This window comes from Paenibacillus sp. D9, assembly GCF_001188365.1.
Classification (GTDB): Bacteria; Bacillota; Bacilli; order Paenibacillales; family Paenibacillaceae; genus Paenibacillus_O; species Paenibacillus_O humicus.
In genome coordinates this window covers 1,270,795-1,385,057 of the sequence record NZ_JZEJ01000001.1, presented here as the reverse complement: position 1 = coordinate 1,385,057, position 114,263 = coordinate 1,270,795, and the positions used below count along the sequence as shown (strand labels likewise).

Here is a 114,263-nt window from a genome sequence, read left to right as displayed (position 1 = left end):
CCAGAAGATCACGCTCATCCGCGACGACAACTATTGGGGCCAGAAGCTGTTCGGCAAGCTGCCCGCTCCGAAATATATCACGCATGTCATCTACAAGGACAACGCGGCCGGAGACCTGGCGTTCAAGAGCGGCCAGGTGGACGTCTCGCAGCAGTTCACGCCGCAAGTGTGGAAGATGCAGGAGAAAGCTCCTATCAAGACGTTCTTGAAGGATGCGCCTTACTATTTGCCGGGATCGATGCCATCCATCTTCTTCAATATGTCGAAAAAGGGCCTCGATTCGCCGGAAGTCCGCAAAGCGATCGCGATGTCCATCGACTACAAGAAAGTGTCGCAGCTGGCCATGAGCGGCTATTCGGGCGACATGAAGCCTTCGCTGACGCTCGATACGCCATCGGAGTCCAAGTTCGTCGACCAGGACGCCATCAAGCCGCTGCAGTGGACGACGGACACCAAAGCCGCGAACGCGCTGCTCGACAGCATCGGAGCGAAGAAGGGCAAGGACGGCATCCGTGTGCTGAACGGCCAGCGTCTCGGTCCGTACGAAGTCGAGTGCCCGTACGGCTGGTCCGACTGGAACGCCGCGCTGGAGATCGTCGCCCAGAGCGCCAAGGCGATCGGCATCGAAATTCGTACGAAGTTCCCTGAAGCTCCGGTCTGGACGAACGACCTGCAGACCGGCAAGTTCGACATCATCATGAACACGCCGGCCGGCAATGTGACGCCAAGCAACCCGTGGAGCCGCGCCCGCACGATCATGTATTCCAAAGGCGTAGCGCCGGCCGGCGAGATGGCGTTCTGGAACTGGGGCCGCTATAAAAACGACAAGGCTGATGAGCTGATCGACAAGATCCCGACCGCATCCGAAGCCGACGCCAAGAAGATGTACACGGAGCTGACGCAAATCTGGCTGAAGGACGTCCCGTCCATTCCGCTGATGTACCGTCCGTGGGTGTTCTACACCGTGAACGAGTCGGTCTGGAAGGGCTTCCCGGTCGACGGGGACGGCAGCAACATTCCGCCGCAGATCGCGATAGACGGGGCGGGCATCAAGGCTCTGTATAAAATCACGAACTGACTTCGCTGGCAAGGCGGCCGCTGCGCGTGCCGATCTCTCTTCCGATCGCGGTTGAACTCGGATGCTCTCGATCGCTTGACCCCTTGCAGGGTAAGCATCCTCGATCAAAGGCGAACGCGCTGCTTCTCCAGAGAGATTCGGCCCGCTGCTCCGGGCAGCCGAACCGAACCGCCGCTGCGCGTGCCGATCTCTCTTCCGATCGCGGTTGAACTCGGATGCTCTCGATCGCTTGACCCCTTGCAGGGTAAGCATCCTCGTTCAAAGGCGAACGCGCTGCTTCTCCAGAGAGATTCGGCCCGCTCCGCTCCGGGCAGTCGAACCAACCGCCGCTGCGCGGATAGTCGAACCGAACCGCCGCGGCCATCTCCGCTTCCGGGCACGCTTGGACTCGGAAGCTTGCACGGCTATGCCTCGACCGCAATCATTGCCTCGCAACCACAGGGCCGCCGCATATGCGGCCGGCCCTTCTCCTTAAAGGAAGGTGAAGCTCTTGAATGCCTATGCCCGCTATTTCCTGAAGAAGTCCGGCTGGTATCTCGTCACGCTGCTGATCGCGCTGATTCTTAATTTCCTGCTGCCGAGACTCATCGAGGGCAACCCGGTCAGCACGATCGCTTCCCAGGTGTCGCAGGGAATGACGGACAGCGATTCCATCAAGAAGGTGTACGACAACTTCATGAAGGAGTTCGGGGTGGACAAACCGCTCCTCGCGCAGTTCGGCATTTACCTCAAGAAGCTTGTCACCGGCGATCTCGGAACATCCTTCGGCCTGTATCCGCGCAAGGTATCCGACATCCTGATGGCCGCCGTCCCCTGGACGGTCGCGCTTCAGCTGCCCGCCATCCTCGTCGGCTGGATCATCGGCAACGTGCTCGGCGCGGTGGCCGCCTACCGCAAGGGCGTCTTCGACAAGGTGCTTTTCCCGGCGGCGCTGTTCGTAAATTCCATCCCTTTTTTCACCCTCGCCATCATCATGCTGTACCTGCTCGCGATCACGCTCAAGTGGTTTCCGATGTCCGGAGGCTACGATTATCAGATGGTGCCGCATTTCAGCCTCGACTTCATCCTCTCGGTGCTCCGCCACCACACGCTGCCGTTCCTCTCGATCGTGCTCGTCACGATCGGCGGCCAGGCGATCGGCATGAGGGAGATGAGCATCTACGAGCTGAACTCCGACTATGTGCTGTACAGCAAGCTGCTCGGCATCCGCGATTCGCGCGTGGCGCGTTATGTGTTCAAAAACGCCATGCTGCCGCAGATTACAGGCCTTGCCCTGTCCATCGGCACGATGGTCGGCGGCTCGCTCATCTGCGAGATCGTCTTCAGCTACCCCGGTATCGGCACCTGGCTGTTCACGGCCATCCGGCAGCTGGATTACCCGCTCATCTCCGGCTGCACGCTGCTGATCGCGCTGACGGTGCTGCTGGCGAACTTCACAATCGAGATCGTCTACGGCATCGTCGATCCCCGCATTAAGGCGTCCCAAATGGAGGAGAACTGAGATGAAGCATTCCGCCGGCATTCTGATCCGTTCGCCCAAGTTCATGTTCGGCGCCATCATGCTGCTGCTGATGGTCGCTCTTGTCGTCATCGTGCCGCTGATCAACCGGGCCGATCCGCTGTCGATGGAGGCGCTGGCGTTCCAGCCTCCGGGCGGGGGGCTGCTGCTCGGCTCCGACAACTTCGGCCGCGACCTGTTCCTGGAGCTCGTCTACGGCATCCGCACCTCCATCATGGTCGGCCTCGTCGCGGGTGTCTTCGCCACGATCATCGGTCTGGCGATCGGGCTGCTGTGCGGATACGCCGGGGGCTTTCTCGACAACATCCTGACCGCGGTGACGAACATGTTCATCGTCATCCCGTCGTTCATCATCCTGATCCTGATCTCCGTCAGCATCAACTCCCGCAGCTCGCTGCTCGTCGCCCTGATCATCGGCCTTACGAGCTGGCCGTGGACCGCGCGGGCGGTGCGCGCCCAGACGAGCTCGCTGAGGAACCGGGATCATGTCAATCTGGCCAAAATATCCGGACACAGCACGCCGAAGATCATCGTCTTCGAAATTCTGCCGTATATCGCTTCCTACGTCGTCATGGCCTTCATCCTCCAGGTCGCTTCCGGCATCCTGTCGGAGGCTTCCATTTCCATGCTCGGCCTGGGGCCGTACAACACGATCTCGCTCGGCATCATCATGAACTGGGCGCTCGTCTTCGAAGCTCCGGTCGCCGGGGCGTGGTGGGCGTTCATCCCGGCCGCCTTCTCGATCGCCGTCATCACCTTCTCGCTGTACATGATCAACACCGGCATGGACGAGATCTTCAATCCGAAAATCAGGAGTGAGCGCGCATGAGCCGGAAGCTGGCGGACCTGCAACCCGAACTTGCCCCCGAGCCCCTGCGGCGCGTACTGGAGGTCGAAGGGCTCAAGACGTACTATCGGACGCGTCTGAACGAAAAGGTGTTCGCCGTCGACGGCGTCGACTTCGCGCTCGAGGAGGGCAAGGCGCTCGGCATCGCCGGCGAGTCCGGCTGCGGCAAGTCGACGCTGTCGATGAGCCTGATGGGCTTTTATTTCCCGCCTCTCTATTACGGAGAAGGCTCGATCTCCATAGGCGGCATCGACATCATGAAGCTCGGCAAGGAGAGGCTGCGCAAGCAGATTCTCGGCCGGGAAATCGCCTATATTCCGCAGGCCGCGATGAACGCGCTCAATCCGACGCTGAAGATCATCCGCTTCATCGAGGATCTCATGAAGGAGCATCAGCCGAAGCTGACGAAGCCGCAGGTGAGGGCGATGGCGGAGGAGAGATTCCGCACGCTGCATCTCGCCCCGGAGGTGCTGGACGCCTATCCGAGCGAGCTGTCTGGCGGCATGAAGCAGCGGACCGTCATCGCCATCTCGACGATCCTCAATCCAAAGGTGCTCGTGGCCGACGAGCCGACCTCAGCGCTCGACGTCACCTCGCAGAAGGCGGTCATCCGCCTGCTCAAGGAGCTGCTGGACAAGAAGTTCATCCGTTCCCTCATCTTCATCACGCATGAGCTGCCGCTGCTCTACCATGTGACGGACGACATCATGGTCATGTACGCGGGCGAGATCGTCGAGCGGGGCACGGCGCAGCAGATGGTGTTCGACCCTGTCCATCCTTATACCAAGCGGCTGATGGGCTCCATCATCGTCCCCGAGGAAGGCATGAAGGACCACAAGCTGTCGGCCATTCCCGGGGCTCCGCCCAACCTCAAGAACGTGCCGGAAGGCTGCCGCTTCGCGGAGCGCTGCGACTTCGCGCGGGAGGAATGCCGCAGCGGCAAGATTCCGATGCGCGTGGAGGCCGGCAGGACATACCGCTGCATATTCGGCGTGGATACCTTGAAGGAGTGGTATGCGGATGAAGAAGTTCAGCGATAAGGACATTCTGCTCGCCGGAGTCGGCGTCACCAAGGTGTTCGGCTACGGCAAGAAGAAAAAGACGGCCGTGCGTGAGGTGGACTTCGCCTTCCACAAGGGCGAAATCATTTCCATCGTCGGGGAGAGCGGCAGCGGCAAGACGACGCTCGCCAAGATGCTGCTCGGCCTGCTCAAGGAAACGAACGGCAGGATCGAATACGAGGGGGCTCCGAGACGGCTCAAGGGGCATAAGGAGCGGCGGAACTACTGGAAGGACATCCAGGCGATTTTCCAGGATCCGTTTTCCTCATTCAATATGTTCCACCGGGTGGAGAAGCTGCTGCGCGACTGCATCGCCCTGCAAAGCCTGGAGCTGAGCAAGGAGGAGGAGCGCCGGAGAATGATCGATGCCTGCTCGTTCGTCAACCTGAAGTTCGACGAGCTGTACAACAAGTACCCGTTCGAGCTGTCCGGAGGCCAGATGCAGAGGCTCATGATTGCCCGCATCTTCATGATGCGGCCGCGCATCCTGATCGCCGACGAGCCGACATCGATGATCGACGCGTGCTCCCGCTCCACCATTCTCGACATGCTCATGAAGCTGCGGGAGGAGAACGGGATGACGATCATTTTCATCACGCATGACGTCGGGCTGGCCTACTATGTCAGCGATACGCTTTATATTATGGAAAAGGGGCGCATCGTGGAAAAGGGGCCGGCGGAGAGGGTCATCCTGCAGCCGCAGCATGTCTACACGCAGCAGCTCATCGCGGATGTGCCGAAAATCCATGAGGAATGGAACCTGGCATAGAAAGCGGCAGAAAAAAAGCCATTTCGACCTGAAAAGGTCCGAATTGGCTTTTTTTGCTGAAAAAGCAAAGCAAAAGCAAGAGCAGAGGGAAGCTTCCGAATCCATTCCATCGGTATCTTTCTCACTGCATAGACACAAAGGCGGACGCGGCTGCAGGAAGCAGGGCAAGAACGCCTGCGGTCAGGAGGGCATAGGTGGGGGAACGGAGCGGATGCCCTGGACCTGCTTAGCCTCGAGTGCCCAAAATTGAACAACATGTCGGAACAGGCCCATAATCCGCACAAAATGGCGAGAAATGTGCACATCGTCAGCACGAAGCTCCTCCGGCAAACAGTCGCCAGTTCGTCCATTAAAGCAAAATAGCGGATGACCCTGTTAGTGCGTAGTGATTGTAGTTTAGTCAATGCCGCTTTTCTGAGGCAGCAAAGCGGGAGGAATCTACCTTGAGCACAAGTTGATCGCTATTGATTAGAGTAACTCTAACATAATTTGCTATAAGAGCTTACATAGAATCAAATACAATCCTTTACCTATAAGGTCTGGATGCATGGAATTGACTTAGAGGTACTTTAACCCGGTAAGCTAATGTAGAAACAATAAGTAATTACTCGAAGGAGATAATTCCATGACAAAAACGGTATGAAGCTAATGTAGAAACAAAAAGAAATTCCTCGAAGGAGCCCGTTTATTGACAAAAACGGATGTTCGACAGGAATAGGAATTCTTACAGCAAGGAAGTCTTCGGTACGATGAACGTCATTCAGGCGTTTACCTCTTATTTCCGCGGGCAGGCGGCTGAACCATCATGCAGATGAGAACCAGGTTGCCGGCCGGATTTAAGCTGCAGCCAACGATGAGTCTGTCCGGTTCCGTTTTCTTTCAAGTCCGGATGTGGAAAAAAACGGCCAGACTGAGTCGGACCACATCGGAAGAAACGTTACAGGACGACCCTGCGGGAACTGTTAGGGCAAAAAACATGGAAATATAGTACATAAAAGGATGAATGGCGGAACTTTGAAACTTGAGAAGCAAAGATATTGAAAGAGGAGAAAAATAAAGCTGAAGTTAAGCAAGATGAGCTTGCTTGTCTTGGTATCGATGCGCTAATGGTGCTGTCCGCATGCAGTCAGTCAGTGGATCTCTATACATTTTCAGGGGAAGGATGAGTGGATGATGGAGAACAAACTAAACCCGGAAATTAAAGAAATGTTTTCTTATTTGCCAGAAGTCATTTATACCCGAGAGAACTTAAATGCCAAAAGGAACGAAATGAATGAGATGTTTGCTGGTATAGCTGCAACGTTGCCCGCTAATGATGCTGTTTTAACATCAGAGAAACATGTTCCTGGAGCAGAGGGAGATCCAGATGTTCGGATCAAAATTTACGAACCAAGAGTGAAGGAAGAAACGCTGCCCGGTGTTCTGTATCTTCATGGCGGCGGCTATATCCTTGGATCTGCTGATATGATGGACCCTACTTTGCAGCAACTGGTATCCGAACTCGATTGTGTCATCGTTTCAGTGGATTATCGGCTGGCTCCAGAACATCCTTATCCAGCTCCACTTGATGATTGCTATGCTGCACTCGAATGGTTCTCTAAAAATGCTGAAGAGCTGGGGGTTGATTCATCCAGAATCGCAGTAATCGGTCCCAGTGCCGGAGGTGGATTAACGGCTGCCGTCTCCCTTTTGGCAAGAGATCGCAAGGGGCCTGCAATAGCATTCCAAATGCCTCTCTACCCCATGATTGATGATCGGATGACTTCGAAGTCCTTCAATCAAATCACAGATCGAAGAGTATGGAATGATGAGAAAACCCAATTTGGGTGGGAAATGTATCTAGGGGATTTAGATGAAGGAACCCAATACGCTGCTCCTGCACGAGCAACGGATTTGTCAGGACTTCCACCCACATACACCTGTGTTGGTGACTTGGATCCATTTCGCGATGAAACAATCGATTATGTAACAAGGCTGACGCAGGCGGGGGTGCCGACAGAGTTTCATCTATACCCTGGAGGTTTTCACGGCTTTGAAGAATACTTTCCTACTGCTGAAATCAGCCGGAGAGTTGTAGACGGATATAAAACGGCTTTAAAGCGTGCCCTACACAAATGATCGTTGATTCACGCTCGCCAGTCTGCATTCATCACGTTGCAGTTTGTGCTTTCTGTCGGCCTCAGAATGTCCGACTTGGCTTTCTCTTGAGCTGCTGAAGCCATATTGCCATACGGCTCCCAAAACAACTTTAGGGAGTAAAAAAGAAGAAGAGGGGTTTTAACCGTGGAAAAACTACAAGGAAAAGTAGCGATCGTGACAGGTGCATCAAAAGGGATTGGCGCAGGCATTGCAAAAGCCTTTGCGGCAGCTGGTGCAGCGGTAATCGTCAATTATGCGGGAAGCAAAGAAGGTGCGGATCTCGTTGTTTCCGAAATCATGAAAAACGGAGGACGGGCAGCCGCCATTCAGGCCAATGTTTCCAAGGAAGCCGATGTCAAACGGTTATTTGAAGAAACAAAGCGGTTATTTGGCCCAATCGATATTCTGGTGAATAATGCCAGCATCTTTCGGTTCGCGACTCTTGAGGCAATAACCGAGGATGAATTTCACAGTCACTTTAATACCAACGTTCTGGGGCCAATCCTGACCAGCAAAGAAGCCGTCCAGCATTTCGGAACAAAAGGCGGCAATATCATTAACATCAGCTCTACTGAGGGCATTAATCCTTCTGTGTCCGCGTTGCTCTATGCGGCGACAAAAAGCGCAACGGGCTCCATGACGCGAGTGATGGCAAAAGAACTCGGAGGACGAAATATCCGCGTGAACGCCATCGCTCCGGGGACAACGGAGACAGAAGGCACACAAGCGATCGGAGCTTGGTCCCAGATCCGAGAACATGCTGTTTCCATGACACCGCTTGGACGTGTAGGACAGCCCGAAGATATTGCAAGAGCAGCTGTATTCTTAGCGTCCGACGAAGCGGCTTGGATTACTGGCGATACCATTCTCGTTTCGGGCGGTCTGCTATAAGCCGACTCGACAGCCTTGAACTTTAAACAAAACGATCGTTGAGAAAATATAGCATCAGGCTGTCCCAGCATCGAAGCAGCAGCCACGGAAGAGAAAATAAAGTCCTTGAAGCCATCACGTTTAACACAAGGAGAAAATGAATGAACATTCGTTCCCTGTCGGAATCTGATGCTCATGCATACCAGCAATTGCGCTTAAACGGGCTGCAAAGCAGCCCGGAAGCTTACGTTTCTTCCTATGAACAGGAAGCCAAGTTTCCCTTGGAATTTTACAAAGAACTCCTCAAACCGACTCCCGATAAATTTGTCCTTGGAGCCTTTGTCAATAACACTCTGTTCGGAATGGCAACTTTCATGCGGGACACCGGCCTTAAGGACGCCCACAAAGGAAATATATACGGAATGTATGTAGCTCCTGAACTGCGCGGACATGGCATGGCAAAAGCCCTTATGCTGGAACTTATTCATAAGGCGAGGAAGATAGATGGTGTGGAGCAGCTGAAATTAGCCGTCGTTTCGGAAAATGAAGCGGCAAGAAACCTATACGAATCCTTAGGTTTCGAAGTCTACGGGGTCGAAAAAAACGCATTAAAGCATAATGGGGTCTACTCTGACGGGGTATGGATGGCATTAAGGCTTGCACATTAAGAATACGTTCGTTTTCAGCAACCGCTTTATAAAGCGGACATCGTTACTACTGTTCTCTGCCACGCAGTTGTCTACATGCGAAAAAACGCGCATTTAGTTCAACTTATTATAGGAGGTCTTCATATGTCTTCAACGATTAAAGCAGCGGTTAACAATCATTTTGTGTCTGCGGATCAAGCAGGGGCGAGCCCGCTTATTGCCAACCGGACAGTTGCGCAGAATTGGGAGAAATTTAATGTCATCCATAATTCAGACAATACCGTATCGTTCTTATCGATTGCCAACAACAAATATGTAACAGCTGATCTGAATCAGGGGACTAAACTGATCGCAAGGGCGTCTACGATTCAAGCTTGGGAAAAATTCAGGAAAATCGATCGAGGCAACGGAAAAATAGCCCTTCAAGCTGTAGCCAACAATCTATACGTATCTGTGGACTTGAATCAGGGATCGGTTCTCTATGCGAACAGGAATTCAGCTTCCGGATGGGAAGAATTCATCGTTTCCGCTTCCAATACTGCCCCTGCATCCGCGCAATCGGGCAGTTTCATCGTTACTGAAGACCAATTCAACCAAATATTCTCTAACCGCAATCGATTCTACACCTACTCTGGATTGTTGGCTGCTATCAGCGCTTACCCGGGTTTTACGACAACTGGCAGCATCACCATCCAGAAGCAGGAAGCTGCCGCATTCCTTGCCAACGTTTATCATGAAACGGGAGGATTATACCATGTCGTTGAGCAGAACACGGCGAATTATTCGCACTATTCTGCTGCCCATAATCAGTATCCCCCCGCGCCTGGAAAGCAATATTATGGTCGCGGTCCCCTGCAATTGAGCTGGAATTACAATTATGGGGCGGCAGGCATAGCATTGGGGCTCCCACTCTTGAACAATCCAGATCTAGTTGCCCAGGACGCTTCGGTAGCTTGGAAAACGGCACTTTGGTTTTGGAACACTCAAACAGGCGCCGGAACGATGACGGGACATAATGCGATGGTTAACTCTAAAGGATTCGGTGAAACCATTAGAACGATTAATGGCGCATTGGAATGCAACGGTAGAAATCCGATGCAGGTTCAAAGCCGTACGGTTCAGTATAAACGGATTGCTTCGATTCTCGGTGTGACCCCCGGCGATAATCTTGGTTGCTGAAAGATGAATACTTAAAGAGCTGATTGATGCGGCCATCTTCCTATTTGGACTGCATGCTCTTGATTAAATTTCAGGAGGTTTTATATGTCTTCCACGATTAAAGCAGCGGTAAATAATCATTTTGTGTCTGCGGATCAAGCAGGGGCGAGTCCGCTTGTCGCCAACCGGGCAGTTGCGCAAAATTGGGAGAAATTTAATGTCATCCATAATTCGGACAATACCGTATCGTTCTTATCGATTGCCAACAACAAATATGTCACAGCTGATCTGAATCAGGGTACTAAACTGATTGCAAGGGCGTCTACGATTCAAGCTTGGGAAAAATTCAGGAAAATCGATCGAGGGAACGGAAAAACAGCCCTTCAAGCTGTAGCCAACAATCTATACGTATCTGTGGACTTGAATCAAGGATCGATTCTCTATGCGAACAGGACTTCTGCGTCCGGATGGGAAGAATTCATCGTTTCCGCTTCAGATTCTGCGCCTGCACCTGCGCCGGACAACTGGTCTCTTGTATGGAGCGATGAATTCGACGGGGCTGACGGCACGGCTCCTGATCCCAGCAAATGGGGCTATGATATCGGCGGGCACGGATGGGGGAACAAGGAAAAACAGTATTATACGAATAGTACGAAAAACGCCTATCAAGACGGTTCTGGTCACTTAGTAATTAAAGCGATTAAAGAAAACATAAACGGAATGTCCTATTCGTCCGCTCGATTGGTTTCGAAGAATAAAGGAGATTGGATGTACGGCAAATTTGTCGTTCGTGCCAAGCTTCCTTACGGGAAGGGGATATGGCCGGCTATTTGGATGCTTCCGACAAATTATGAGTATGGCGGATGGCCAGCGAGCGGCGAAATTGACATTATGGAGCAGCGAGGATCGGATCCGTTAAAGGTGATGGGAACCGTTCACTTTGGTAATCCATGGAAATATATCGGTTCGAACTACACCTTGCCGGATAATGGGTATCACGATTATTCCGTTGAGTGGGAACCCAACCAAATTCGGTGGTATGTAGACGGAAAGCTGTATCAAACACGAAACTCAAATGAATGGTTTAGTTCAGGAGGATCGAGTCCGGCTCCATTCAATAAGAAGTTTCACTTTTTATTGAATCTTGCCGTCGGTGGAGATTTTGATGGCGATCCCGATGGCTCCACGATATTCCCGCAAACAATGATGATTGATTTTGTTCGTGTGTACAGTAGGAACACAGTGACCAAGTGACATTCTCCAAACGTGTTCCAACATGAAACATCCTATAAAAACGGACCGGGTAAGGCGTTCGCCCTACCCGGTCCGTTTTCTCCTGCCAATGTTATTGTGCCAGTAGTTATATACTCAGCTTTCGCAGCATGAATTGGTTACAAGCATGATGGGAGCATGGGAGCACGCTATGATTCTGATGAGAGTAAATCGATCTATTTCAAGATAAAGTTCTGACGCACTAAAACACGTTTAAATCCAGCTCGATGAAAGTTGCGGTAAGACTTGTGAGCGTGCTCTTCCCCTTCAAGCGGTTGTCCAGTATCCCCGGTAAAACCGATAACTCCAGCAGCAATTCCATCCGTTATGCGCCGTTTGAATAGTGCATTCTGCGCCCCTCTGCCGCGATATTCCGGTAACGTCGAAGCTACCCCAAGATAGGCCCAGTTGTTGTCGATGAGCATGGCTGCGGAAGCGACGGGTTTATTACCGTCATAGGCCGCGTAAGTTTTCCATTTTGGCCGTCCAGCCAACGCCGAAAAAAACGGGATGTTTGATTCGGGCACACCGAACCCCGCATGTACGGTAAAGCCGAAGTCTTCAGCGCAGGGTGCTCCAACGAGACGGATATCAAGCGTAGGTGGGATTGGATGGCTTTGCACAGGCGATGAATCTCGATAAAATACGGCCTTGCCGTTTCCAACACGTTCCAAGCCTCTTGTGTTCATCCACTCAAGAATCTTTTTAGAAAGGGCATGCGGCGGAATTTGCAAGGGAGAGGACGGAGCCGCATGTTCTTTCAACCATGCGAGTGCCAGTTCCAGCTCCGCTTCGCTTGCTGGCCCAATTCCTACGCCGAGAACGCGGTTGAAATCAGGATAGGGCAGCCCGCGATTAGCGAGGGCAATACTTGATCCCACACGCGTAAAGGAGACATTTGAACTTTTCACATAGCTTTCCGGTGCAGAAGCACACATATCCAACCAAGCCTCGCGTTCAACTTTCTCAATAAAAGGAATGACATTATTATCAATAATCGGCTTCAACAGAGAAATAGTCTCCTTATGTAAGGATTACTTTATACCTTCAAATTATAATTATATTTGATTACTAGTTTAGCGCGGGGGAAATGAGATATGTACAAATTTAATGCTCAATTAATACTTCTTATCCTGGAATAGTCATACTGGAGGGCATAGATTTTCATAGGATTGTGTTCATATTCCATTGCTTGGAGATAACAATGACCATGTGCACTTAAGTAGTCGAGCACTTCGGAGTGGATTTGCGAACGGGATACTCTCTCAGGGGGGACGGGGGGCCAATTGCCTTGGATTGCCTCGACGAGCTTGGGCGATTTTTTTCTTTGGCAGCGCCGCTCTGGCTTCCATTTCCGAGTTGCGGAGCTAAGCCGTCGCCGTCTTGGATTCACTAACGTTCAAAAAGCGCATTCGGGTGGGGATATAGAATGATTAAGGATTGAGCTTACTGACACTACTATGCTTACCATTCAAGCTGCCCTTTCTATTATGGCAGCTTTTCAAATTTATTATCTTGGACATCAATTAACGCCAATTTATAATTGATCTTTTCCAGTGTTTTCACCAATAGGGCTAATTGATCTTCCACTTTGCTTCTCTGGTGCATCAGCATCTGTTTCCTTTGTGGCAATGTACTATCCCCGCGCTTGTAAAGCTCCACGTAATGTTTTATTTCTGATAGTGGCAGCCCTGTTGAACGCAGTGCTTGCACCATCTCAATACAATCGATGTAGTGTTGGCTAAACATGCGGACCCCCTTCGCATCTCGGTCAGCAATTGGCAACACGCCTTCTTTCTCATAGAAACGAAGTGTATATGCAGTAATGCCCATTTTTTTTGAAATTTGCTTAATAGTCAGACTCATTAGAGTTCATTCACCGCCTGTATTGATTAGAGTAACTCTAATATAATTTACAATCAGAACTTACATAGCGTCAATTACAAACCCTTAACAATAAGGAGTAGACAGATGGAATTGACTTAGAGCCACTATAACCGAGTAAGCTAACATAGAAGCGATAAAAACTGAGTTGAAGGAGATAGCTCAATGATAAAAACCGTATTGATCACGGGGTGTTCGACCGGATTAGGCCATACTACAGCCAAGAAGTTTGCTAATGAGGGCTGGAACGTGGTTGCGACGATGCGCAAGCCGGACCAGAGCTTGGCAGAGGAAATTCCCGAACGGATTTTTGTAACGGCGCTCGATATTACTAATCCTGCCAGCATCGAGGCCGCGATTTCGGCAGGGATCGCCAGGTTTGGCAAGATTGACGCGGTTGTGAACAACGCTGGAGTCAGTGTCATCTCGGTGTTTGAAACAACACCTATGAATGCTATCCGCGGGGTTTTCGAGACCAATGTCTTCGGTACGATGAACGTCATTCAGGCGATTACGCCTTATTTCCGCGGGCAAGGCGGCGGAACCATTGTAAATATCACTTCGAACATAGGCTTTACCTCATTCCCGCTTTTTTCGGTCTATGCAGCGTCAAAGCATGCAGTCGAAGGACTGTCGGAATCGCTGGCCTACGAGCTTGAATCGCAAAATATCTCCCTCAAACTGGTGGAGCCAGGTTCCATGCTAACGACAAGCTTCGGGTCGAACACCATGTCCGCATCCCAAGATGCGTCCGTTCCAGAATCGTACAAGCCTTATTTCGATCACATGATGCAATGCATGATGACCTTTCCATTTGGTAATGCTGATGTGAACCAGGTGGCCGGCCAGATTTACGCTGCTGCCAACGATAAGTCTGACCGACTACGCTTTCTTGCAGGTCCGGATGCGGAAGAAACGGCCAGACTGAGATGGACCACGTCGGAAGAAACGTACATGACTACTTTGCGGGAACTGTTGGGGCAAACCGCATGGAAAAATAGTCAAGGAAAGTAACGTTTCAAATAACCCAAACCAGCTATTGTTCTTATAATGTAGAGCACGAAAAGCCTCAGTGATGTACCATGTACATTTTCTGGGGCTTTGCCGATCATTAAAGAAATACTCGGGTGTGTAAAACGAAACCAGAATGTAAATGGGGATTTAGATAAAGGAACCCAATATGCTGCTCCACACGAGCCCGCTGCTGAAATCAGCCGGAGTTAGAGGGATATAACGGCTTGAAAGCGTGCCCTACACAAATGATGGGTTGTGAAGATGATGAATAAACCACAGAGAACAACCATGAAAAAATATGAAAATCAGATTCCGACCGATATGAGAATGGGTTTAGCGACAATATTTAGCTTACTGAGGGATGCTCTATTAACAAGAGGGAGACTAAAGCCTGCAACTAATCTTGCTGTAGAGACATTTACGATAGCGGACATAATGACCGTTCCGCATGCTGCACGTGTAACATGGTTTGGCCATTCGGCTTTTCTACTTGAACTAGAGAATAAAAGACTTCTCTTTGATCCGATGCTAGGCACTCGAATTCCTTGGGTTGGCGAGAAACGATACAGCAGGAAGCTGCCTCTTCAGCCAGAGGATTTTCCCGCGATGGATGCGATTATCTTATCCCATGATCACTATGATCACTATGATCATTTGGACTATTCTTCAATCCGTAAACTAAAGGATAAAACCCATCGATTTATCGTGCCAAAAGGAGTAGGGCGGCATTTGATCAAATGGGGAGTCGCACCGGAAAAAATTTCTGAGCACCAGTGGTATGAAGAGCTCTTGATTGACGGTCTTACGTTGGCCTGTATGCCGGCGAGGCATTTCTCAGGAAGAGGGATGTTCAACCGTAATTCTACCCTGTGGTGCTCATGGGTCATCGTCGGGAGCGACACGAGGGTTTACTTCAGTGGAGATAGCGGCTATGGTCCTCACTTTAAGGAAATCGGTGAGATTTACGGACCGTTCGACTTGACAATGATGGAATGCGGGCAATATGACGAACGGTTTTTGATTCATATGAAGCCTGAAGAAACGGTGCGAGCTCATCTTGATCTTAGAGGAAAGCTCTTGATTCCCATTCATTGGGGAGCGTTCACGCTAGCCTTTCACTTATGGACTGATCCCATAGAACGGGTCACAAAAGCGGCGTCCGAACAAAAGGTCAACATCGCAACTCCAAAAATCGGCGAAACTGTTATCATAACGTCCAAGGAAATTCCAACGAGTGCTTGGTGGAGAAAAGAGATAATGGAATAAGTTTTCTCTGCCATCTATTTTTTGCTGAAGCACTCCAGGATCAACTTAGCCTCTTCAACGTACTGGTTAGTTTTTCCGCAAGAACCAAAACGGAGCCTCGCTGGATTGCGGGTTCCGTTTTCTATGTGTTTTTAATTAAAATAACGTCCAACTTCAACATGCCGTCCCTTCGGTCAAATGAAGTTGAACACATGACGAATACTCCGGTGTTCCAGCAATAGCGGGAGGTAGAAATGGGCGACATGGATCAAATCCGAATTGAACCGAAAGATGGAAAGTTTGCCGTAGTATTGAAACACGGCGGATTGATACAGGAAATGGAGCTGCGGCATCAATGGGAAGAAGCGAAGCAATTTGCTTTCTACCTGTCGGATCGTATCCGGTTGGACGTGTTTTGTAAGGGAAAGAAACTAAGCCGCAAGTAGTGAGGTGCTGTTCAACCGCAAACAGCATCCCCCCATTTGGCGGCATCGTTGCTTCTCCTTGCCTCTCATCCTATGTGTTCTTCTATATCGTGCAGGATGCAGATGCCTGGCTCCTACATCTGCTTATCGGCCCAAAAACACAAACAGGACGACGCCTAGGACAACGCATCGTCCTGTTGATGAGAGGGGCTTGAATCTCAGCAGGCGGCGTTGGCCGCCGGATCTGTACTTTAAGGCCGCAGACCGTTCGCCTCGCGGACGAGCGAGAAGTACTGATCGGCTCTGACGGCTTCAAATTCCGGCCCGAGAGAGCCGTTCAAGGCGACGACGTCCGTCGGGGTCAAGCTCCAGGCGAGCAGGCCGAGCGAGATGAAGAGAGGCGACTTGCCGTCCCACTTCGCCTTGGCTTCCGCCAAAATACGCTGGCCGTCCTTGACCGTGCCGATGCCCTGGATCGTCGAGATCGGCAGCTTGTTTTTGGCCAGCTCGACGCCGAAGCGGTCTTCCCAGCTGAGGAACAGGCCGGGGGCGTGATACTCGTCGGCATAGGCTTTCGCCTTCGCGTCGCTGAGCGGAACGTTCTCGCTGTCGATGCGGTTGAGCACGTACGGGATCGTCATGCCGGTTTTTTTCAAGTAAGGATAGGTTGACTTCAAATAGGACGGGAAGGTGCTGTCCGGCCAGGCGTTCGCGTAGAAGTACCCCGCTCCCGAAGGTCCGGAGATGAGCTGGTCGCTGGGCGTCGCCGTCTTCAGGTAGTAGTCCAGAATGGCGGGAGCGCCGTCGTACAGCAGCGGGCTGGATGTCCAGTTGAGCGGCACCTTGCCGCGTGCGGGATCGTCCCACAGGACGCGCATCCGATGCTGGTTGTACTGGAAGTTGTCGCCTTCGCTGAACGTATAGGTGACATAGATCTTGTTCTGCAGCTTCGGAGCTTTGGCCGCCTTAAGCGGCGCCGCTACCGATCTGCCGCCCGAGAATACGGTCATGTTGCTGAACCAGTCGGCGGCAAGCACGTACACGCTGTGCCGGGAGGTAATCTCCACGGAGCTGAATTCGCCGACGGTATCGTTGCTGAACCAGCCGAGATAAGGGGTCCCCGGCTGCACATCCGACAGGATGCGCTCGAACAGCTCCCGCTGCGCCGGCACGTTGGAGTCGAGCCAGAACACCATCGCCCTGTTCGCGACGGCGTAGTCGCGCAGGTAGCCGTAAGGCTCCTTCTGCTCGGAGGAGGCCGGCTGCTCGCTGCCGGCGCTGACTTTGAACTGGTTCCACATCTCGACGGATGCGGTCAGCTGACCGGTCCCTGCCGGAGGCGTGAAGCGGTAGACGAAATAACGTCCGTTGTCGGCGAAGCGGTGGCCGCCGCTGCCGGCCGAAACCTGGGAGCTCTGGGCGTCGTACAGGAACGGCTCCTCCTCCGGAGTGCCGGGAACGAAGCTGGCGATCGTCTGCCCGTCGGCCTTGACGGTGACCTCGTGAACGGCCGGTCCCCAGCCGTCCTCGGGGAAGGCGTCGTCGAAGCGGAGATAGACCGATTGCTGGCCGAGGAAAGGCGACAGGTCGAGATCATATACCTTGCGGTTGCCTGCGTCCCGCTCCTGCGACGTCTCCTGCGCGACCGTCTTATACGAGGCTGGGATGCCGGTGGACGACAGGAGGATGGACGTATCGGGACTGAGGCCGACGAGCATCCGATGGGTCGTCTGGCTCCATAGATGCTCGTACTGCCAGGTGTAGGCATCGAGCCGGTCCTTGAAGCGGCCCTGCAGATCGTCGAGCACCTTGAAGGAATAAGGAGAAGCCGTCAGCTTTTTCGCCAGCTCGGGGCTCGCGGCGACAGCATCCTTGATTCCCGCCAGGGTAGTCGCCACGTTGATGGAATCGGGTACTTGAGGGTCATAAACGATGATGCCCTTGACCTCGCTCTTGAACTTGTCCAGCAGCGACCATTCGCTGTCGCGGACTTTGTAGGGGACGTCGAGATCGTTCAGCCAGGCGAACTTGCCTTCTTCCTTGCTCTCGAGCAAATAAATGCGCGGCTCGCTGCGGTTGACGAGGCCTTGGAGCGTGGCCAAAAGCAGCTTCACATCGCCGGGGGCGTCATAGATATCCGCCACTTCAAGCTGCTTGGCCTTGGCGAAGCGGGGGAGCTGCTGCTGCTGGGGCCAGGAAATGGAGCCGGACGGGGAGCGATTCTCCTTCTGGGCATCCGGCTCGGCGGAGACGGCGAAGGAGAAGGACAATGTGCAGGCCAATGCAAGACTGGCTGCCGCAAGCTTGCGAATCATCACGAAACACCTCTTTTGTTCGGAATAGGTTGCTTTCCAAGCCTTGTTCGGGAGAACGGTCCCTGCGCTCCCGAGGCTCACCTCCTTGATCCGGGAGTGGCGAATTAATCAGGTTTGAATGCGCTTGCATTTATATTAAATATATTATACATATATAATTCAAGCACTTCGACAAAGAATGCAGGGAAAACACGCCGAAAGGCGGAGGTTTAGTTCTGGCGAAGCAGGGAGCTTCAAAAGGGATTTGCGGCTCTGTGCCCAGGGAGGAGGAATGGGAAACGGTTGCGCAACGATAAGCAAGAATATATTATATATACAAATCTCGGACCGAAACTGGTGATGGAAAATGAGCTCGACAGATCGAACTCCGCTGTATCAGAAAATTCAGGATTACATCCGTGAACTTATCGATTCGAACGAACTGAAGGAAGGCGACCGGATCCCGACGGAAAAAGAGCTGATGGACCGGTTCAACGTAAGCAAGATCACGGTCGTCAACGCCTTGTCCGGCCTGGCTGCCGAGAAGCTGATCTCCCGTGTGCCCGGACGCGGCACCTTCGTGAGCGGCCGGCAGCCTGAAGAGGCCGCCCCGGATTTCCCGCTGCAGCAGCCGGGCGCGGCATTATCGGCTCCGGAGCGGGGAGCGGGGAGACGGCGGAGCGGCCTGATCGGCCTCGTCATGCCTTCCATCGACGATTATTTCGCCATCCGGCTAATCGACGGCGTGCGCATGGCGCTTGAGGACAAGGGCTATCGAAGCGTGATCCTGCTCTCCGGAGGCCAGGTGGACAAGGAGAAGGAAGCAATCAAGACGCTGAAGGAGATCGGGGCCGAGGGGCTGCTGATCTTTCCCGTGGACGAGGAGCAGTACAATGAAGAAATTCTCGCGATGAAGTTCTCCGGATTTCCGTTCGTTCTGATCGACCGCTATCTGCCGGGGGTGGAGACGAATTACATCGCATCCGACGGAAGGATGGGCACGAGTCTGGCGGTGGACCATCTATGGGAGCTCGGGCATCGCGAGATCGCGATCTGCTCCGACTCGCCGATGCAGACCGTTACGGTTCAGGAGCGTCTCGAAGGGTACATGAACGAGCTGAAAAACAAAGGGGCGCTCATCAATCCCGCCCACATGATTACCGGCTTCCGGGTGGAAAGCCTCAAGAAAGCGGAGACTCATCCGCTGTTCCGGTATATCCGCAACCGGATGGCGACCGCTTATATCACGCTGAACGGGCGGCTCGCGGTGCAGATCTACCAGATGGCCCTGCAGGCCGGACTGCGCGTGCCGGAGGATCTGTCGATCGTCAGCTTCGACGATCCGACCTCGATCGTGGAGGAATTCAGCATGTTCACGCATATCCGGCAGTTCGAATTCGATATGGGCAGCCGGGCGGCCGAAAAGCTGCTGGAGGTCATACGTAAAGGCGGAGCCGGAGGCGGCTACACGAAAACGCTGCTGGAGCCCGAGCTTGTCGTCCGCCAGACGACATCGGGTCCGCCGCTTCAAGGATGACGACGCTTTGCGGTGGACCGTTCCGGCATATGCCGCGCGCTCCCGCAGAAGGCTTCCAGCAGACGGCTTCTCGCCTTCAAGGCGGCGGAGCCGTTTTTGGACGGCGCTGCTTATTCGATTCCGGTTCCTTCAGGGGACCGTTTTTTTATTCCTTTTTTTTCTAAAAAACATATTGAACATATACAATAGATATATTATAGTTGGATTGAGCTTGGGAAAAGAAATAGAGGCTGAGCCTGCATAAAGGAGACGGTTAAAGCATGCCATACGAAGTCATCCGGCCTGAACAATTGAGAGGCGTGCTGGGACGCCTGCAGGCGAATATATACGTGCCGGTCGCCGAGCTTGCCGTATCGGCCTGGGTAACGCCCGAGCCGGTACCCTACGGGGAGCGCCGGTCGGGACGGCCGGTCCAGCTTCAGGCTGGAGACCGCTGGGGAGAGCTGTGGGACTGCGCCTGGTTCCATTTCTCCGGTTCCGTGCCGGAACGGGCGAAGGACGAAAAGGTCGTGCTGCTCATCGACGTGAACGGCGAGCTTTGCCTGGTGGACGAGGACGGGTCGCCGGTCCAGGGGCTGACCAACATCAATTCCGAGTTCGACTTTTCGCTCGGCTTGCCCGGCAAGCGGGTCGTGCATGTAAGCGAGCGCTCGAGCGGAGACGAAGCCATCGACCTGTGGGGCGACGCGGGCTGCAACGACCTGTTCGGCCGCTACCGCAGCGGCACGCTCAAGGAAGCGGTCGTCGCGATCTGCCGGGAGGAGCTGCGGCAGCTGTACTACGATTTCGAGGTGCTGCTGGAGACGGCGGAGCGCCTGCCTGCCGGCTCCGCCCGCAAGGAGCGGATCTTCCGCACCTTGCATGACGCCTCGCATCGGCTCGCGGGCTTGACGGAAGAGGAGATCGCGCAGGCGCGGAGCCTGCTCGGCGAGCAGCTCGCCAAGCGCGGCGGCGATCCCGTCCTGACGATCAGCGCCGTCGGCCATGCGCATATCGATCTGGCATGGCTCTGGCCGATCCGGGAGACGATCCGCAAGGGCGCCAGGACGTTCTCGACGGCGCTGTCCATGATGGAGCGCTATCCGGATTATGTGTTCGGAGCGAGCCAGCCCCAGCTGTACGAATGGATGAAGATCCATTATCCGAAGCTGTACGGACGGATCAAGGAACGCGTCGCGGAAGGCCGCTGGGAGCCGCAGGGCGCGATGTGGGTCGAGTCGGACACGAACGTTCCGGGCGGCGAATCGCTCGTGCGCCAGCTGCTCTACGGCAAGCGGTATTTCCAGCAGGAGTTCGGCCAGGAGATGAAATCGCTCTGGATGCCGGATGTATTCGGCTATACGGCCAGCCTGCCGCAGCTGCTGAAGAAGGCCGGCGTCGATTACATGATGACGCAGAAGCTGAGCTGGAGCGTGTACAACCGCCATCCGCACCACACCTTCATGTGGGAGGGAATCGACGGCTCGCAGGTGCTGACGCATATGCCTCCGGAGGATACGTACAACAGTCCGGCGGCGCCGCGCTCGATCGTGAAGGCGGAGCAGGAGTATTTGGACAAAGGCATATCCGACCGCGCGCTCATGCTGTTCGGCATCGGCGACGGCGGCGGCGGACCTGGGGAAGAGCATCTGGAGCGGCTCGCCCGGGAGCGCGATCTGCTCGGTCTCAGCCCGGTGGAGCAGGAGCCGTCCTCGCGCTTCTTCGAGCGGCTCGCGGAGGGCTCGGAGCGCTACGAGACGTGGCGCGGAGAGCTGTACCTGGAGAAGCATCAGGGAACGCTGACGAGCCAGGGCCGGAGCAAGCGCTACAACCGCAAGCTGGAGAAGGCGCTGCGGGAGCTGGAGTTCGCCGCCGTGCTCGCCGGGATGGCGGACGGCAGTCCGTATCCGGCCCGGGAGCTGGAGGAGATCTGGAAGGAAGTGCTTCTCTATCAATTCCACGATATTCTGCCGGGCTCCTCGATCAAAAGGGTCTACGACGAATCGCTGGAACGGTACGCCGTGCTTCTGGACAAAACGGAACGGATGACAGAGGCGGCTTACGCCAGCGCGGCAGGCGGCGCATCCGGAACGGCCGTCTTCAACTCGCTCCCCTGGGAGCGGGAGGAATGGCTCCGGCTGGACGGCCGCTGGCAGCTCGTGCGCGTGCCTGCGATGGGCTTCGTTACGGTGGGAGGAGCGGCTTCCGGGGCGAAGGATGCCGCCGAATTCCCTGATCTGCGGGCTTCGGCCGAGGGCCGGGTCATCGAGAACGGGCTGCTGGCGCTGGCCTTCGATGCGGAGGGCGGCATAACGTCCATCCTCGACAAGGAAGCCGGCCGCGAGCTTGTGCAGCCGGGACGGGGCGCCAACGCGCTGCGCGTCTACTCCGATGACGGGGACGCCTGGGACTTCCGCCAGGATTACCGGGCAGCCGGAGGAACGTCGCTGCGGCTCGAGGAGGTCGAGGCGTTCGCCGATGGGCCGAAGGCCGGCCTGACCATGCGGTATGCGTTCGGCGGATCGATCCTTGTCCAGCGGGTGGTGCTGACGGAAGGCAGCCGCCGGATCGACTTCGAGACGAAGGTCGACTGGAAGGAATCGGGCAAGATGCTCCGCACGTCGTTCCCGCTCGGCATCCGCTGTGATTCCGTCAGCTGCGACATCCAGTTCGGCTACCTGAAGCGGCCGACGCATCGCAACACGATGTGGGATTACGCCAAGGACGAGATCTGCGCCCATCACTACGCGGATCTGTCCGAGCCCGATTACGGCGTGGCGCTGCTCAACGACTGCAAGTACGGCCACCGCGCCGAGGGCGGCGAGCTGGATCTCAACCTGCTGCGCAGCCCGTCCTATCCCGATCCGGAAGCCGACAGGGCCGAGCATGAGTTCACCTACTCCCTGTATCCGCATGCCGGCGACCATGTCCAGGCCGGCATCTACCGGCGCGGCTACGAGCTGAACGTGCCTCTGCGGACCGTGGCCGCGGCATCGCCGTCCGTCCGGTCCTCCGGGGACGGTGCCGAGCCGACGGCGGTTCAGGCGGCGGTGTCCGCCTGCGCGGCTGCAGCCGAGACAGCCGCAGCGGCCGATATGCCGTCGGCGGGAGCATCATCCGGCTGGGAGGAGGGACGCTCGTTCCTGCTGCCGGACCATCCGCATGTGATGGTGGAGGCGGTGAAGCGCGCCGAAGATGACGGAGACCTCGTCATCCGGCTGTACGAGACGGCCGGCACGAGACTGAAGACGACGGTGCGGGCGGGCTTCGCTCTCTCGGAAGCGTGGCTGGCCGATCTGATGGAGCAGAAGCAGCACCCGCTGGAAATATCCGGCGGAGCGGTCGAGCTGGCCTTCGACCCGTTCGAGGTCAAGACGCTCAAGCTGTCTCTCCAGCCGTAGCCGTCCGGTCGAGCCGATCGGCTGACCGCCAATAGGCTGCCGTTCTGAGAAGCCGAGGGATTGCTTTTGCGAACCGATGGTCTTCTTATTACCGTTCAGCGAAGCCGCGGCATTGCCCTTGCGGACCGATGGTCCGCTCGCCGCTTGGTGAGCCGCGGCTTCGCTCGACCCGATTCACCCGGAGAAGCGGCGCCTGCCGAACGACCGCAGGCGCCGTCATATCCGGCCGCTTCCCCATCCGACAAGGAGGTTGAATCCCATGATGGCTAACCCGCTCCTGAAGCGGATCTGGCGGCACAAGCTGTTCTACCTGTTCATGCTGCCCGGCATCGTCTGGTTTTTCCTGTTCTCCTACGTGCCTCTCTACGGCATTCAAGTCGCCTTCCGCGATTTCCGGTTTTCCGGCGGCTTTACCGGCAGCCCGTGGGCCGGCCTGAAATACTTCCATCAATTTTTCGATTATTACCAGTCCAGCCAGCTCATCCGCAACACGCTGCTCATCAGCGGCCTCAAGCTGCTCATCGGGTTCGCGATGCCGATCCTGCTGGCGATCCTGCTCAACGAGGTTCGGAGCCTTAAATTCAAGAAAACTTTGCAAACGCTTTCTTATTTGCCTTACTTCGTCTCCTGGGTCGTCGTCGTGACGCTCATGCAGCGCCTGCTCACCCCTTACGGCGGTCCGGTCAACGACCTGCTCCTCTCCTCCGGGGCCTTGAAGGACCCCATCCAGTTCCTCAACAACACCACCTGGTTCTACCAGATCATCGTCGGCTCCGACGTATGGAAGAACATCGGCTGGAACTCCATCATCTACATGGCCGCCATCGCCGGCATCGACCAGCAGCTGTACGAGGCGGCGAAAATCGACGGCGCGGGCCGGTTCCGCCAGATTTGGCATGTCACGCTGCCGGGAGTCCGCAACATCGCGGTCATCCTGTTCATCCTCGCCACCGGCAGCCTCATGAGCGCGGGCTACGAGCAGCTGCTGCTGCTGAACGGGCCGGCGACCGCCGCCATCGGCAGCGTGCTCGACGTGCATGTCATCAGCGCCGGCATCGGCGAAGGACGGCTCAGCTATGCGGCCGCGGTCGGCCTGTTCCAGAGCTTCATCGCGCTCGTGCTGATCCTGACCGTCAACCGGCTCGCCCGCAAGGTCAGCGACGTATCCCTTTTCTAATCCGAAAGGAGGTTCCGTTCATGGGAAGGCGCCAATTCTCCCTCTTCAGCGTGTTCAATTACACCGTCCTGACGCTGTTCGGGCTGTCGATGATCTATCCGTTCATCTATATCCTCGTCTACTCGCTGAACGACGGCAAAGATTCCATGCTGGGGGCGCTCTACTTCTACCCCCGCCAGTTCACGCTCGACAACTACGTGCAGATCTTCGACAACGCCAAAATCTGGCAGGCGTACAAGATCACGCTGCTGCGGACGCTGCTCGGCACGTTCCTGCATGTGACGCTGTGCACGCTGATGGCCTACGCGCTGTCCAAGAAGACGCTGCCCGGCCGGACGTTCTTCACCTTCTACATTTTCCTGCCGACGATCTTCAGCGCAGGCTTCATTCCCTACTTCATCACGCTCCAGAAGCTCCATCTCATCAACAGCTTCTGGGTCTATGTCATTCCGATGCTGTTCAGCTTCTTCCACATCGTCATCATCCGCACGTTCCTGCAAGGAATTCCGGAGGAGCTGGAGGAGTCGGCCCGCATCGACGGCTACGGCGATTTCCAGATCTTCCTGAGGATCATTCTCCCTCTGTCGGGGCCGGTGCTGGCGACGATCTCGCTCTTCATCGGAGTCTCCCACTGGAACGACTGGTTCAGCGGGGCTTACTACGTCTCCGACAAGAGCCTCATTCCTGTCCAGACGCTGCTTCAGCAGATGCTCACCGAAGCGGAAGCGCTGTCGTCCTCCATGCAGCGGGCGGCCCAGCAGGGCGGCCAGACGATGAACGTCAACGTGGCGGGAGCGACGCCGGAATCGCTGCGGATGGCGCTGCTGGTCATCACCGTGTTTCCGATTCTGTGCATCTATCCGTTTCTGCAGAAATACTTCGTCAAGGGCGTCATGATGGGCTCGGTCAAAGGCTAGGGTAAACGTCCCGCAGCCGGTGAACCGGGCTCAAGCCGGGCGGCTGGGAAGGGACTTTATCATATACCACTTACGAATATCGGAGGGGTTACCATGAGGAACAAGCGGAGCAAGGCTGCGGCGGCGCTGCTCGCGGCGGCGATGATGGGCGGCACGCTCATCGGCTGCAGCAACGGCGGCGGCAACGATGCGGCAGCGGGAAATGGCGGCGGGGACGGCGGCTCGGGCAAGGAAGTGACGTTGAAGATTTTGCACAACTGGAACGGATCCGGCACCGGGGACGTCGATCCGACGCCCGTCGCCAAGGCGATCGAGGAGAAGACCGGCGTCAAGGTGAAGATGGATTACACCAAGGGCAGCGAGGTCGAAAAGGTGAACCAGATCTTCGCGACGCAGGATCTGCCGGACATCTACACGGGACCGGCCTGGGGCGGGGAGCTGGACGGCATCATCAAGGCGGCCAAGGAGGATCAGCTCGTCGACATCTCCGGCAAGCTGGACAAATACCCGAACCTCGCCAAGGCGATCGCCAAGGAAAACGTGCCGCCGGCCCTGTACGACAAGGCGATCGGAGCGTTCGGAGACAAGAAGTACATGATGTACCAGAACCAGCCTTCGACGGACAAGGACGCCATGGACTGGTTGTACGGCTTCTACGTTCGCAAGGACATCGCGGAGAAGGTCGGCATCGACCCTCAGTCGGTCAAGACGAAGGACGACATGTACAATTTCCTCAAAAAAATCAAGGACGCGGGACTGAAGGAGAGCGGCATGCCGGTGTTCCCGCTTGGCGGCTTCTCCAACGGCTGGGCCGTCGGCATCGGCAATACGATGTTCTACGGCTCCGACTACGTCGACAAGGGCGACGGCACGCTTGAGCATGTCTTCTTCACCAAGCCGTACGAGGAGTACACGCTTTACTACCGCAAGCTGATCTCCGAAGGGCTGCTCGATCCGGAGACGTTCACGCAGACCGACCCGATCGCGCAGGAGAAGATCAAGCAGGGCCGCATCGCCGTCCTGGCCGCGCATCTGCCGGCGATCATCGATGCTTCCAAGGATTATGTGAAAGCGCATCCGGGAAGCGACTACGTGCCGGTAGGCCCGCTGGAGCGCGCCGGCGCCGAGCCGGACCGGCCGGTCGATCTCGGCATCCAGGGCAACAACGTGACCGTCATCACGAAGGCATGCAAAAACGTCGACGCCGCGCTGAAGCTGCTCGATTTCCTCGCGTCGGACGAAGGCTTCAAGCTGGTCCGCTACGGCGTTGAGGGCGTCCATTACGATATGGTGGACGGCAAGCCCGTCGCCAAGCAGGAGTTCTTCGACAAATTCGCGAGCGATACGACGGGCAAGGCCAAGAAGAACGAAGGCTTCAGCATCGGCTATGAGGATATGACCGGCCAGGACCGCTTGAATTCTCTTGGAGGCGACATCTGGGCGGATCAGGACCGGATCGCCAAGATGGACAACGCGCGCAAGATTTTGCGCCCGAACGGCATCTCGGTCATCTCGGCCTACAACCCCGGCGATGTCATGGCCAAGTCGCCGCAGTGGGAGGCGCTCAAGCCGTCCATGGATAAGATCGGGGACGTATGGAAGGAAGCGATCTTCGCCAAGTCCGACGATGCGGCGCTCAAGGTCATCGGCGCGCTGCGCGACCAGATGAACAAGACCGGTTATCCGGATGCAATCAAGTACGTGAACGACAACCTGAAGGGCAAGGAAGTCGTCAAGCTGGCGATGCCGAACTGACCCTGAGTCCGCAAGGCGCGGGGAAGCCGGAGACGTACGGGAAAGGCTGCGGGCGGGCTAGAAACCGCAGCTGGAAAGGGGACGGGCGAATTTGAACCGGAACGGGCAGGAAAGGCAGGAGTGGACGGGATTCCAGGAATCCCGTCCGTACGGGCCGAAGTATGATCTGCGTACCGACTTCGTCATGGTGTACGGCATCTCGGAGGATCTGCCCCGGCGGATCGAAGGGTGGAAGAAAGCCGGCTACAGCATCCATCTCATGACCGGCGTCTCCTGGGGAGAGTACCAGGATTATCTGTACGGCCGCTTCGACGGCCGGGAGCATTGGGATGAAGCGCAGACGGAGTCCTCCGGCAGCCGTCTGCTGCATGGCAAGGATGTGCCGTACATGGTGCCGACGATCTCGTTCGCCGACTACCTGGCCGCGCAGATCAAGAAGGCGATCGACTGCGGCGTCGAGGCGATCCATCTGGAGGAGCCGGAGTTCTGGGCGCAGGCGGGCTACGAGGAGGCGTTCAAGCGGGAATGGCTGAACTATTACGGGGAGGAGTGGCAGGAGCCGCATTCCTCGCCGGATGCCCAGTACCGCGCCTCCAAGCTGAAGGCGGCGATGTATTACCGCGCTCTCGACCGGATCTGCAGCGAAATGAAGGAGTACTCCCTCGTCGCCTACGGACGGAGGGTCCGGTTCTACGTGCCGACGCACAGCCTGATCAACTACACGCAGTGGCGGATCGTCAGTCCCGAGGCGCTGCTCGTCTCGATGCCGGCCTGCGACGGCTTCATCGCCCAGATCTGGACCGGCACGGCGCGCACGGCCAACGTCTACAAGGGAGTCCGCCGCGAGCGGACGTTCGAGACGGCGTACCTGGAATACGGCATCATGCAGGAGCTTACGCGCGGAACGGGGCGGGAGATGTGGTTCCTGCATGATCCGATCGAAGACAATCCGCGCTACAGCTGGAGCGACTACCGCCGCAACTACCGGGCGACGGTAGCCGCTTCGCTGCTGCATCCCGGGGTCAGCCGTTACGAGGTCTGTCCTTGGCCGTGGAGGGTGTTCGAGCTTCCCTACCCGACCGAGGACGGGAAAGGCAAGGAGACGATTCCCGGCGGGTACGCCACCGTTCTGCTGACGGTCATGAACGTGCTGCGCGACATGCATAACCACGACGAGGTGTCGGGGGCTGACGGCGGAGAGGCTGCGGAAACGGGCGGCATCGGGCTCTGCCTCGCCAACTCGGCCATGTACCAGCGCGGCGACGTTCTGGCGGAGGGCGATGAGGGAGAGGGCTTCAACTACGACGGCACCGCAGCCGCAGGCGCCCTGACGGAGCGGCAGCAGGAGCTGCTCGACTGGTCGGCGTTCTACGGGCTGGCGCTGCCGCCGGTGAAGAAGGGCATTCCTCTTCGCCCTGTCCAGCTGGACAACATTCTGACCTTCCCGGGTTATCTGGAGGGCTACCGTGTGCTGCTGCTCAGCTACGAATTCATGAAGCCGGAGCATCCCGGCATCCATCAGGCGCTCGGCCAGTGGGTGCGCGAGGGCGGCGTGCTGGTCTACGCCGGCGACGGCTCGGATCCGTTCCATCGCGTCAGCGAGTGGTGGAACCGGGGAGCCGGCAGCCGCATCTATGAGCGTCCCGAGGAGCATTTATTCGAGTCGATGGGGCTCGGGAGAAATCCGGAGGAAGGAGAGCATGCCGTCGGAGATGGAGCGGTTCTGTATCTGAGGTCCCATCCGGCGGGGCTGTCCCGTTCCCCGGAAGGCGCGGAGAAGGTGCTCGCCTCGATCCGGCGCGCGCTGGAGCTGCGCGGAGAAGCGGATGAGTACAGGGAAAGCGGCATGCTGCGCATCCAGCGCGGCCCGTATGTGATCGCGCATGCGCTGGACGAGGAGGAAGCGGCGGGATCGGATGGAGCGGCAGGGGCGAATGCGGCAGAGGCTGAGATTGCAGCAGAGGCTGAGATTGCAGCTGGAGCAAGTACGGCAGGATTCAATGAGGAGGCGGCTGCCGCGCCCGCGACAGGCAGGGAGGCCGCCACGGCGGCGGTGCTTCAAGGATCGTTCATCGATCTGTTCGAAGCCGATCTGCCCGTTCTGCAGCGGGTCGAGCTGGCGCCGGGCGAGAATTGCCTGCTCTATGACCTGAGCTATGCCGGCGCAAGCGCCGAAGCTTCTGCGGGCTCTGCGCCGGAGGGAGGAGGCCGTAATGCCGGAGTGGCCGGCGGCTGCGCGGCCGCGCTGCTTGCCAGCTCGTCGCGCATCCGGGACGAGCGCCGGGAAGGCTCCGACTTCTCCTATGTGTCGGAGGCGCCGGCCGGCATCCTGGTGAGCACAAGGCTGCGGGTCCCTTGCAGTCCCGCCCGGGCATTGGCTGAGCCGGCCGATGATGGAGCATCCGGGGAAACGTCCGGCTCTGCCGGATTATCCGGCCTGGATGGAGCCGGAGCCGCCGATGAGCTCTCCGTGAAGACCGTATTCGATTCCGCATCGTCCACGCTGCTTCTTCGGCATCCCGGCCGGCCGACCGGCGTCCGGATCACGTTGGCATGGAGTTGAATGGATGAGGAGAAGCCGCCTTTCCCCTGGATAGGCGGCTTTTACTTTTCTTTAAATTCATGGGTAAAAAGACCTAATTATTTGAACCGGATCTTCCGTTAATAAAGATGTCGGTAGAAGAGGACAAATTCAGCCAAGAGGTGGATCATGAGTTCCGTCAAAATCATTCACAAAGCCAAGCGCATCCTGGAAATCGTATGGGCTGGCAACGTCGCTCCGGAGGAAGTCGATGCCATCAATGCGGAACTGCTGCAAATGGTGAAGGACGAGGGCATGAACGATTTCAGCCTTGTCGTCGACATGCGGGAGATGAAGGCGTTCACTCCGGCGGCGAGGGAGCGGCTGGTGGAGCATCAACGCGATATCAAGGCTGCGGGCTTGAGCGCGGCGGCTGTCGTCGTCGCCAGCAAGATCACCGAGCTTCAGCTGCGCCGCGCGGCTGCGGAATCGCAGCATTCGACCGAAACGCATTGGTCCTCCTATGAAGAAGCGCTGCAGTATTTGATTGAAAAAGCCTGATTGCCGGGAAGGGCCTAGCAGCCCTGCGGGGCATCCAGGCTTGAATCGGCGGATGGCGAAAAAAATATCCGGAACAGGCCCGTTCGCTCCATGGAGCGTCCCGGACCTGTTTTTTTATTCCTGGTCGAGACGGAAGGCGATGATGGCATTGCCGGACGTCCGTGTACAGTACAGTCCAGTCCATGGGCAGCGGCGCGGGAGCGGAAGTCAGGAGCGGTCTATCCTCCTGGAAATTTTTGTGGCATGATAGGGCGGGAGGGGATTCTGTGAAGGCAAGAGCGGCTTGGACCGGAATCGGATTCGTGCTTGCGCTGGCAGCGGTCGTGTTCGTTCATCTCTTTACGCTGAGGCTGGAGCCGGGCAGAGGCCTTTCGGGCAACGGCAATCCCGGCTTGATTCCGCTCTTCTTCGTCTTCTTGTTCTATCCTTTGCTGCTGCTGCTGACCGCCAGGCTCCTGCGCGGAAGCGCCGCGGCGACCCGGGGCCGGTCCGCTCAGAATGCGCTGTCAGGATTGGCGCTGATCGTCCTGCTCCTGCTAGACGCGGCTTATATCCGCCGCAAGACCGCTCATCTGGATCTCATTCCAGAGTTCGGAGCTTTGAATATTTACACCAATACGATCTATGCCAACGTTTATCATTTCTTCATCGGGCTCGTCATGCTGCATCTCGTCATTCTGAACACCCGCAGGGGCGGCCGCAAGGTCCCCCTCCGGAGCGCGGAGCAGCCGGATCCGTACGGCACCGTGATCGACTGCGGCGGGGAAGAGAGGCGGCGGTAGCTGCTGAACGGGCTGGGAGAGGGGAGGGAGCTGTCCCCCCGTTCCATAGAGACGGCCGCGAAGGGACGGCTGCACGTCAATTGGAATTCATGGAGATTACCTTGGAAAAGGAGGGGCAGGCATGCCGGAACAAAAAGGACCGGGGAAGCCGATCCTGACGTTCGCCGATGCGGCTCAATTTGACGCCTGGCTGGAAGAGTTCCACGGGGAATCGTCCGGCATCAGGCTGCGGATCGCCAAAAAAGGAGCCGCGGAGCATTCGATTGCGTACGAGGAAGCTCTGGAATGCGCCTTGCGCTGGGGGTGGATCGACAGCCGCAAGGAGAAGGCGGACGAGGACGGCTGGCTGCAGCATTTCACGCCGCGCCGCTCCGGGAGCGTCTGGTCGCGGATCAACCGCGACAAGGCGGAGCGGCTCATCGCCGAAGGGCGGATGCAGCCGCCCGGCCTGGAGGCGGTCGACGAAGCGCGCCGCAGCGGCCGGTGGGACAAGGCTTACGAGAGCCAAAGCCGCATGGAGATGCCGGGGGATTTCGCGGCGGAGCTGGAACGGCGGCCGGCGGCCCGGGATTTTTTCGCCGGGCTGGACAGCCGGAACCGGTACGCGATGCTGTACCGCGTCCATCAGGCCCAAAAGCCGGAGACGAGAGCGGCCCGCATCCTCGCGTTCGCGGACATGCTTGAGCGGGGGGAACGGATTTATCCCAAGAAGTGAAAGGCGGGAATCAGACATGCGGCTCCAGCTTGGCCTGCAGCTCCGGAGAGACCGGGGTCATCGGCAGACGGAGCGTCTCGGAGGGCAGATGGCCCTGCCGGAATCGATATTATTGATGATGACAGGGTGGATGAACGTGGATCTGACTTATCTGCGGACACGTTGGCGGCCTATTATCTCCCTCCGCATCTCCATGGAATCCGGGAACGGTATCCCGGCTTGTCGATCACGCTGCAGACGGCGCGGGAGGAAGAAATTCTGAGCCGGAACCTGCCGCATCGGCCTGGAGCTGTCCAACCCTGAGGCGATCAAGCGGATCGTAAAAGCCGGCTCGGGCCTTTGCCTGCTGCCTGCAATGGCAGCCGTTCAGGAGATCGGGAGCGGCGAGCTCGCCGTTCTGCCGTTTCACCATCCCGATATCCGGCTGGACTTGCGGCTGGTCATCCATCCGAGAAAATGGATTTCCCGGGCGCTGGCGGCTTTCCTCGGCGGCTTGGCCGAAAAGTGAAAAAGAGCGCCATCCCTTCCGAAGGAGGGACGGCGCTCTTTTTTGCTTGCGGACGTCAAGAGTTATTTTCCGTCCGTGCGCTTTTCCCCGTCAATCGGGACGATGAGCTTGTTCTTGTACTCCGGATGGCTGGCGCGATCGATGGCTTCGAGCTCCTTGGCTTCGCCATTGGAATCGATGGAGCCGTAATACATATAACCGGCCATGACATTGTCCGTGAAGTAGTAGCCGGGAGCGATGCTTTTCGGCTTGGTTCCCTTTTCCTTGGGCGGCTGGCCGTAGATTTCGCTCCTCTGATAGACGGTCTGTGCGATACCATCCGCGTCGATGACAATGGAGGAAAGCAGCTGCTTGTACACCATCTCGTAGCGCAGCGCTTCGCCTGCCGGGAAGCTGTAGGTGACGGAGAAGCCTTCGCCCTCCACAGCCAGCGGGTCCTTCAGCGGGAGGACTGCAAGGGCGATCGCAGCCTGGCGGGCCGCAGCGAGATCGCCGCCCATGAGCGCGTCATAACTTTTCTGCCCCTTCGGCGTCCGGACGACCGTGCGGCTCTTGGCGCTGTCATAGGAGACGTAAGCCCCCATGCTCTCGCTTACGAACCGGACTGGCACATAGGTTTTGCCGTCCCGGATGACGACGGAGACGTCGAGCGGAACCGGCTTGCCGTTGACGCTCGCCGTCCTGGAGCCCTCCTTCAGCTCGATGACCTTGCTGCTGTCCTTGCTGGCAGCCCGCACGGTGCGAGTCTTGGCATCGTACGAGTACGTCAGCCAGTCCGGGTCCTGAAGGGAGCGGAGCTGGATCAGGATGCGTCCGCCTACGCGGAGAGCGGACGATTGGACCTGCCCGTCGATGAAGAGGAGAGGGGCGGGAGCCGCCGCTTTCGCTTCGGCCGGGCCGCTGCCCGGCAGGACCGCTCCCGCGATCAGCGCCGCTGCAGCTGCGGCTTTCATGGCTTTGACTAGTTTCATTTGCTGTTCCTCGCTTTCGAATGAGTGTCCGTATAACGGACGGGAACGGAGGGGAAATGTTCCAAAAAAAAGAATAATCCCCTGCATCCGGCCGCGCGGAGCCGGGGGAAAGGCCGGCTTCTCAACCCCCCTCCGCCGCCTCCAGGACGACGAAGCCGTAGGGCGGAAGCTCGACAGCAAGCCCGCCGCCATTTTCCGTCCGGATGGAACCGCGTTCCTCGAAGTTGGAGAGGAGCGTCCTCCAAGCGGGACTTCGTCCGGCGGAATCGATCCCCGACGGAGCTGCCGGGAGCGCCGGCGAGGCGGCTTCAGGCCGGACGGCTTGTCCGGGCGAGGGGCTCGAAGCCGCGGCTTCGCCCTCCTCGCCGAACCCGCGGAAGGAAAGAGGCTGAGCGGCATCGCTGCCGTGCTGAGGCGCCGAGCCGAACCGCAGGCTCGCCGTCCCGCCGCGGGCGTTCATCGCGATGAGCAGGCGCTGTTCGCCGCCCTTGCGCTCGTAGGCGAGCGCGCCTTCCCCCGGCTCTGCCAGCAGGAAGCGGAGTCCGGCGCTCCGCAGCGCGGGAGAGGAGCGGCGCAGGGCGATGGCCGCCTTGTAAAAGGCGAGCAGGTCCGCGTTTTGCCGATCGGCATCCCATTCCATGCATTTGCGGCAGCCGGGATCCCCGCCGCCGTCGAGGCCGACCTCGTCCCCGTAATAAATGCAGGGCGCGCCGGGATAAGCGAGCAGGAACAGGGCGGCCAGCTTCATCTTGGGGACGCTGCCGCCGCATATCGTCAGCAGGCGCGGCGTGTCGTGGCTGCCGAGCAGATTGAACGCCGCCTCGGTCGCCTGGCGCGGGTAGGCGGCCAGCTGGCGGCCGATCGCATCGGCGAATTCGCCGGCCCCGATGTCCTCCTGGGCGAAGAATTCCAGCACGGCGCTGGAAAACGGGTAGTTCATGACGGCGTCGAACTGGTCGCCCTGCAGCCACATCATGGAATCGTGCCAGATTTCGCCGAGAATGTACGCATCGGGTTTGGCCTCCTTGACGGTCAGGCGGAATTCGCGCCAGAACCGGTGATCGACCTCGTTGGCCACGTCCAGGCGCCAGCCGTCGATGCCGATCTCCTCGATCCAGTACCGCGCGACCTCCAGCAGGTACTTTTTGACCTCGGGATGGGCCGTGTTCAGCTTGGGCATGAGCGGCTCGAAAGCGTAGGTCTCGTAAGGGGAGAGCCCGCCGCTGCCGCTCGGCCACGGACGCCTGTGGAACCACCCGGCATAGCGGGAGCGCTCCCCGTTCTCCAGGGCGTCCGCGAACGGCGCGAACGATTGCCCGCAATGGTTGAAGACGGCGTCCAGCAGCACGCGTATCCCGCGCGCATGGCAGAGGTCCACGAGCTCCTTCAGCTTGGCGTTGGTGCCGAAGCGGCGATCGACCCGCATGTAATCCTGCGTGTCGTATTTATGGTTGGTCTCGGCTTCGAACACGGGCGTGAAATAAATCGCGTTCACGCCGAGCTCCGTCAGATGGTCCAGACGGTCCATCACTCCCTGGAGGTCTCCTCCGAAAAAACTCTCCTCCGTAGGCTCCCCTCCCCAAGGCAGCGTGCCTTCGGGGTTGAGGGACGGGTCGCCGTTCGCGAACCGTTCGGGGAAGATCTGATAGAACACCGCATCCTTCACCCAGGCGGGGGGCTCGAACACATCCGCGGGGTTCAAATAGGGGAACTCGAACAGCGCCGGCGGATTGTCGGGAAGCTCCTCGAAGAAGCCTGCTTCGGTCCTATAGAGCGTCCGGCCGCCGGAATAGAGCTTGAAGGCGTAGCGGAGGCGGCGGAAGGCGGGGGTGACCGCCGCTTCCCAATAATCGAACATGGCGTCGCTCGCGAATAGGCGCAGCTCGATGTCCGTAACCGTCTGCTCCCATCCATACTTGTCGCCGGCTGCTGCCTGTACCCGGTCGACGTCGCCGCGCTTCGTGCGCAGGCGCAGATGCACCGTTTCCCTGTCATACGCGTAGGCCCAGTTCAGCTTGGGCCGGTGATAGACCGCTTCCAGCAGCATCGTCATCTCTCCCTGATCGTTCTGGTTGCGCCGGATACCGCCCTCATAGGGCAGGCGGACATCCAGCTCCAGACATAAAATACCATTCCGATCCGCTTTCCAAACAAGGGAGAGGGCCGCGCCTCCGGCAAGCGGAAGCGCGAGGCTGAGTTTGCCGGGAGCCTCCGGGAGCCTCCGTCTCCAAGGACGCCGGACGTCGTCCTCCCAGCCTCGGCGCGGCTTCGGCAGCTGGATGATTTTTCTCCTTGCATAGGGAACATACATTCGGTATATAATACGTCTAGAGTCAGATGCGAACATACATTCGATCGACAGGGAGAGGGGAAGTCTCCGCGAGCCCGCTCCCGCAGAACAGGAGGTGCGCGGTGGAGAGAGTGATCATGCTGGCCGACTGCCAGTCGTTCTACGCTTCGGTAGAGAAGGCGGCGCATCCCGAATATCACGACAAGCCGGTTGCCGTGGGCGACCCGTCCCGGATGAACGGCATCGTGCTGGCCGCCTGCCCGATGGCCAAGGCCCGCGGCGTGACGACGGCCTCGCGGGTCGGAGAGGCGCTGGCCCATTGTCCGGAGCTGGTCGTCATCCGGCCGCGGATGGCCATGTACATTGAAGTGTCCCTGTTCATCACGAAGATATTCGAGACGTACACCGATCTCGTGGAGCCTTACAGCATCGACGAGCAGTTCCTCGACGTCACCGGCTCGGCAGGCTACTACGGCTCGCCGGACGAGATGGCGCGCAATATCCAGAACCATATCCAGCTGTCCACGGGCATCTGGTCGAGGGTCGGCATCGGTCCCACCAAGATCCTCGCCAAGATGGCGACGGACAATTACGCCAAGAAAAGCCCGGAAGGCGTCTTCGAGCTGAATCCCGGCAAGCTGGAGTCGACGCTGTGGACGCTGCCCGTGCACCAGATGTTCATGGTGGCCTCGCGGATGACGAGGCATTTCACGCGGATGGGGCTGAACACGATCGGGGACATCGCGCGGCTGGACTTCTCCGAGTTCAAGCGGCGGATGCGGCTGGAGATGGGCAAGCAGAGCGACATCCAGGCGGGCTATTATTGGCAGACGGCGAGAGGGATCGATCCCAGCCCGGTCGTCACCGGCATCCGCCACCAGCTGAAGTCGGTCAGCCACGGCAAGGCGCTGCGCTGGCGGCTGTACCGCCATCTGCCCGACATCGAGGTCGTGCTGCTGGAGCTCGTCGTGGAGGTATGCCAGCGCACGAGGCGGCATGGCTGCATGGGCTCGGTCGTCTCGGTCGCCGCCATGGAGACCGACGGCGAGCGCTCGTCCTGGTTCAGCCGCCAGCTGACGCTGCCCCAGCCGACCTCGCTGACGCATGAGGTCGCTGCGGCGGTTCGGGAGCTGTTCGTCCGGCATTGGAGCGGCCTGCCGGTCGGCCGGCTGAACATCTCCCTCTCGGGGCTGACGGACGACAGCGTCATGCAGCTGACGCTGTTCGAGGATCGAACCCGGGCGTACAGCAAGGAGAAAACGATCGACCGGATCAAGGAGCGGTTCGGATCCGACGCCATCATGCGGGCTTCCTCGCTGCTGGAGTCGGGCGTGGCCCGCGAGCGGGCCGAACAAATTGGGGGGCATTACAAATGAGCAAGCTGGACGGCAACGAGCGCTGGAAGTCCAAGATGCTGCTGACGGAGCATGTGGAGCAGTACGACGGGCAGCATTCCGCCCGGGAGGCCAAGGTGACGACGGCGGAGGAGCGCGTCATGATCCGGGATTACATCCTGCTGCCTCATATGGAGAAGATGGTCCAGAAGAGCCTGTCCGAGCTCGAGAACTCGTCCAATCTGATGAGGCGCCTGTACGGGATGGCGGGCCACCGGGTGCTGGACCGGATCATGCACGACCTGTACGCCCTGCGGCGGGAGCTCAAGGCGCGCAACATCCGCATCCTCGCGGAGGAGCAGTCGAACTCGGTCGTGTACCACCGCTACTATTGCCGGGGCTACGAGGAGCACTTCGGCATGACGCGGGAGGTCATGCGCTCGGAGATCAGCTGGCAGCTGTCCCGTTATACGGCGGAGATCGGCGAGCTGCTGAAGGGCGGAGCGGGGAAGTGAAGCCGAATGAGGCGCGACATAGGAGCAAGGAGCCGTCTGCCCGGGGCAGACGGCTCCTTTGCTGTTGGGCTGATTCGTGGAATGGATTCATCATGTGAGCAGCAATTTCCCTTGCCGTCCCGGTCGTTCGGCTGCCTGCACCGCTTTTGCGATTTTGGCCAAAGGATATCTCGCTTCGATATTTCCCAGGCAGAGCTGCTTTTGACGAAGCAATGCAAAGATGTTCAGGAAGGAATTTTGCCAGTCCTCCACGGAGATTCCTTGTATCCAATGCCGCAGATGAAACAGTTTCGATCGGAGATCAAGCTCCGTTGCGAGTCGCTTCCAAGAGTCCGAACTCCGCACGACGGCGATGAGCCTGTATCCGAAAACAGCCGACAATTGAGCGAACATGGGTCCGATTGCAGAACTGAACGCATTGACGAGCAGGAAGGAATCCGGGGAACGCCCAAGAAGCTCCTTGCAAAGAATCCATGCCGTGAGAGGGTTGATATAGGATCGGGAAGCCTCGTCGTCCGGAATGAAAGGGGGGATCTCGATAGACAAGGAGGAAGAAGCCTTTACATATTGCTGCCAGGTTCCTTCTCCCCGAAGGGGCAATACATGCTTGCCAAGCATGGATTTCTGCACGCTGCTGCCAATCGCGATGACGGATCCCACGCCCTCATAGCCTGGTATGCACGGCAGCGGGATACGGTGCCGATAAGCGCCGCGAATCGGGATCAAGTCCGACGGATTTATCGGGCGGGCGATCATCTCCACCCGTATCTCATCAGGCTCCAGGCGGGAGGCATCCCGCTGTTCCACGATCACATTGTCCGCATGGCGAGCACAGTTCGTCGCCCGACAGGTTATTGGGATCCTTCTGTCCATCGGCTTCTAAGACAGCTGGAACAACGAGGGTTCGAGGGAGCGCCGAGATTTCTGGGAACCGATTCCTCCGATCGTGAAATATGGACCTTACCCGATGATTTGCCGAAGGGGATCGTTCAGCGCCTGACGGCACTATGCGATACATGGAAGACCGGTGCCGCCAAAGGGAATCCAGCCTTTCACAAAATGGCTGACGAGGGACAACTGGCGCACTATGAGAGCGAAATCCGCTTTGTGGAAGATCATATTGAACGTTGGATCAAGAATCAGCGTCCGCAGAGCGCCGCATATCGGCATGCGCAAGGCGGACTATAAATAAAGGTCGAGCGGGTTCCCTGCGGAGCCCGCATGTTTTACTATGGAAAAGACAAGGAGAGTGAGTACATATGATCAAGGTGCTTGTATCCGGCTTCGAGCCGTTCGGAGGCGATGACGTCAATCCGACGGGCTGGCTGATGGAGAAGCTGGCCGAGGAGCAATTCGAGGGCGTGGAGCTGCACACGGTGCTGCTTCCGGTTCATTTCGACGAATGCGCCGACCGGCTCATCGAGGAGATGGACAAGTTCAAGCCCGATGCCGTCATCGCATGCGGACTGGCCAAGGGCCGGACGGCGATTACGCCGGAGCGGATCGCGGTGAACGTCAAGGATGTCCCGGTCCGTTCGCATGGCGACAACCGGGGCGCCCGGCCTACCGACGAGCCGATTGCCGAGGAGGGGCCGGACGGACTGTTCTCCACGCTGCCGATCCGCGCCATGGCGCAGCGTCTGGCGGAACTCGGCATCCCGTGCGAAATTTCCAATACAGCCGGAACCTACATCTGCAACAACACGATGTACCGGGTGCTGGACCATATCCGTCGCCGGGAGCTGCCGATCCGGGCCGGCTTCGTGCATTTTCCCGCCTCGGCGGAGATGGCGGCCGCGCAGCCTTCGGTCCCGTTCATGCCGCAGCCGATGATGCTGGAAGGACTGCGCGCGATTATCGGCGTAACCGTATCGGCCCTGCAGGCGAGGTAGTTCTTTGCGGACTTCCGCCTGTAATCTCCCCTTTTCATGCCTTGTTTGAGCTATATTGGATAGGTTGAACCGAGATCCCAGCAGCAGGAGGTTTTCAAATGCCGGTCATTCGCAAGGAGCAGGCGCAGGAGTTGTCCTTGTTTCCGGATTGGAGCGAGATCAACCACTACGGAATCAATCATCTGAAGGCGGGACAAGAAGTTCCCTTGCATTATCATGATTGCAATGAATATTGGATCATCGTCAGCGGCAGGGGGATTTGCACGACCGAAGGGGATGAATACGAGATCGGTCCCGGGGATCTCGTGCTGACCAGGAAGGGCGAGGAGCATTCGCTCGTTGTCACGGAGGAAATGACGGCCGTTTATATCTACGGCATTCTTGCTCCAGGCTGCCGGCTGGGCTACTTGTACCGGCAAGGGCCGGATGCGGAGTAAAGAAGCACTAGCGGAGGGGGAAACAATGTGCGTCTAAAACTGATCCAGGTAGGGCTGGGCAATCATGGCCAAGGGGTGGGCGAGCATTTTGTCCTGGCATCCCGAGATTTTGCTTACGCAGGGCTGGTGGATATCAACCGCAGCGCCGTGACTGAATATGCCCGGAAAAACAAGTTGCCTGAAAGCTTATGCTACACCGACCATGAGCAGGCGTTTCGAGAAGCGGATGCGGATGCCGTGTTCATCTCGGCCTTCTCTCCGGTGCATTATGAGATAGCGAAGTCCGCATTGGAGCATAAGCTCCATGTGCTGATCGAAAAGCCGTTCGTGCTGTCCCTGGAGGAAGCGGAGGAGCTGAATTCGCTTGCAGCCCGGAACAGGCTCAATGTGATGGTCAATCAGAACTACCGTTATTTTGCGACGGTGATCGCCTTGAAGCAGACCCTGCAGAGCGCAAATCTGGGGAGATTGTCGTTTGTTCAATCGGAGTTCTTTTACGGGCATGAGGGCAAGCCTTATCAGAAGACGATGGACAATTACGTTCTGCTCGAGATGAGCGTCCATCATGTCGATATGATTCGGTTTCTATTGGATTCCGATATCGCGCAGGTGACGGGAAAGACGTGGAATACTCCCGGCAGCGGCTATGCAGGCGATCCGCATGTGCATGCCGTTTACCAAACGGAATCAGGCGTCAACGTCTTCTACCTGGGCAGCCTGCTGGCGAAAGGCGCTGCGACGCCATGGGAAGGCGCCTGGATATTTCAGTTCGAGGGCGGAGCGGTCCATCTGGACGATCTGGGCGACGGCTACGGCGTCTATATTGCAGACGGCCGCACGAAGAGCAGGATCGGCTTTCAGGCGCAAGAGCTGGGAGGCATTCATGGCGTCCTGGCTGAATTCGCAGCTTCCATCCGGGAGCAGCGGGAGCCGAAAATCTCGGGCGCGGACAATATGCGCACGCTTGCCGCCCTCCTGGCGACGGCGGAATCATCCAAGCAAGGGAAAGCGATTCGGCTCATCCCTGAAGGATGATGCTCCCGGACAACGAACCAATGCTGGATAAAAATCCCCTCCCATGCCCAGAATAAGGTCATTCTGGATAAGGGAGGGGTTTGTTTTGTCTGGAGCCCAAAACGGAAACGGCTCGGCGGAAAACAGCGCAAGCGGCAGCCAAAGCCACAGGGGCGCCAGCGGCGGCAAGGACGGCAAAGGAAGAGCCGGCAGCAGCAACGGCGGCAATGGCGGCAATGGCGGCGCAGCGAAGCCCCCTCCTCTCGGAAGGAGGAAGACGGCTACTGCGCTGAGCCCTTCGCTGGCCGCCAACGCCCATGCAATCCGCATGCAGTTCCATCACAGCGGAGACCTCCGCCTGCGGCTGCTGTCCAGCGGGGCTCTTCCCGGCATCCAGCTGGCGGCGCTGTATTTGCAGGGGATCGTGGACGAGGAGGCGATCCGCAAGAACGTCCTTGAGCCGCTGCAGGCGGCGGAGGCAGCGGCGCCCGGCAGCCTCAAGGGAAAAGGCCGGCTCAAGGACCGCATCGAGCAGCTGCGTCTGAACGTGATCTCCACCGGCTTGACGGAGCCGGTGCGGACGCTGGAAGGAGCGCTCGACGCGCTGCTGCTCGGCTGCTGCCTGCTCCTCGTCGAAGGCAGCGACGAAGCGGTGGCGGCGGAAGCGGCCGGCGGGGAAACCCGCCAGGTCGGCGAACCGACGGCCCAGACGGTCATCCGCGGGCCCCAGCATGCGTTCACGGAGTCGGCCCGGACGAATATCGGCCTCATCCGCCGAATCATCCGCTCGGAGCGATTGACGGTGGAATCGCGGCGCATCGGGCGGGAGACATGCACGGAGGTGTCGCTGCTGTACATGAACGGCATCGTGGATGCCGAGATCGTGAAGGAAGCGCGCAGGCGGCTGGACGACATCGACATCGACAGCGTCCTGGACAGCGGCTACATCGAGGAGTTCATCCAGGACTCCTCGTTCACCCCGTTCCCGACCGTGCTCAACACGGAACGGCCCGACCAGGCTGCCGCCGGGCTGCTGGAGGGACATTTCGCCGTCGTGGTGGACGGCAGTCCTTATGTGCTGCTCGGCCCCGTGACGTTTTTCCGGTTTTTTCAATCGCCGGAGGACCATTATCAGCGCTTCGACATCGCCAGCTTCCTGCGGCTGATCCGGATCGCCGCTTTTTTCATTTCCATGCATCTGCCGGCTCTCTATATCGCCATCACGACCTTCCACCAGGAGATGCTTCCGAGTAACCTGCTCATCGGCTTGTCCGCGCAGCGCGAGGGCGTCCCCTTCCCGGCCTTGGTGGAAGCATTCCTGATGGAGCTGACCTTCGAGGTGCTGCGCGAGGCGGGGGTCCGAATGCCGCGCGCCATCGGACCGGCGATCTCCATCGTAGGAGCGCTCGTGCTCGGCACGGCCGCCGTCCAGGCGGGGCTCGTGTCTGCGGCGATGGTCATCATCGTCGCCTTCACGGCGATTTCCAACTTCGTCGTGCCGCAGATCAACATCGCCATCGCCGCGCGGCTGATCCGCTTCCTGCTCATGGTCAGCGCGGGAATTCTCGGCTTTGTCGGCATCATCTCGGTCGATCTGTTCGTCATCATCCACCTCGCCGGCCTGTATTCCTTCGGCGTGCCTTATCTCAAGCCGGTCGCTCCGTATGTCAAAGGCGAATGGAAGGATACGTTCGTCCGGGCGCCGCGCTGGAGCCTCGTCAGACGGCCGGTCATCGCGCAGAAGGGAGGCAGGCGCAGGCAGCCCGGAGGCAAGCCCAAGCGCCAGAATTCATGAGCCGGGGCATCATCAGACGTTGGGCGCTGCTGCTGGCGGCGGCGCTGTTGTTCCTTCCGCTTGCGGGCTGCTGGGACCGGAAGGAGCTCAATGAGCTCGGCATCATCGCGGCTACCGGCATCGACGTCACCGAGGAGGGGAAGTGGAAGATCAGCTATCAGCTGGTCATTCCAAGCGCCATCTCCTCCCAGAACGGCTTCACGAGCACGACGGAATCTCCGGTCAACGTCTTCTCCACGGAAGGAGAGAGCGTGCGGGGCGCCGTATCCCGGGCGACGCAGGAGATGTCCCGGAGCCTCTACTTCGGGCACAACCAGGTCGTCGTCATCGGCGAGCGTGCCGCCCGCAAGGGAATCGGCGGCTTGCTGGACGTCTATCTCCGCAACGGCAATTCCCGGGAGACGGTCATGGTGTTCGTGACCGAGGGCGAAGCCCGGCCCATCCTGGAGCAGCTGCTTCCGATGGAGAGAATATCGGGCAACGCCTTGACGAGGCTGATCGCGCTGGAAAAAGAGAGCGGGGGCAACTTCCGTCCCCAGACCGTCTATTCGATGCTGCTGCAGCTGCTGGGCCCGCTGCACGCATCCGCCGCCCCCGGCATCGCGATCAGCGGATCGGGCGAGGGCGTGCGCAGCGTGGACGCGAACAAGAGCACGTCGACGCCTTCGAAGGTGAGGCTGCAGAAGCTGGCCTTGTTCCGGGACGACCATATGATCGGCTGGATCCGCACGCATGAGAGCCGGGGCCTGCTCTGGCTGCGCAGCGAAGTGTCCGGGACGACGATTTCCTTTCCGTGCCGCGAAGGAGGACCCAAGGTCAACAGCGCCCGGATCACCGGGCTCAAGACGAAGATGAAGCCTGCGCGGAGCGGAGACGGCTGGCTGCTTCAGGCGGATGTGGAGGCGGACGCAACCTTGTTCGAGTATACATGCGGCGGAAATCTTCATGACCCGGCTGCGGTGGCCGGCATCGAGCGGATGCTCGGCCAGCAGGTCCGATCCGACATCGAGGACGGACTCCAGGCTTCCCAGAGACTGAAGGCGGATGTGGCCGGCATCGGCGAAGCGGTGCGGCGGAAGTATCCGCGTACATGGAAAGGAATCGCTGCGGAGTGGAACAGCAGGTTCTACCCCGAAATGAAAGCCGAGATCGGGGTCCATGTCGGACTGATCAAGACAGGCCGGAGCAACCGCTCCTACGAGCAGGCGAGCGAGGACAGCCGGGAGAGGAAGTGAGGGCATGAAAGCGAAGGAAGCAAGCGTAAGCGCGGGGCAGATCGCCGTCTTCCTCGTGCTGTTCACCATCGGCAGCACCCCGATGTTCGAGCTCGGCTCCGAGGCGGGACAGGATTCCTGGATTGCGATCAGCATCGCTGCCGCCGCGGGCTTCTGCCTGCTGCTCGTCTACCGCGCGCTCTACAACCGGGCCCCCGACACGAACTTGGTCGGGCTGTACAAGCTGCATTTCGGCAAGCTGCTCGGCGGCCTGCTCGGCGCTGCGCTGGCTGTCGTCTTCGCCCTGGAGTCGATGCGCAACGTGCGCGACTTCGGGGAGCTGATCTCCGCCACGTTGCTGCCCCAGACGCCGATGTGGTGCACGATGCTGGTTTTGACGGGAATTGTCTACTACACCGCCAGGCAGGGAGTAGAGGCGTTTTTCCGGGTCAACCAAGTGCTGATTCCGGTGCTGGCCGTCAGCTACATTTCCCTTCTGGGGTTGTTTCTGGCGTCGGGCCTGCTCGACTTCAACCGTCTGCGGCCTGTGCTGGAGAACGGCTTCAGGCCGGTCCTGCACGCGGCGTTTCCCGATATCCTGCCGTTTCCGTTCGGACAGGTCATGGTGCTGATGATGTTCTGGACCTATGCCAGACGCTCCCCGTCCACAGGCGCGATGTCCTATGGCGCCTACATCGGCGTCTCGCTGTTCCTGATCGCGGTCAACATGGTGCTGATGATGGTGCTCGGTCCGGAGCTGTACCGGCTCCCCGCGCTTCCGACGCTGGAGGCGGTGGAGCAGATCCGGCTGTTCAACTTTCTGGAGCGGCTCGATATTCTTGTGACGCTGCTGCTGTACATCGGGCTGTACGTCAAGGCTACGGGACTGTTTTTCGGTTCGGTCATCGCTTTGCGGACAGCCTGGGGAGTTCCCTATCGGGCCGGCGCCCTCGTCATGGCCCCGCTCATCTTCACGGCAAGCTTCCTGGAGCCGATCATGTCGCAGCATTTGTGGACGGGCATGACCGTCTACCTGAAATTCAGTCCCTATTACCAGATCGCGCTGCCGCTGCTCATGCTCGTCATGGGAATCGGATGGGTCAAAAAGAAAGCGCAGCGGCAAGCGGGGCAAGGCGGCGCAAAGGCGAGAGCCGGCGGTCAGGCCAAGGGCCGGGAGGCCGGCGGTCAGAGCGGCAGCGGCCAAAGCGGAGCCGAGAATGCGGCGGCCGGCGGAGCCGAGGCAAGCGGAAGCGGACAGCCGGGAAACGGGAAGGCAGGAGCCGATGGGAGCGCCGAAAAGGCCGGAAGCCAGGACGGGCAGCAGGACGAGAGTCCTGGCTCTGACGGCAAAAACGGCGAGCGGAACAAGGCTCGCGGAGCGCCTGCCGACTCTGACGCCAAGCAGCCGTCTTCAGGCTCGGAAAGTCCGGAAGCCGGCTCTACGTGATGCCGCGCGCCCGCAAATTTCGACACGGAAGGTTGCAATAAAAGGCTTCTCTGCTATAATGGCTCTATTGACAACCGAATGAGCCTGGGGAGCTGGCGTACGCCGGCTGAGAGGGGAGAAGCATCCCGACCCGTTAAACCTGATCTGGATAATGCCAGCGTAGGAACCGCATGTCATCCGAGCCTTTTGCCGCCCTCGGGCGCAACAGGATTCACGTGACGAAGACGTCTTCCTTGGGAGACGTCTTTTTTTATTGTTCCTCTCATGCTGGCGCTCCGGACAAGGCCCGGGCGGGCTCACGGCTGCGAGAGAAAGAAGGGGAAGCAACATGGGCATTTCAAGCAGGATGGGCAAAAAAGCGGGGCTGGCCGCACTTGTTCTGGCGACGCTGCTGGCAGGCTGCGGCGGGAACGGGAACGGCGCAAGCGGCGGGAACAACGGCAGCGGGAACAGCGGCACAGCGACGCCTGCGCCTTCCGGCAGCGCCGGAACGAGCACGTCCGCGCCGGTCAAGAAGGTGAAGGTCGTCCTCGACTGGACGCCGAACACGAATCATACCGGCCTGTACGTCGCCCGGGACAAGGGCTTTTTCCTGAACCACGGCCTCGACGTCGAGATCGTGCAGCCGCCGGAGGGGACGGCCGCCGACACGCTGGTCGCCAAGGGAGAGGCTGAATTCGGCGTCGGCTACCAGGAGAACATTACGCTCGCCCGCAGCGAGGGATTGCCGCTCGTGTCGCTGGCGGCCGTCATCCAGCACAACACTTCCGGCTTTGCTTCGCCGGAGGCCAAGGGCATCAAGGAGCCGAAGGCATTCGAGGGCAAAACCTACGGCGGCTGGGGAGCCCCGGTCGAGCAGGAGGTCATCTCCTCGCTCATGCAGGAGCAGGGCGCCGATGTCGGCAAGGTCAAGATCGTCAACATGGGCAACGCGGACTTCTTCACCGCCGTGAAGCGGAATATCGACTTCGCCTGGATCTATTACGCCTGGACAGGGGTGGAGGCGGAGCTGCGCGGGGAGAAGCTGAACATGGTGTACTTGACCGACTACAGCAAGAAGCTGGATTACTACACGCCGGTGCTGGAAACGAGCGAAAAGCTGATCCAGGAAAGCCCTGATGTGGTGAAGGCGTTCATGGCCGGAGCTTCCGAGGGTTACGCCTACGCGATCTCCGAACCCGACGCCGCCGCGGACATCCTGATCAAGGCCGTTCCGGACCTCAATCCGGAGCTGGTGCGCGCCAGCCAGAAGTGGCTGAGCCCCAAATATCAGGATGACGCTCCGCGCTGGGGCGAGCAGAAGGCGGAAGTCTGGACGAATTATGCCGAGTGGATGCATGAGCACAAGCTGCTGGACACCTTGCCGGATCTGTCCAAGGCGTTCACGAACGATTACTTGCCGGCATCCTGATGCCGGCTGACGGGGAGAGGGAACCGGATATGGCCAATGCGCTTGTAAGCATTCAGATTTTGCCGACGACGCCCGGCGGGGAAAGCGTGCTTCCGTACGTGGACCGGGCGATCGAGATCATCAAGGAGGCCGGCGTGCCGTACCGCGTCGCGCCGCTCGAGACGACGATGGAGGGCGACCTCGTGCGCCTGCTCGCCGTCGTCGCGGAGATGAGCAAGGAGATGGCGGCGATGGGCTGCCCCTCCGTCATCTCTCAGGTGAAGATATACTACAACCCGGAGAACGGCGCCTCGATGGACCGGCTGCTGGAAAAATACCCGGATGGACAGTAGAACGATACGCTGGAGGGCTCTGCTGCCTCCGGTCGTCGTCATGGCCGCCTTCCTGCTCTTGTGGGAGGCGGCCGTGCGTCTGTCCGGGACGGAGGCGTGGCTGCTGCCCGCCCCGAGCGATATCGCCCGGGATGCCTGGTCGGCGCGCCCGAGGCTGGCGCAGCACACGGGTGCGACCTTGAGCCTGACGCTGCTCGGCTTCGCCGGGGGCGCGGCCGCAGGCCTGCTGCTGGGAGCTGTCCTGCATTTGCTGCCGCTCGTGCGATCGGGCTTCTATCCGCTGCTCGTCCTGTCGCAGAACATTCCTGTCATCGCAATCGGGCCGCTGCTCGTCATCTGGTTCGGCTTCGGACTGCTGCCGAAGCTGCTGCTCGTCATGCTCGTCTGCTTTTTTCCCGTCTGCGTCGCCATGCTCGGCGGCCTGCAGGGAGCCGACCCGGGCCTGGAGCGGTACATGCGGATGATCGGAGCGGGCCGCTGGCGCCGCTTCCTCGGCCTGGAGCTGCCGGGCGCGCTGCCGCAGCTGTTCTCGGGCCTCAAGATTGCGGCTTCGTACAGCGTGACGAGCGCGGTCGTGGCGGAGTGGATCGGCTCCGACCGGGGGCTCGGCTACTTCATGCTGCTGTCCTCCAAGGGCTTCAAGACTTCGCTTGTATTCGCCGGAGTCGCGCTTGTCGTGATGCTCAGCCTGATGCTGTTCGCGGCCGTCGCAGGCGCGGAGAAGCTGACGCTGCGCTGGCGGCCGCGCAAGGAGGATGGAAGATGAACGTGCTGGAAATACGGAATCTGCGCAAGTCGTTCGGCAGCGGGGGCCGTCGCGTCGAGGTGCTTGGCGGAGTGTGCCTGACGGTGGGCGAAGGCGAATTCGTCTCGCTCGTCGGCCCTTCCGGCAGCGGCAAAACGACGCTGCTCAGCCTCATCGGGGGGCTGGAGCGGCCGGACTCCGGCGAAATTATGCTCGCCGGGAAGCCGGCTTCGGAGGGAGCCGGCCGCGCCGCGTATATGCCGCAGCAGGCAGCCCTGCTGCCGTGGCGCACGGTCCGGGGCAACATCGAGCTGGCGCTGCGCATCGCGGGCCGAGACCGCGCCGAAGCGAAGCGCCTCGCCGACGAGGGGCTGCGCAGGCTCGGACTGGAAGCCTATGCCCGCTCTTACCCGCATGTGCTGTCCGGCGGCATGCAGCAGCGAGTCTCGTTCCTGCGCGCGCTGCTGTCGCCGCAGCCGCTCATGCTGCTCGACGAGCCGTTCGGCGCGCTTGATGCGCTGACGCGGCAGCGGATGCAGCGCTGGCTGCTGTCGCTGTGGGAGGAGGAGCGCCGCTCGGTGCTGTTCGTCACGCATTCCATCGAGGAGGCGCTGCTGCTGTCCGACCGCGTTCTCGTCCTGTCGGCATCGCCGGCCGTCGTCGTTCGGGAGCTCCAGGTTCCGTTTGCGCGGCCGCGCAGCGCAAAGCTGGGAAGCGATCCGCGGTTCGGCGAGCTGAAGGAGTCTCTCTATGAATCGCTCGGAAGCCTGGAAGAGGGGGATATGCCGTTATGAAACCGATCCATCTGCCTCTCGTCGATGCCCATATCCATCTGGAGCAGTATGCTGCGGATGAGCTGGAAGCGATGCTCGAGCAGTCGTTCAACGGCGGCGTGGCCGCTGTCGTGGCCGTATCCATGGATCTGGATTCCGCCGAGCGGACGCGCAAGCTGGCCGGGCGGCATCCGGGCCGGATCATGCCCGCTTATGGCTGGCATCCCGAGCAGGAGCTGCCGGACGAGGCCGAAATGCAGGCGCTTCTGGCCTGGATCCGGAATCGCCATGAAGCCGGGGAAGCGTTCGCGATCGGAGAGGTCGGACTTCCCTATTACATGCGGACGGAAGCGCAAGCGGAGGGAAAAGGGTTCGACGAATCCGGGTACTTGCGCATCTTGAGGGAATTCGTCTCCCTTGCCGCCGACACCGGCCGTCCGATCATTCTGCACGCCGTCTACGAGGATGCCGCCAAGGCGGTGGAGCTGTTGCGGGAATTCGGCGTCGCACGCGCGCATTTTCACTGGTACAAGGGAGATGAGGCCACGACGAGAATGCTTGCGGATGCCGGATGGTACGTCTCGCTCACTCCGGATGTGCTGTACGAGGAGGAAATCCGCCTGCTTGCCGCCACATACCCGCTTGAGCGCCTCATGACGGAGACGGACGGTCCCTGGCCGTTCGAAGGGCCGTTCGCCGGGCAGGCGACCCATCCCCTTATGATTCGGGAGTCGGTCAGGGAGATTGCCCGTCTGAGAGGAATGGACGAGCGGGAGGCTGCCTCTATGCTGGCCGCGAACGCGCGCAGATTGTATTTTTCCTGAACACAAAGGCGGCGCCCGGATTCTATCCGGGCGCCGCTTCGGTTATTTTGCCAGCTGGCGAAGTCCCTCCATGTACGTATCCACCAGCATGCGAAACGTAACGTTGAGGTCAAGCGGCATGCCGAAGCCTCCGATTCTTTCCAGCGAGGCGAAGCCATGCAGCAGGCTGCGGATGCCGCGCACCGCGTGGATGGCGGCATCGCCCTGCAGCCCGAAGCCCGACATGGCTTCGAGCGCAAGCCGCACGATGGTGCCGCCTGCTTGCTGAAGCTGCTCGTCGTCCGGCTCGGGAGCCCTTTGGATCCCCTCATAAAGCCCAGGATGCGATCGCGCGAACTGAAGATAAGCGGCGCAGAACGATTTCAAGGCTTCGTCGCCTTGCTTGCCGTCGAGCGCCAGCGCGAGGCGTTCGTTAAGCCGCTCCAGCGCGTTCAGGGCGAGCAGTCTCCGAAGCTCGGGCAGTCCCGCGACATGATTGTAGAGAGAGGGAGAGCGGACATTCAGCTTCTGGGCCAGCGACGCCAGCGTTACGGCCTCGAAGCCTTGGGCGTCGGCCAGCTCGGCCGCCGCTCCCAGCAGCGTCCCTTGATCAAGACCGATTCGCGGCGACATGGCTTTTGCCTCCTTGGCGGAATTCGGCTTGCCGGATGGCCCGCTCCAGAACGGCTGCGGGCTGCTGTATCATCCGTCCATGCCCGGCAGCGATAAGCGAGGGCTTGAGCGCGGCGAGCTTGCGGGCAGACTCCAGCGCAGCGTCCGCGTTCCAGGTAGCCATGGCCGGAAATGGGAACAAAATCCGCATCTGGCCGCTGACGGCGAAGCCGCCGCGGACTTGGAACGCATCCCCGACAACGAGCGCGCGGCTCCGCGCATCGAGAAACGCCATCGAGCCGGGAGTGTGTCCGGGTGCGGCGATGGCGGTCAGCGAACCGATCCGGTCTCCGTCCCGCAGCAGCACGTCGGGGCGGGTCTTCACCTTCTTCGGAATATCGCCGCGGATCGGAGTGGACGGTTCTCCCTCGTCCAGAGACAAATCCCCGTCGAGCAGTCTGGCATCCCGGGCCGACAGGTAGACGGGAACGTAAGGAAGGGCTTCTCTGAGAGCGTCAAGCGCTCCGACATGGTCGCCGTGGGCATGCGTCAGCACGATGCGGGTGATCGGTTTGCCGATGATTTTGGCCGCTTCCATAATGCCCTTCGAGCTGTAGGGAAGCGCGGCGTCGATCAGCGTCAATCCGTCTTCCTCTTCGACGAAATAAGCGTTGACCGGGAACAGGCGGGGAAGGAAAGCCAGCTGGTGCACCGTTTGATGACGAACCGTTTTCATGGGGGCCGCTCCTTTTATTGAAAACTAATCTAATTAGCTTTAATATAACTAATGCAATTAGCTTTTGCAAGCCCCCATTTCCGAGCGGTTCCCTTGGATGGATAAGGAGCTGCAGGATGCGGCCATTCGTTCCTCCCTATGAAGAAGACCGCCAGCATAAAAACAGCGGCAGAACCGTTTGGGCTCCCAAGCCCGGTTCTGCCGCTGTCATGTGGCTGCCGTGAGATCAAGTCGCCTACCATAGCATTCGTTCGCCGAGCTCCAGCTGCACGCCGCCTGATCGGAACGCATCGCGACGGCTGCGGGCTCTCGGGGACGCGAGATGAAGCATGGTCGCGAGGCCGAGGGAATCGCTGCGGAAAGGCCGCTCGCGCGTGCCGCCGATCAAGGCCAGCCCGTCGGCCCGTTCCCATCCGCCCCGGGAATAAAAGGAGACCAGATCCGGATGGCAGGTGAACAGGCTGACATCGGCGTTTTGCGCCATCGTGTAGGAAAAGGCTTCCCGGATCAGCTTCAGGCCGAAGCCTTTCCGGCGATAGAGCGGATTCGTCAGCACTTCGCTGATTCCAAAGGCTTCGTACGTCTCTCCCTCATGAAAAATCGTCGTACGAGGGACGGCGAGATGGCAGATGACGACGCCATCGTCGACATAAATCAGCGAATAAGGCCGGGTGGACGGATTGCCTGGCCAAGCGACGGGCTCCCCGTCCTGGAACGCTTGGGGCCATTCCGTCCGCATGAAGGCTATGATCTGGTCTTTCAGGTGTGCAGGACAGTCCTCCTGGGGAATCTGCAGCAGTTCCATCATGGCATTCGTTCTCCTTGTCTCGTCAGGCTGCGCCGATAACAGCAGTCGGCTGCCTGTCCTGTCAGGATACCCGAACTCGGCTTGGAAATGAAGCCCGACCCATTACCGAACGCCAAGCTGTCCCTGCCGGCTGCGCCCGGTTCTCTCTGCAGCCGCCGTTCAAGCCGGACGGCCGCAGTCAAGATGCCGGCCGCAGTCGGAAGACGGGCTGGATTTCCAGGCCTCATGCCGGCCCGGTCTCGCTCGGCGATCGGAGCAGACCGTCACGCCGACGCCGGGACCGTTTCGGTCTTGCCGGCGGCCCGGGATTTTTTCCATCCCGATCCCAGCAGCGCGAGAAGGAACGCGCCTGCGATGCCCGCCAGCACGGCGGCGCTGCCTCCTGCCGAATCCAGACCGCCGAAGTACATCACTTCCCTCATGCCGTAGGCCGCGAAACGAAGCGGAGTCCACGAATAAATCCAGAAATGAGTCGTATCGGTCAGAAATTCCGGAGCCATGTTGAGCAGCGGCATGGAGAAGAACATGAGCAGGACGAGGATCGCCATCGCCGGGAGCCCGATCCAGTTGAGCAGCGCGGACTGCAGCATATAGAAGGTGACGGCGGCCAGCCACAGGAACAGCCAGGTGTCCAGCGAATGCGCAAGCTCCATGCCGTACCAGGAGGAAGCGGTCCACACCAGGAAGCCCGAAGCAATGCCGGTGATGGCGACGCCGATGACCGGCTGCCAGGCGACCGCCGCCGGCCTTCCCGCTCCCGACTGGATCGCTTTTCCTCCGGCCAGGAACAGCATCATGGCGGTGACGAGGCTGCCCATCCACATGATCTGGGTGAGCAGGCCGGGTGCGCTGCCGGAAGCGTTGTTCGCTCCTACGGGATGAACGGTTTCTTCCTGCACCTGAATCGGGGAGAGGAGAGCCTGGGCGACGGTGACCGGAAGCTGCTGCGATTTCTGGGCGATTCCGGCGAGCATCGACTTGGACAGCTCCGCTCCCGCCATGCTCATGACCTGGCCCAATCCTTGCCTGAGAACGGTCGAAGCCTGGGCATTCAGGCCTTCGCTGACAAGAACCCGCACAGCGGGCTGCTGCGGAGAGGCGCCGGCTATCGAGGCGACGCCGGAGCTGAGATCGGCGGGCAGGATAAGCGCTCCATAATACTCTCTGGCGTCCAAGGCCTCCCGTGCAGCTTGCTCCGAATCGAGGACGGTCCATTTGATCGGAAGCTTGTCATTGGAAAGCAGCTGCTCCTTCAGCTTTTCGCCGACCGCCAGCGAGCCGCCGCCGGGAAGATCCGCAGGATGGTCGAGGACGACCAGAGCCGCGGGAACCTCCTTCGGCTTCGTGCCCAGTACGGACCCCATCATTGCCGCGCCGAACACGACAAGAACGGCCAGAACGATGATCGTTCCAGCCCACACCATTTTTTGCTTGAATATAGCCATGGCTTCTATCGACTCCTTCTCTATCTATTAATGAACACTCTGTTGAATACAAAGCACGTTGTTAATTATAATGGGAACAGCAGAAAGCACAATGATCACATTTCTCCGAAGTGTCGAGTACTCGCCACGATGAGATGGAGTGTTCATTAGCAGGTTGATTTTCGGGAGGAAAAGACATGCAGGACAACGCAAACAAGCCGGACCGGAGGCAGGCTCGGACGAAACAGCTGCTTTATGAAGCGCTCATGGACCTCGTCAGGGAAAAAGGAGCGGAGAATGTGACCGTGACCGACATCGCCAGCCGCGCGAACATCAACCGGGGGACGTTCTACCTGCATTACCGGGACGTGCCGGATATGCTCCAGCAGCTGAAGGACGATGTGTTCAGCCGGATCCGGGCTAAGGTCGAGAAGCTGGATATAAAGGAGGCGTGGGCTTATGCGGATCGGGACGAAGCCTATCCCCAAGGCGTCATCGTTTTTGACGAGCTGGCTAAGCATGCCGATTTTCTGCGCACGATGGTCGGAGCTCAAGGAGATATGTCCTATGCCCTGCGCTTCCGCGAGCTTTTCACGGCCCATATCTATGAGAAGGTCAAGTACGCGCCGGAAGGCAAGTCGATCATGCCTCCGGATTACTTCGTCGCTTATGTGACATCGGCCAACTTCGGCTTCCTCATGCACTGGATCGAGTCGGGCATGAACCTGACCTCCGAGGAGATGGCGAGGATCATGATCCGCCTCATGCACTATGGGCCGCTGGTGTCGCTCGGCTTGAAGGAAGTTCCGCCTGGAGGGGCGAAGATAGCGGAGGAGCGCTGAAGCCTGCCGGTTCCGTCGAGCGCTCTATGAAGGGAGGCAAGCAGATGAATCGCTTACAGCGCATTCGTGCCTATGAAAAGGAATACCATGATGATTGCTACGAAAATCGAATCTTGTTCGAGAGCGGCTCCTGGCTGGAAAAGCCGGTGCGGACCGTGCTCGACCTGTTCGAACAGCTGGAACGCCCGAACGGCCTCCGCCTTCTGGATCTCGGCTGCGGGGTCGGCCGCAACAGCATTCCGCTGGCTTCGCGGCTTTCCGGCACCGGGGGCAAGGTCGTCTGCGTCGATCTGCTGGAGTCCGCCATCCGCCATTTGGAGAAGTACGGCCGCGAGCATGGAGTGGAGGAGGAGCTGGAGCTGCATCGATGCGACATCGCAGCCTTCCGAATCGAGCCGGATCGGTACGACTATATCTTCTCGGTGTCCAGCCTGGAGCATCTGGACTCGATGGACTCCTTCGTGAAGGTGCTGGGCGCGATGGCGGCGGGGACGCGAACGGGAGGCATTCACTGCCTCATCGTCAATGCGGGAGTCAAGGAAGTGTGTCTGGCGACGGGCGAAGAGCTGGATCCGAAGTTCGAGCTGATGCTGGATACGGAGGAGCTGGGCTCACTGCTGGCGGAGAAGTACCGGGGCTGGGAGCTGCTGCGCCATGCCGTGAAGCCGTACGAGCTTGAGATCCAGCGCGACGGCGAGCCGGTATCTCTCCGGAGCGATGTCGTGACCTGGGCAGCGAGGAAGAAATAGAACTAGGATATCCATATGGGAACGAACGTTCTACTATAGGATGGGAAGGACAAGAGTCCGCTGGCCCTAGTTTCCAGACCTCAAAGGAGGTGAAGCGAGTTGGGAACGAGCCAGGTCATCGTCATGGAATACGATCCGTCATGGCAAACGGAATATGAAAGCGAAAAGGCCCGCATTCTTGCCGCGCTGGCCGGGGAGAGCATATGGGTGGAGCATATCGGCAGCACCTCGGTGCCGGGTCTTGCCGCCAAGCCGATTGTGGACATAGCTGTCGGCGTGGCGCATTTGTCCATCGCCGACGCATTCATCCAGCCGCTCGCGGCAATCGGGTATGAATATGTGCCCAAGCCGGAATTCCCCCCGCGGCGCTTTTTCCGGCAGGGCGAATGGGGAAAGGGAACCCATCATCTGCATGTCTACGAGATCGGGAGCGAGGAGTGGAAGGGCAATCTGCTGTTCCGCGACAGCCTCCGCAGCGATCCGGGACTGCGGAGGCAATATGCCGAGCTGAAGGCTGATTTGGCCAGCCGGCATCCGGATGACCGGGCAGCTTATACCGCTCATAAGGGGCCGTTCATTCGGACCGTGATGGAGCGGGCCGGGAAGCAGGCACAGGGCAGGGTGACGAATCCATAAAGCCATAGAAGGGAGAGCCGAATAATGGCCGTAAAAGAAATCTTGCCGTTCGGAGACCCGATTCTCCGCCGCAGGGCGCGCGAGGTCGACAGCGTCGATGAGCGGACGATCCGCTATCTCGACAGCCTCGCCGAGACGCTGTACGCCCGGGAAGGCAGAGCGGGACTTGCCGCTCCGCAGGTCGGCATCCTGCGGCGCCTCATCGTGATGGACTGCGGAGAGGGCTTGATCGAGCTCATCAATCCGGAGATCATCCACCGGGAAGGTCAGCAGACAGGTGCGGAAGGCTGCCTCTCCCTGCCGGGGTATTACGGCAACGTGACGCGCTCGCAGAAGGTGCAGGTACGGACGCTGAACCGGTCGGGCGAGACGGTCGTGCTGCACGGAGAAGGCTACTTGGCCCGGTGCATGCAGCATGAGATCGATCATTTGGACGGAATCCTGTATGTGGACCACGTCCGTGACAGCTGGCTGACCGAGGAGCACACGGGACGAAAGGCCAATCTCCTTCCGATCCTGCAGCTGAGCCGGAGGACTTGAGATTTGGACACGTCGGAGCGGAGTCTGGATCCCTTCAGAAACGGCACTCCATCGGAACCTTGCCGGTTTTTATTCCACCGCGTCGTTCGTTTTGGTCATGATCGCGAAATGCTTGGCCAGGAAGGCCGGCGAATAAGGCATGTCGTTCCTCACCCAAGCTACGATGGTTCCGATCAGGGCGGCGGAACCGTACCAGATCGCAATGTCCTTTGGAGTGCCTGATTTCGTGAACGCCAAGTCGCTGCCCGATCGTTCGATCCTCAAGGCAATCGATTCCGACAGCATCTTGAGCAGCCGCTCCGTAAAGATCGGCGTCCGTTTCGAACCGAGAACAATCTTGTAGAACTTGGAATGCGCGGCGATATGCTCAAGCAGATGGACCAGCATCTGCGATTCGGTTTGTTCCGGCGTTCGATCGTTCGCCTCGGATTGGTTCCATACCCGCCGGATATCCTCCACCATATCGTCCGCCATCTTCTCCAGCATGTCGGGAATATCGCGATAGTGCAAATAAAAGGTGACGCGGTTGATCGTTGCGCGCTCCGCGATCCGGTTGACGGATATTTTTTCGAGATCCATTTCCTGCAGAAGATCGATCAGAGCATCCTTCAACAGCTGACGGGTCCGGAGCACTCGGGGATCGACACGAGGTTTGGCGGGGTCTGTCATGGTTTTTGGCTCCTTCATCAGATACTTTACAAAAATCCAGTTTATGTCTGTTATGTGCGAATTGAACGACATATCCCCACAAACTGATGACTAGTTTACATTTTGCCCCGATGCGTTACTTGTAAGATACTTCTTTCCGAATATAATCTAATTTATACAGTGTTGATTATCTTACACATTGTAAATTAAGTCTAGATTATAGGTTTGGAGAGGATGGAGCAAGTGAACGCAAGCAAGGAATTGAACGCAAGTACGATAAAAAAGGGACCGATCTTGTTCATCATGATTTTGGGAGCCTTTTTAGCGACGCTGAATCAAACGATCATGAGCGTCGCCACTCCGGAATTGATGAATGATTTCAACATTACGGCTGCGACCGCGCAGTGGCTGACGACGGGTTATATGCTCGTCAACGGGGTGCTGATCCCGATTACCGCCTTCTTCATGCAGCGGTTCACGACGAGGCAGCTGTTCCAGGCCTCCATGATGATCTACCTTGTCGGAACGATCGTATCGGCTCTCTCGCATAGCTTCCCGGTCCTGTTGACCGGTCGGATGATCCAGGCGGCAGGCGCAGGCATCATCATGCCGCTGCTCATGAATGTCATTCTGACGCTGTTCCCTCCGGAGAAGCGGGGAGCCGCCATGGGGATGATGGGTCTGGCCATCATTTTCGCCCCGGCTATCGGCCCGACGCTCGCCGGCTACATTCTGGAACATTACGCCTGGGAAACTCTGTTCTACGGAATGATTCCCTTTACTCTTATCGTCATCGTCTGCGGATTCATCTTCTTGCGCAATGTATCCGAGCGGGGCCATGCCAAGATCGACGTGCTCAGCGTTCTTCTGTCCACTGTCGGCTTCGGCGCCTTGCTCTACGGCTTCAGCCGGGCCGCCGGCAAAGGCTGGTCCAGCGCGGAAGTCATCGCGACCATCGCTGCCGGCGTGCTGGCTCTCGTCCTGTTCTCGGTGCGGCAGCTGATCTCCAAAAGTCCGCTGCTTGACCTGCGGGCGTTCAAGTACAATATGTTCTCCTTGACGACGATCATCAATGTCGCGATTACGATGGTGATGTACGCGGATATGATGCTGCTTCCGCTCTATCTCCAAAATGCCCGGGGCTACACGGCTCTCGAATCCGGCCTGCTGCTGCTTCCCGGCGCGCTTGTCATGGGCTTCATGATGCCGGTCGCCGGCAAGCTGTTCGACCGCTTCGGCGCCAAGTGGCTGGCTGTTGCAGGCTTGATCATCACCATCGTGACGACAATCGGCTTTACGGATCTGACGGACTCCACCAGCTATACGTATCTGGTCCTCATGTCCACAGGCCGCCGGATCGGGATGGCGCTGCTGCTGATGCCGGTGCAAACCGCAGGCTTGAACCAATTGCCGAACCGGCTTAATGCGCATGGCACCGCCATCTCCAACACGGTGCGGCAGGTAGCCGGAGCCGTGGGCACATCCCTGCTCATTACCGTCATGTCCAGCCGGGCCAAAACGCATGCGGCGGAAATGATGTCTTCGGGAGCGGCCCAGACGAAAGAGCAGCTTGCGATGCAGGCTTCCATCCAAGGCATCAACGATGCCTACCTCGTCATCGTCGGCATCGGCGTTGTCGCGCTGCTCCTGTCCTTCTTCATCAAGAAAGTGAAGCAAGCGACGGAAGTGGAATCCACAAGCACGGCGACAAATTCAGCCGTGCAAGAAGCTTAAGCGGGCCCGCGGCGGCAGCAGCCGGCTTCCGCAAGCCAGCCTGTCCAGACGGCTTTCCTTTTCGCGAAGGAAGGCCGTCTTTTTTCGATTTGGACCGCAAGGCTCCGCATGCCGGTGCGGCAGGACGGACACTGAAAGCGCCTGTTGGACGCCCCCCTTACTGCGGCATGCAGGCCATGGTAAGATGAAGCCATTCGGGTTCGAATTCGAGCAGGGAAAGCATCATTAAAGCCGATGCCGCTGCAGAAGAGGAGGAAACCATTTTGTCCAAGGATTACTCCAAGTACTTTGATTTTTCGAATGCCAAGCTTATGCGCCAGGAGGACGGAAAGACGGCCTACCGCATCAACGGCCGTACGATCCAGATCAGCTCGGCTCCGTCCTTCAAGGAGGAGAAGAAGCGCGGCAAGGAAGAGGTGGAGATCCACCGGGGGTTCCGCATTCCCGAGCGGATGAAGGATTTCGGCCGGGGCAAGCGCTATCTGATCCGCACCTACGGCTGCCAGATGAACGAGCATGACACCGAGGCCATGCGAGGCATGTTCGAGCAGATGGGATATGAGGCGACGGACGAGTACGCCCTGTCCGACGTCATCCTGCTCAACACCTGCGCGATCCGCGAGAATGCGGAGGACAAGGTGTTCGGCGAGCTGGGACATCTAAAAAAGCTCAAGACCGAACGGCCCGGCCTGCTGCTCGGCATTTGCGGCTGCATGCCGCAGGAGGAGACGGTCGTCGGCCGCATTCTCCAGAAGCATGGCTTCGTCGACATGGTCTTCGGAACCCACAACATCCATCGGCTGCCCCAGCTGCTCGAGGAAGCGGCGCTGAGCAAGGAAATGGTCGTCGAGGTATGGTCCAAGGAAGGCGACATCATCGAGAACATGCCCAAGAAGCGCGAGGGGCTTCGGGCATGGGTGAACATCATGTACGGCTGCGACAAGTTCTGCACGTACTGCATCGTCCCGTATACGCGCGGCAAGGAGCGCAGCCGCCGTCCGGAGGATGTGCTGGCCGAGGTCCGGGAGCTGGCCGCGCGAGGCTTCAAGGAAGTGACGCTGCTCGGCCAGAACGTCAATGCCTACGGCAAGGATTTCGAGGATATGCATTACCGGTTCGGAGATCTGATGCGGGATATATCCGGCATCGCCGTCCCGAGGGTCCGGTTCACGACCTCCCATCCGCGCGACTTCGACGATCAGCTCATATCCGTGCTCGCGCAGCGGGGCAATCTCGTGGAGCATATCCACCTGCCTGTCCAGTCCGGCAGCACGGAGGTGCTGAAGAGGATGAGCCGCAAGTATACGAGAGAGGCTTATCTGGAGCTGGCGAGCAAAATCCGGGCGGCGATTCCGGACGCGGTGCTGACCAGCGACATCATCGTCGGATTTCCCGGCGAGACGGAGGAGCAGTTCGAGGAGACGCTGTCGCTCGTTCGCGAGGTCAGGTTCGACTTCGCCTATACGTTCATCTATTCGCCGCGGGAGGGGACTCCGGCTGCAGGCATGGAGAACGACGTGCCGGAAGAGGTCAAGAAAGCCCGGCTGCTGCGGCTGAACGCCCTGCTCGCGGAGATCGGCCGGGAAGCCCACGAGGCGCTGCTGGGGCGGACGGTTGAAGTGCTGGTCGAGAGCGAGAGCAAGAACCGGCCGGATGTCCTGTCCGGGCGCACGCGCAGCAACAAGCTCGTTCATCTGGAAGGGCCGAAGTCGCTCATCGGACAGTTCGTCCAGGTGAAGATCGTCGATGCCCACACCTGGTACATCAAGGGAGAGATCGCGGCGGAGACGAGCGAGGCGGGTTAGGATCCATTAGGAGCAGGCTGCGGCGGCAGCCTGCTATTTTTGATGGCTGGAGCGGCGCCAGCCCGAGAGAATCCGGAAGTCCGATCATAGACTGATAGGGAGAGTTCGGATGCAAGGAGGAGAGGGAAAATGAAAGGAATCGATTGCGCGGTTCCGTTGACGGTTTCAACGGCCAAGGCGGCGGCCGCAGCCGGCTATGTTTTCGCTTGCCGCTACCTGGTGCCGGCGGCGTATGCCTGGAAGAGGCTGACGCGCGCCGAGGCCGAGGCCATCACGGGAGCGGGCATGATGATCGTCTCCGTATACGAGACGGTGAACAACCGTGCGGCCTCGGGAGCCGCGGCAGGCAAGGCCGACGGAGCGGCGGCGCTTCTGGAGGCGCAAGCCGTCGGGCAGCCGGCCGGCAGCGTCGTCTATTTCGCCGTCGACTATGATGCCCAGGCATCGGATTTTGACGCTATCGAGGCCTACCTGAAGGCGGCGCGGGCGCAGATTCCGGCCTATCGGATCGGCGTGTACGGCTCCTATGCCGTCGTGGAGGAGATGGCCAGGCGAGGAGCGGCCCAGGCTTTTTGGCAGACGTATTCCTGGAGCCGGGGCAGGCTCAGCAGCCGCGCCAATATCCGCCAGTACAGCAACGATCAGAAGCTTGCGGGCATGACGGTGGATTTCAACGAATCTTTCGGAGGAGAAGGATGGTGGAACACGATGGCATCGGCGTTCAAGGATGTGCCCGACAGCTATTGGGCGAGCTCGGCCATTGAGAGAGCGGTGAAGGAAAATCTGATGGGAGGGTATCCTGACGGGACCTTCAAGCCGGATCAGCCGCTTACGCGGGCGGAGATGGCAGTCATCCTGTCCCGTCTGCTCGACCGGGGCTGAGCCCGCCGGGAGGCAGGGAGAAGAGCAAGCGGCAGCCGGGAATGTCCGGCTGCCGCTTTTTAGTTACGGCCTGCCTTCAATCGATCGGAAGGCGGGAATGTTTTTGACCAGAAGCAGAAGGAGGGAGACGAAAACCATCAAGCCTTCCATGGCCGCCAGCAGGATGCCTTTCCAGCGGATCTGCTAGAGCAGCCGGAAAGAGAAGGATGCCGTTGTACCGTTTCATGCGCAGCCCCCTTTTCATCGCTATCAAAGGTATTGCTTTCCACTCGCATGCTTCCAAATCCTCCCTTTCTTCCGGAAAAGGCTAACAGCGGCAAGCGTTGAGGTCGACATAAATAAAGGCGGCCGGACCGCGGCTGCAGTGCGGTTGGTCTGCGACTACAGCAAGGCTGGAACGAAAGGGAGTCAGGCAATGAAGACATCATCTGCAAGCCGAAAATCGAGGGGAATGCTGCTGCTGGCGGCAGCATCGCTGCTTCCAGGCCTGGCGCTGGGAGCCGTTCCGGCTCAAGCGGCGGAGAAAACATACGGATACACGGACGCCGACGCGTCGTTCGTGCCGCTCCGCGCGCTCAAGCAGCTGCCCGGAGTAAGCGTGTCCTGGGACGCAGGCAAAGGGACGGCCGAAATCGTGCGGGACGGCAGCAAGGCTGTCCTGACGATTGGCAACAAAGAAGCCGTCGCAAACGGGGAGAAGGCCTCCCTGAATAGAGCTCCCTTTCTGGAAAACGGGGCTGCTTACGTGCCCCTTTCCTTTTTGAGCAAGCAATTCGGCATCGGGACGGAACGGCTTGTGTCGGCTAATGCCGTGTCCCTGTCTCTGGACGGCGAGAAGCTCAGGCTGCCGCTCGTGCCGAGAGGCGCCTTCAGCGTGGCGAGAAAGCCGATCGTCATCGAAAGCAAGTCGGTCAAGGCGGCAGGCAGAAGCTTCTCCGTCCAGGCGGCGACAGTGTCGCTGATGGACCCCCGCGTCGACCTGGAGGTGGCTGTCGCCGGAGGCAAGGCGGGCCGCACCGAAGAGCTGGCGGCGATGGCGAAGCGCGGAGGGGCGGTTCTCGCCGTCAACGGAGCTTTCTTTGATGCCTATACCGATTCCAGCGTCAAAAATCCCTACGGCTACCTGTTCAATGGAGGGCAGATGCTCTACAAGAGCTCCGGCGACAAAAAGACGGTCGTCGCCTTCGATTCCAATATGCTGACGGAGCTGCTGTCCGGCGCCGAGTTCGAAGCCCGCTATCGGGACGGCGGCGTGGACGGAGCCGTACAGGCAGGACCAAGGCTGCTGAAGGATGGCGTTGCGGCGATTGATCCGAAGGCGGAAGGCTTCCGCGATCCGAAGATACTGACGGGCGGCGGTTCCCGCAGCGCGCTGGGCTTGACCTCCGACCATAAGCTGATCATTGTGACGACCGGAGGCGCGACCATTCCGCAGCTGGCGGCCGTGATGAAGAGCCTCGGCGCCTGGCAGGCGATGAATCTCGACGGCGGCGCTTCGAGCGGCCTTTATTACGACGGCAAGTATTTGACGAGGCCGGGCCGCCTTCTGAGCAACGCCTTGATGGTCCGTCTGGTGAAATGATTGCAGGCGGATGACATCCCCCCGCAGCTCCGCTAGGCGATAAAGAGCCTTTGAATCGCTGGAACGGAATGAAGCTGGCCCCGGTATTCCGCCGGGGCTTTTTGGCATGCTAATCCAGAGGCCTTTCGCAAACGGCATCGAAATTTGGTACAATGAAAAATCCCCGCCGAATGCGTAAATCGTGGGGGATTCGTTTATAAGCATTTGTACGGTTTGAAAAAGAATGCGGAGGTCTGTATGAAATCATTGCGCGCTTTATGGTTTACAATGGCAGTTGTGCTGTTTGCGGCGGCGGGAATGGCCGGGTACGCCCAGCCGGCTTCGGCGGCCGAGCAGGCCGTCAAAACGTATGACATCGCCACGGATGTCACGTTCGCTCCGTTCGAGTTCCAGGATGCCAACGGCCAGTATGTCGGCATCGACATGGATCTGATCCGGGCGATCGCGGAGGACCAGAACTTCAAGGTCAACATCAAGCCGCTCGGCTTCAACGCAGCCGTACAGGCGCTGGAGGCGAAGCAGGTGGACGGCGTCATCGCCGGCATGAGCATCACCGACGAGCGCAAGGCGAAGTTCGACTTTTCCACTCCGTACTTCACATCCGGGGTGATCATGGCGGTCAAGGCCGACAACGACTCCATCAAAGGCTATGAGGATCTCAAGGGCAAGCGGGTAGCGGTCAAAACCGGTACGGAAGGATATTCGTATGCGGAATCCATCAGCGCCCGATACGGCTTCACGCTCGTGCCGTTCGATGACTCCGCCCAGATGTACGACGAGGTCAAGGGGGGCAACTCGGCCGCTTGCTTCGACGATTACCCCGTGCTCGAGTATGGCGTCAAGCAGAACAACGGCCTGAAAACGGTCGGTGAGCGGACCGAAGGGGCTTCCTATGGTTTTGCGGTAGGGAAGGGCCAAAACGCCGAGCTGCTGGAAAAGTTCAACCAAGGCTTTGCGAACCTGGAGCAAAACGGCAAGCTGAAAGAAATCCAAGAAAAATACCTCGTAGCTTCTGCGAACAAGACCGGCTGGGCGCTCGTCGCCGAATCGCTGCCGGCGCTGCTCAAGGGACTCGGCAAAACGCTGCTGTACACAATCGTATCGCTCTTCTTCGCCTTCATTCTGGGTCTGATCTTCGGCTTCATGAAGGTCGGCCGCAATCGCTGGCTGCGCGGCATCGCCACGGTATTCGTGGACGTCTTCCGCGGCATACCGCTGATCGTGCTGGCATTCTTCATTTATTTCGGCATTCCGCAGGCGCTCGACTTCAAGATGCCGCTCTTCCTGGCGGCCGTCCTGACGCTCTCGCTCAACGCCGGCGCGTATATGACGGAGATCATCCGCGGCGGCATCCAGTCCATCGACCGCGGCCAGATGGAAGCGGCGCGCTCGCTGGGCTTGTCCTACCGCAAGTCGATGATCAAAATCGTCATTCCGCAGGCGGTGAAGGTCATGATTCCATCCTTCATCAACCAGATGGTCATCACGCTCAAGGATACGTCGATCCTGTCCGTCATCGGACTCGTGGAGCTGACCCAGTCGGGCAAGATCATCATCGCCCGCACGTTCGAGTCGTTCAACATCTGGGCGACGGTAGCGGTCATGTACCTCATCGTCATCACGGTGCTGACGAAGATTGCCGACGGGATGGAAAGGAAGATCAAGAATGGGTAAAATCAGCGTCACCGGACTTAAAAAGAGCTTCGGCACGAACCATGTCCTCAAAGGCATCGACCTGAAGGTCCAGGAAGGCGAGGTCGTCTGCGTCATCGGACCTTCCGGCTCCGGCAAGAGCACCTTGCTGCGCTGCCTGAACCGGCTGGAGGACATTACGGAAGGCACGGTCATCGTGGACGAGATGGACATCAACGACCGCCGCACGGACATCAACAAGGTTCGCGAGAACATCGGCATGGTGTTCCAGCATTTCAACCTGTTCCCCAATATGACAGTGCTCAAAAACATCATGTTCGCTCCCGTGGAGCTGAACAAGCTGAAGACGGAGGAAGCCAGGGCCGCTGCCCTGAAGCTGCTCGACCGGGTCGGACTGGCGGACAAGGCGGATGCCTATCCGGCCTCGCTGTCCGGCGGGCAGAAGCAGCGCGTCGCGATCGCCCGCGCGCTGGCGATGAACCCCGACATCATGCTGTTCGACGAGCCGACCTCGGCTCTCGATCCGGAAATGGTCGGCGAGGTGCTCGGCGTCATGAAGGATCTGGCCCGCGAAGGCATGACGATGGTCATCGTCACCCACGAGATGGGCTTCGCCCGCGAGGTGGCCGACCGCGTCATCTTCATGGACGGCGGTTATATCGTGGAGGAGGGCTCGCCGGAGCAGGTGTTCGGCAGTCCGAAGCATGAGCGTACGATCAGCTTCCTGGACAAGGTATTGTAGGGTGAAAAAAAGCGTTCCGCACCTGTGCGACAGGGCGGAACGCTTTTTTTTTTGTGCGACAGGGCCGGCCCTCAGCGGACGACTATGCGGACTCTCGTCCCGTCCGGATAGTCGCTCAGCTGGTTGCCGATCCACGAGCCGGCGCCCCTGTTGTCGGAGGATTTGACGTAAGCGACATCGGCGCCGCTGCCTCCTTCGCGGCACATCGCCATCGGCCATTCGTCCCGGTCGTATTTCTTTTTGGTCGGAACGCCTTTGAGCGACAGCTTGCGGTTCTCCTCCGCTCCTTCCCTTTCAATCGTGCAGATGGAGGAGGCGCCTTTGGAGACGGCGCTGCGGATATGCTCCGCCGTCTCCGGGTAGCGGTCGGACGGAAAATAGATCGTGACGTCGTGGCCCGCAGGAGCGGAGGGCGTCTGCTCCCATTGTATGCTGCAGCCGCCTGCGAAGGCAGCCAGCAGGAGCAGCAGGGCCAGGCTCCATAACGGCAAAAGTTTCTTCATGTTGTCGATCCTGTTCCTTTCCGTGGCTTCGCCGCAAGTATGTACTAGAAAAGTATACCAGCGCGGAGGAGGAAAAAAAGACTTGAATTGTCACAAGCAGGCCCGAAAGGGCTAGTCTAAGCGGCTCCAAGCTTCTATAAACTGTAGAAACGGCCTTTAGGGCAGATGCGGTTCCGCTTGGAGGAGGAGGCATGGGCAAGCTGAGAATCGGGATGGCGCTGATGGTGCTGATGATTGTTTTGGCTTTGCGCGCAGGTGCGGCCGAGCCGGCTGCTGCCGCCGCAGGCAGGCCGCTCATGGGGGCGCATGAGCGGGGGATGACGGCAGGGATATCTTTCCTCTCAAATCCTTTGCCGAATGTTTCGGAGAGAGCGGGCAGAGAGGTTCAAAAGCAATCAGGGGAAGCGGCAGATGCTGGACATACAGGAGCGGCCGAGCTGCCAGCAGATTACGGCGATGCAGGAAATTTGGAGCTGGCGGGAGCTGATGGGGAGGCGGCCGCTGCCGTGACCGGCATGCAAGGGATGGACCACGGTAAACCGGCTGGCGGGGCGGAGACGTTTGGATATGCGGCTGCCAAAGTAGTGTCCTTGCTGGCGGCTGGTATAGCCGTCTTCTACTATACGCTTCGAATTCGATGGATGAGGAGCGCGCCGCGCATGCATCTCATGATGGCCTGCATGACGCTCGCGATGGCGGCGGGGCTGACGGGCGGGACTCTGCTGACTCTCGTCACGGCCAGCTTTTCGCTCTCTGCGATGGCCGCAGCGGCGGCCTGCGCTGCAGCCGGCTATATGGCGGGCAGCCCCCACGGAGTCTTGCCTTCTCTTGAAGGAGCTCTTGCCGGGCTTATGGGCGGACTGATGGGGGGCATGATGGGCTACATGTCGCTCGCGGATCATCCATTTGCCGTGCTGGCATTCGTGGATGGGGCGCTTGCTGCGGCGGCCGTTCTGCTGTCGAGGCTGCTCCGGGAGTGCTCGGTCCTGCTCGCCGCCGCCGAACAGAAGGAGCCATGGCAGGGCGAGGAAGGCGGCTCTTTCGAAGAGCGGCTGGTCCAGAATTTCGTGGGCGATTAGGTATAAATGTCCGGGAACCGGGCATCATGAGGATATCGGCGTCGAGAGATGCCGTAGACACCGCGGAGAAGGCTTACGTTTCCCCATAAGCTCTTCGTCCGGTTTCTCCTCTCCCATGATAAGGGCGCCCCGCAAGGGGCGCCCGATTTTTTTGTTCATGATTGCCGCCCTTCGAGAAGAAATTCTTCTTGCAGACGGTCATGGGAAGACATATGGTTTTGCCGCAAGACGAGCCGCAAAAATAAAAGAGTCCGCTGGTTTCGAGCGGACTCTTTTATTTTTTTGTAGCATTCAAGCTGCAGCAGGCGCCGCTGCGGAAGGGGCCGGAGCGATTTCTCGGTCAATGGTGGGGACGGAGGACATGCCTGCCGCCAAGGCGCTAATAAACATAAAGACCGACTGCGGCAGCCAGGCTGGAAGCCGCCGCGGCCTTTCTCATGTGTTTGCCGCGGTGGTACAATGAATGACGTTGAACTCATTTGTGAAGGGGCTGCGGAAAACATGGACAAGCAATATGAGCAGGTGAGGCGATTCCACGCCGCCTTCGGGGCTCCGGTTGCGGAAGCTCCGACGATGGCTTCCAGAGGAGAAGGGGAAGCCGCGGCCGAAGCCGGACGGGCGACCGAGGAGCTGGCGGGCCGGATGAAGGCAGCCTCTCTGCAGGGGCAAGGCGGAAGGGCGCTGGCGAGAGCATCGTGGATGACCGAGGAAATCGGCGAATTTTTGGCTGCGGAGACGGTTGAGGATCAGGCCGATGCGCTGATCGACTTGATGTATTTCGCGCTGGGGACTTTTGTCGAGATGGGCGTGGAGCCGGAGAGGCTGTTCGAGATCGTGCATGCCGCCAATATGGCCAAGCTCGGACCGGACGGAAAGCCGATCTACAACGAGCAGGGCAAGGTCGCCAAGCCGGCTGGCTGGCAGGCGCCCGAGCCGCTGCTGATCGCAGAGATCGAACGGCAGAAGGAAACGGCGAAAGCCTAACCGAAGCCTAGGCCGGCCCATGGAGCCGTTGAAGCGAGAAACGCCGAATCCTCTTCCTTTTTAGGGAGAGGGTCCGGTGTTTTTTTTAGCAGGCTTAGGTAGACTTAAGGGTTGATTTATGCTCAAAAAAAGGGAGCTAAGCACCCGAGGTTACTTTCTTTTTTAATTTTGACTCCACGATAAGAACGACAGGGTATGCAGCAATTAAACTGAGGGTGAAAGAAATGGATTTCTCAAATATGTCTCGAAACTTCTCCTGAGACCAGCCGTCCTCACCAATAATCGAGTACGCCACTAGATTTGAACTTCCAATTCCATCGTTTGCTTCTGGAATTAGGCTTTGAGTATAGTTTTGAGCAAGACAACCAGCAGCTACAATGGATAAAACAACAGCGAGGGCGAAACCTTTCGAATATGGGTTAGAAAGCCCGGCTCTTCCAATCGCAAATATTGAGATGGCAATAAATATGAGACAGATAAGCATAAATAACATCTTCACACCTCTGATTTCGCTATTCGTAATGACTTATTTGTTGCTTGGACTAAATAGAGGCAAGAATCAACTAACAAAGTTTTCATATTCGATGAGGTATTTTCATATTACTTGCTGCCTATATACTTGCTGTCTATATTCTGCTGTCTATATAACAGAACCAAGCCAAATAATGTTGCAGCTAGTTGGTTGAAACCCCATTGAAGCGGTAAATGAGCTAAGCCCTTTGCGTTCGCATAGGAGCTGAATGCCCCCAGGCATCCTTGTCCGATACAACACATTCGACACCCAAGAGGGCTGCTTGTTTCAAAGGGTCCTTCTTAAGGGGCGCAATTCTCGCCGTGCATGGGACCCCATTAGACAGCTTTTTCATTTTTCCGTCCAAGCGCATTTCGTCCGGCACAATCGGGAATCCCAATATCATCATCGGCAGGAAGCGAATCGGAGGAATCGGAATGGATGGAGTCAAGGAAGAACGGCGCGGTCATTTGCCGGAAATTGAAGAGGCAGGAGGGCAGGGACGGCCTTCCGGCCTGCTTGCGGCAGCTCTCGGAGGCGTCAACGAAATCGGCAAGAACATGTACATGCTTCAGTGCGGAGACGATATCGTCCTGATCGACTGCGGCTCCAAGTTTCCGGACGAAAGCCAGCCCGGCGTCGATCTGATCGTGCCGGATCTGTCCTATTTGCTCGAGCGCAAGGACCAGGTGAGGGCGCTTCTTGTGACGCACGGACATGAAGACCATATCGGAGGCATCCCCTATTTATTGAAGCAGCTGCCTGTGCCGGTGTACGCGACGAGGCTGACGATGGGGCTGATCGAGATCAAGCTCAAGGAGCATGGCCTGATGGGCGGAGCGCAGCTTCATATCATTGACGCAGACTCGGCCGTCGAGCTGGGCAGCTGTTTCAGGACGGCTTTTTTCACGATCAGCCACAGCATCCCGGACTGTCTGGGCATCGTTTTTGACACCCCTCAGGGAACGATCGTGCATACGGGGGATTTCAAGTTCGACATGTCTCCGGTCAGCGGTCCCTATCCCGATCTGCACCGGATGGCCGACATCGGCAGCAAGGGAGTCCAGCTGCTCCTCTCCGAGAGCACCAACGCCGAACGGCCGGGCTTTACGCCTTCGGAGAGGGTAGTCGGAGGCCATATTCTGGATGCCTTCTCCAAGGCGAAGCAGAGAGTGTTCCTGTCCACCTTCGCCTCCAACGTCAACCGGGTGCAGCAGGTCGTCGACGCCTCGGCAGCGACAGGCCGCAAGCTGGTGCTGCTCGGGAGAAGCATGGTGAATGTAGTGGATGTCGCGTCTTCTCTCGGGTACTTGAACGTGCCGGAGGAGCTGATCATCGACGCTGGCGAAGCCGGGGATCATCCGCCGGAGCGGATTGCCGTGCTGTGCACCGGCAGCCAGGGAGAGCCGATGGCGGCGCTTGCCAGGCTGGCCGCAGGGAGCCACCGCCAGATGGCCATAGCTCCGGGGGACACCGTGATCATTGCGGCCGGCGCAATTCCGGGCAACGAGCGGAGCGTCTCCCGAATCATCGACCATCTGTACCAGATCGGGGCGAGCGTCATTTACGGAGCGGGAAGCGCGACCGGCATGCATGTGTCTGGACATGGCAGCCAGGAGGAGCTGAAGCTCATGCTGACCTTGATGAAGCCGCGATATCTCATTCCGGTCCACGGAGAGTTCCGGATGCTGCATCAGCATCGCTTGCTAGCGGAAGCGGTCGGCATTCCGCAGGAGCGCGTCTTCATCCTGAACAACGGCGATACGGTAGAGCTGGCAGACGGCGAGGCGCGCAAGGGGAAATCGATTCCGGCCGGAAGCAGCCTGGTCGACGGCCTCGGACGGGATGTGGGCAAGATCGTGCTGCGGGACCGCAGGCAGCTGTCCGGCGACGGCATGCTTGTCGTCGTGGTGACGCTGAGCGAGTACGACGGGCGCATGCTGGCGAAGCCGGAAATCATCTCCCGCGGCTTCGTGTACGTCCGGGACAACGAGGAGCTGATGGCCGGCATCCAGGAGCTCGTGCTGAAGACGGTGCAAGGCTTGGAAGAAGAACAGCCGGGCCGGTGGAATCTCGTCAAGCGTTCGCTCAAGGACGATCTGGCCCGCTATATTTACGCCCGGACGAGAAGAAGGCCGATGATTCTGCCGATCGTCATCGAGGTATAGAGCCGGCCTGCTAGAGGATCTTCTCTCCGAAAAGGGAAGCCAGCAGCTCGACCGCCAGGCGGGCCGTCCGGTTCCCGCTGTCGAGCCGCGGGTTGACCTCGACCAGCTCCGCCGAGGTGAGAATGCCGGCTTCATGCAGCAGCTCCATGGCCAAATGGGCTTCGCGGTAAGACAGCCCGCCGCGCACCGGCGTGCCGGTGCCTGGCGCCTCTCCGGGATCGACGCTGTCGATGTCGAAGCTGAGATGGACGCCGTCCGATCCGTTCGAGACGATCGCGATCGCCTCCTTCATGACGTCGGCCATGCCCCTGCGGTCGATGTCGTGCATGGTGAAGCAGGCGATGCCGAGCCGGCCGATGATTTCCCGCTCCCCCTCGTCGAGGGAACGGGCTCCGACCAGCACGATGCGCTCCGGCTGAAGCTTCGGGGAATAGCCCCCGACGGCAGCCAGGTGCGGATCTCCGAAGCCGAGGCAGGCCGCGAGCGACATGCCGTGAAGATTGCCGGACGGAGTGGTGTAAGGGGTATTGAGATCGGAATGGGCGTCGATCCACAGGACGCCCAGCCTCTGTCGGCGGAAGGCTAGGCCGGCTATGGTCCCGATGGCGATGCTGTGGTCGCCGCCGAGTATGAGGGGGAAGCCCCCGTCGGCTGCCGCAGCGGCAGCCGCAGCGGTTTCTTCGGCCATTCCCAGCACCCGGCCCCAATGCTTCATGCCTGGAGCGCTTCGGAAATCGGCCTGCAAGCTCGCCGCCGGGACGCGGGGCAGCCGAACGGCTTGCCGGCCCAGGGCGGCAAGCCGTTCGGCCAGGCCGGCCTGGAGCAGCGCTTCGGGACCGGCTGCAGCGCCTCCGCGCCCGGCGCCGTAATCGAACGCCACGGGCAGGATGCGGACGGGCACAGTTGGATTCATCATCGGCATTCTCCTCTCGTCGGGTCAGGCAGCCTGCCTTCAGTTCCGCTTGAACAGGTTCCTCAGGACAAAGCCGGCATTTTCGGGGCGCTCCGCGAGCCTCCTGACGAAATACGGATACCACCGCTCTCCGTAGGGCACATAACAGCGGACGGTATAGCCCTCCGCGGCAAGCTGCTCCTGCATGGACATCCTCATGCCGTACAGCATCTGGAACTCGAACGCTCCCCTCGAGACTCCGCGCCGGGCCGCATAAGCCTTGGTCCAGCGGATGATCTCGTCGTCATGCGTGGCCACGGCGGTGTATACGCCGCTGTCCAGCCGCATCCGAATCAGCCGCTTGAAGCTGGCCGCGACCGTATCCGGCTTGGCGAACGCGATCGCCCGGCTTTCCTTGTACGCCCCCTTCACGAGCCTCAGATTGATGCGGGCGTTGCTGAGCTTGCGCACATCCTCGGCGCTCCGGTACAAATAGGCCTGAATGACCGTTCCGGTATTGGTCAGTCCTTCTTTATGCAGCTGGCGCACGATCTCGATCGTGCGTCCCGTATAGGGACTGTTCTCCATGTCCAGCCTCACGAACGCCCCTCTGGCCTTGGCTTCCCTGGCGATCGCCGTGATCCGCTCCCGGCAGGAGGCTTCGTCCAGCGCAAGCCCCATCTGCGTCGGCTTCAGCGAGACGTTGCCGGACAGGCCCTCCTGATGCAGCCGCTGCAGCAGCACAATATAGGCGTCCCGGTAGGCATCCGCTTCTTCCAGTGTCTTGATTCCTTCCCCGAGATGATCCATCGACACCTGAATGCCTTTATCCCGCAATCGGCACGCGGCTGCAACCGCTTCGTCCAGCGTCGTTCCGGCGACGAAGCGGGAAGCTCCAAGCTTCATGCCGACTTTATGGGCGGCAGCCTCCACGGCGCCGTTGCCGGCGAGTCCAAGCAGCACCGAACGATAGATTTTGTTGCCCAATCCCATCTAGCCCTCACCCTCCCTCCGCCGTCGCTTGTGGCGCGAGCGGCTCCAAGTCATGTTCAAGGCCGGTCATGATTATATATAGGCAGAGTGCCCGACACCCATGACTGCAAGCCAAAAGGACATACGGAGGCGAAAGAGATGCTGGAACCGTTCCGCAACGAGCCGCTCACCGATTTCCGCGACGACCGCAGCCGCTCGCTGTTTCATGCGGCGCTCGGTGAAGAGCGCGGACGCCAGGGCCAAACCTATCCGCTTCTGATCGGAGGCAAGGAGAGGCTGGAAGGAGATGCCGCAGACTCTCTCAACCCGGCGCGTTATGGAGAGGTGATCGGACGGATCGTCCAGGCGGACCTGCGGCAGGCGGCGGAAGCGGTGGAATCGGCCCACGCCGCCGCAGCCGGCTGGGCGCGGGAGCCGTTCGCCGCAAGGGCGCGGATTCTGTACCGCGCGGCGGCGCTGCTCAGAAGGCGCAAGCACGAATTTTCCGCGCTCATGGTGCTGGAGGCGGGCAAGCCTTGGGGGGAAGCCGACGCCGATACGGCGGAGGCGATCGACTTTCTGGACTATTACGGCCGCGAGGCGGAGCGCATCGGCGCGCCGCAGCCGCTGATCCGCCTGCAGGGAGAAGACAACGAGCTTCTCTACATTCCGCTCGGCACAGGGGTCGTTATTCCGCCGTGGAACTTCCCGCTCGCGATCATGGCCGGCATGACGGCGGCCGCGCTCGTCTGCGGCAATCCGGTCGTGCTCAAGCCGGCGAGTCCCACAGCCGTCATCGCAGCGAGGTTCGTCGCGCTGCTGCTGGAAGCGGGACTGCCGGAGGAGGTCATTCAGTTCGTGCCGGGACCGGGATCGGCCATCGGCGACGCGCTGGTGGATCATCCCCTCACCCGGTTCATCAGCTTTACGGGATCGCTGGAGACGGGACTGCGCATCCACGAGAGAGCATCGCGGCTGGCCAAAGGACAGCGCTGGATGAAGCGGGTCGTCGCGGAGCTAGGCGGCAAGGATGCGATCATCGTGGACAAAAGCGCCGATCTCGAGGCGGCCGCGGAGGCGATCGCAGCTTCGGCGTTCGGCTTTTCGGGGCAGAAATGCAGCGCCTGCTCCCGCGCGATCATCCATGCCGACGTCTATGACCGGGTGCTGGAGGACGTGGTGCGCCGCGCTTCGGGGCTGCGGGTCGGAGATCCGGCCGAGTACGGCACCGACATGGGGCCGGTCATCGACAAGGCGGCTCTGGGCAAGATCGCGGACTATGTGGAGATCGGCAGCGGCGAAGGCAAGATCGTCTGGGGAGGAGGCACCGACGACAGCTTCGGCTACTTTGCCCAGCCGACGATCATCGAGGGGGTGGACCGCAAGGCGAGAGTCGCCCAGGAGGAAATTTTCGGCCCCGTGCTGGCGTTCATCCAGGCGGATGATTATGCCGATGCGCTCGACATCGCCAACGATACGGCCTACGGTCTTACCGGCTCGGTATTTTCCGGCAAGCGCGCGCATCTGGAAGAGGCCCGGCGCTCCTTCCATGTCGGCAATCTGTACTTGAACCGCAAATGCACCGGCGCTCTCGTCGGCGTGCATCCGTTCGGAGGCTTCAATCTGTCCGGCACGGATTCCAAGGCAGGCGGCAGCGATTATCTGCTGCAGTTCACGCAGGCGAAGGCGATATCGGAGAAGCTGTAGGAACCGAGAATGATAGAGGCGGCTGCCGCAGCCCAAAAAGTCCGGACCGTCAGCGGGAAAACCGCTTGTGTCCGGACTTTTTCACATTTTTCAAGCCATGATGGATGGCTCGGATTTTAGGCTTGGAGCAGCCAAAGAGCGGGGACATTCGGAGGCTCCCAGCCCTGGAGCGACGTATGCGGCTGGCGGCATGAATACGTCTTGCCGCCGTAGGTGGCGAGGTCGCCGGTTTTGTAGGCGACGCCCGCAGCCCAAGCCTGCGCGCCGGCGGCATCGGTGGACGCCGTCACGGTGGCGGCGGGGGAGACGTTGCCGGCGGCATCCTTGGCCTTGACCGTGAACGTGTAGGAGGTGCCGGCGGTCAAGCCCGATACGGTAATGCTCGTGCCGGTTACCGCCAGCTGCTGGGTGCCGTAGGCGACGGTGTATCCCGTCACGCCGACGTTGTCCGTCGACGCGGTCCAGGACAGAGAAATGGAGGCGGACGTTTTGCCGGTGACGGATAGTCCGCTAGGCGCGGTCGGAGGCGACGTGTCGCCCGAAGCCGCGCTTGTGCGCACATTCAGCGCCGCGCTGGCGGCGGACAGGTTGCCGGCGGCATCCTTCGCCCTGACGGTGAACGAATAGTTTGTATCCGGAGCCAGACCGGTGACGACGGCGGAAGTTCCGGACACATTGAGCTGTACCGTACCGTAGCTCACGACGTATCCGGTGACGCCTGCATTGTCGGTCGAAGCGCTCCAGGACAGCGACACGCTGGTGGAGGAGACGCCAGTCGACGCCAGATTGGCCGGAACGGACGGCGCCTGCGTATCCGGAGCCTGCGGCGCGATCGCGTTCAGATAGGCCCGGTGCTTGGAGGAGAATTCGAAGCCGTTGAATTTGTCCCAATTGATCGACCAGGTCATCAGGCCGCCGAAGTTCGGATAGCCGGTCGAGCTGCCCCTCGTTTTGTACGACGACAGCTGCTTGCCCTTGATGAGGGCGTCGAGAGCCGTCTGCACATCCGCTGCCGAGGTGAATCCGCCGCCGGCATTGCCGTTGGCCGGCAAGCCGAGAACGACCTGTTCCTGCTTGAGGGCAGGGAATACCTGGCTGGCGTTTTTGGCGACGGGGAAGCCGGTCAGCAGCATATCGGCCATCGCGACATGGAAATCGGCGTTGCCCATCGTATGGTATTGGTCGTCGAGGCCGGTGATCGGGCCGGAATTGTAATTTTGCACCTGCAGCCAGTCGAGGATGTCCCGGGTGGCGTGGATGACGGGCAAATAGGCTCCGGCACGGGAGTCGCAGCTGATGCAGCTGCCTCCGTAGAACGAATAGCCGAGCTGGACGAAGAACGTTTCCGGGGCCATCGTCAGAATGAACTTATCGGTTCCGTACTTGCCGTTGATCGACTTCAGGGCGCTGATCAGGTTGACGACGACAGGCGTTGTCGGATTGCGGAAGTCCGAGTCGCCGGCGTTCAAATAGAGGGAATGTCCCTCGAAGTCGACGTCGAGGCCGTCGAAGCCGTATTTGTCGATGATTCCGGTTACCGAGGATACAAAGGCGTCTCTTGCCGCCGCGGTCGCAAGCTGGACTTGTCCGTTGGCGCCACCGATGGAGATGAGCACTTTTTTTCCTTTGCTTTTCAAGTAAGCGACATCCGCCTTGAAGTCCGCTTCGGTATAGTTGTAGGGGGCGAAGCCGATGGTGCCCGTCGCGCTGCCTCCCACCGGCTCCGCGAAGGAAACGTTGACGACGTCGAAGTCCGGCGAGACGTCGCGCAGGCGGATGAAGCCGGAGCCGTTGTCGAAGTTGTGCCAGTAGCCGACGATTTTGTAGCCGCCTGCAGGAGCGGCCGAGGCGCGGGACGGAAATGCGGCCGAGCTCAGAATCGACGCCGCCAGGACGGCCAGGCAGAGCCAGGCGGCCAGCAGCGGTCTTCGCGTCGTGGAAGATGGATAAGCGTACATGATGAAACCTCCTCTAAAGGATTCGGGATTCGGGAAACGGGCTTAGCGCCGCTGCGGTCAAGCGGCTGAACCTGCTCGCGGGCTGCCTGTTTCGGCAGCCGGACCAAGCCTCCTTTCGCAGGAATGGGAACGAGAGGGAAACGAGGCGTCTTCGGCGCCGGGTCCTTGACGCTGATTCTATTATCAGGGGCTCAGACAGCCGGCAGAAGGGAGAAGTTACGATCGTACAGGGGATAATTTCCTCTTGAAAGGCATGGAGAGGCGTCGGCGCATTCCCGGGACAGGCCCGGCGCGGGCAGCCGGGCACGCTTCCAAACGCATCGGCGGTTGTGGTACGATAGCAGGGCAAATGGGCGGCGGAAGCCGTTAGAAGCAGGAGGGGCAGGCACGAATGAGAGTAATCGCGGGCGAGGCCAAGGGCAGGCCGCTGAAGGCGGTGCCGGGCATGAATACGCGTCCGACGACCGACAAGGTGAAGGAAGCCGTGTTCAGCATGATCGGCCCTTATTTTGAAGGGGGATGGGCGCTGGACCTGTTCGCCGGCACGGGAGGCCTGGGCATCGAGGCGCTGAGCCGCGGCATGGACAAGGCGGTCTTCGTCGACCAGGACCGGACGAGCATTGCGGTCGTCAAGGCCAATGTGGAGGCGGCAGGCATGTCCGGGCGCGCCGAAATATATACGAACGACGCCGGAAGGGCGGTCAAGGCGCTCGCGAAGCGGGGAATAGCTTTTGCGGCCGTATTCCTGGATCCGCCTTACCGGCTGACCCATATGGATGCGCAGATGATGGAGCTGCAGGAGCGTCGGCTGCTCGCTGACGATGCGGTGATTGTGGTGGAGCACGACGCAGGGCATGCATACCCCGAAGTCATCGGCGGCTGCCAACAGACGAGAAGAGTGCAATATGGCGAGACGGCCGTGACCGTATACCGGTATCGGCCCGAACAGACGGAGGTTGCGGATGCAGATGGGAACTAATTCGGGCGGTACGCAGGACGGCTTGAAGGAAGAGGACGGATTGATCCTTAGCGGCAGGGTGGCTGTCTACCCGGGAAGCTTCGACCCCGTCACATGCGGGCATCTCGACATCATCCAGCGGGCGGCCAGGCAATTCGATACGGTTATCGTGGCCGTTCTGAACAACACGAGCAAAAACCCGCTGTTCTCCGTCGAGGAGCGTCTCGAGCTGCTGGCGGAGATCACCCGTGACATCCCCAACGTGGAGATCGACAGCTTCCGCGACCTGACCGTCCGCTTCATGCGCTCGCGCGGAGCGCGCACGATCGTGAGGGGCATCCGGTCGGTGACGGACTTCGAATACGAGCTGCAGCTGGCGTCGATGAACCATCAGCTCGACGGCGACATCGAGACGATCTTCATGATGACGAATCCCAAATACTCGTATCTCAGCTCCAGCATCGTCAAGGAGATCGCCCGCTTCCATGGAAGCGTCAAGGATCTCGTTCCGCCGGAAGTCGAGAGGGAGCTTGAACGCAAATACGCAGACCGGCAGCCTTGAGCGGCCGGTCTGTTGCCGCTAGGCTCGGCGGCGCAGTCCGCGGACGGCGGCCGAGAGAAGGAGCAGGGCTGCCAGAACGACGGCCCAGGCTGCGGCGGAATAAGGCAGGGACGGCCAGAGAGAAGCCGGAAGAGCTTGCTCCCAGCCGGATATGCCGGGAATGAGGAAAGCTGGGCGCGCGGATGAAACGGCCGTCTCGGCATAGGAGGCCAGCGCGCTCAGCGGTATCCATAGCACGAGCGTCAAGCCGGCGGCGATGGCGGAGGCGAGCAGCCGGGCTCCAGCCAGCGGGAGCAGCCGCAGTCCGGTGCCCGACGACGTTCCGGCCGCTTGGAGCAAGGAGCAGAGCCCGCCCCACGAGAGCGCTGCGGCGATGGCTGCCGTCTGCAGCAGGGAGGACGGCTCGGGAGCGTGCCAGCTGGCGAGGGCGTTCGTGCCGAGATGGACTTCCGCGAGCGAGATCAGGAGCGGCCCTTGAACGGCTTCGGGAAGAAAAGGCTGCAGCAGCCGGATGACGACGGCGGCCAGAATGATGAGTCCGCCGGCGTTCATGAGCTGCTGCACGGCGCCGGCGACGCCGTCGCCCAAAGCTTTGCCGAAGGAGCGGCCGTCCCGCTTCCTGCCTTCTTCCATGGCGAGCACAATGCGCCAGGCCGCTCCTTTGTCGCCCTCCGCCTGGGCTTGCTGCTCCAACAGGGGGACTGCCGCAGGCTTCCGGATTCCGATGCTGACGATCATGCCGGCGATGAGGCTGGACAGCCACAGCACGGGTATGAGCATGAGCCCGAACCGAGGCTGATGGAGGAAGCCGGCGCCGACGACAACGATGACGAAGAGCGGATTGGGGAGATGGGCGGCGGCGAGCAGCCGCTGTCCTTCCGAGCGCGTCAGGCGTCCGCTGGACACAAGCGAGGCCGCTGCCTGGGCTCCGGCAGGGAAGCCTCCGGTCCAGCCTTGGACGAGGCCCCAGCCTGCCGCTCCGGGAAGCCGAAGCAGCCTTGTCGTCAGCGGAGCCAGCATGGCTCCGATGGCGTCGACGAGGCCAAAGGCGAGCATCAGCTCGGCCAGCACGAGGAAAGGCAGCAGCGAGGGGAAGACGAAGTTCCACCAGAGGGACAGGCCGGAGAGCGAGGCTTGAAACGCTTCGGACGTTCCTCCGACGATGGCTGCGACGAGCAGGATGGCGGCGCAGGCGGTTAGCAGGGTACGCAGCATGAGGGAGCCTCCTAGCGGAATGGAATGGTCTGCCGATGGTTGTCCGCGTACAAACGGTACCTAACTATACGCCTCGCGCGGACAGGTTAGAACGTCCGCGCCCATGCCTGGAAGGGCCGGTCTCCTCGGGGGCGCCCGCCTCGCTGCCCGCAGCTGCGATCAACAAGAAGGAGGCTTTGCTCCATGCGCTCCAAATCAGCCCCAATGCCGGACGGCCCATTGCCGGACGCCGGATCCCGGGGGCAATCAGCGGGAGCCGCCCGCAGGCTGCTGACGCTTGCCGCTTTAGGCGCGGTCCTGCTGCTTTGCGCCGTGCCGCGTCCCTATTACATCGTGAAGCCGGGCTTTGCGCTGGATGCGGCCGAGCTGCTCCCGCCGGGCCAGTCAGGGAGCGGCAAGGGGAGCTGGCTGTATACCGCCATCCGGGTCGATGATGCCAGCGCCGCCGAAGCGGCGGCCGCTTGGCTTTTCAAGGGCAGTCGGGTGATGGAGAAGAGGGCTTTGCTGAGGGGCGAGTCCGAGGCCGATTACATGGCCGGCATGAAGCTGGTCATGGAAGCGTCCCAAGCCGACGCCGCCGAGGCTGCATACCGGCTGTCCGGCGTTTCTTATCTCCGCATCCCGGAGAAGGCCGTCGTTCTGGAGGGGGGCCGCTTGGGTAGAGGGGCGGAGCTCGCGGCGGGCGATCTCGTCGCGGGCCGCGCCGGAAGTCCCGTGAAATCCTTGTCCGGTCTGGCTGCCTGCCTGGATGCCGCCGCCGCTGGCGGAGGCGTCATCATGGAGCTTGCGCGCGGTTCGCGGACAATTGCCGTTCATGTAGATATGAACCGCGACGAACTGGGCGCGTATGCCGAAGGACTGAAGCGATTGGCTGCCGGCAAGGAGCCGCAAGCCGGAACGGAAGCTGGAACGGAAGCTGGAACGGAAGCTGGAACGGAAGCCGAAAAAGCGCCCGCTGCAAATGCAGCGGGCGCTCCGACATGGGGAGAACTGCGAGTCATCGAAGACGGGGAAACCGGACTCCCGCTGGAATGGAAGGAAGCCTCCGCCGGCGGGCCGTCCGCAGGATTGATGATGGCGCTGGCCGTGTACGATCGCCTGACGGCGGGAGACGGCACCGGCGGCCTGAAGGTTGCCGGAACCGGAACGATGTCGCCGGACGGCTCGGTCGGAGCTGTCGGCGGCGTCGCCCAGAAGGTCGCAGCCGCAGCGGCTGCCGGAGCCGATCTGTTCCTCGTCCCTCCGCAGGAGAGGCGAGAGGCCGAAGCGTCGGCGCTGCGGCTGCAAACGCGGATGAAGATCGCCGCGGCCGCGACGCTGGAGGCTGCGGCGGAAGCTGTCGCCGCGCAGGCGGCGCTGCGGGAGCAGTCCTTTTTCCCGTGACCGGCAGTTTTCCAAGAAGGATGGTTCGGCGACCCTTTCGTTCCGCTCCGTGCTGAATGAGCGGAACGAAGGCAGCTCACTCCAGACGGACGGGAGGCTCGTAATAGTCGCGGAACAGCTCTTTCGGCCCGGGCGGGGCCATTCCGCCGCGGCCGGCGGAAGCGTACACCGCTGTCGCCCGCACGTCCAGCTCCAGCATGGAGAGCCCTTGCGGAGCTCTCGCCGCGCTGAGCAGAACGGGAGCCGAAGCGGAGCGCCTCATCCGGGCCAGCAGCTCCCGGCCCTTGGGGGTGAAGCCGAGCACGCGGATGTAGCCCGGCCCTCCGTTCAGCCGCTCGGGAGACAGCTCATCCTTGCGCAGGTCCAGCAGCACGCCGAGGAGGGCGCGCTGGAGCCGGGTTCTCGTGTAGCGCTTCGTTTTCATCGCCTGCAGCAGCGCCTCCATGCCGGCGGCAGGCAGCTCCCGGAGGCTTGACAGCAGGCGATGCTCCAGTCCTTCGCCCATGCCGAGGATGCCGGCGAGCGAAGCGGGCGCATCCGTCAGGATCCGGTGCAGCAGCTGGGGAAAATAATCGTCCCAGGAGCGCGGAGCGTTTCCTTCCTGCCATTGTTGCTCCAGCACCTCGATCGTACCGGGAGGCACGAACGGCGCAAGCGAGGAAAGGCTGCTCCCTTCCGACAGCTTCTTGCGCAGGGCGGTCGCGCTTGCGATGGAGCCGGATTCCGCTACCGGATCGTGGTAGCCGGCTCCTTCGCGGCGGATCGTAAGCGGCTCCATCCGTCCCTTCAGCCGCCGCAGGGCGATCAGGTAATGAAGGCCGAGCGTCTGGTTCGGAAGCGCAAGCTCCTCCGGAGACAGTCCCAGATCGGCGGCGTCACCGGACCGGGCCATATACTCCATCAGGGCAAAGGAATACGCGGAAGGATAAGGCGCGCCTTCTCCGAGACGATGCCGCAGCAGGGCGCGGAATTCGTCCGGCTCGTCCGCCAGCAGGCCGGCTGCGCGGCTCAGCGGCTCAAGCCTGCCGCTCTCGCTGCCGAAGCAGAACGCGTCGACGACGCCGGTCGACTCCAGCACCGCGACGGCCCCGTGCGCGAACCATTCGGCAGGCTGCACGGAATAGGCGAGCGGCAGCTCCAGCACGAGGTCGCAGCCTCCCAGCAGAGCGGTGCGCGCCCGCGCCCACTTGTCCATGAGCGCGGGTTCGCCGCGCTGCAGGAAATGGCCGCTCATGACGGCGACGACGGCATCGGCGCCCGCCGCTTCTACGGATTTTTGCAAATGATAGGCATGGCCGTTGTGAAAAGGGTTATACTCGACGATAAGACCAGCTGTGCGCATATTACACCTCGACAAATCGGCAGATTTCCGCTTTACTATAGCATGAAATGTCCCGAGCGGTAATCGGAGGGCTTTTGGTTGACAAATGGTTCCCGCGCTCGATATAATAAATTTTGTTTGTTTGGAGTGATCTTATGGAATTTCGTGTTATGGAAGTTGTTTCCAAAGGGGTCGAGCACAGCTTCAACGAAGAGCTGGACATGCAGGAGCTTTTGGGCGACCGCAAGGACGTCCTGTCCGCTAGTCCGCTTCGCGCCAGCCTTGCCGTCCGTCCTTTCGACGGGACCGCGCAGGTAAGCGGAGAGCTTAGCGCCGATCTCAAAATGGCTTGTTCCCGATGCCTGGAGCCGGCCGAGGAGCATATCGTCATTCCGATCGAAGAACGGTTTGCCCATGTATCCGCGGCGAAGGACATTAACGAGGACGAAGATCTCATCATCGTGGAAGAGGACAAGGTCGACCTGAGGCCTTATGTCGAGGGAACCATGCTTCTCTATCTTCCGATGTCTCCACTATGCAGCGACGACTGCAAGGGGCTTTGTCCGGATTGCGGGATCAATCTCAACGAGCAATCATGCGGCTGTTCCCAGGATGTGATCGATCCGAGGTTCGAGGCGCTTAAGAAGCTTCTGGAGTAGGACTTGGCATGATTGTCGGCGGAAGCCGCCCATTCTTTTAAGGAGGTGTTAGACAATGGCAGTACCACAACGTAGAACGTCCAAAACCCGCCGCGACAAACGCCGCACGCACTTCAAGCTTGCAGTGCCGGGCATGGTGAAATGCGAGCAGTGCGGAGAGCTCAAGCTGGCTCACCATGTTTGCAAAGTATGCGGATACTACAAAACCAAAGAGGTTATTTCCCAGTAGTCTCTTGCCGTTCCCGTCACGGGAACATTTTCGAAGCGCTCCGCCTCCGTGGCGGAGCGTTTTTTATTGCCCGGAATAGGCGACGCCCGGCTTGAAGACCGTCAGGCGGCAGGGTGCGGGGAGTCCATTGCGACCATCGGCGATTTTCTATATACTGAATTGGTACCAGGTGTTAAAAATGAGACGGTCGAAGGTGGTGGCGGTATCGAGCGCCTGCCGAAGAAGCAGCGGCACCAGCAGCTGCTGGGCCTGTTGGACGACAATCCGTTCGTCACGGATCGGGAGCTGACTAGGCTGCTTAGAGTAAGCATACAGACGATCCGGCTGGACCGGATGGAGCTCGGCATTCCGGAGCTGCGCGAGCGGATGAAGCTGATGGCCGAGCGCTCCTACGATGCCGTTCGTTCGCTTCCGCTGGACGAGGTCATCGGCGAGATCGTCGATCTGCAGCTCGACAAAAGCGGAATTTCCCTGTTCGAAATCGGCGAGGAGCATTCGTTCTCGCGGACCGGCATTGCGAGGGGCCATCATATTTTCGCCCAGGCCAACTCTCTTGCCGTCGCCGTGATCAACGACGAGATCGCTTTGACGGCTACCGCCGACATCCGTTTTCTCCGGTCCGTCCGGCTGGGGGAGAAATGCATCGCCAAAGCTTACGTCCGCTCCAATACAGGGCAGCGGAGCAAGGCGAAGGTGGAGGTATTCTCCTATGTCGGAGACGAGATGGTGTTCGAAGGCCATTTCGTCATCCATCGTTCGGGGGGAGAGGCGGCCGCGCCAGAAGGAGGAGAATAGCGTGAGAATTGCCATCGATGCGATGGGAGGCGACCATGCGCCTGCCCAGATCGTGCTGGGCGCGCTGGAAGCGGCCCGTCAGTGGCCGGATACGGAAATCCTGCTTGTGGGGGATGAGGCTGCGATCGAGGCTGCCCTTGACGGGCAGTCGGCGGCCAACCTGACGGTCCAGCATGCATCCGAGAAAATAGACAGCGACGAAGAGCCGGTAAAAGCGGTCCGCCGCAAAAAGGACGCCTCGATGGTGGTGGCCGGACGGATGCTGAAGGAAAAATCCGTCGATGCCATGCTGTCGGCCGGCAATACGGGCGCTCTGATGACAACAGGCCTGCTTGTCGTCGGCCGCATGCCCGGAATCGAGCGGCCTGCGCTGACGACCGTGCTGCCGACGATGGACAATGTAGGCGTGCTCGCTCTGGATCTCGGCGCCAATATGGATGCCAAGCCCGAGCATCTGATGCAGTATGCCGTGATGGGGAGCATTTACCGCTCCAAGGTCGAAGGCATCGAGCGGCCGCGTGTCGGGCTGCTCAACGTCGGCACCGAAGCTTCCAAGGGCAACGAGCTGACGAAGGCGGCCTACGGCTTGATCGAGGCGGCGCCCGTTCATTTCATCGGCAACGTGGAATCCAGGGACGTCATGCAGCGCAACTGCGACGTCATGGTCTGCGACGGATTCGCCGGCAATATATTGCTCAAGACGATGGAGGGCACGGCAGGCGCCGTCATGAAGGAGATCAAGGGAGCTTTCACGAAGTCCCTGATGACGAAGCTTGCCGCAGCCATCATGATGCCGGGGCTCAAGGGCCTTCGCGACAAGATGGACTACTCCCATCACGGAGGAGCACCGCTTCTCGGCTTGAACGGCCTAGTCGTCAAATGCCACGGCTCCTCCAATGCGGCCGCCGTCAAGAACGCGGTCCGGCAAGCCCGGACTGCGCTGCAAGCCGGCCTTATCGAGACGGTAGCCGCGGAAATCAGCGGAAAAGAGGACTTATCATGAATCTAATCCCAGTCGGTATTATCGGTACGGGCAAATACGTTCCGGAACGAGTGTTGACCAATAAAGAGCTCGAGCAGATGGTGGAGACGAACGACGAGTGGATCGTCACCCGCACCGGCATGCGGGAACGCCGCATCGCGGCGCCGGAGCAGGCGACCTCCGATCTCGCCTACGAGGCTTCCGTCAAGGCGCTTGACAGCGCGGGCATTACGGCGGAGGACCTGGACTTGATCGTGGTTGCGACCATTACCCCGGACATGTTCTTCCCGTCCACGGCCAGCCTGCTCCAGGATCGGCTCGGCGCCAAGCGCGCAGCCGCGTTCGACCTGTCCGCCGCATGCTCGGGCTTCATCTACGGCCTGGCGACGGCAGCCAACATGGTTGCGACCGGCATGTACAAGAACGTGCTCGTCGTCGGGGCCGAATGCCTCTCGCGGATTACGGATTACACGGACCGCAATACATGCATCCTGTTCGGCGACGGAGCGGGCGCTGTCGTGCTCGGCGAAGTGCCGGCCGGCCGCGGCTTCAAGTCCTTCGATCTCGGCTCGGACGGCTCCGGCGGCCATCTGCTCAAGATTCCCGGAGGCGGCTCGCGCATTCCGTCTACGGCGGAGTCGGTGGAGCAGAAGCATCATTTCCTCAAGATGGCCGGAAACGACGTCTTCAAGTTCGCTGTCCGGGTCATGGGCGCCGCGGCCGACGACGCTCTGCGCAAAGCCGGCCTGACCAAGCAGGACATCGACCTGCTCATTCCGCACCAGGCCAACATCCGCATCATCCAGGCGGCGCTGAACCGGCTCGACCTGCCGGAGGAGAAGGCCGTCATCAACCTCGACCGCTACGGCAATGTGTCCGCCGCATCGATTCCGCTTGCCCTTTGCGACGCCGTCGAGCAAGGCCGGGTATCCGAGGGAGACACGCTGCTTATGGTGGGCTTCGGCGGCGGCCTTACCTGGGGAGCGGCGGTCCTGGTCTGGTAAGCAGGCCCTTCAGGCGAATTTCCGTGAAGGAAACCATTTGATCGGAGGAGCATCTTTGAGCAAAATCGCATTCGTATTTCCGGGGCAGGGAGCACAGGCGGTCGGCATGGGACGGGATCTGTACGAATCCAACGCCCGCGCCAAAGCCGTCTTCGACGAAGCCGACGCGGCACTGGGCTTCCCGCTGTCCGATATTGTCTTCAACGGTCCTGACGAGGCTCTCAAGCAGACGGCCAACACGCAGCCCGCGCTGCTGACGACGAGCGTTGCCTTCCTGGAAGCATTCAAGGAAGCCGGCATTTTGCCGGCTTACGCCGCGGGCCACAGCCTGGGCGAATACAGCGCGCTGGTGGCCGCAGGCTCGCTCGGCTTCGCCGATGCGGTCCGCACCGTCCGCGCGAGAGGCGAGTTCATGGAGCAGGCCGTTCCTGGCGGACAGGGCGCCATGGCGGCCGTTCTCGGCGCCGAGCGCGGACCGCTCGCGGATCTGTGCGCTTCAATCTCGGCCGAAGGCAGGCCGGTGGAGCTGGCCAACGTCAACTGCCCGGGACAAATCGTCGTGTCGGGCAGCGCAGAGGGCGTTGCGGCAGCTGTTGAGAGGGTCAAGGAGGCCGGAGCCAAGCGGGCGGTTCCGCTCGAAGTGAGCGGCCCCTTCCATTCTTCCCTGATGAAGCCTGCAGCTGCGAGGCTGGCCGAGGTTTTGGAGCAGGTCGAGATCAAGGACGCTCAGTACCCTGTCGTCGCCAATGTGAACGCGGCAGCCGTACAGGCGGCCGGCGACATCCGCAGGCTGCTCGTGGAGCAGGTCTATTCTCCCGTACTGTGGGAAGATACGGTCCGGATGCTGATCGCCGAGGGAGTGGACACATTCGTCGAGATCGGATCGGGAACCGTTCTGGCGGGGCTCATCAAGAAGACGGACCGCGGAGCTCGCGTCATCGGCGTGAACAGCGCCGATTCGCTTGCGGCCGCGATCCAGGAGCTTGCCTAGAATACAGCTTGCGCCAGGCTCATGCCTGCGCCGGCAGCATCAGCAGTCATTCAGATAGGAGGAACACGCCATGTTTGCAGACTTGTCGGGCCGCACGGCCCTCGTGACAGGCGCTTCCCGCGGCATCGGCCGCGCGATCGCGATCGCCCTGGCAGAAGCCGGCGCCGACGTCGCGGTCAATTATTCCGGCAGCGAGGCGGCGGCGGCGGATACGGCAGCCGCTATCGAAGCCCTCGGCCGCAAAGCGGTGATCCTCAAAGCCAACGTAGGCAAGGCCGCCGAGTTCGACGAAATGGTCAAGTCCGTCCTGGACGCCTTCGGAAAGCTCGACATCCTCGTCAACAACGCCGGCATCACGCGCGACAACCTGATCATGCGGATGAAGGAAGAAGAGTTCGACCAGGTCATTGAAACGAATCTGAAGGGCGTCTTCAACGGCATCAAGGCCGTTACCCGTCCGATGATGAAGCAGCGTTCCGGTCGGATCATCAACATCTCTTCCGTTGTCGGTGCGATGGGAAATCCGGGCCAGGCCAACTACGTCGCCGCCAAGGCCGGTGTCATCGGCCTCACCAAGTCCGCCGCCCGCGAGCTGAGCTCGCGCGGAATTACGGTGAACTGCATCGCTCCGGGCTTTATCGAGACGGAAATGACGGACAAGCTTCCCGAGGATGTCAAAGGATCCATGATGGGCGGCATTCCGCTCGCCCGTCTCGGCAAGCCGGAGGACATCGCGGCCGCCGTCCGTTTCCTGGCGTCGTCCGAGGCTTCCTATATGACCGGCCAGACGGTGCATGTCGACGGCGGCATGTACATGTAATGACGGCACTCGGGAAATGATAAGTCGCTGCCGGCGATCGGCGGGCATTCCACGCGCCTGGCGGGACGGGACAAGCCGATGGACCGGGGCTGTCCTGGCCTTCCGGGCGGAAAGCGGCCGCCGGCGGCAAGGAAACGTTTGCGGTCTGGCATTTTAAATTGGATTCTCGTATAATACCATGGAGGAGGTGAACCGGATGTCCGAAGTAGTGGATCGCGTCAAACGCATCGTAGTGGATCGTCTTGGCGTAGACGAGGCGGAAGTTACCCTCGAAGCTTCTTTCAAGGATGACCTCGGCGCTGACTCGTTAGACGTCGTTGAACTCGTCATGGAGCTTGAAGATGAATTCGACCTGGAAATCTCTGATGAAGATGCGGAGAAAATCACGACGGTGGGAGAAGTAGTCAATTACATACAATCTCATACGTAATTGTCCACGAGAGTCCCGTTTCACGACGGGACTTCTCTCTTCATCACCGCAAGATTATCCCGCGGCCCCTTCAACCCGTTTGATCGGCGGCCATTCTCTCCCTGATTCTCCAAACGTCATCCGCACATGCGCTCGTCCCGGATCGGGACCGAGGCGCCATATCCGAACTCACTAACCTGCATGCTGCAGCTGCGATGGACAGGCCCGCTACCAAGCGGCGCACGGCCCGTATGCTGATGGATAGATATGTTTGCAAGACGGCGCAAGACGTGCCGTCCACATTGCCGTTCTCCGAGGTGAATTGAATGAATAAACGAGTGGTAGTAACAGGCTTGGGCGTATTGACCGCCCTTGGCGACAACAAAGAGCAGTTCTGGGGCAGCCTGATGGAAGGCAAATCCGGCGTATCGGAGATCGAATCATTCGATATCTCCGAATATCCGACCAAGATCGCGGCCGAAATCAAAGGCTTCGACCCGGAGAGCTACGGTCTCGACCGGAAAGAAGCGCGCCGCATGGACCGCTTCGTCCAGCTGGCTGTCGTGGCGAGCCTCAAGGCTGTCGAGGATGCCGGCCTGCGCATCGGCGAGAACAGCGATGCCGAGCGCACGGGCGTCATGGTCGGCTCCGGCATCGGGGGCCTCGGCACCTGGGAGGACCAGCACAGCGTGCTGCTGGAGAAAGGGCCTAAGCGGGTCAGCCCGTTCTTCATTCCGATGATGATCGCGAACATGGCTTCCGGCCAAGTATCGATGGCGACCGGCGCCAAAGGTCCCAATACGACCGTCGTAACGGCATGCGCGACAGGAACCCATACGATCGGGGATTCGTTCAAGATGATTCAGCGCGGCGACGCCGACGTCATGATCTGCGGCGGCGCGGAATCCACGATCCGCCCGATGGCGATGGCCGGCTTCTGCTCCATGCGCGCCATGTCGGTGCGCAATGACGAGCCGCAGAAGGCGAGCCGTCCGTTCGATGTCGACCGCGACGGATTCGTCATGGGCGAAGGCGCAGGCGTCCTTATCCTGGAATCGCTGGAGCATGCCGAGGCGCGGGGCGCCCATATATACGCCGAAGTGATCGGATACGGCATGAGCGGAGACGCCCATCATATGACGGAGCCGGATCCGGACGGAGCGGCACGCTGCATGAAGATGGCGCTGCGCGACGCGAAGCTGGAGCCGGAGAGCATCGATTACATCAATGCGCACGGCACGTCGACGCCGGTCGGCGACAAGTCCGAGACGACGGCGATCAAGAATACGTTCGGAGAGCATGCCTACAAAGTCGCCGTCAGCTCCACCAAGTCGATGACGGGACATCTGCTCGGCGCCGCAGGCGGCGTTGAGGCGGTCATCCTGGCGCTGACGCTGCAGAACGGCGTCATCGCTCCGACGATCAACCTCGACAATCAGGATCCGGAATGCGATCTGGACTACGTGCCCAACGTTCCGCGCCAGGCGGATGTCCGCACGGCGTTGTCCAACTCCTTCGGATTCGGAGGCCACAACGCGACGATCATCATGAAGAAATATGAAGCGTGAGCGATTTCAGGACCTGCAGCGCCAGCTAGGCTTCACCTTCGCCAAGCCCCAGCTGCTGAGACAGGCTTTCACGCATACTTCCTACGTGAACGAACACCGCGATGCCGTAACCGAAGACAATGAACGGCTCGAATTCCTGGGCGACGCCGTGCTTCAGCTGCTCGTGTCCGAGCATCTGTTCCAGACTTATCCCGAGCGCCCGGAAGGAGATCTCACCCGGATGCGGGCGGCGATCGTCTGCGAGCCTTCGCTGGCCAGATTCGCCGAGCGGCTTGATTTCGGCTCGTTCGTCCGTCTGGGCAAAGGCGAAGAGCAGCTTGGCGGCAGGCAGCGCCCTGCGCTGCTGGCCGATCTGTTCGAAGCGTTTGTCGGATCGCTTTATTTGGACGCCGGGGTCGACACGGTCAGGGACTTTCTCCGCCGGGTGATGTTCGCCCGGCTGGAAGGCAACGAGGGCCTCTCCGGCAAGGATTACAAGTCCAAGCTGCAGGAGCGCGTGCAGAATCTTTCCCTTGGCGGCGTTGAATACCGCGTTGCCGAGGAGCGCGGTCCGGCCCATGACCGGGAGTTCGTCGTTCATGTCCACGTCGGCGAGGAGATTCGCGGGCGCGGCATTGGACGCACCAAGAAGGAAGCGGAGCAGAAGGCCGCCGAGGAAGCTTGGCAGGCAGTTTCGGAGCCGCAGGCCGATTAGCACCGCGAGCCATCCAGAGCCCGGCACCGTCATTTCAGGTGCCCGGGCTTTTTTTATTTCCCATGGAAGGATTCGACGCGCCAAGCACGCTGACCAGCCGCCCTGCCGTATGGTACAATAGCCACAAGAGGTGAACCGCTACCCATGTTGTTGAAACGGATTGAATTATCGGGCTTCAAATCCTTTGCGGACAAAACCGAAATGGAGTTTGTTCGCGGCATTACCGCCGTCGTCGGGCCTAACGGCAGCGGCAAGAGCAATATTTCCGACGGCATCCGGTGGGTGCTCGGCGAGCAGAGCGCCAAGAGCCTCCGCGGCGGCAAGATGGAAGACATCATCTTCGCCGGAAGCGACGCCCGCAAGGCGGTCAATTACGGCGAGGTCTCGCTGACGCTGGACAACTCCGACGGCACGCTGTCGCTCGAGCATCAGGAGGTGACGGTGACCAGGCGCGTGCACCGGAGCGGCGACAGCGAATATATGATTAACCGCCAGTCCTGCCGGCTCAAGGATATTACGGAGCTGTTCATGGATACGGGCATCGGCAAGGAAGCCTATTCCATCATCGGGCAGGGCCGCATCGAGGAAATCCTCAGCACGCGTTCGGAGGACCGGCGCGGCATTTTCGAGGAAGCCTCCGGCATCGTGAAGTACAAATCCCGCAAGCGGGAAGCCCAGCGCAAGCTGGACGACACCGAGAGCAACCTGCTGCGCATCTACGACCTCGTCTCGGAGCTGGAGGATCAGGTCGAGCCGCTGCGGGAGCAGTCGGAGCGGGCGATCCAGTTCAAGGCGCTCAAGGAAGAGCTCAAGAGCAGCGAGATCGGCCTGTACGTCCATCAGATCGATCAGGTGCATCAAGGCTGGAACGAGAACAACGCCAAGCTCGAAGTTCTCCGCAAGGAGGAGCTGGAGCTGTCCTCGGTCGTCAGCAAGCATGATGCGCTGCTGGAGAAGGACCGCATGCAGCTGCGCGAGCTGGAGTCGCAGCTGGAGGAGCTGCATGCGGCTATGCTGCAGTACAGCGAGGACTACGAGAAATGCGAAGGATACGGCGAGGTGCTCAAGGAGCGCCGCCGCAACCTCGACGGCAACCGCGTCCAGCTGGAGCAGTCGCTGGAATCGCTGCGCGGCCGCCAGGAGCAGATGGCCGCGGAGGAAGAGGAGATCCGGGCCAAGGCAAGCGCCTTGGAGGCTGTCCTCATCGATCTCCGCAGCCGAATGCAGGGAGAAGAAGGCCGCCTGGCGGGAGTCGCCGGAGGCATTTCGACCGAAGCGGGCGAATCGCTCAAGGGCGAATTGCTGGAAGTGCTGAGCACGATGGCCCAGCTGCGCAACGAAATCCGCTATTCCACGCAGCAGAAGGAATCGCTCCAGCGCCGAATGGACCGCCTTGGCGGCGAAGAGGGCAAATGGCAGGAGAATTCGGAACGGCTGGAGAGCCGCAGGGCCGAGCTTGAGCTGTCGCTCAAGCGGACGGTGCAGGAGCTGGAGTCCGTTCGGAACCAATACATACAGCAATCCCAGCGGGTGCAGGAGATTCAGCGTCTGCAGGAGGAAGCCGGCGCCGCCTTGCGCAAATGGGAGCAGCGGCTGGAGGCGCTCACCTCGCGCCGGGATACGATGAAGGAAATGCAGGATGCGCTCGACGGCTTCATGCACGGCGTCCGCGAGGTGCTCAAGGCTGCGCGGCGCTCTTCCGGAGGACTCGAGGGCGTGCACGGCGCCGTCGCCGAGCTCGTCCGGGTGCCGCAGCGGATCGAGACCGCCGTCGAGACGGCACTGGGCGGAGCGCTGCAGCATGTCGTCATGCAGGACGAACGGACGGCGCGCGCGGCGATCGCTTTCCTGAAGCAGCGTCAGCTGGGACGGGCGACGTTCCTTCCCCTGGATGTCATCAAGGGGAGATCGGTTCCGGAGCAGGACAAGCGCCAGGCCGCATCGATGGAAGGCTACATCGGCGTTGCCGCCGAGCTGGTCGGCTGCGAGCCGCGGTACGAGAATATCGTGAACAATCTGCTCGGCAACGTGCTTCTGGCCGAGAATCTGGAATGCGCCAACCGGATCGCAGCCCGCTGCGGCTACCGATTCCGCGTCGTGACGCTGGAAGGCGACGTCGTCAATGCCGGCGGCTCCATGACCGGGGGCAGTCTCCAGAAGAAAGGCGCAAGCCTGCTCGGCCGCCAGCGGCAGATCGAACAGCTCGACATGGAAGCCTCCGACATGCAGAAGCAGATCGATCGGCTTCGGGGGGAACAGTCGGACTTGCGCAAGGAATTGTCTATCGCCGCCCAAAATCGGGACGAGCATCGGGAGACGGCGGAGCGGCTGAACGTGCAGGAGCAGCAGAGGCGCACGGAGCTGCAGCATGTCACGAGCGAGGCCGCCGCGCTTGCCGAACAGGGCGCGGTCTTCAGTTCCGACCGCAGCGGCAACGAAGAGGAGCTGCGCCAGCTGGACCAGGCGGCAGCGGAAGCCGCCAGCCGGCTCGATGAGCTGGGCATACGCGAAGCGGGCCTGCAGGAAGCGATCGCGATGGCGGAGCAGCGGCGCAAGGCGAGCGAATCGGCGAAGGAGGAGCTGCAGGGGCAGCTGACCGATCTCAAGATCCAGGTCGCGAAGGCGGACCAGGAGCGGCTTGCCGTGCAGGACGTGCTGAACCGGATCAAGGGCGACAGCGGCAGGGCGCGGTCGGAGGCGGCTTCCCTGGAGGCCGCGCTGCGCGAGCGCCTTCAAGAGCAGGAATCGCTCGAAGCCGAGTCGGTGAAGCAGATCGAGGAGCTCAACCGGCTGCGGCTGCGCAAGGAGGAATGCTCCGCGCAGACGGATCTCAAGCGGTCGGCGCGCGCGGACAAGAGCAAGGAGCTTGAGCTGGGCGAAAGCGAAACCCGCGAGCAGCGCAGCGGACTGAAGCGCGTCGAGGAGCAGCTCCGGCAGACGGAAATCGCCGTCAACCGGCTGGATGTGGAGCTGGACAACCTTCTCCGCAAGCTGAGCGAGGAATACGGCCTCAGCTATGAGCTGGCCAAAACCCGCTATTCCATGGCGGGAGAAGCCGCCGAGGTGCAGACGGCGGTGCGCGACTTGAAGCGGCGCATCGCCTCGCTCGGCGAAGTCAATCTTGGCGCCATCGAAGAATACCAGCGGGTTCGGGAACGCTATGAATTCCTGGATGCGCAGAGGCTGGATCTCGTCGAGGCCAAGGCGACGCTCTATGAAGTCATCCGGGAGATGGACGAGGAGATGTCGAAGCGCTTCCGGATCACCTTCGAGGAGATCCGCCGCCACTTCGTCGTCGTATTCTCCAAGCTGTTCGGAGGAGGGCGCGCCGATCTGGTGCTCGTCGATCCCGAACGGGTGCTCGAGACCGGCATCGACATCGTCGCCCAGCCTCCGGGCAAGAAGCTGCAGAACCTGCAGCTGCTCTCCGGCGGCGAGAGGGCGCTGACCGCGATCGCCTTGCTGTTCGCCATCCTCCAGGTCAAGCCCGTTCCCTTCTGCGTGCTCGACGAGGTGGAGGCGGCGCTCGACGAGGCCAATGTCGCGCGCTTCGCCCAGTATTTGCGGGAGTTCTCGGAGCTGACCCAGTTCATCGTCGTCACCCACCGCAAAGGCACGATGGAGGAAGCGGACGTGCTGTACGGCGTCACGATGGAGGAGGGCGGCGTCTCCAAGCTCGTATCGGTGCGGCTTGAGGACGAGGAGGCGGCCGTATCGGCCTGATTGGCGCAACAGAGGGCGGCGGCGCCATCGCTGCCTGCCTCGACTATAGAATAATGAAGGACCGGAGGAAACGGCATGGGATTTTTCAAGAAGCTTAGAGAAAGCATCGCCTCCAAGACGGAGTCGGTCACGACGATATTCAAGGACGGGCTGGCCAAAACCCGCACGGCTCTCGTGGAACGGGTGGAGGAGCTCATCACCCGCAGGAAGAAGATCGACGAGGATTTCTACGAGGAGCTGGAGGAAATCCTCATCAGCGCGGATGTCGGCGTCAACACCGTCATGGAATTGATCGACGACCTGCGATCCGAGGTGAAGAAGCGCAAGATCGAGGATGCCGCGCAGCTGCAGCCGGTGCTGTCGGAGAAGCTGATCGGCCTGCTCGGCAGCGACAACGGCAGCGAGCTGCGCATGGCGGACGAAGGCATCACGGTCATTCTGTTCGTCGGGGTCAACGGCGTCGGCAAAACGACGACGATCGGCAAGCTCGCCCATAAGTTCAAGAGCGAGGGGAAATCGGTGCTGATGGCGGCCGGCGACACCTTCCGGGCCGGCGCGATCGAGCAGCTTGAAGTGTGGGGCCAGCGCGTCGGCGTCGACGTCATCCGCCAGCAGGCGGGCTCCGACCCGGCGGCGGTCATGTATGACGCCGTCCAGGCGGCCAAGCAGCGCAAGGCGGACGTCCTTCTGTGCGACACGGCGGGCAGGCTGCAGAACAAGAGCAACCTGATGGAAGAGCTGAACAAGATCTTCCGCGTCATCCAGCGCGAGATTCCGGGCGCTCCGCATGAGGTGCTGCTCGTTCTCGACGCCAATACGGGGCAGAACGCGCTCAGCCAGGCCAAGATGTTCGGCGAGAAGAGCGGCGTGACCGGCCTCGTGCTGACGAAGCTCGACAGCACGGCCAAGGGCGGGATCGTCATCGCGATCCGCCATGAGCTGGACCTTCCCGTCAAGTTCGTCGGCCTCGGCGAGAAGATGGAGGACCTCCAGCAATTCGACTCCGAGCAGTTCGTGCATGCGTTGTTCGCGGGCCTTATCCGGGATCAGGATTCCGGGCCGGAACAATAGCCTGATTGCTGACAAGGTCAAAAGCTTGACACCTGCCCCGGCGTAGGGTATGATAAGTTTCGCTAACGCAGGATGACCGGCTGCGGCCGGCCTGCAGGATCTGGAAGGAGCTGCTGCCGATGGCTGCCGATCAGCGCGACGCGCTGGAGAAGACGACACGGATCAACATGCTGTTCGATCTGTACGGTCAGCTGCTTACGGAGAAGCAGGTCTCCATCCTGACGTATTATTTCCTGGACGATTTCTCGCTCGGAGAGATCGCCGCCGAGCTCGGCATCAGCCGCCAAGCGGTATATGAGCATGTCAAGCGCGGCGCGGCGCTGCTGGAGGATTACGAGTCGAAGCTCGGAATGCTGTCCCGCTCGGTGGCGGCCTCCAGACTGCTGGACGAGCTGCAGGCGGAGCTGGGAGAGATCGCTCTCACCCCTGCCGGAGCCAGGCTCGCGGAGCTGGCGGAGGCTCTCCGGGAGTCGCTCATGCCTGGAGAGCAGGAGAATTGAGAGAATGACCGCCTTATGGCGGCTGATATAACGACAACATACGCATGGAAGCGGACAGGAGGTGGCGGGAATGGCTTTTGAAGGGTTGTCTAGCCGGCTGCAGAACGTATTCGGCAAGCTGCGGGGCAAAGGCAAGGTAACGGAAGACGATGTGAACGAAGCCATGCGCGAGGTCAGGCTCGCACTGCTGGAAGCCGACGTCAACTTCAAGGTCGTCAAGGAATTCATCGCCAAGGTGAAGGAGCGCGCCCTCGGCCAGGAGCTGCAGAAAAGCTTCACGCCGGGCATGGTCATCATCGACATCGTCAACAAGGAATTGACGGAGCTGATGGGCGGCACGCAGAGCAAGCTGGCCAAGGCGAACCGTCCTCCGACGGTCATCATGATGGCGGGCCTGCAGGGCGCCGGCAAAACGACCACTTCCGGCAAGCTTGCCCTCATGCTGAAGAAATCCAACCACAAGCCGCTGCTCGTGGCGGGCGACATCTACCGCCCGGCGGCGATCAAGCAGCTGCAGGTCGTGGGCGGAGGCATCGGCGTGCCGGTGTTCACCATGGGCGACCAGACCTCTCCGGTCGAGATCGCCCGCCAGGGCGTCGAGCACGCCAAGGAGAACGGCCTGGACTATGTCATCATCGATACGGCCGGCCGCCTTCACATCGACGAGGCGCTCATGGAAGAGCTGAAGCAGATCCATGAAGTGACCAAGCCCGATGAAGTGCTGCTCGTCGTGGATGCGATGACCGGCCAGGAAGCGGTCAACGTCGCCCAGAGCTTCCATGACCAGCTGGCGCTCACCGGCGTCGTGCTGACGAAGCTCGACGGCGATACCCGCGGCGGAGCGGCCCTCTCGGTCAAGGCCGTCACGGGCTGCCCGATCAAGTTCGCCGCGACCGGCGAGAAGATCGAGCCGCTGGAGCCGTTCCATCCGGAACGGATGGCTTCCCGGATTCTCGGCATGGGCGACATGCTCTCCCTCATTGAGAAGGCGCAGTCCAGCATCGACGCCGACAAGGCTGCCGAGATGGAGCGCAAGATGCGCAACGCCGAGTTCACCTTCGAGGATTTCCTGGAGCAGATGGAGCAGGTCCGCAGCATGGGCCCGCTGGATCAGATCATGGATATGCTGCCCGGCATGAACAAGATGAAGGGCATGAAGGATCTCAAAGTGGACGACAAGCAGGTCGGCCGTGTCGAAGCGATCGTGAAGTCGATGACGACAGAAGAGAAGCGCAAGCCCGAGCTTCTCAACCACAGCCGCCGCAAGCGGATCGCCGCAGGCAGCGGCACCTCGGTGGCGGAAGTCAACCGGCTGATCAAGCAGTTCGACGACATGCGCAAGATGATGAAGCAATTCTCCTCCATGATGGGTCCGAAAGGCCCCAAAGGCGGCATGAAAGGCCTCAAAGGCTTGCTCGGCAAAAACATGAAGTTCCCGTTCGGCTGATCTTCAGCCTGCGATAACGTCCGTGAAGCGATTCCTTTTCAGGGAAAGCCGAAGACGTCTTATTCTTTCAAGGAGGTGAAGTAAAATGGCAGTACGTATCCGTCTCAAACGCATTGGTGCCCACAAAGCCCCGTTCTACCGTCTGGTAGTTTCTGATTCCCGTTCGCCGCGTGACGGCCGTTTCATCGAAGAAATCGGCACTTATAACCCGGTTGCACAACCGGCTCAAGTGAACATCGACGAAGAAAAAGCCCTCAAATGGCTGCAAACCGGAGCTCAAGCATCCGACACCGTCCGCAACCTGCTTTCCAAAGCAGGCGTGCTCAAGAAATTCCACGAGCAGAAACTTCAAAAGTAAGGATTTTCCCCGAAAAGGGATTTCCCGAATATAAGCTCGGAAAAGGGTTAGGATGAATATCCTAGCCCTTTTGCTTCCGAAATTAATTCTTGACGGCGCCAGGAGCGAACGCCGTGATCATTCGCACAGGCGTCATTGACCAAGGAGGAACTGAGCATGGCGGAGCAGTGGTTTACAGTCGGCGAGATCGTGAATACGCAAGGCATCCGCGGCGAGCTTAAGGTCGTGCCGCATACGGACTTTGCCGATCAGCGCTTTGCCCCGGGAAGCAGGCTTTCCCTGCAGAAGGAAGGCACTCCCGGCGGCGTTCAGGTTGAGGTTCAAAGCTCCAGATCGCATAAGAACGTGTACATCGTCAAGCTGAAAGGCTACGAAAACATCAACGAGGTCGAAAAGTTCAAGGGATATCTGATGAAGGTGTCCGATTCCCAGCGCGAGCCGCTTGCAAAGGGCGAATTCTACTACACGGACATCATCGGCTCCGAAGTCGTCACGGAAGAGGGAGAAAGCCTCGGACTTGTGACCGAGATTCTCCGTCCCGGCGCCAATGATGTCTGGGCGGTGGAGCTGAAGGACGGCAAGGAGCTGCTGCTTCCTTACATCGACGACGTCGTGCTTGACGTGAATGTGCGTGCGAAGCGAGTAACGGTACGGCTCATGGAAGGATTGATGTAAGGAGATGCGCATCGACGTTTTGACGCTGTTTCCGGAAATGTTCGACGGCGTGTTCGGAGCGAGCATACTCGGCAAGGCCAGGGACAAAGGCATCGTTTCGCTGCAGGCAGTCAACTTTCGGAATTATGCCAACAACAAGCACAATACCGTCGATGACTATCCTTACGGCGGAGGCGGCGGCATGGTGCTGAAGGCCGAGCCGGTGTTCTCGGCGGTCGAGGATCTGCTCGGGGGCTCCAGCGGCGGCGCTGTCGAGTCTCAGGCGGCGGAGAGCAAGCCTCCGCGCATCATTCTGATGTGTCCGCAAGGGGAGCCGTTCAGCCAGCGCAAGGCGGAAGAGCTCGCGCGCGAGGAACGCTTGATTTTCATTTGCGGCCATTACGAGGGCTACGACGAGCGCATCCGCGAGCATCTCGTGACCGACGAGCTGTCGATCGGCGACTACGTGCTGACCGGAGGCGAGCTGCCGGCGATGGTCATGATCGACAGCGTCGTCCGGCTGCTGCCAGGCGTGCTCGGCAACGAATCGTCCGCCGTTACGGACTCCTACAGCACCGGACTGCTTGAATACCCCCACTATACACGTCCGGCGAGCTTCCGCGGCTGGGATGTTCCCGAGGTGCTGATCTCGGGACATCACCGCAACATCGACGCCTGGAGGCGCGAGCAATCGCTGCAGAGGACGCTCCAACGCAGGCCTGATCTGCTGGAGACGGCGGAGCTGACCGACAAAGAGCGGAAATGGCTGCGCGAGCGAAAGTCCCAGGCAGCGGATCCGGAATCTTTTTCCTGAAAGACAGCTCGATTCATGAAGATGAGGTTGTTTTCCGGGCTTGGATATGGTATGATTTGAAATGTTGTTTTAATGACTCGGACGGTCCTCTATCGGCCATGATCCGGCTCACAAGGCGAGCCGGTTAGCTTATATGAACGTCTATGGTGGAAGGAGTGACTAAACTCATGAATCTTTTACAAACGATTGCTCAAGAGCAGCTTCGCACGGACATCCCTAGCTTCCGTCCAGGCGACACGCTTAAGGTGTACGTAAAGGTTATCGAGGGTTCCCGTGAGCGGGTTCAGCTGTTCGAGGGCGTTGTCATCAAACGTCGCGGCGGCGGAATCAGCGAGACGTTCACCGTCCGCAAAATTTCTTACGGCGTTGGCGTGGAGCGTACGTTCCCGATCAACTCGCCTAAGATTGACCGCATCGAAGTTACCCGTCGCGGCAAAGTTCGTCGCGCGAAACTGTACTACCTGCGCGAACTGCGCGGCAAAGCGGCCCGTATCAAGGAAATCCGCCGCTAAGAATGGAACGTCAAGAGGGGCTTGCCGCAAACAAGCCCCTTTTCGTTATTTTAAGGCATTATTTCTGAAGGCCTCTGCGCCTCGGTAATTCCTCTCATAAAACCAATACCCTATCCGTGTGACGAAAGAAGGCTGAACTGCAGATGGCTGAAGAGCAGTTTCCAGAAGAGCAGAATGCGGCAACTCGCGGCGGCAAAGCCCGCAAGGAAGTGTTTGAATGGGTCAAGGCGCTGGCGATCGCGGCCATTCTCGTATGGCTGATCCGCTGGTTCCTCTTCGCTCCGTTCGCTGTCGACGGACCTTCCATGCAGCCTAACTTCCATACGGGTGAACGGCTGATCGTCAACAAGATCATCTTCGACATCAGGCAGCCGCATCGCGGTGAAGTGGTCGTATTCCATGTTCCCCAGGAGGGAAGGGATTTCATCAAGCGCGTCATCGCGCTCCCGGGCGACAAGGTCAAGGTCGAGGGCGACGACGTCTTCGTCAACGATGTCAAGCAGGACGAGCCTTACCTGAAGCAAGCCATTGAAGAAGCGAACAAAAAAGGCGAGCTGTGGAACCAGACCGGACCGAACTTCCCCAACGAGAACGTAACCGAAGGAACGGTTCCTGCGGACTCCTTCCTGGCGATGGGCGACAACCGCAGCAACAGCGAGGACAGCCGCAGAATCGGCTACATTCCTTACAAGCAGCTGATCGGACGCGCGGACGTCATTTTCTGGCCGCCTTCCGACATGAAGATCATCAAACACGGTTAACCTAAAGGAAGCTCAGCTTCCAAGGTTCCGACGATAGAGCAAATGAGGTGCTGGCATGACGATTCAGTGGTTCCCCGGACATATGACGCGGGCAAGAAGACAGATCGAAGACAAGCTCAAGCTGATTGACATTGCGATCGAACTGCTCGACGCCCGCGTTCCCATGTCCAGCCGCAACCCTATGGTCGACGACATCCTGAGGGGCAAACCACGTCTCATCCTGCTGAACAAGGCAGACCTGGCCGACTCCCGCGAAACGGAGCGGTGGATGCAATACTTTGCTTCCAAAGGGTATGTGAGCCTGGCCGTCGATTCCTCGACGGGTTCCAGGGTGAATGAGATTCCCGTCAAGGTGAGGGAAATCCTTCACGAAAAAATCCAGCGCATGCTGGACCGGGGCATGAACCCGCGCGCCATGCGGGCGCTGATTGTCGGCATTCCCAACGTCGGCAAGTCCACCTTGACCAACCGTCTGGCCGGCAGGCACATCGCCGCCACCGGAGATCGTCCCGGCGTGACCAAGGGACAGCAATGGATCAAGGTCGGCTCGGAGATGGAGCTGCTTGATACACCGGGCATCCTGTGGCCGAAGTTCGAGGATCAGCTGGTCGGCTACAAGCTTGCCATGACCGGCGCGATCAAGGAGCAGGTGCTCAATATCGAAGACGTGGCGTACTTTGCCGTCCGCGTGCTCGCAGAGAGATACTGGCCCGAGATGCAGGATCGATTCGGTCTGGAAGAACAGCCTGAGAATTTCGATGACAACATGCAGATCGTCGCGGTCATGGAGCAGATCGGCCGCAACCGCGGCTGCCTGCTCAGCGGCGGCCGCATCGATCTGGAAAAGGTATCCGGAATTATCCTGCGGGAGCTCCGTGCCGGCAAGCTCGGCCGCCTCACGCTGGAAGCAGCGCCTCCGGCAAGGCCATGAAGCCGCGCCGTCAAGCGCATCAGCCGAATCCGGAAGCTTCCCCTTCCTTATGGGAAGAAGGATCGGAGCCCGGTGAATCCGCTGCTGCCGGCATGAGCGAGCCGAAGGATCTGCTCTCTTATGAGCGGCCGCTCTGGGAATCGGGAGCCGAGCATGTTTGCGGTGTGGACGAGGTCGGGCGGGGCTGCCTGTTCGGCGATGTCGTCGCTGCGGCGGTCATCCTGCCGCGAGGGCTTGTGCTCGACGGAGTCGACGATTCCAAGAAGCTCTCGGAGAAGAAGCGCGAGATGCTCTACGATGTCATCCTCGATTCGGCAGTTGCCTGGGCTGTCGCGAGAATCGACTCCGAGACGATCGACCGCATCAACATCCGCCAGGCTTCGCGTCTGGCTATGAAGCAGGCAGTGGAGTCGCTCGGCGTACGGCCTTCCCATCTGCTGGTCGATGCGGAGACCGTCGATATGGACTTTCCGCAGACAGCCATTATTCACGGCGATGCGGTGAGCCAGAGCATCGGGGCGGCATCCATACTGGCCAAGGTGACACGCGACCGTCTTTGCAAGGAGATATGGGATCTGCATTATCCGGCTTACGGGATTGCCGTACATAAAGGTTATGCGACCAAGCATCACCGCTCCATGCTGCTTCAGCACGGGCCAAGCCCTCTCCACCGGCGTTCCTTCCTCGGCAAGATTTTGCCGGAGGATCAGCTTGCGCTTTTTTAGACCGATTCGACCCTTGCGGGAACGCAAGGGTTTTTTGATTTTTCGAGCTGTCGGATCGACTTCCTATTTGCCGGTAACGCCAGATAAGGATTTATCTCGCGAAGGAGCAGGAATTCGCCTCTTTCAGACCGGATTCGTTCGTCCGGGCAAACACGGACAAGGGGAAATGTTCTGGGATATCAACTTTTTTGCGCTGCTTTGAATGACGTCGGGTTCCCGAAGCTCGGACGGTCCTGCATCAGCAGCTCGCATGCCTGATTCAAGGAGGTGGACTCCTTTTATTAAATGGCAGCCTAACAGTCGAAAATGGCAGCTTAAGCCTTCTCTGCGTCCTGATGCCGACGCAGATTGGAAATGAACGGGCCGATGGCATGCTTGGCTTGAAACAGGAACAGAACAAATGTTCCCGATCGAAAACCATTATGTTTTACCGCGTAAATGTCGATAAAGGACTACAGAGAAAATAGGACATAAGCGAGCGGAGGCCGTAACGACGATGAATATCGGAAGTCTCATCAAACTGATCGGGGACGTGCAGCCTGCGGCCAGCCGCACGCTGGAGCTGCGCCCCGGCCAGACGGTCCGGGCTCAGGTCGTGGAGCTGATGGGGGACAATGAAGCGCTTTTGCAGATCGGCGGCACGCAGCTCGTCGCCAAGTTGGAGACGCCATTGAAGCAAGGACAGACGGCTGTCCTGCAGGTGCAGTCGGAAACGCCTGAAGGCAAGCTGGTTTTGAAACGGCAGGAGCCGGGCAAAACGGCCTCTGAACCGACCGATGAAGTGTGGAAGTCGCTCGGACTTAAGTTCGGTGCAGGCGGCAAAGAACAGGCCGGTCAAGCTCTTGTGCGCGAATTGAAGGCGATGGGCGTCGCGATAGACGGCGCGACTGCCGGCGCGCTGGCTGAAGCGGCCGAATTCATGCCGGAAGGCGAGAATCCGCAGCAATGGCTGAAAGCAGCCGCGGTCGCCATTCAGCGGGGATTGCCGATGACGGAGGCGACGGTGTCGTCGCTGCGGCAAATTCAATCCGGCCCGCCTGTGCACGAGCTTTTGGAACAATTGTCATCGGCATTAAAGGCAATGACCGAACATGCATCCGGAGACGATAGGGCGGCCAAGCTCAACGCCGCCCGCTTGCTGGAGCTGCTTGACGGCGGCGGGAGCTGGCCGGGTGCCAATGAACTAGCCAAGCAGCCGGCGGATAGAGGCAGCATGAAATCCAACCTTCCTGCTGATTTGAAAGTCGCTTTGTCCCCGGACGTGAAAACGGCTCAGGAACAAACGGCGGACAACGCAGATACAAGGCCGGTAAAGCTTGCCGCGGGAGATCAACAAGGTGTGCATGCACAGGGCAAAGAGCTCATTCAAGCCGCAAAGACGGCGAATGTTGAAGGGAAGCTGCTCCAAGCAGACGGAGCAGGTCCACATGCGGTACAGCTTAAGGGAACCGCTGCTGCCGATTCGGCTTTGATGGAGAATGAAACCGAGCCGGCCGAACCAGCCGGGAACTGGGCGCGCAAAATGCTGGATTGGCTTGGAGCCGGCCATGAGAATCAGGTGCGGAACCAGCTGTCGGCGGAGCGTGCTGCCGGAAGCGCGGTCCGTATGCCGCAGGACGGAAGCATGGATGTACAGGCAGAACTCATGGAGCGCGGCGGTGCCCTTGCTTCCCATAGCTCAGCTGCCATGACATCGACCGCTTCAGGAGCAGAGCCGTCGATCCCAGCGGATATCGTGAACAAGGGGGCAGCAGGCGGAGGAAAGGAAATCCCGACTTCGTCTCCAGAGGCCAAGCAGGCGCCGTCTGCGCCTGGTGCGCTGGATGACATGGATAGCCCGGAGAAACCAGGCGGTCCGAAGGCAGCTCCATCGATGAACGCCAGCACAGCCGCGGAGCCAGCCGGAGCCAAAGCGAACGAGCCGAAACCGAGCGCGCAAGGCGCGAAGGAAAGCGAACGGACTGCTGCCTTAAGAGATGTTTCCCTGGCGAATGGCAAGCCTGCAGCCGAAGGCGCGGCGAGACCGCTTGCCGGACCCGCTCATGGAGAAACCGGCCTGCCGGCCTTGGCGCCCGGCGTCAAGGAGGCGGCGGTGCCGGAAACGGCGACAATCAAGTCCGCGCTGCTCACGCTGCTGCAGTCGGGGGACTTGCCACCGGCGGCAAAGGACTCGGCCCAGCAGCTGCTGCAGCATATTACAGGACAGCAGCTCATGCTGTCGCCGGAGCGCAGCGGAACGTTTTTCTCGCAGCTCACGGTGCAGATTCCTATTCAAACGGCTAACGGCGGACAGACTGCTTCCGTGCATGTACAGTCGAGACGGAATGCAAAGGGCGGATTGGACGCATCCAACTGCCGTCTCCTTTTCCACCTGAGAATGGATGTCATCGGAGACACGGTCGTTGACGTGGCTGTCGCGGACAAAGTCGTCAGCCTGACGGTGTTCAACGGCCATCCTGCCGTTCCGCTGCTGGCCGATGCCGGCAAGACGGCATTGGCCGAGCTGCTTCAAGCTTCGGGCTATCGTCTTCTCGGCATGAAAGTCGTTCATCCGGAAGAGCGCAAGGCTGCGGAGAAGAAGATGAATGTTCCCGATGCGGCGCTTGCAGCGGCAGAGCCGTACAAGGGGGTTGATCTGAGGGTATGAGCGAGGATGAGCGCAAATATGGAAGCGCGGATGCGGACGAGCCCGTTCAAGCGAAGAAAAAGGCTGTCGCGCTCAAGTACGATCCGCTGAAAGACGGAGCCCCGGTCGTCGTAGCGAAGGGAACCGGACATTTGGCCGACGAGATTCTGCAGCGGGCTCGAGAGAGCGGAGTGCCGGTGCAGGAAGACCGCTCGCTCGTAGAGGTTCTGTCCAAGCTGGATCTGGACCAGCAGATTCCTCCGGAGCTGTACGGCCTGGTCGCCGAGATTCTCAGCTTTTTATATCGGGCTGACCGCGAGGCGGGGGACAGCGCATGAAGAACAAGCCCGGAAACGCCGATCCGGACAAGTCTCGAAAGGCGGGCACGCGCATCGGAGCTGCCAGGAGCCTCTCTGGAAGGATCGGCGAGGATGCAGCCGCCCAATGGATGGAAGCCGGCGGCTTCAGGCTGTTGGAGCGCAATTGGCGCTGCCGCGAGGGAGAGCTGGATATTATCGCCGTTGAAGGCGGCTCCCTCGTCGTGACGGAAGTCCGTTCGCTGCGGCAGGGCAGCCGGTTCGGAACCGCGCTGGAGTCGATCGACGCCCGCAAGCAGCATAAGGTGCGCAAGATCGCCCGCCAGTATTTGAGTCAAAAGGGGTGGCAGGAGAAGACGGTCCGCTTCGATGCGGCTGCCGTTACGCTTGATTCTGCCGGCATAAGGCCGATTGAGGTCGCTTATGTACGAAATGCCTTCTGAGTTGATCTTGCTTTCATTGTGAACGAAAAAAAGGCCGATCCTGGCATCAGGATCGGCCTTGCGGTTTCAAGGCTCCTCGAATTTGCCTTGCGGTTTCAAATTTAATCAAACTTGGCTTGCTCTTTCAAGACCATTGCCCTGCTATTCCGGGACCTTAAAATGCGTTTAGATCATTCCCGCCATCACGATATCATAGTCATCGGCCAGGTCGCTGAGGTCATTCTCGCTTATGCGGCTTCGGCCCGCTTCGATGAAAAGGCTATGTACAGAATGGTCCTCTCCGACAACGACTTTGCCTTGCATGCCCGGCAGCTGGTCGGCCGTAATGTCGATGAAGAGGCCCTCATGCTCCAGCCAGGCATGGCTGGAGCCGCTGCCGTCGGATGCGGCCACATAGTCGCAATCAATCCCGTGTTCGTTCAACAAGTAGATGCCGAGCAGCAGCGACGCGTCGCTCGATGCGCCTTTGGGATAGTCGTTGCTTCCCAGCCGCGGGCTTTTGAACTCATGCCTCCGGACAGAATCCAGGGCGGAGCGGAAGCGGCGGCTGCTGGTATGAATCGTTTCCATATTGATGATGATACCCATCCCCTCCAATATGAATTGATTATACCTGTTCCTATGGAAGCGTGCCAATGGATGGAGAGTCCTCATAGCTCCAGCCTGCGGTATTGAATCGCTTCGGCGACATGAGCGGTTTGGATTTGCAAGGAGCCTTCCACGTCGGCGATCGTGCGGGCGAGCTTCAGGATCCGCTCATGGGCGCGCAAGCTGATTCCAAGCCGGTCGTAGGCTTGCTGAAGCAGCCGGGCTCCTTCGGCTTGCAGCGGAGCCGCATGCTTCAGCGCTTTGCCTGCTAGATCGCCGTTCCACGCTACGCCCGTCTCCTGCTCTCTATCTTTCTGGCGCTTGACGGCGCCAGTTATCAAACTCTTCATGTCGGCGGTGCTCATGCCGGGCTGCATGGCATCGGCATGCTGCGGCCGAGGCACCTCCACGAGCAGGTCGATCCGGTCGAGCAGCGGTCCCGAAATCCGCGAGCGGTAGCGGGCAATCTGCACCGGAGAACAGATGCAGCCGCGCTGCCCCGGAACGTCGGAGCCATGCTGTCCGCACGGACAGGGATTCATCGAGGCAGCCAGCTGAAAATGAGCCGGGAAGCGGAACACCGCTCTCGCTCTGGCTATGGTCACTTCCCGATCCTCGAGGGGCTGGCGCAGCACCTCGAGCACGGAGCGGGGGAACTCCGGCAGCTCGTCGAGAAAGAGAACGCCTCGATGGGCGAGCGTCGCCTCTCCGGGACGGGGGATGGAGCCGCCGCCGATAAGGCCGCCGGTGGAAATCGTATGATGCGGAGTGCGGAATGGACGCTCCGAGACGAGGGAGCCTGAGGCCGCAAGCTTGCCGGAGACGCTGAAGATTTTGGTCACTTCAAGCGCTTCCTCCTCGCTCATGGGAGGGAGAATGCCGGGCAGCCGGCGGATGAGCATCGTCTTGCCCGTTCCGGGCGGTCCGCTCAGCAGTCAGTTATGATACAATATCCGGCCACAGAAAAACTTCATACGTACGGTTTCCATCACGTTTAAACTTCAAGCTGAAAACATTAGTTTTGCAACTTTAAATTTTATAGTTCCATTTAAAAACTCTGAGCTATCCAATACCTTTGATGTTATATTTGTCATTTCGCCGAGCGAGATAGTCATGGGCTCATTAATTGTTAAGCTATAAGGGACAATTCTATATTCATTTTGATATGAAATTTCGTCGCTCTTTAATAAAAACAAATGCGGGTCAAGCTTTTGAAATAATCTCATACGTGTTGTCGTATTAATTGAGAAGTCTTCATAGTTAACTAAACCTGCGATTAAAGGGGTTTCTAGTTTTTTGAACCAATCTCTAAATCTGTTCAGAAAAGGAGTGAATTCAATACTAATAACATGGTCACCAAATACTTTTGGAAGGTCTTTCTTTTGTTCATCGCTAAAGATTACTTCCACCTCATAATGATCGTCATAATCATTAAGTATTTCCAACATGCTTGCATCAACTGCCATTGTACAGAATACTGATCGATCTAAAAATCCGGCAGGCGTTAAAACTAATTTGCTCTTACCTAGTGTAGCTACAAGTTCATTAGTATCTTCATGAAATATTTGACCGCTTAATACATTTAAATAGAGAGATGCCTCTAGAGAATCACCTTGTCCCTTTTTCCTTTCTCTTTTTTCTTGTTCTACATATGTACGGAATCGATCCATGTATATGCTCCCAGATCGTATACTCTCAAGATGTTGCGGGTTTCTTCCAAACTTGAGCAAAAAATATATTCGCTTATCATAACCTTGAATGCTGTTAAGTCTCATTTCGTTTTGCTCCTTCGCGTTCTAATCGTTCTCAGGGTATTCGCGAGGAAATTAAACTATCCTGCAAGCAAAACAACTTGGAAACTCCTTTCCAGTTTTAATCATCCATGTTTCCTGCACTTTATGATCATGCAGTTACAACGTAAATAGTGCCAGCCATTAATCTTAACTGATTCGTCAGTATAATCCTGCACAATTCCTTCATCTGCTATTTCCCCTCCAAAACTTACCTCAACAACTGTTTGAAAGAAGATGCAGTTTTGCAAGTCAGCATCCGTAAAAACTTGATTCGTCATATTTTGTTCCTCCCAGGACAGATATAAAATAAAAAGCACCAACCAGACGTGTATCCAACACGACATGGCGGTGCTTCCGCTCACTAGATAATAGCCTAAATCCCGGTCATTGTAAATATATTCCATGTAAGAACCATTCCCATAGGTTTTTAGGGAAAACTTTTTGAGCTTACTTGAGGGTGCGGTCGCGGAGTCTTTCCAAGGTTCACATGTTCAGACCGGGGGGGATTCAATACTTCACTGAAATAAAGTGTAGAAGTTGTTTTTTTTTGCTCTACATTTTTCCCCATTTCCTTAAGCCTTCGCTGCCCGGTGTCCTAGGCCAGTAGCTGGTCAACCCTTGCTCATCTCTATCCCGAGGTCACTACGGTTTTACTAACCTCAACCTCTGCCCGCATCGTGTCCTATACCTTGCACCATGTCTTGCCACAGAATTATAACGCACAGACTCACATCGGTTCGTTCTACGGCTCCCATGTCCCTTCTAGTATCAATAAAGCAATTTAAGAAAGGCTTAGAGAGACTGCTAGGTGCCTCAGCATCTGTCTTTCTTGTACACACTGTGTTCTTCATAGGTTTAGACGAGTATATAGAAGTTCTGGACTGTAGCTGTCTAGAAGAACAGAACCGATACGGTCATTACACTACCCCTTCCGTATTCCGTCTATGGATCTCTGTCAAAACCTTTCTGTTGCACTCCTTTTGAAGAAGAGGTTTTAGTTGCTTGGCGTAATACTTGTTATGATCGGCAGTGACCCACCGAAGGTTCCAGACGTTGTTGTTTGTCTTGTCCATATCCCAGTGGTCGACTTGCTCCAGATTGTTGGAATTCGAGATGAAGGCACCAGCCACGACCCTATGAACCAGCCCGTTCACTATGATTCCGTTTCTCGACAGACTGACTTTGAGGTAACCGTTGTTCAGCACAGTCTGTGCCAGCAGCTTCTCACCATCACATTCAAGTTTGTTTACGGACTTAATCCGACCAAAATTTGAAACAACATAAAGCCCCTCGTAGCCTGCAACATCGCGCCATTGTTCCCGAGGCAAGTCCTCGATAGATCTGGCAGCTGGAGAGTAGTATACCTTCTTTGCAATGCCATCTACCTTACATACCTTGATGGTTAGACCGAAAGTTTCAAAAATGGCTTTCTTTAAAGCCTTCTTGTTCACTTCTGCTCCCAATGCTTCGACACACTCTTGATGGATTTCAGGCGGTGTTTTCCCTTTGAAGTCTGCCTTACTTTTGCCGTGCAGAAATGTTTCTATCATGTTTAATTCCCCCTTTTTAATGCGGTCTTGCTCTTGGTGTCTTGTTTTCGGATCCTGGCACATCTCCTACAGCACCCTTGAATTTGATCGTCCATGAAATTGATTGAATGCGTATGATTACAGATGTAGCACTGTTCAACTCTCAAGGGCAGGTCACCTCTCCAACCGTTCTTGCGTTCATTGACGTGACTATCCTGATACTGTCTATTCATAAATAGATGCTCCTTATTTCTGATCTAGTTTCAGTGTTTTTCGAATATAAGTCGAAACGGTCATGCCCTTAGATTGAGCGATTGCTTTGATCGTCTCAATTTCTTTGCAGTTCACTCGAAAACTTAGGAATCTCTGTCTTACCATTGCTGCCACCTCCGTATCACGCTTCTCTTAAAATAAAGAGCCGACCCTGTGAAGGATCGACCCTGTGCTAATTACTTACCGATGAGAACCGCGAACTTCGACGGATCGCCCACAACACTGTCCAGTTCTTGAAAGCAGACGATACCGGTCTGGTACGAAGCCGCATAAGCTTCTTTCATGACCTGAACTTGAACGTCAGTCGTGAACTTGACATCCAGACCGCTGAAGTCTCCATAGTAAATTGCGCGAGCGTTCAGAGCCAAAGTAGCAGGCATCTGATCGGAGAGCATGACTGGTTTGCCAAAGAGTACCAGACCACCATCTTCACGAATTCCGCTGTCATCTCCCTGAATGAGGAGTTGACCACTCGCGCCAGTCAATGCACGAAGGCTTGCCCACACCTGAGGGTGCATCAGCCACGAGGAATTGACTTGATGGACTTGAGGTACTTTCAGCTGGAGATTGATCAAATCTGTGACGTTCTTGGCGTCAATGACCGCCGTTGTCGAGTTAGTTGAAGTAGCCGTTACGTTTACTCCGGTCTTAAGACCCTTCAGTTTTGCACCGACCTCTTGAATTAGTTCCTTTTCAAGGAACAAGGCAAGGGATAGACCGATTTGATGGATGATGACTGCGACCACATCAATATCAGCACGGTTGATAAGAGAGTTGGAGATCTTCGTCAAGCTGCCGATGATGAAGTTTTGAAGTTTCGGGCCAGTAAACGTACCGCCCGTGTCAGGTACTGCATTTCCTTCCGTTACATAGTCGAAGACATGCGCCGTGTAATCGTATGCAGGAAGTTGAAGGTCACCTTTAACGTTCCAGATCGTAGCTTTAGCCAAGATGGGGGACACGTTTTTAGCTACTTCGACGACTCGCTGTGCAATACTGACAGGAATGACCACGCCATTGACTCCTGCATTCAGGGCACGACCCTCTATAGCATCTGTTTTGTTTTTCTTGACCAGTTCAAGGAAAGCTTGCTCATCCAGATGGCGCTGCTCAAATTCTTGCTTCTCTGTCAAAGGGATCATTTTTGTCATCTCTCCTCGGTATTGTCTTTTCTCTGTTTCAAGCTTTTCATCAATGGATTCGATCTCCTTGCGGCATTCTGCAACGCGCTTTTGATCAGTTGCAGAAAGGTTTCGTTTCTCGTGCTTTGCTGTGTTTACGATTCGTTCCATCTGATCGATCAGGTCGTTCCGCATTTCATTCAAAGCCTTTTCGTTCATTTGCGTGTCCTCCTTGGGGTTAGATTTATATATGTTGTGCTATGCGGTTGTCGGATTCAGTTGTAAGTGGCTCTTGGAAAGCGACCCGCCCAAGTCGCGAGCCAAGAGCCGTGCAGTGCCGTACAGAGCAGTTGTGAATAGTCCGTTCACCGGTGTAATCACAGGCAAAGTGTAAATTTCACAATCACTAAAGTAATGTTTGCAACTACACTGATTAATTGGAACGGAAAAAAGCCCCGAGAACACCTGTGAAGATGTCGCAAGGCAGCTTGTCCAATCCGTTGACACACCCAGCAGATAATATAGGCAGAAGCCTGGCTGTGAAGGTCAACGCATGGGACAAAAAATGCGGCCAGTTTTGCTCGATTGTGGGAACTGACCAAACCACTTACGCTGCTTTGCAAGGAGATGGGAGCAGCGCTAAACCATCTACGGATTTTGCATGAAACATGGGACACCCGTCGAACCACGTCCAGTTATCGCACTGGCGGCGTCAAAGAAATTACAACAACCTTCACCGCCTGAGAGGGGGCGTTAAGGTCTAGTCTCCGTTGCCAGAACAACTGAGAGATCGAGATACATTGAATGCAACTACGAAAACCGAAGTCTGAGATTTGCTAAGCCTCAGAATTCCTTTCTGCTATGACCTGGGTCTTAGCGTAATCGTACCTACAAAGGTATTTAAACAGTGGGCATTGTACCCACCATTGGAAGCACCAACGTTGGCTGATGCATCCTAGCTAGGTACAAAACTAGACCTGCTGACCACCGTACTGTCGCTGATGTTTGTTGACTCGTTCGATAGCTTTTTCCAGTTCTCGGTCATGCACCGTGCGGATGCCGTCTAGAATACACGCTCTGAGGAACAGGCTGGTGTCTAGGTGCGGACGCTCTGCGAAAAAGGAACCGACGAATTCGCGTTCTTCTTGATCAAGGATGTGAATGGAATATTTACTCATGTTGGAAACCTCCGGAATAATGGTGTTGGGGCGAAGTGCTCGAACTCGATTGTAAGGAAGCTAAGTCGACTTCCTATCCTCTACTATTGCCTATTTTTCGAATGCGATTTTGTCAGGATTCAGGAATATTGTCGAAGAAAATTTTGAAAATCGAGGGGCTGAGACTGCCGAGTTCAAGGGGCGTTGGGCAGAGGGCAGCAGGCGGGGCAGGAACCGTTACCCTGAGTTTTAAACCAGGTAATATCGGAAAACCATTGATAGCAAAGGGTTTGACCCAATAAGGTTACTGGTTCCTAAAAGGAACTATATCTTTTAAAAAAATTAATATTATTATAGGCTCTACAGTAAGCGGTAGACAGCAGGGGAGATCTCATGCCCAATTATCATTTCCTCTTTGAAATAAGTTGAATTAGTCCTTTCAATCCTAGTATTGACGCCGTATACAAGCACTTTTAAATGAAGTAACTTCGCAAAACTTTCATTTAAATAGAGCATCATCCAAGTCCCTGGCCATGTGCAGGGACTTTTTTTATTTCTACTTCCTTCATGATTGTGAAAATGCCTTGTTTCCTGTGATTACCCCTATGTACGGAAAACACAACTGAGGAGAGATGATCGACAGTGAAAGAGGTTTGGGAAGATGTTGGAGCCTTTGACGAGGGGGCATCAGGCGGTAATCAAGGACGGGTCACCTTTGGACGAATCGAGGTGACGATCTGATGCAAGTCAACAAGTCGATCAACCAGCTGCACAAGGAGATTGAGCAAGCCCGCAAAGAAGCGCTGAAGGACTACGAGAAGAAGAACAAGATCGGTATTAAGAAGCACGAACGTTCAGACATGGTCAAGTTGGCAACGGATGGTGTGGCTAACTCCCTAATTGACCAAATCTTATCGAAACGTTACTCGCAGCGCAATGGTGTTCAAACGATACCAGTAGAAGTTCAAGTCAAGATCGAGAAGATCTTTGCCAAGCATGAACACCAGTATCGTTTGCTGGGTCTTTACTACGGTGCGGGTTTCACCAGGATGGAAATAGCAGAATTGTTGGGACTCCAGCGACAGAACGTTGGGAAGTCACTGCAACAGGCTATGAAGCGCTTAAAGATTTATCTCAGCCCAGAGGAATACGACTCGATACGTTGGGCACTTGGCGATTACAAACCGTTGCAAGCTACTCCACGAGTCAGCAACAGGGGATATGAGGGATACCAACAACACCTGATTTACTACACGCCATATAGATCATTCCGTACAGGGAAGGATGTCAGATGAAGAACTATAGAGGAATCAAAGTCATTAACTCTGTGCAAATGATTTGCAAAGACGGGAGTCCGAATACGAAAATGATTCGCGCACTTGATAAGCTGGTTGACCGTCTTGATGCTACGGGAGACGTTCTGATTGAGGCATACAAGGGTACTAGCCACAAGCACAAGGCACGTTGCAGTAAAGGGCATGACATTCTGATCAAGCCTAACGACTACGTTTCCAAGAGTGCAGGATGTCAACAGTGCCATTTGATAAAACTCCACAAACACGAGAAGTTGCTCACAGACTTTGACCTTATCGTAAAACGTCACAGATTAACCCAGCACGAGCCGTTCAACTTTGGGAGTGGCATTTTGAAGGGATTGAAGGAGCGGTATCTCTTTAGCTGCCCTCATGGTGAGGAACACTGGATCAGCCCGCATCAAGCGGTAATGCATACTATCTTCAAATGCCATTGCGACATGTGTTGGAAAGGGGAGTGAACTTAATGGCTGCAACGAATGCACAGAAAGACAGAACGATGCCGCTTGAATATCGCATTAAGACCCGAGACCACATTTTCATCATCATTGTCCACTCTGACGGCTCACGAGAAATGATGGAGCATCCTATTGACGCCATAAGATGACAATGTTACCTTTTTGATATGGAAACGAAATCATGTAAAGGGAAGTGCGAACGTGGCCTTTAAAACTACATTGGAAAGCAATCAGAATAGCCGATCATCTAATATAAAGGTCGCTGCTTATTGTCGTGTCTCAACTGGTAGTGAAGAACAAGAGACATCTTTTAAGAACCAGCGTACATATTTTGAGCGTGAGATTGCCAAGAGCAAAGACTTGACTCTATTCCGTATATACGCTGACCATGGAATCACTGGCACATCATTAAACCGTCGAGAAGAGTTTTCCCGAATGCTCTTCGACGCAGGACTTGATGAAACCAAAATCAACGAAAAGAAATCCGTGTTCACTGCTTCAAACAGGGAGCCACTCTTTCAGCAAATACATGTAAAAGGCACAAGTCGGTTTGCCCGTAACGTGTTGGTCATCGACGTGCTGCGCGAACTTCTGAAAAAAGGTGTACATGTATTCTTCTTGGATATCAATTTGATCTTTGATAGCATTGACAAGGAGTTCATGCTCAATTTATTTCTCAACTTCAGCCAACAGGAAAGTATTGATAAGAGTGCGAAGGCGCGCTTTGGTCTAGTAGAATCAGCAAGGAAGGGAGTTATCTTTACGAATAACAATATATGGGGATACCAGTATAGTAAGGAAACTCGAGAATTGACCATCGTAGAGGAAGAAGCAGCGGTAGTACGTAAAGTTTTTCAAATGTATGCAGAAGGCTTAGGAATTCGTCGTATTATCAACTACTTCGAGGATAGCGGAATAAGGTCTCGCAAGAATAAACCGTTTGTGCCTTCATTCATCAAACGTATTCTATCAAACGAAAAATACTATGGTACTCTGGTGCGTAACAAATACGATACAGGCACGATTTTTAACAAGATAACGCCGAAGGTTAGGGAATCCGATGAGTGGCATGTTTTTGAGAACCGTGTCCCCGCCATTATTAGTAAGGAACTCTTTGAAAAATGCAGAGACATTCGCTCAGGAAAAGTGAGCCACGTCAATCAGAAAGGAATATATAGAGGTACTAGTGAACTTGCCAGCAAAATCATTTGTGGTAAATGCGGTAGTTCGTATACTCGGAATATTGATCAAGGTCGAGCGTTTTATAATTGCTCTATGAAAAAGACTAAAGGTACTAAGCATTGCGACAACATCAATGTTCAAGAGTCAGAACTCAATGCACAGATTGAAGATATAGCAACTAATGGACTTATCGCAGTATTCGTATCGCAGAAGGATAAGCAGCTTGACGCTTTCCGTTTTCAAATTGAAGCATTACGGAGCCGAATAGACGCGCCTACCGTGGAGGAATTAAACGCTAAGACTTTAGAGTTAGCAGACCTCGATAATGAGGAAGCTACATTAGTGCGCTTAGTAGTTAAGGGTCAGGTAAAGGAGTCGCTGTTTGACGAGTTGAAGCGCGACATTGATGTTAAAAAGGAAGATATTCAGAAACATATTGATGTCTTGGCTAGGACCAACGAAGATATTTTAAATGAGATTGAAGTATTAGAAGCGAAGATAACTAAATTGGGCGCTCTTAATGTTAAGAATGAATACACCCGTGAGGAAATTCTAGATCTTATATCTCGATTCGTGATTACTTCTAAGGAAGTTCCATTTTTTACAAAGAAGGACAACCGCGAATCTTCGAAGGTTAAGCCGGTTATCACTTACGAGTTGAGCGTGTTTGATGAAATTGTGCCGGTATAGTTATCCATTAACAAAAGCTGAAGCGTAGAAGGTATTACGCAACAGCTTTTTTAGTCTAATAAAACATATCGCCAGCAACATCAAGTCATGGGAAATTAATCCATCCTATGGTAAAATCTAATCAACTTGTTTTATTGGAGGGGATGGATTTGCTGAAGACTGGAGCAATTGTTGAATTTAATAGAAAGAAGCATTTTAAGTATATAAGTCCCCTTGGATCTGGTGGTACAGGAGATGCACACCTTTTTGAGGATGATGTCACCGATATGCTTTTTGCATTTAAAAAATACTCACCAAAAGGCTCTAACTATATTGAAGAAAACTATGACCGATTTGTAGATGAGATTAAAATCTTATTCAAAATTTCTCATCCCAATGTAGTTAGGGTTTACAACTACTATTTGTATCCAGATAAGAAGCTGGGCTATCTTCAAATGGAGTACATAAATGGAATACCAATAGACCAGTTTGT

Annotated in this window: 108 protein-coding genes, 1 pseudogene and 1 riboswitch (2 of these 110 only partly in view); of the genes and pseudogenes, 82 read left to right on the top strand and 27 right to left on the bottom strand. The window is 58.4% G+C overall.

What is annotated here, in order from left to right:
- The 11 genes from VE23_RS06460 to VE23_RS06410 all read left to right on the top strand — a co-directional run.
- Window positions 1-1,078, top strand: partial view of an ABC transporter substrate-binding protein gene (locus VE23_RS06460; RefSeq protein ID WP_048746554.1) — the 3' portion only. Its footprint begins 767 nt before the window's first position; the window shows 1,078 of its 1,845 coding nt (coding positions 768-1,845); the start codon falls outside the window, past its left edge; it ends in the stop codon at window positions 1,076-1,078.
- Window positions 1,079-1,568: 490 nt separating this feature from the next.
- Window positions 1,569-2,579 carry an ABC transporter permease gene (locus tag VE23_RS06455; RefSeq protein WP_048746555.1) on the top strand — a complete coding sequence of 337 codons (1,011 nt, stop codon included), beginning with the start codon at window positions 1,569-1,571 and terminating at the stop codon, window positions 2,577-2,579.
- Window position 2,580: 1 nt separating this feature from the next.
- Window positions 2,581-3,426 carry an ABC transporter permease gene (locus VE23_RS06450; protein WP_049867597.1) on the top strand — a complete coding sequence of 282 codons (846 nt, stop codon included), beginning with the start codon at window positions 2,581-2,583 and terminating at the stop codon, window positions 3,424-3,426.
- A complete protein-coding gene (locus tag VE23_RS06445; protein WP_049867596.1) occupies window positions 3,423-4,484 on the top strand; it encodes an ABC transporter ATP-binding protein in 1,062 nt (353 codons plus the stop codon). The genes VE23_RS06450 and VE23_RS06445 overlap by 4 nt, the downstream gene beginning before the upstream one ends.
- Window positions 4,465-5,274 carry an ABC transporter ATP-binding protein gene (locus VE23_RS06440; protein ID WP_048746556.1) on the top strand — a complete coding sequence of 270 codons (810 nt, stop codon included), beginning with the start codon at window positions 4,465-4,467 and terminating at the stop codon, window positions 5,272-5,274. Before VE23_RS06445 ends, VE23_RS06440 begins: the two co-directional genes overlap by 20 nt.
- 1,037 nt (window positions 5,275-6,311) lie before the next feature.
- Window positions 6,312-6,440: a hypothetical protein gene (locus tag VE23_RS27630; protein ID WP_269745988.1), complete on the top strand. Its 129-nt coding sequence runs from the start codon at window positions 6,312-6,314 to the stop codon at window positions 6,438-6,440.
- A 7-nt stretch (window positions 6,441-6,447) separates the two neighbouring features.
- Entirely contained in the window at window positions 6,448-7,392 is a 945-nt protein-coding gene (locus VE23_RS06430; RefSeq protein WP_049867594.1) for an alpha/beta hydrolase, read from the top strand.
- A gap of 165 nt (window positions 7,393-7,557) precedes the next feature.
- Window positions 7,558-8,304 carry an SDR family NAD(P)-dependent oxidoreductase gene (locus VE23_RS06425; RefSeq protein ID WP_021879341.1) on the top strand — a complete coding sequence of 249 codons (747 nt, stop codon included), beginning with the start codon at window positions 7,558-7,560 and terminating at the stop codon, window positions 8,302-8,304.
- Between the two features lie 140 nt (window positions 8,305-8,444).
- Window positions 8,445-8,951 carry a GNAT family N-acetyltransferase gene (locus tag VE23_RS06420; protein ID WP_049867593.1) on the top strand — a complete coding sequence of 169 codons (507 nt, stop codon included), beginning with the start codon at window positions 8,445-8,447 and terminating at the stop codon, window positions 8,949-8,951.
- Window positions 8,952-9,074: 123 nt separating this feature from the next.
- The gene (locus tag VE23_RS25710) at window positions 9,075-10,109 is read left to right on the top strand and encodes a glycoside hydrolase family 19 protein (protein ID WP_084781335.1); all 1,035 of its coding nucleotides are present in this window, start codon (window positions 9,075-9,077) and stop codon (window positions 10,107-10,109) included.
- A gap of 84 nt (window positions 10,110-10,193) precedes the next feature.
- Window positions 10,194-11,342, top strand: a complete 1,149-nt coding sequence (locus VE23_RS06410) for a glycoside hydrolase family 16 protein (protein ID WP_049867592.1) — start codon at window positions 10,194-10,196, stop codon at window positions 11,340-11,342.
- Between the two features lie 194 nt (window positions 11,343-11,536).
- Here VE23_RS06410 and VE23_RS06405 read toward each other — a convergent pair whose 3' ends face one another.
- Together VE23_RS06405 and VE23_RS06400 are read right to left on the bottom strand one after the other, a co-directional pair.
- Window positions 11,537-12,367 (bottom strand): hypothetical protein, encoded by an 831-nt coding sequence (locus tag VE23_RS06405; protein ID WP_049867591.1) that lies wholly within the window; start codon window positions 12,365-12,367, stop codon window positions 11,537-11,539.
- Window positions 12,368-12,848: 481 nt separating this feature from the next.
- The gene (locus VE23_RS06400; RefSeq protein ID WP_049867590.1) at window positions 12,849-13,226 is read right to left on the bottom strand and encodes a MerR family transcriptional regulator; all 378 of its coding nucleotides are present in this window, start codon (window positions 13,224-13,226) and stop codon (window positions 12,849-12,851) included.
- Window positions 13,227-13,409: 183 nt separating this feature from the next.
- Between VE23_RS06400 and VE23_RS06395 the strand changes: the two genes are divergently transcribed.
- The 3 genes from VE23_RS06395 to VE23_RS06385 all read left to right on the top strand — a co-directional run bounded on the left by VE23_RS06395 (window position 13,410) and on the right by VE23_RS06385 (window position 15,949).
- Window positions 13,410-14,258, top strand: coding sequence for an SDR family oxidoreductase (locus VE23_RS06395; RefSeq protein ID WP_049867589.1), 849 nt, complete (start codon window positions 13,410-13,412; stop codon window positions 14,256-14,258).
- Window positions 14,259-14,546: 288 nt separating this feature from the next.
- Window positions 14,547-15,524, top strand: coding sequence for an MBL fold metallo-hydrolase (locus VE23_RS06390; protein WP_049867588.1), 978 nt, complete (start codon window positions 14,547-14,549; stop codon window positions 15,522-15,524).
- 233 nt (window positions 15,525-15,757) lie between these two features.
- Complete coding sequence (locus tag VE23_RS06385) at window positions 15,758-15,949, top strand: hypothetical protein (protein WP_021879350.1); 192 nt, start codon at window positions 15,758-15,760, stop codon at window positions 15,947-15,949.
- Between the two features lie 230 nt (window positions 15,950-16,179).
- Here the strand turns inward: VE23_RS06385 and VE23_RS06380 are convergent, their stop codons facing one another.
- Window positions 16,180-18,243: a GxGYxYP domain-containing protein gene (locus VE23_RS06380; RefSeq protein ID WP_049867587.1), complete on the bottom strand. Its 2,064-nt coding sequence runs from the start codon at window positions 18,241-18,243 to the stop codon at window positions 16,180-16,182.
- A 346-nt stretch (window positions 18,244-18,589) separates the two neighbouring features.
- On the opposite strand from VE23_RS06380, the gene VE23_RS06375 reads away from it, so the two are divergent.
- The 10 genes from VE23_RS06375 (at window position 18,590) to VE23_RS27285 (ending at window position 32,075) form a co-directional block, all read left to right on the top strand.
- Window positions 18,590-19,759 (top strand): GntR family transcriptional regulator, encoded by a 1,170-nt coding sequence (locus VE23_RS06375; protein WP_049867586.1) that lies wholly within the window; start codon window positions 18,590-18,592, stop codon window positions 19,757-19,759.
- A 260-nt stretch (window positions 19,760-20,019) separates the two neighbouring features.
- Complete coding sequence (locus VE23_RS06370) at window positions 20,020-23,139, top strand: alpha-mannosidase (RefSeq protein ID WP_049867585.1); 3,120 nt, start codon at window positions 20,020-20,022, stop codon at window positions 23,137-23,139.
- Between the two features lie 259 nt (window positions 23,140-23,398).
- A complete protein-coding gene (locus VE23_RS06365; protein WP_049867584.1) occupies window positions 23,399-24,316 on the top strand; it encodes an ABC transporter permease in 918 nt (305 codons plus the stop codon).
- 20 nt (window positions 24,317-24,336) lie between these two features.
- The gene (locus VE23_RS06360; RefSeq protein ID WP_021881432.1) at window positions 24,337-25,233 is read left to right on the top strand and encodes a carbohydrate ABC transporter permease; all 897 of its coding nucleotides are present in this window, start codon (window positions 24,337-24,339) and stop codon (window positions 25,231-25,233) included.
- Between the two features lie 93 nt (window positions 25,234-25,326).
- A complete protein-coding gene (locus VE23_RS06355; protein ID WP_049867583.1) occupies window positions 25,327-26,988 on the top strand; it encodes an extracellular solute-binding protein in 1,662 nt (553 codons plus the stop codon).
- Window positions 26,989-27,079: 91 nt separating this feature from the next.
- A complete protein-coding gene (locus tag VE23_RS06350; protein ID WP_049867582.1) occupies window positions 27,080-29,551 on the top strand; it encodes a hypothetical protein in 2,472 nt (823 codons plus the stop codon).
- 147 nt (window positions 29,552-29,698) lie between these two features.
- On the top strand, window positions 29,699-30,070 hold the full coding sequence (locus VE23_RS06345; RefSeq protein ID WP_048749960.1) for a hypothetical protein: 372 nt from the start codon (window positions 29,699-29,701) through the stop codon (window positions 30,068-30,070).
- Window positions 30,071-30,336: 266 nt separating this feature from the next.
- Window positions 30,337-30,852, top strand: coding sequence for a hypothetical protein (locus tag VE23_RS06340; RefSeq protein ID WP_049867581.1), 516 nt, complete (start codon window positions 30,337-30,339; stop codon window positions 30,850-30,852).
- A 121-nt stretch (window positions 30,853-30,973) separates the two neighbouring features.
- Complete coding sequence (locus tag VE23_RS06335; RefSeq protein ID WP_049867580.1) at window positions 30,974-31,567, top strand: YdeI/OmpD-associated family protein; 594 nt, start codon at window positions 30,974-30,976, stop codon at window positions 31,565-31,567.
- Between the two features lie 277 nt (window positions 31,568-31,844).
- Complete coding sequence (locus tag VE23_RS27285; RefSeq protein WP_084781333.1) at window positions 31,845-32,075, top strand: LysR substrate-binding domain-containing protein; 231 nt, start codon at window positions 31,845-31,847, stop codon at window positions 32,073-32,075.
- A gap of 62 nt (window positions 32,076-32,137) precedes the next feature.
- On the opposite strand, the gene VE23_RS06325 is transcribed toward VE23_RS27285, so the two are convergent.
- Together VE23_RS06325 and VE23_RS06320 are read right to left on the bottom strand one after the other, a co-directional pair.
- Complete coding sequence (locus VE23_RS06325; protein WP_049867578.1) at window positions 32,138-33,046, bottom strand: copper amine oxidase N-terminal domain-containing protein; 909 nt, start codon at window positions 33,044-33,046, stop codon at window positions 32,138-32,140.
- Window positions 33,047-33,167: 121 nt separating this feature from the next.
- Window positions 33,168-35,093 (bottom strand): glycoside hydrolase family 13 protein, encoded by a 1,926-nt coding sequence (locus VE23_RS06320; RefSeq protein WP_084781691.1) that lies wholly within the window; start codon window positions 35,091-35,093, stop codon window positions 33,168-33,170.
- 365 nt (window positions 35,094-35,458) lie between these two features.
- Here VE23_RS06320 and VE23_RS06315 point away from each other — a divergent pair, with 365 nt between their 5' ends.
- Window positions 35,459-36,712: a DNA polymerase IV gene (locus VE23_RS06315; protein ID WP_049867576.1), complete on the top strand. Its 1,254-nt coding sequence runs from the start codon at window positions 35,459-35,461 to the stop codon at window positions 36,710-36,712.
- A complete protein-coding gene (locus VE23_RS06310) occupies window positions 36,709-37,185 on the top strand; it encodes a hypothetical protein (RefSeq protein ID WP_021881952.1) in 477 nt (158 codons plus the stop codon). Before VE23_RS06315 ends, VE23_RS06310 begins: the two co-directional genes overlap by 4 nt.
- A 90-nt stretch (window positions 37,186-37,275) precedes the next feature.
- Here the strand turns inward: VE23_RS06310 and VE23_RS25440 are convergent, their stop codons facing one another.
- Window positions 37,276-37,941 (bottom strand): zinc-dependent alcohol dehydrogenase family protein, encoded by a 666-nt coding sequence (locus tag VE23_RS25440; RefSeq protein WP_232317058.1) that lies wholly within the window; start codon window positions 37,939-37,941, stop codon window positions 37,276-37,278.
- Between the two features lie 503 nt (window positions 37,942-38,444).
- On the opposite strand from VE23_RS25440, the gene VE23_RS06295 reads away from it, so the two are divergent.
- The 11 genes from VE23_RS06295 to VE23_RS06245 all read left to right on the top strand — a co-directional run bounded on the left by VE23_RS06295 (window position 38,445) and on the right by VE23_RS06245 (window position 49,069).
- Window positions 38,445-39,077: a pyroglutamyl-peptidase I gene (locus VE23_RS06295; RefSeq protein ID WP_049867573.1), complete on the top strand. Its 633-nt coding sequence runs from the start codon at window positions 38,445-38,447 to the stop codon at window positions 39,075-39,077.
- A 98-nt stretch (window positions 39,078-39,175) separates the two neighbouring features.
- Window positions 39,176-39,514: a cupin domain-containing protein gene (locus tag VE23_RS06290; RefSeq protein WP_021881113.1), complete on the top strand. Its 339-nt coding sequence runs from the start codon at window positions 39,176-39,178 to the stop codon at window positions 39,512-39,514.
- A gap of 27 nt (window positions 39,515-39,541) precedes the next feature.
- Complete coding sequence (locus VE23_RS06285) at window positions 39,542-40,549, top strand: Gfo/Idh/MocA family protein (RefSeq protein WP_049867572.1); 1,008 nt, start codon at window positions 39,542-39,544, stop codon at window positions 40,547-40,549.
- Window positions 40,550-40,634: 85 nt separating this feature from the next.
- Window positions 40,635-42,323: a spore germination protein gene (locus tag VE23_RS06280; RefSeq protein WP_232316820.1), complete on the top strand. Its 1,689-nt coding sequence runs from the start codon at window positions 40,635-40,637 to the stop codon at window positions 42,321-42,323.
- Complete coding sequence (locus VE23_RS06275) at window positions 42,320-43,558, top strand: Ger(x)C family spore germination protein (protein ID WP_021881109.1); 1,239 nt, start codon at window positions 42,320-42,322, stop codon at window positions 43,556-43,558. Before VE23_RS06280 ends, VE23_RS06275 begins: the two co-directional genes overlap by 4 nt.
- 4 nt (window positions 43,559-43,562) lie before the next feature.
- A complete protein-coding gene (locus tag VE23_RS06270; RefSeq protein WP_049867571.1) occupies window positions 43,563-44,984 on the top strand; it encodes a GerAB/ArcD/ProY family transporter in 1,422 nt (473 codons plus the stop codon).
- A gap of 75 nt (window positions 44,985-45,059) precedes the next feature.
- Window positions 45,060-45,168: riboswitch (TPP riboswitch) on the top strand.
- A 144-nt stretch (window positions 45,169-45,312) separates the two neighbouring features.
- Window positions 45,313-46,395, top strand: a complete 1,083-nt coding sequence (locus VE23_RS06265; protein WP_049867570.1) for an ABC transporter substrate-binding protein — start codon at window positions 45,313-45,315, stop codon at window positions 46,393-46,395.
- Window positions 46,396-46,424: 29 nt separating this feature from the next.
- Window positions 46,425-46,727, top strand: a complete 303-nt coding sequence (locus VE23_RS06260) for a thiamine-binding protein (protein ID WP_048749819.1) — start codon at window positions 46,425-46,427, stop codon at window positions 46,725-46,727.
- A complete protein-coding gene (locus tag VE23_RS06255) occupies window positions 46,717-47,493 on the top strand; it encodes an ABC transporter permease (RefSeq protein WP_048749817.1) in 777 nt (258 codons plus the stop codon). The genes VE23_RS06260 and VE23_RS06255 overlap by 11 nt, the downstream gene beginning before the upstream one ends.
- Window positions 47,490-48,266 carry an ABC transporter ATP-binding protein gene (locus VE23_RS06250; RefSeq protein WP_049867569.1) on the top strand — a complete coding sequence of 259 codons (777 nt, stop codon included), beginning with the start codon at window positions 47,490-47,492 and terminating at the stop codon, window positions 48,264-48,266. Before VE23_RS06255 ends, VE23_RS06250 begins: the two co-directional genes overlap by 4 nt.
- Window positions 48,263-49,069: a TatD family hydrolase gene (locus tag VE23_RS06245; RefSeq protein ID WP_049867568.1), complete on the top strand. Its 807-nt coding sequence runs from the start codon at window positions 48,263-48,265 to the stop codon at window positions 49,067-49,069. Before VE23_RS06250 ends, VE23_RS06245 begins: the two co-directional genes overlap by 4 nt.
- A gap of 42 nt (window positions 49,070-49,111) precedes the next feature.
- Here the strand turns inward: VE23_RS06245 and VE23_RS06240 are convergent, their stop codons facing one another.
- The 4 genes from VE23_RS06240 to VE23_RS06225 form a co-directional block, all read right to left on the bottom strand.
- Entirely contained in the window at window positions 49,112-49,681 is a 570-nt protein-coding gene (locus tag VE23_RS06240; RefSeq protein WP_021880482.1) for a TetR/AcrR family transcriptional regulator, read from the bottom strand.
- Window positions 49,659-50,396, bottom strand: coding sequence for an MBL fold metallo-hydrolase (locus tag VE23_RS06235; protein WP_048748667.1), 738 nt, complete (start codon window positions 50,394-50,396; stop codon window positions 49,659-49,661). Before VE23_RS06235 ends, VE23_RS06240 begins: the two co-directional genes overlap by 23 nt.
- A 235-nt stretch (window positions 50,397-50,631) precedes the next feature.
- Complete coding sequence (locus VE23_RS06230) at window positions 50,632-51,204, bottom strand: GNAT family N-acetyltransferase (RefSeq protein WP_049867567.1); 573 nt, start codon at window positions 51,202-51,204, stop codon at window positions 50,632-50,634.
- Window positions 51,205-51,467: 263 nt separating this feature from the next.
- A complete protein-coding gene (locus tag VE23_RS06225) occupies window positions 51,468-52,649 on the bottom strand; it encodes a YhgE/Pip domain-containing protein (protein ID WP_048748668.1) in 1,182 nt (393 codons plus the stop codon).
- Window positions 52,650-52,825: 176 nt separating this feature from the next.
- Here VE23_RS06225 and VE23_RS06220 point away from each other — a divergent pair, with 176 nt between their 5' ends.
- The 4 genes from VE23_RS06220 to def all read left to right on the top strand — a co-directional run bounded on the left by VE23_RS06220 (window position 52,826) and on the right by def (window position 55,395).
- Window positions 52,826-53,470 carry a TetR/AcrR family transcriptional regulator gene (locus tag VE23_RS06220; RefSeq protein WP_049867566.1) on the top strand — a complete coding sequence of 215 codons (645 nt, stop codon included), beginning with the start codon at window positions 52,826-52,828 and terminating at the stop codon, window positions 53,468-53,470.
- Between the two features lie 44 nt (window positions 53,471-53,514).
- Window positions 53,515-54,219, top strand: coding sequence for a class I SAM-dependent methyltransferase (locus tag VE23_RS06215; protein ID WP_049869650.1), 705 nt, complete (start codon window positions 53,515-53,517; stop codon window positions 54,217-54,219).
- Window positions 54,220-54,318: 99 nt separating this feature from the next.
- Complete coding sequence (locus tag VE23_RS06210; protein WP_232316818.1) at window positions 54,319-54,855, top strand: GrpB family protein; 537 nt, start codon at window positions 54,319-54,321, stop codon at window positions 54,853-54,855.
- Window positions 54,856-54,879: 24 nt separating this feature from the next.
- Window positions 54,880-55,395, top strand: a complete 516-nt coding sequence (def, locus tag VE23_RS06205; RefSeq protein ID WP_049867565.1) for a peptide deformylase — start codon at window positions 54,880-54,882, stop codon at window positions 55,393-55,395.
- Between the two features lie 69 nt (window positions 55,396-55,464).
- On the opposite strand, the gene VE23_RS06200 is transcribed toward def, so the two are convergent.
- Entirely contained in the window at window positions 55,465-56,064 is a 600-nt protein-coding gene (locus VE23_RS06200; protein WP_049867564.1) for a TetR/AcrR family transcriptional regulator, read from the bottom strand.
- 213 nt (window positions 56,065-56,277) lie between these two features.
- Between VE23_RS06200 and VE23_RS06195 the strand changes: the two genes are divergently transcribed.
- From VE23_RS06195 to VE23_RS06185, 3 genes are all read left to right on the top strand, one after another.
- A complete protein-coding gene (locus VE23_RS06195) occupies window positions 56,278-57,777 on the top strand; it encodes a DHA2 family efflux MFS transporter permease subunit (RefSeq protein ID WP_049867563.1) in 1,500 nt (499 codons plus the stop codon).
- A 311-nt stretch (window positions 57,778-58,088) separates the two neighbouring features.
- Window positions 58,089-59,582, top strand: a complete 1,494-nt coding sequence (miaB, locus tag VE23_RS06190) for a tRNA (N6-isopentenyl adenosine(37)-C2)-methylthiotransferase MiaB (RefSeq protein ID WP_232317057.1) — start codon at window positions 58,089-58,091, stop codon at window positions 59,580-59,582.
- 129 nt (window positions 59,583-59,711) lie between these two features.
- Entirely contained in the window at window positions 59,712-60,464 is a 753-nt protein-coding gene (locus VE23_RS06185) for a glycoside hydrolase domain-containing protein (protein ID WP_084781324.1), read from the top strand.
- Window positions 60,465-60,540: 76 nt separating this feature from the next.
- On the opposite strand, the gene VE23_RS26370 is transcribed toward VE23_RS06185, so the two are convergent.
- Entirely contained in the window at window positions 60,541-60,690 is a 150-nt protein-coding gene (locus VE23_RS26370; RefSeq protein ID WP_157053916.1) for a hypothetical protein, read from the bottom strand.
- A gap of 189 nt (window positions 60,691-60,879) precedes the next feature.
- Here VE23_RS26370 and VE23_RS06180 point away from each other — a divergent pair, with 189 nt between their 5' ends.
- From VE23_RS06180 to VE23_RS06170, 3 genes are all read left to right on the top strand, one after another.
- The gene (locus tag VE23_RS06180) at window positions 60,880-62,046 is read left to right on the top strand and encodes a phosphodiester glycosidase family protein (RefSeq protein ID WP_069202432.1); all 1,167 of its coding nucleotides are present in this window, start codon (window positions 60,880-60,882) and stop codon (window positions 62,044-62,046) included.
- A gap of 237 nt (window positions 62,047-62,283) precedes the next feature.
- On the top strand, window positions 62,284-63,720 hold the full coding sequence (locus VE23_RS06175; protein ID WP_048749335.1) for an amino acid ABC transporter substrate-binding protein/permease: 1,437 nt from the start codon (window positions 62,284-62,286) through the stop codon (window positions 63,718-63,720).
- Complete coding sequence (locus VE23_RS06170; protein ID WP_048749336.1) at window positions 63,713-64,441, top strand: amino acid ABC transporter ATP-binding protein; 729 nt, start codon at window positions 63,713-63,715, stop codon at window positions 64,439-64,441. Before VE23_RS06175 ends, VE23_RS06170 begins: the two co-directional genes overlap by 8 nt.
- Window positions 64,442-64,512: 71 nt before the next feature.
- Here the strand turns inward: VE23_RS06170 and VE23_RS06165 are convergent, their stop codons facing one another.
- Window positions 64,513-64,944 (bottom strand): NucA/NucB deoxyribonuclease domain-containing protein, encoded by a 432-nt coding sequence (locus tag VE23_RS06165; protein ID WP_048749337.1) that lies wholly within the window; start codon window positions 64,942-64,944, stop codon window positions 64,513-64,515.
- Window positions 64,945-65,135: 191 nt separating this feature from the next.
- On the opposite strand from VE23_RS06165, the gene VE23_RS06160 reads away from it, so the two are divergent.
- The 3 genes from VE23_RS06160 to VE23_RS06150 all read left to right on the top strand — a co-directional run bounded on the left by VE23_RS06160 (window position 65,136) and on the right by VE23_RS06150 (window position 67,007).
- Window positions 65,136-66,023: a hypothetical protein gene (locus VE23_RS06160; protein ID WP_021880927.1), complete on the top strand. Its 888-nt coding sequence runs from the start codon at window positions 65,136-65,138 to the stop codon at window positions 66,021-66,023.
- A gap of 151 nt (window positions 66,024-66,174) precedes the next feature.
- A complete protein-coding gene (locus tag VE23_RS06155; protein ID WP_048749467.1) occupies window positions 66,175-66,486 on the top strand; it encodes a hypothetical protein in 312 nt (103 codons plus the stop codon).
- Between the two features lie 38 nt (window positions 66,487-66,524).
- Window positions 66,525-67,007 carry a hypothetical protein gene (locus VE23_RS06150; RefSeq protein ID WP_232313308.1) on the top strand — a complete coding sequence of 161 codons (483 nt, stop codon included), beginning with the start codon at window positions 66,525-66,527 and terminating at the stop codon, window positions 67,005-67,007.
- Between the two features lie 136 nt (window positions 67,008-67,143).
- Here the strand turns inward: VE23_RS06150 and VE23_RS06145 are convergent, their stop codons facing one another.
- Window positions 67,144-67,500 (bottom strand): hypothetical protein, encoded by a 357-nt coding sequence (locus VE23_RS06145; protein WP_048749463.1) that lies wholly within the window; start codon window positions 67,498-67,500, stop codon window positions 67,144-67,146.
- 455 nt (window positions 67,501-67,955) lie between these two features.
- Between VE23_RS06145 and VE23_RS06140 the strand changes: the two genes are divergently transcribed.
- The gene (locus VE23_RS06140) at window positions 67,956-69,686 is read left to right on the top strand and encodes a ribonuclease J (RefSeq protein WP_084781689.1); all 1,731 of its coding nucleotides are present in this window, start codon (window positions 67,956-67,958) and stop codon (window positions 69,684-69,686) included.
- Window positions 69,687-69,696: 10 nt separating this feature from the next.
- Here the strand turns inward: VE23_RS06140 and rocF are convergent, their stop codons facing one another.
- Window positions 69,697-70,599 carry an arginase gene (gene rocF / locus VE23_RS06135; protein ID WP_049869647.1) on the bottom strand — a complete coding sequence of 301 codons (903 nt, stop codon included), beginning with the start codon at window positions 70,597-70,599 and terminating at the stop codon, window positions 69,697-69,699.
- A 39-nt stretch (window positions 70,600-70,638) separates the two neighbouring features.
- Window positions 70,639-71,571 (bottom strand): proline dehydrogenase family protein, encoded by a 933-nt coding sequence (locus VE23_RS06130; protein WP_049867562.1) that lies wholly within the window; start codon window positions 71,569-71,571, stop codon window positions 70,639-70,641.
- A gap of 138 nt (window positions 71,572-71,709) precedes the next feature.
- Here VE23_RS06130 and pruA point away from each other — a divergent pair, with 138 nt between their 5' ends.
- On the top strand, window positions 71,710-73,257 hold the full coding sequence (gene pruA, locus VE23_RS06125; protein WP_049867561.1) for an L-glutamate gamma-semialdehyde dehydrogenase: 1,548 nt from the start codon (window positions 71,710-71,712) through the stop codon (window positions 73,255-73,257).
- 116 nt (window positions 73,258-73,373) lie between these two features.
- Here the strand turns inward: pruA and VE23_RS06120 are convergent, their stop codons facing one another.
- The gene (locus VE23_RS06120; RefSeq protein ID WP_374725898.1) at window positions 73,374-75,134 is read right to left on the bottom strand and encodes a fibronectin type III domain-containing protein; all 1,761 of its coding nucleotides are present in this window, start codon (window positions 75,132-75,134) and stop codon (window positions 73,374-73,376) included.
- A 472-nt stretch (window positions 75,135-75,606) separates the two neighbouring features.
- Here VE23_RS06120 and rsmD point away from each other — a divergent pair, with 472 nt between their 5' ends.
- Window positions 75,607-76,194 (top strand): 16S rRNA (guanine(966)-N(2))-methyltransferase RsmD, encoded by a 588-nt coding sequence (gene rsmD, locus VE23_RS06115; protein ID WP_021881645.1) that lies wholly within the window; start codon window positions 75,607-75,609, stop codon window positions 76,192-76,194.
- Entirely contained in the window at window positions 76,184-76,735 is a 552-nt protein-coding gene (coaD, locus tag VE23_RS06110; protein ID WP_083436665.1) for a pantetheine-phosphate adenylyltransferase, read from the top strand. Before rsmD ends, coaD begins: the two co-directional genes overlap by 11 nt.
- 18 nt (window positions 76,736-76,753) lie before the next feature.
- On the opposite strand, the gene VE23_RS06105 is transcribed toward coaD, so the two are convergent.
- Window positions 76,754-77,950 carry a hypothetical protein gene (locus VE23_RS06105; protein ID WP_049867560.1) on the bottom strand — a complete coding sequence of 399 codons (1,197 nt, stop codon included), beginning with the start codon at window positions 77,948-77,950 and terminating at the stop codon, window positions 76,754-76,756.
- A 183-nt stretch (window positions 77,951-78,133) separates the two neighbouring features.
- Here VE23_RS06105 and VE23_RS06100 point away from each other — a divergent pair, with 183 nt between their 5' ends.
- Complete coding sequence (locus tag VE23_RS06100; RefSeq protein WP_157053915.1) at window positions 78,134-79,333, top strand: S16 family serine protease; 1,200 nt, start codon at window positions 78,134-78,136, stop codon at window positions 79,331-79,333.
- 76 nt (window positions 79,334-79,409) lie between these two features.
- Here VE23_RS06100 and VE23_RS06095 read toward each other — a convergent pair whose 3' ends face one another.
- On the bottom strand, window positions 79,410-80,675 hold the full coding sequence (locus tag VE23_RS06095; RefSeq protein ID WP_049867558.1) for a nucleotidyltransferase: 1,266 nt from the start codon (window positions 80,673-80,675) through the stop codon (window positions 79,410-79,412).
- A gap of 134 nt (window positions 80,676-80,809) precedes the next feature.
- Between VE23_RS06095 and VE23_RS06090 the strand changes: the two genes are divergently transcribed.
- The 24 genes from VE23_RS06090 (at window position 80,810) to VE23_RS05975 (ending at window position 103,687) form a co-directional block, all read left to right on the top strand.
- A complete protein-coding gene (locus tag VE23_RS06090; RefSeq protein ID WP_048744877.1) occupies window positions 80,810-81,313 on the top strand; it encodes a YceD family protein in 504 nt (167 codons plus the stop codon).
- Between the two features lie 55 nt (window positions 81,314-81,368).
- Window positions 81,369-81,542 carry a 50S ribosomal protein L32 gene (rpmF, locus tag VE23_RS06085; protein WP_021880971.1) on the top strand — a complete coding sequence of 58 codons (174 nt, stop codon included), beginning with the start codon at window positions 81,369-81,371 and terminating at the stop codon, window positions 81,540-81,542.
- Window positions 81,543-81,755: 213 nt separating this feature from the next.
- Complete coding sequence (gene fapR, locus VE23_RS06080) at window positions 81,756-82,337, top strand: transcription factor FapR (protein ID WP_174806366.1); 582 nt, start codon at window positions 81,756-81,758, stop codon at window positions 82,335-82,337.
- A 1-nt stretch (window position 82,338) separates the two neighbouring features.
- A complete protein-coding gene (gene plsX, locus VE23_RS06075) occupies window positions 82,339-83,340 on the top strand; it encodes a phosphate acyltransferase PlsX (RefSeq protein ID WP_048744876.1) in 1,002 nt (333 codons plus the stop codon).
- Window positions 83,337-84,323, top strand: a complete 987-nt coding sequence (locus VE23_RS06070) for a beta-ketoacyl-ACP synthase III (protein ID WP_048744875.1) — start codon at window positions 83,337-83,339, stop codon at window positions 84,321-84,323. The genes plsX and VE23_RS06070 overlap by 4 nt, the downstream gene beginning before the upstream one ends.
- A gap of 55 nt (window positions 84,324-84,378) precedes the next feature.
- Entirely contained in the window at window positions 84,379-85,314 is a 936-nt protein-coding gene (fabD, locus tag VE23_RS06065; RefSeq protein WP_021880974.1) for an ACP S-malonyltransferase, read from the top strand.
- A gap of 70 nt (window positions 85,315-85,384) precedes the next feature.
- The gene (gene fabG, locus VE23_RS06060) at window positions 85,385-86,134 is read left to right on the top strand and encodes a 3-oxoacyl-[acyl-carrier-protein] reductase (protein ID WP_021880975.1); all 750 of its coding nucleotides are present in this window, start codon (window positions 85,385-85,387) and stop codon (window positions 86,132-86,134) included.
- 196 nt (window positions 86,135-86,330) lie between these two features.
- Window positions 86,331-86,564 (top strand): acyl carrier protein, encoded by a 234-nt coding sequence (acpP, locus tag VE23_RS06055; RefSeq protein WP_021880976.1) that lies wholly within the window; start codon window positions 86,331-86,333, stop codon window positions 86,562-86,564.
- Window positions 86,565-86,869: 305 nt separating this feature from the next.
- On the top strand, window positions 86,870-88,111 hold the full coding sequence (fabF, locus tag VE23_RS06050; RefSeq protein ID WP_021880977.1) for a beta-ketoacyl-ACP synthase II: 1,242 nt from the start codon (window positions 86,870-86,872) through the stop codon (window positions 88,109-88,111).
- On the top strand, window positions 88,101-88,805 hold the full coding sequence (rnc, locus tag VE23_RS06045) for a ribonuclease III (protein ID WP_021880978.1): 705 nt from the start codon (window positions 88,101-88,103) through the stop codon (window positions 88,803-88,805). Before fabF ends, rnc begins: the two co-directional genes overlap by 11 nt.
- Before the next feature lie 144 nt (window positions 88,806-88,949).
- Complete coding sequence (gene smc / locus VE23_RS06040) at window positions 88,950-92,528, top strand: chromosome segregation protein SMC (RefSeq protein ID WP_049867557.1); 3,579 nt, start codon at window positions 88,950-88,952, stop codon at window positions 92,526-92,528.
- A gap of 75 nt (window positions 92,529-92,603) precedes the next feature.
- Window positions 92,604-93,599 carry a signal recognition particle-docking protein FtsY gene (gene ftsY, locus VE23_RS06035; RefSeq protein WP_021879125.1) on the top strand — a complete coding sequence of 332 codons (996 nt, stop codon included), beginning with the start codon at window positions 92,604-92,606 and terminating at the stop codon, window positions 93,597-93,599.
- Between the two features lie 119 nt (window positions 93,600-93,718).
- The gene (gene ylxM / locus VE23_RS06030; protein WP_048748693.1) at window positions 93,719-94,099 is read left to right on the top strand and encodes a YlxM family DNA-binding protein; all 381 of its coding nucleotides are present in this window, start codon (window positions 93,719-93,721) and stop codon (window positions 94,097-94,099) included.
- Window positions 94,100-94,169: 70 nt separating this feature from the next.
- Window positions 94,170-95,546 (top strand): signal recognition particle protein, encoded by a 1,377-nt coding sequence (gene ffh, locus VE23_RS06025; RefSeq protein ID WP_048748694.1) that lies wholly within the window; start codon window positions 94,170-94,172, stop codon window positions 95,544-95,546.
- A gap of 85 nt (window positions 95,547-95,631) precedes the next feature.
- Window positions 95,632-95,904: a 30S ribosomal protein S16 gene (gene rpsP / locus VE23_RS06020; protein ID WP_048748695.1), complete on the top strand. Its 273-nt coding sequence runs from the start codon at window positions 95,632-95,634 to the stop codon at window positions 95,902-95,904.
- Window positions 95,905-96,060: 156 nt separating this feature from the next.
- Entirely contained in the window at window positions 96,061-96,579 is a 519-nt protein-coding gene (rimM, locus tag VE23_RS06015) for a ribosome maturation factor RimM (RefSeq protein ID WP_048748696.1), read from the top strand.
- A gap of 4 nt (window positions 96,580-96,583) precedes the next feature.
- Entirely contained in the window at window positions 96,584-97,372 is a 789-nt protein-coding gene (gene trmD / locus VE23_RS06010) for a tRNA (guanosine(37)-N1)-methyltransferase TrmD (protein WP_049867556.1), read from the top strand.
- 167 nt (window positions 97,373-97,539) lie between these two features.
- Complete coding sequence (rplS, locus tag VE23_RS06005; protein ID WP_048746497.1) at window positions 97,540-97,884, top strand: 50S ribosomal protein L19; 345 nt, start codon at window positions 97,540-97,542, stop codon at window positions 97,882-97,884.
- A gap of 143 nt (window positions 97,885-98,027) precedes the next feature.
- Window positions 98,028-98,645, top strand: coding sequence for a signal peptidase I (lepB, locus tag VE23_RS06000; protein WP_048746495.1), 618 nt, complete (start codon window positions 98,028-98,030; stop codon window positions 98,643-98,645).
- 55 nt (window positions 98,646-98,700) lie between these two features.
- Window positions 98,701-99,576, top strand: a complete 876-nt coding sequence (gene ylqF / locus VE23_RS05995; RefSeq protein ID WP_021879134.1) for a ribosome biogenesis GTPase YlqF — start codon at window positions 98,701-98,703, stop codon at window positions 99,574-99,576.
- Window positions 99,577-99,668: 92 nt separating this feature from the next.
- Complete coding sequence (locus VE23_RS05990) at window positions 99,669-100,301, top strand: ribonuclease HII (protein WP_048746522.1); 633 nt, start codon at window positions 99,669-99,671, stop codon at window positions 100,299-100,301.
- Window positions 100,302-100,797: 496 nt separating this feature from the next.
- Window positions 100,798-102,948: a hypothetical protein gene (locus VE23_RS05985; RefSeq protein WP_049867555.1), complete on the top strand. Its 2,151-nt coding sequence runs from the start codon at window positions 100,798-100,800 to the stop codon at window positions 102,946-102,948.
- Window positions 102,945-103,265, top strand: coding sequence for an EscU/YscU/HrcU family type III secretion system export apparatus switch protein (locus VE23_RS05980; RefSeq protein ID WP_021879137.1), 321 nt, complete (start codon window positions 102,945-102,947; stop codon window positions 103,263-103,265). The genes VE23_RS05985 and VE23_RS05980 overlap by 4 nt, the downstream gene beginning before the upstream one ends.
- A complete protein-coding gene (locus VE23_RS05975; RefSeq protein WP_021879138.1) occupies window positions 103,262-103,687 on the top strand; it encodes a YraN family protein in 426 nt (141 codons plus the stop codon). The genes VE23_RS05980 and VE23_RS05975 overlap by 4 nt, the downstream gene beginning before the upstream one ends.
- Window positions 103,688-103,852: 165 nt before the next feature.
- Here the strand turns inward: VE23_RS05975 and VE23_RS05970 are convergent, their stop codons facing one another.
- The 8 genes and pseudogenes from VE23_RS05970 to VE23_RS05940 form a co-directional block, all read right to left on the bottom strand.
- Complete coding sequence (locus tag VE23_RS05970) at window positions 103,853-104,275, bottom strand: hypothetical protein (RefSeq protein WP_048746492.1); 423 nt, start codon at window positions 104,273-104,275, stop codon at window positions 103,853-103,855.
- Between the two features lie 62 nt (window positions 104,276-104,337).
- Window positions 104,338-105,210: pseudogene (locus VE23_RS05965) on the bottom strand (YifB family Mg chelatase-like AAA ATPase); the annotation flags it as partial.
- A gap of 66 nt (window positions 105,211-105,276) precedes the next feature.
- Window positions 105,277-106,050, bottom strand: coding sequence for a hypothetical protein (locus VE23_RS05960; protein WP_049867553.1), 774 nt, complete (start codon window positions 106,048-106,050; stop codon window positions 105,277-105,279).
- Window positions 106,051-106,151: 101 nt separating this feature from the next.
- Window positions 106,152-106,346: a hypothetical protein gene (locus tag VE23_RS26365; protein ID WP_157053914.1), complete on the bottom strand. Its 195-nt coding sequence runs from the start codon at window positions 106,344-106,346 to the stop codon at window positions 106,152-106,154.
- A 639-nt stretch (window positions 106,347-106,985) separates the two neighbouring features.
- Window positions 106,986-107,618: an NUMOD4 domain-containing protein gene (locus tag VE23_RS05950; RefSeq protein ID WP_198156139.1), complete on the bottom strand. Its 633-nt coding sequence runs from the start codon at window positions 107,616-107,618 to the stop codon at window positions 106,986-106,988.
- A 225-nt stretch (window positions 107,619-107,843) separates the two neighbouring features.
- On the bottom strand, window positions 107,844-107,975 hold the full coding sequence (locus tag VE23_RS27825; RefSeq protein WP_442950546.1) for a DUF6290 family protein: 132 nt from the start codon (window positions 107,973-107,975) through the stop codon (window positions 107,844-107,846).
- A gap of 71 nt (window positions 107,976-108,046) precedes the next feature.
- A complete protein-coding gene (locus VE23_RS05945; protein WP_049867550.1) occupies window positions 108,047-109,210 on the bottom strand; it encodes a phage major capsid protein in 1,164 nt (387 codons plus the stop codon).
- Between the two features lie 752 nt (window positions 109,211-109,962).
- Window positions 109,963-110,169 carry a hypothetical protein gene (locus VE23_RS05940; protein ID WP_049867549.1) on the bottom strand — a complete coding sequence of 69 codons (207 nt, stop codon included), beginning with the start codon at window positions 110,167-110,169 and terminating at the stop codon, window positions 109,963-109,965.
- A gap of 719 nt (window positions 110,170-110,888) precedes the next feature.
- On the opposite strand from VE23_RS05940, the gene VE23_RS05935 reads away from it, so the two are divergent.
- The 3 genes from VE23_RS05935 to VE23_RS05920 all read left to right on the top strand — a co-directional run.
- Window positions 110,889-111,443 carry a sigma-70 family RNA polymerase sigma factor gene (locus VE23_RS05935; protein WP_049867548.1) on the top strand — a complete coding sequence of 185 codons (555 nt, stop codon included), beginning with the start codon at window positions 110,889-110,891 and terminating at the stop codon, window positions 111,441-111,443.
- A 677-nt stretch (window positions 111,444-112,120) separates the two neighbouring features.
- Window positions 112,121-113,791: a recombinase family protein gene (locus tag VE23_RS05925; protein WP_198156138.1), complete on the top strand. Its 1,671-nt coding sequence runs from the start codon at window positions 112,121-112,123 to the stop codon at window positions 113,789-113,791.
- A gap of 149 nt (window positions 113,792-113,940) precedes the next feature.
- A protein-coding gene (locus VE23_RS05920) for a protein kinase family protein (RefSeq protein WP_049867545.1) crosses the window boundary here: on the top strand, window positions 113,941-114,263 show its start. It continues 802 nt past the right edge of the window; the window shows 323 of its 1,125 coding nt (coding positions 1-323); its start codon is at window positions 113,941-113,943; the stop codon falls past the right edge of the window.

Excerpts from the sequence above, each read along its gene's own strand:
- VE23_RS06450 (WP_049867597.1), top strand. The coding sequence starts at position 2,581 with ATGAAGCATTCCGCCGGCATTCTGATCCGTTCGCCCAAGTTCATGTTC.
- VE23_RS06445 (WP_049867596.1), top strand. The coding sequence starts at position 3,423 with ATGAGCCGGAAGCTGGCGGACCTGCAACCCGAACTTGCCCCCGAGCCC.
- VE23_RS06440 (WP_048746556.1), top strand. The coding sequence starts at position 4,465 with ATGAAGAAGTTCAGCGATAAGGACATTCTGCTCGCCGGAGTCGGCGTC.
- VE23_RS06430 (WP_049867594.1), top strand. The coding sequence starts at position 6,448 with ATGGAGAACAAACTAAACCCGGAAATTAAAGAAATGTTTTCTTATTTG.
- VE23_RS06420 (WP_049867593.1), top strand. The coding sequence starts at position 8,445 with ATGAACATTCGTTCCCTGTCGGAATCTGATGCTCATGCATACCAGCAA.
- VE23_RS25710 (WP_084781335.1), top strand. The coding sequence starts at position 9,075 with ATGTCTTCAACGATTAAAGCAGCGGTTAACAATCATTTTGTGTCTGCG.
- VE23_RS06410 (WP_049867592.1), top strand. The coding sequence starts at position 10,194 with ATGTCTTCCACGATTAAAGCAGCGGTAAATAATCATTTTGTGTCTGCG.
- VE23_RS06400 (WP_049867590.1), bottom strand. The coding sequence starts at position 13,226 with ATGAGTCTGACTATTAAGCAAATTTCAAAAAAAATGGGCATTACTGCA.
- VE23_RS06395 (WP_049867589.1), top strand. The coding sequence starts at position 13,410 with ATGATAAAAACCGTATTGATCACGGGGTGTTCGACCGGATTAGGCCAT.
- VE23_RS06390 (WP_049867588.1), top strand. The coding sequence starts at position 14,547 with ATGAAAAAATATGAAAATCAGATTCCGACCGATATGAGAATGGGTTTA.
- VE23_RS06385 (WP_021879350.1), top strand. The coding sequence starts at position 15,758 with ATGGGCGACATGGATCAAATCCGAATTGAACCGAAAGATGGAAAGTTT.
- VE23_RS06380 (WP_049867587.1), bottom strand. The coding sequence starts at position 18,243 with ATGATTCGCAAGCTTGCGGCAGCCAGTCTTGCATTGGCCTGCACATTG.
- VE23_RS06375 (WP_049867586.1), top strand. The coding sequence starts at position 18,590 with ATGAGCTCGACAGATCGAACTCCGCTGTATCAGAAAATTCAGGATTAC.
- VE23_RS06370 (WP_049867585.1), top strand. The coding sequence starts at position 20,020 with ATGCCATACGAAGTCATCCGGCCTGAACAATTGAGAGGCGTGCTGGGA.
- VE23_RS06365 (WP_049867584.1), top strand. The coding sequence starts at position 23,399 with ATGATGGCTAACCCGCTCCTGAAGCGGATCTGGCGGCACAAGCTGTTC.
- VE23_RS06360 (WP_021881432.1), top strand. The coding sequence starts at position 24,337 with ATGGGAAGGCGCCAATTCTCCCTCTTCAGCGTGTTCAATTACACCGTC.
- VE23_RS06355 (WP_049867583.1), top strand. The coding sequence starts at position 25,327 with ATGAGGAACAAGCGGAGCAAGGCTGCGGCGGCGCTGCTCGCGGCGGCG.
- VE23_RS06345 (WP_048749960.1), top strand. The coding sequence starts at position 29,699 with ATGAGTTCCGTCAAAATCATTCACAAAGCCAAGCGCATCCTGGAAATC.
- VE23_RS06335 (WP_049867580.1), top strand. The coding sequence starts at position 30,974 with ATGCCGGAACAAAAAGGACCGGGGAAGCCGATCCTGACGTTCGCCGAT.
- VE23_RS06325 (WP_049867578.1), bottom strand. The coding sequence starts at position 33,046 with ATGAAACTAGTCAAAGCCATGAAAGCCGCAGCTGCAGCGGCGCTGATC.
- VE23_RS06320 (WP_084781691.1), bottom strand. The coding sequence starts at position 35,093 with ATGCTGCTGGAAGCGGTCTATCACCGGCCCAAGCTGAACTGGGCCTAC.
- VE23_RS06310 (WP_021881952.1), top strand. The coding sequence starts at position 36,709 with ATGAGCAAGCTGGACGGCAACGAGCGCTGGAAGTCCAAGATGCTGCTG.
- VE23_RS25440 (WP_232317058.1), bottom strand. The coding sequence starts at position 37,941 with ATGATCGCCCGCCCGATAAATCCGTCGGACTTGATCCCGATTCGCGGC.
- VE23_RS06295 (WP_049867573.1), top strand. The coding sequence starts at position 38,445 with ATGATCAAGGTGCTTGTATCCGGCTTCGAGCCGTTCGGAGGCGATGAC.
- VE23_RS06290 (WP_021881113.1), top strand. The coding sequence starts at position 39,176 with ATGCCGGTCATTCGCAAGGAGCAGGCGCAGGAGTTGTCCTTGTTTCCG.
- VE23_RS06275 (WP_021881109.1), top strand. The coding sequence starts at position 42,320 with ATGAGCCGGGGCATCATCAGACGTTGGGCGCTGCTGCTGGCGGCGGCG.
- VE23_RS06270 (WP_049867571.1), top strand. The coding sequence starts at position 43,563 with ATGAAAGCGAAGGAAGCAAGCGTAAGCGCGGGGCAGATCGCCGTCTTC.
- VE23_RS06265 (WP_049867570.1), top strand. The coding sequence starts at position 45,313 with ATGGGCATTTCAAGCAGGATGGGCAAAAAAGCGGGGCTGGCCGCACTT.
- VE23_RS06260 (WP_048749819.1), top strand. The coding sequence starts at position 46,425 with ATGGCCAATGCGCTTGTAAGCATTCAGATTTTGCCGACGACGCCCGGC.
- VE23_RS06255 (WP_048749817.1), top strand. The coding sequence starts at position 46,717 with ATGGACAGTAGAACGATACGCTGGAGGGCTCTGCTGCCTCCGGTCGTC.
- VE23_RS06250 (WP_049867569.1), top strand. The coding sequence starts at position 47,490 with ATGAACGTGCTGGAAATACGGAATCTGCGCAAGTCGTTCGGCAGCGGG.
- VE23_RS06245 (WP_049867568.1), top strand. The coding sequence starts at position 48,263 with ATGAAACCGATCCATCTGCCTCTCGTCGATGCCCATATCCATCTGGAG.
- VE23_RS06240 (WP_021880482.1), bottom strand. The coding sequence starts at position 49,681 with ATGTCGCCGCGAATCGGTCTTGATCAAGGGACGCTGCTGGGAGCGGCG.
- VE23_RS06235 (WP_048748667.1), bottom strand. The coding sequence starts at position 50,396 with ATGAAAACGGTTCGTCATCAAACGGTGCACCAGCTGGCTTTCCTTCCC.
- VE23_RS06230 (WP_049867567.1), bottom strand. The coding sequence starts at position 51,204 with ATGATGGAACTGCTGCAGATTCCCCAGGAGGACTGTCCTGCACACCTG.
- VE23_RS06225 (WP_048748668.1), bottom strand. The coding sequence starts at position 52,649 with ATGGCTATATTCAAGCAAAAAATGGTGTGGGCTGGAACGATCATCGTT.
- VE23_RS06220 (WP_049867566.1), top strand. The coding sequence starts at position 52,826 with ATGCAGGACAACGCAAACAAGCCGGACCGGAGGCAGGCTCGGACGAAA.
- VE23_RS06215 (WP_049869650.1), top strand. The coding sequence starts at position 53,515 with ATGAATCGCTTACAGCGCATTCGTGCCTATGAAAAGGAATACCATGAT.
- def (WP_049867565.1), top strand. The coding sequence starts at position 54,880 with ATGGCCGTAAAAGAAATCTTGCCGTTCGGAGACCCGATTCTCCGCCGC.
- VE23_RS06200 (WP_049867564.1), bottom strand. The coding sequence starts at position 56,064 with ATGACAGACCCCGCCAAACCTCGTGTCGATCCCCGAGTGCTCCGGACC.
- VE23_RS06195 (WP_049867563.1), top strand. The coding sequence starts at position 56,278 with ATGGAGCAAGTGAACGCAAGCAAGGAATTGAACGCAAGTACGATAAAA.
- miaB (WP_232317057.1), top strand. The coding sequence starts at position 58,089 with ATGCGCCAGGAGGACGGAAAGACGGCCTACCGCATCAACGGCCGTACG.
- VE23_RS06185 (WP_084781324.1), top strand. The coding sequence starts at position 59,712 with ATGAAAGGAATCGATTGCGCGGTTCCGTTGACGGTTTCAACGGCCAAG.
- VE23_RS26370 (WP_157053916.1), bottom strand. The coding sequence starts at position 60,690 with ATGAAACGGTACAACGGCATCCTTCTCTTTCCGGCTGCTCTAGCAGAT.
- VE23_RS06180 (WP_069202432.1), top strand. The coding sequence starts at position 60,880 with ATGAAGACATCATCTGCAAGCCGAAAATCGAGGGGAATGCTGCTGCTG.
- VE23_RS06175 (WP_048749335.1), top strand. The coding sequence starts at position 62,284 with ATGAAATCATTGCGCGCTTTATGGTTTACAATGGCAGTTGTGCTGTTT.
- VE23_RS06170 (WP_048749336.1), top strand. The coding sequence starts at position 63,713 with ATGGGTAAAATCAGCGTCACCGGACTTAAAAAGAGCTTCGGCACGAAC.
- VE23_RS06165 (WP_048749337.1), bottom strand. The coding sequence starts at position 64,944 with ATGAAGAAACTTTTGCCGTTATGGAGCCTGGCCCTGCTGCTCCTGCTG.
- VE23_RS06160 (WP_021880927.1), top strand. The coding sequence starts at position 65,136 with ATGGGCAAGCTGAGAATCGGGATGGCGCTGATGGTGCTGATGATTGTT.
- VE23_RS06150 (WP_232313308.1), top strand. The coding sequence starts at position 66,525 with ATGGACAAGCAATATGAGCAGGTGAGGCGATTCCACGCCGCCTTCGGG.
- VE23_RS06145 (WP_048749463.1), bottom strand. The coding sequence starts at position 67,500 with ATGTTATTTATGCTTATCTGTCTCATATTTATTGCCATCTCAATATTT.
- VE23_RS06140 (WP_084781689.1), top strand. The coding sequence starts at position 67,956 with ATGGATGGAGTCAAGGAAGAACGGCGCGGTCATTTGCCGGAAATTGAA.
- rocF (WP_049869647.1), bottom strand. The coding sequence starts at position 70,599 with ATGAATCCAACTGTGCCCGTCCGCATCCTGCCCGTGGCGTTCGATTAC.
- VE23_RS06130 (WP_049867562.1), bottom strand. The coding sequence starts at position 71,571 with ATGGGATTGGGCAACAAAATCTATCGTTCGGTGCTGCTTGGACTCGCC.
- pruA (WP_049867561.1), top strand. The coding sequence starts at position 71,710 with ATGCTGGAACCGTTCCGCAACGAGCCGCTCACCGATTTCCGCGACGAC.
- rsmD (WP_021881645.1), top strand. The coding sequence starts at position 75,607 with ATGAGAGTAATCGCGGGCGAGGCCAAGGGCAGGCCGCTGAAGGCGGTG.
- coaD (WP_083436665.1), top strand. The coding sequence starts at position 76,184 with ATGGGAACTAATTCGGGCGGTACGCAGGACGGCTTGAAGGAAGAGGAC.
- VE23_RS06105 (WP_049867560.1), bottom strand. The coding sequence starts at position 77,950 with ATGCTGCGTACCCTGCTAACCGCCTGCGCCGCCATCCTGCTCGTCGCA.
- VE23_RS06100 (WP_157053915.1), top strand. The coding sequence starts at position 78,134 with ATGCGCTCCAAATCAGCCCCAATGCCGGACGGCCCATTGCCGGACGCC.
- VE23_RS06095 (WP_049867558.1), bottom strand. The coding sequence starts at position 80,675 with ATGCGCACAGCTGGTCTTATCGTCGAGTATAACCCTTTTCACAACGGC.
- VE23_RS06090 (WP_048744877.1), top strand. The coding sequence starts at position 80,810 with ATGGAATTTCGTGTTATGGAAGTTGTTTCCAAAGGGGTCGAGCACAGC.
- rpmF (WP_021880971.1), top strand. The coding sequence starts at position 81,369 with ATGGCAGTACCACAACGTAGAACGTCCAAAACCCGCCGCGACAAACGC.
- VE23_RS06070 (WP_048744875.1), top strand. The coding sequence starts at position 83,337 with ATGAATCTAATCCCAGTCGGTATTATCGGTACGGGCAAATACGTTCCG.
- fabG (WP_021880975.1), top strand. The coding sequence starts at position 85,385 with ATGTTTGCAGACTTGTCGGGCCGCACGGCCCTCGTGACAGGCGCTTCC.
- acpP (WP_021880976.1), top strand. The coding sequence starts at position 86,331 with ATGTCCGAAGTAGTGGATCGCGTCAAACGCATCGTAGTGGATCGTCTT.
- fabF (WP_021880977.1), top strand. The coding sequence starts at position 86,870 with ATGAATAAACGAGTGGTAGTAACAGGCTTGGGCGTATTGACCGCCCTT.
- rnc (WP_021880978.1), top strand. The coding sequence starts at position 88,101 with ATGAAGCGTGAGCGATTTCAGGACCTGCAGCGCCAGCTAGGCTTCACC.
- smc (WP_049867557.1), top strand. The coding sequence starts at position 88,950 with ATGTTGTTGAAACGGATTGAATTATCGGGCTTCAAATCCTTTGCGGAC.
- ftsY (WP_021879125.1), top strand. The coding sequence starts at position 92,604 with ATGGGATTTTTCAAGAAGCTTAGAGAAAGCATCGCCTCCAAGACGGAG.
- ylxM (WP_048748693.1), top strand. The coding sequence starts at position 93,719 with ATGGCTGCCGATCAGCGCGACGCGCTGGAGAAGACGACACGGATCAAC.
- ffh (WP_048748694.1), top strand. The coding sequence starts at position 94,170 with ATGGCTTTTGAAGGGTTGTCTAGCCGGCTGCAGAACGTATTCGGCAAG.
- rpsP (WP_048748695.1), top strand. The coding sequence starts at position 95,632 with ATGGCAGTACGTATCCGTCTCAAACGCATTGGTGCCCACAAAGCCCCG.
- rimM (WP_048748696.1), top strand. The coding sequence starts at position 96,061 with ATGGCGGAGCAGTGGTTTACAGTCGGCGAGATCGTGAATACGCAAGGC.
- trmD (WP_049867556.1), top strand. The coding sequence starts at position 96,584 with ATGCGCATCGACGTTTTGACGCTGTTTCCGGAAATGTTCGACGGCGTG.
- rplS (WP_048746497.1), top strand. The coding sequence starts at position 97,540 with ATGAATCTTTTACAAACGATTGCTCAAGAGCAGCTTCGCACGGACATC.
- lepB (WP_048746495.1), top strand. The coding sequence starts at position 98,028 with ATGGCTGAAGAGCAGTTTCCAGAAGAGCAGAATGCGGCAACTCGCGGC.
- ylqF (WP_021879134.1), top strand. The coding sequence starts at position 98,701 with ATGACGATTCAGTGGTTCCCCGGACATATGACGCGGGCAAGAAGACAG.
- VE23_RS05990 (WP_048746522.1), top strand. The coding sequence starts at position 99,669 with ATGAGCGAGCCGAAGGATCTGCTCTCTTATGAGCGGCCGCTCTGGGAA.
- VE23_RS05985 (WP_049867555.1), top strand. The coding sequence starts at position 100,798 with ATGAATATCGGAAGTCTCATCAAACTGATCGGGGACGTGCAGCCTGCG.
- VE23_RS05980 (WP_021879137.1), top strand. The coding sequence starts at position 102,945 with ATGAGCGAGGATGAGCGCAAATATGGAAGCGCGGATGCGGACGAGCCC.
- VE23_RS05975 (WP_021879138.1), top strand. The coding sequence starts at position 103,262 with ATGAAGAACAAGCCCGGAAACGCCGATCCGGACAAGTCTCGAAAGGCG.
- VE23_RS05970 (WP_048746492.1), bottom strand. The coding sequence starts at position 104,275 with ATGGGTATCATCATCAATATGGAAACGATTCATACCAGCAGCCGCCGC.
- VE23_RS05960 (WP_049867553.1), bottom strand. The coding sequence starts at position 106,050 with ATGAGACTTAACAGCATTCAAGGTTATGATAAGCGAATATATTTTTTG.
- VE23_RS26365 (WP_157053914.1), bottom strand. The coding sequence starts at position 106,346 with ATGACGAATCAAGTTTTTACGGATGCTGACTTGCAAAACTGCATCTTC.
- VE23_RS05950 (WP_198156139.1), bottom strand. The coding sequence starts at position 107,618 with ATGATAGAAACATTTCTGCACGGCAAAAGTAAGGCAGACTTCAAAGGG.
- VE23_RS27825 (WP_442950546.1), bottom strand. The coding sequence starts at position 107,975 with ATGGTAAGACAGAGATTCCTAAGTTTTCGAGTGAACTGCAAAGAAATT.
- VE23_RS05945 (WP_049867550.1), bottom strand. The coding sequence starts at position 109,210 with ATGAACGAAAAGGCTTTGAATGAAATGCGGAACGACCTGATCGATCAG.
- VE23_RS05940 (WP_049867549.1), bottom strand. The coding sequence starts at position 110,169 with ATGAGTAAATATTCCATTCACATCCTTGATCAAGAAGAACGCGAATTC.
- VE23_RS05935 (WP_049867548.1), top strand. The coding sequence starts at position 110,889 with ATGCAAGTCAACAAGTCGATCAACCAGCTGCACAAGGAGATTGAGCAA.